The following is an 88,658-nucleotide window of genomic DNA, read 5'->3' as shown; positions in this document are numbered from 1 at the left end:
CTCAAGGAACGGTCGCTTCCTTTGTACTCACCCTCTCGGGCTTTCCTCCGGGCGCTTCCCTTCGGTCTTGCGTTTCCGACTCTATCAGATCTTTTTTCGACCCGATTTCCTCGGTGCTTTCCAGGTTTCCGCTTTCGCGGGTTTCCTTTCCGGCGGTTCCGACTTTATCAGAAGTTCTGAGTCGGATTTCCCGCCCGGCCGGACATGTCCTCGGTGCCTGAGTTGGACCGGGTGCCCCGTCGGGAGGAGTTGTAAACCTACTGGAGCGGGGCGCCCCGATGCAAATCGAGGTGCCCCGCTCCCAGTTGGGACTGGCTCAGACCCGACGGGCCGTCAGACCTCCACCACCACGGGCAGGATCATCGGCCGGCGCCGGTACGTGTCGGAGACCCACTTGCCCAGCGTGCGGCGGATGAGCTGCTGCAGCTGGTGGGGTTCGACCACGCCGTCCTGCGCGGAGCGTTCGAGTACCTCGGTGATCCGGGGGATCACCTCGCCGAAGGCGGAGTCCTCGATGCCCGAGCCGCGCGCCTGGACGTGCGGGCCTCCGGTGATCTTCCCGGTGGACGAGTCGATGACCACGAACACCGAGATGATGCCCTCGTCGCCGAGGATCTTCCGGTCCTTCAGGGCCGGCTCGCCGACGTCACCGACCGAGAGGCCGTCGACGTAGACGTAGCCCGCCTGGACCTTGCCGGAGATCTTGGCCTTGCCCTCGATGAGGTCGACGGCGACGCCGTCCTCGGCGATGACGATGCGGTCGTGCGGAACGCCGGTCAGGGCGCCCAGTTCGGCGTTGGCGCGCAGGTGGCGCCATTCGCCGTGCACCGGCATCAGGTTCCGGGGGCGGCAGATGTTGTAGAAGTACAGCAGCTCGCCCGCGGAGGCGTGGCCGGAGACGTGGACCTTGGCGTTGCCCTTGTGGACCACGTTGGCGCCCCAGCGGGTGAGGCCGTTGATCACGCGGTAGACCGCGTTCTCGTTGCCGGGGATGAGGGACGACGCCAGGATCACCGTGTCGCCCTGGACGATGCGGATCTGGTGGTCGCGGTTGGCCATGCGGGACAGGGCCGCCATCGGTTCGCCCTGGGAGCCCGTGCAGACCAGGACCACCTCGCTGTCCGGGAGGTCGTCGAGCGTCTTGACGTCCACCACCAGGCCGGGCGGGACCTTCAGGTAGCCGAGGTCGCGGGCGATGCCCATGTTGCGGACCATGGAGCGGCCGACGAAGGCGACCCGGCGGCCGTACTCGTGCGCGGCGTCCAGGATCTGCTGGATGCGGTGCACGTGGCTGGCGAAACTCGCGACGATGATGCGCTTGCGGGCGCCGGCGAAGACCTGCCGCAGGACGTTGGAGATCTCCCGCTCGGGCGGGACGAACCCCGGGACCTCGGCGTTCGTCGAGTCCGACAGGAGGAGGTCGATGCCCTCCTCGCTCAGGCGGGCGAAGGCGTGCAGGTCCGTGAGGCGGCTGTCCAGCGGGAGCTGGTCCATCTTGAAGTCGCCGGTGTGGACCACCATGCCCGCGGGGGTGCGGATGGCCACGGCCAGCGCGTCCGGGATGGAGTGGTTGACCGCGACGAACTCGCAGTCGAAGGGGCCGATGCGCTCGCGGTGCCCCTCCACCACCTCCAGGGTGTACGGACGGATGCGGTGCTCCTGGAGCTTGGCCTCGATGAGGGCGAGGGTCAGCTTGGAGCCGATCAGCGGGATGTCCGGCTTCTCGCGCAGGAGGAAGGGGACGCCGCCGATGTGATCCTCGTGGCCGTGCGTGAGGACGATGCCCTCGATGTCGTCGAGGCGGTTCCTGATCGACGAGAAGTCCGGCAGGATCAGGTCGATTCCGGGCTGCTCCTCCTCGGGGAAGAGCACTCCGCAGTCGACGATCAGCAGGCGGCCGCCGTACTCGAAGACCGTCATGTTGCGGCCGATCTCGCCGAGACCGCCGAGGGGGGTGACCCGCAGGCCGCCTTCCGGCAGCGGCGGGGGCGCGCTGAGTTCGGGGTGCGGATGACTCAAAAGACTCTCCTCACCACGCGCGCCACGTACCGGTTGGGCACGTGGCGCGCGTGACGTTCGTGCAACAGCAGTTGTCGTTGTGGCGTGGTGCGGGCACCGGTGGCCCGCCTATTCAGTTGTGAAGCACATACGCGGACATCCGCGCGAAGTCTGATGTCAGAGCTGTACCCCGCCGGCGGCAAGATCGATCTTGAGTTGCTCGATCTCCTCCGGCGCGCACTCGACCATGGGGGCGCGCAGCGGTCCGGCGGGCAGGCCCCTCAGGGCGAGCGCCGCCTTGGTGGTCATCACGCCCTGGGTGCGGAACATGCCCGTGTAGACGGGGAGCAGCTTCTGGTGGATCTCGGTGGCCTTCTGCACGTCGCCGGAGGTGTACGCGTCGACCAGGGCGCGCAGCTCGGGGGTGACCACGTGGCCGACGACGGAGACGAAGCCGACCGCGCCGACGGAGAGCAGGGGGAGGTTCAGCATGTCGTCGCCGGAGTACCAGGCGAGGCCGGAGCGGGCGATGGCCCAGCTGGCGCGGCCGAGGTCGCCCTTGGCGTCCTTGTTGGCGACGATCCGCGGGTGCTCGGCGAGGCGGACGAGCGTCTCGGTGTTGATGGGGACGCCGCTGCGGCCGGGGATGTCGTAGAGCATGACCGGCAGGCCGGTGGCGTCGGCGACGGCCGTGAAGTGCCGGTAGAGGCCCTCCTGCGGGGGCTTGTTGTAGTACGGCGTCACGACGAGCAGGCCGTGCGCGCCGGTGCGCTCCGCCGCGCGGGCCAGTTCGATGCTGTGGTGCGTGTCGTTGGTGCCGACTCCGGCCACGACGTGGGCGCGGTCGCCGACGGCTTCCAGGACGGCCCGTACGAGATCCGCTTTCTCCGCGTCGCTGGTGGTCGGGGACTCGCCGGTGGTGCCGTTGATGATCAGGCCGTCGTTGCCTGCGTCCACCAGGTGGGCGGCGAGCCGCTGCGCGCCGTCGAGGTCGAGTGCGCCGTCCGCCGTGAAGGGCGTGACCATGGCGGTGAGGACCCGCCCGAAGGGGGTCTGCGGAGTCGAGGTCGGAGCCATGGGTTACACGCTACTCGTTGCTCAGGAGCGGGTCTGCCCTAGGGGCAGGCGACAAGTCGTGACAAAGGTGGAGCCCGGCACTGCCTGCTCGGGGGTTCAAGCAGTGCCGGACCCGTTTGATCAGGCTAGATGAACTTCTAGAAATGCCGCAATACGGACACTTCGCACGGCTGAACCGTACATCTGTGCCTGACCGCGGAAAGCGGGCTGCGCTACGGCGCCACGCGTCCGTTGGCGTTGAAGGCGGCGTAGGTGAGCGGCATGAGCCGGGCCCACTCGGCCTCCATCTTCTCGCCGACCATCTCGATCTCGCGCTGCGGGAAGGAGGGCACCTTCGCCAGCTCGTGCTGCGTGCGCAGGCCGAGGAAGTGCATCAGCGAGCGGGCGTTGCAGGTGGCGTACATCGAGGAGTAGAGGCCGACCGGGAGGACCGCGCGGGCGACCTCGCGGGCGACGCCGGCGGCGAGCATCTGCTGGTACTTCTCGTAGGCCTGGCGGTAGGAGGCCTCCATGGCCTCGCCGACCAGCCGGTGCTGCTCGGGGGTGCCCTCGACGAACTCGTACTTGCCCGGACGTCCCTGCTGGATCAGCTTCCGGGAGGTGTCCGGCACGTAGAAGACCGGCTGGAGCTCGCGGTAGCGGCCGCTCTCCTCGTTGTACGACCAGCCGACCCGGTGCCGCATGAACTCACGGAAGACGAAGATCGGGGCGCTGATGAGGAAGGTCATCGAGTTGTGCTCGAAGGGGCTGCCGTGCCGGTCCCGCATCAGGTAGTTGATCAGGCCCTTGGAGCGCTCGGGGTCCTTCTTCAGCTCGTCCAGGGACTGCTCCCCCAGGGTGGAAACCCGGGCGGCGAACAGCACGTCGGAGTCGGCCGCGCTGTGTTTCACCAGCTCAACGGTGACATCGCTGCGCAGATCGATCTTGAAGTCGTCGTCGGGGGTCTCGGTCACGGTTCGCAGGGCCTTCCCATCGCGTCTCTTGGCGACGCCACTCTACGTTCAGTGACGTGCCGCGATGAAGTTGGTGAAACCGGGCACCTGCGAGGGAGTTCGTTCGTCATGACAGATGACAGTGACCCGTTCCACCCTCGAAGGGAGACGCACCCCTGATGTCCGGTCGGCGTGAACCCGTACCGTTCGCCTTCGTCGCAGAGGCCGACAGGTTCCGCAGCAATGTCACTCCCCCACCGCGTGAGCGGCTGTCCGTCGGCCAGATGGCCGGCCGATGGCTCATGGGGCTCACCATCGTGGCGGGACTCGTGGGGTCCCTGGTCATCGGGACGCCCGCGCTGTCGCCCGACCACTCGACCGACCGGCCCCAGCAGTCGCAGGCGTCCGACAGGCGCTGAACCGCCTCCTGGCGGCCGTGACTCCATCCGGCCCCCCGCCGCTGGTGACCGGGGACACAGATCGGTAGCCTCACCGGGCACAGCCCGCGCATGGATCGAGTGAGGACCCGCCGTGCCCCTGCCCTTTCTGACGGCCGACCGCGTTTTCGAGGCGGCGGACGACGTCCCGCTCCCCTACGACGACCGTGACCGGTGGCGGCGGCCGTACCGGCCGGGGCCCTGGCGGGTGGCGGCCGCGGCGCTCGCGCTGCTGCTCGCCTCGTTCGTGCTGTTCGCGGCCGTCGTCATCGCGGCGACGGCCGAACCCGCCTCGGCCGGGCTGGTCTTCGCCCTCGCGCTGCTGGTCATCGCCGGGGCGCTGCGGCTGCTGCGGGTGGGCGTGTGGGTGAGCGCGCGCGGTCTGCGCCAGGTGGCCTTCTTCACGACGCGTACGGCGCCCTGGGAGCAGGTGGTCTCCGTGCGCACGGTGCAGCAGCCGGTGCGCTGGCTGGGGCTGCCCCGGACGGTGCAGGGGCAGGCGCTGCTGCTGGAGCGGCAGGGGCGTGCGGCGGGGGACGTGCCACCGCTGATGTCCACGCACAACCTGGACTTCCTGGGGCGCACGGAGGCCTTCGACCGGGCGGCCGACTCGGTGGAGGCCTGGGCCGAGGAGTACCGCCCGCACTGACCTTCCTCCTGGCGTGCGCAGGGGGCCGGACCGTCCGATGCGGTCCGGCCCCCTGCGCATGCGCGGACCGGTGTTCAGGCCGTCTCGGGCCGTCTGCCGTCGTGCAGGGCGATGGCGCGCTGCATCGCCTTGCGGGCGCGCGGGGTGTCCCGGGCGTCGTGGTAGGCCACGGCGAGGCGGAACCAGGTGCGCCAGTCGTCCGGGGCGGCCTCCGTCTCGGCCTTGCGCCGGGCGAACACCTCGTCGGCCGAGTCCCGGTCGATGCGCCCGCTGGGGGTGCGCTTCAACTCGTCGACGGGCAGGCCGCCCTCGGCGTCGAGCTCGGCGGCGAGGGCGTTGGCCCTGCGGACGAACTGGGTGTTCTTCCACAGGAACCACAGACCGATGGCCGGCAGGATCAGCACCGCCACGCCGAAGGTGACGGTGAGGGGCGTGCCGGTCTCGATGAGCAGGACGCCGCGGCTGCCGACCAGGACGAAGTAGACGACCAGGACGGCGGCCGTGAGGGCGTAGGTGAGCTTCGCGCGCATGACGGTCAGGGGCTCAGTTCAGGTCCAGGAAGTGTTCCAGGCCGAAGGTCAGGCCAGGGGTGCTCACCACACGGCGGGCGCCGAGCAGGATGCCCGGCATGAAGCTGCTGTGGTGGAGCGAGTCGTGCCGGACGGTGAGGGTCTCGCCCTCGCCGCCGAGCAGGACCTCCTGGTGGGCGAGGAGCCCGCGCAGCCGGACCGCGTGGACGGGGACGCCGTCGACGTCGGCGCCGCGGGCACCGTCGAGCGCGGTGGCCGTGGCGTCGGGGGCCGGGGCGGTGCCGGCGGCGCGGCGGGCCTCGGCGATGAGCTGCGCGGTGCGCGTGGCGGTGCCGGAGGGGGCGTCCACCTTGTTCGGGTGGTGCAGTTCGACGACCTCGACGGACTCGAAGTAGGGGGCCGCGAGCTGCGCGAACTTCATGGTGAGGACGGCCCCGATGGAGAAGTTCGGCGCGATGAGCACGCCCGTCTCCGGGGACTTCGCCAGCCAGCCGTTCAGCTGCGCGAGGCGCTCCTCGGTCCAGCCCGTGGTGCCGACGACCGCGTGGATGCCGTGGCCGACGCAGAAGTCGAGGTTGGCCATGACCGAGTCGGGCGTGGTCAGCTCGACCGCGACCTGGGCGCCGGCTTCGGTCAGTGCCTCCAGCTCGTCGCCCCGGCCCAGGGCGGCGACCAGCTCCATGTCCTCGGCGGCCTCGACGGCCCGGACGGCTTCGGAGCCGATCCGGCCCTTGGCGCCGAGGACCGCCACGCGCAGCTTGCTCATCTCTTGTGCTTCCTTCACCAGGGGTTGGTCAGGCGACGGCGTCGTGCAGGCGGGCCGCCTGTTTGTCCTTCAGCGGGCCGATGACCGACAGGGAGGGCTTGCGTCCCAGGATCTCCCCGGCGACCGCCCGGACGTCGTCCGGGGTGACCGACGCTATCCGGGACAGCATGTCGTCGACGGACATCTGCTCGCCCCAGCACAGCTCGCTCTTGCCGATACGGTTCATCAGCGCGCCCGTGTCCTCCAGGCCGAGGACCGTGGAGCCCTGGAGCTGGCCGACGGCCCGGGCGAGTTCCTCGTCGGTGAGGCCGTGCTCGGCGACGTGGTCGAGTTCGTCGCGGCAGATCTTGAGCACGTCGTGCACCTGGGAGGGCCGGCAGCCGGCGTAGACGCCGAAGAGGCCGCAGTCGGCGAAGCCGGAGGTGTACGAGTACACGCTGTAGGCCAGGCCGCGCTTCTCCCGGACCTCCTGGAAGAGGCGGGAGGACATGCCGCCGCCGAGCGCGGTGTTGAGCACGCCCAGCGCCCAGCGGCGTTCGTCGGTGCGGGACAGGCCCGGCATGCCGAGCACGACATGGGCCTGCTCGGTCTTGCGGTCGACCAGCTCGACGCGGCCGGCGGTGCGCAGGGCCCGGGTGCCGCCGCGCGGGGCGACGGGCTCGGCGGTGAGGTCCTTGAAGGCGCCGGCCTTCTCGAAGGCGGCGCGGACCTGCCGGACGACCTTGGCGTGGTCGATGTTGCCGGCGCAGGCGACGACCAGGTGGGTCGGGTCGTAGTGCTTCTTGTAGAAGCGGCGGATGCGGTCGGCGGTGAGGGCGTTGACCGTGTCGACCGTGCCGAGGACCGGGCGGCCGAGGGGGTTGTCGCCGAACATCGTGTGCGCGAACAGGTCGTGCACGCAGTCGCCCGGGTCGTCCTCGGTCATGGCGATCTCTTCGAGGATGGCGCCGCGCTCGACGTCGACGTCCTCCTCGAGGATGAGCGAGCCGGTCAGCATGTCGCAGACCACGTCGATGGCGAGCGGCAGGTCGCTGTCGAGCACGCGTGCGTAGTAGCACGTGTACTCCTTCGCCGTGAACGCGTTCATCTCGCCGCCGACCGCGTCGATGGCGGAGGAGATGTCCAGGGCGGACCTGCGGTTCGTGCCCTTGAAGAGCAGGTGCTCCAGGTAGTGGGTGGCGCCGTTCAGTGCCGGGGTCTCGTCGCGGGAGCCGACGTGGGCCCAGATGCCGAAGGTCGCGGAGCGGACCGAGGGCAGGGTCTCGGTGACGATGCGCAGGCCGCCCGGGAGGGTGGTCTTGCGGACCGTGCCGATGCCGTTCTCGCCCTTGATGAGGGTTTGGGTACGGGCGACGGCCCGCGCCTCCGAGGAGGTGCGGGCCGTCGCCTTCGAGCCACGGGACGTCACTGGTCGGCGTCGTCCTTCTTCTCGTCCGAGCCGTCCTCGCCCTCGATCACGGGGATCAGGGAGAGCTTGCCGCGGGAGTCGATCTCGGCGATCTCGACCTGGACCTTGGCGCCCACGCCGAGGACGTCCTCGACGTTCTCCACGCGCTTGCCGCCGGCCAGCTTGCGGATCTGCGAGATGTGCAGCAGACCGTCCTTGCCGGGGAGCAGGGAGACGAAGGCACCGAAGGTGGTCGTCTTCACGACCGTGCCCAGGTAGCGCTCGCCGACCTCGGGCATCGTCGGGTTGGCGATGCCGTTGATCGTGGCGCGGGCGGCCTCGGCGGCGGGGCCGTCGGCGGCACCGATGTAGATCGTGCCGTCGTCCTCGATCGTGATCTCGGCGCCCGTGTCCTCCTGGATCTGGTTGATCATCTTGCCCTTGGGGCCGATGACCTCGCCGATCTTGTCCACGGGGATCTTGACGGTGATGATCCGCGGGGCGTTCGGGGACATCTCGTCCGGGGTGTCGATCGCTTCCATCATCACGTCGAGGATGTGGAGGCGGGCGTCGCGGGCCTGCTTCAGGGCCGCGCCCAGGACGGAGGCGGGGATGCCGTCCAGCTTGGTGTCGAGCTGGAGGGCGGTGACGAACTCCTTGGTGCCGGCGACCTTGAAGTCCATGTCGCCGAAGGCGTCCTCCGCACCGAGGATGTCGGTGAGGGTCACGTAGTGCGTCTCGCCCTCGATCTCCTGGGAGATCAGGCCCATGGCGATGCCGGCGACCGGGGCCTTGAGGGGCACACCGGCGTTGAGCAGCGACATCGTGGAGGCGCAGACCGAGCCCATGGACGTCGATCCGTTCGAGCTGAGCGCCTCGGAGACCTGGCGGATCGCGTAGGGGAATTCCTCGCGGGTCGGCAGGACCGGGATCAGGGCGCGCTCGGCGAGGGCGCCGTGGCCGATCTCGCGGCGCTTCGGGGAGCCGACGCGGCCGGTCTCGCCGGTGGAGTACGGCGGGAAGTTGTAGTTGTGCATGTAGCGCTTGCGCGTCACCGGCGACAGCGTGTCCAGCTGCTGCTCCATGCGGAGCATGTTCAGCGTGGTGACACCGAGGATCTGGGTCTCGCCACGCTCGAACACGGCGGAGCCGTGGACGCGCGGGATGGCCTCGACCTCGGCGGCCAGGGTGCGGATGTCCGTCAGGCCGCGGCCGTCGATCCGCTTCTTCTCCTTGATCACGCGCTCGCGGACCAGCTGCTTGGTGAGCGCGCGGTACGCGGCGGAGATCTCCTTCTCGCGGCCCTCGAACTCCGGCAGGAGCTTCTCGGCGGCGAGCTGCTTGACGCGGTCCAGCTCGGCCTCGCGCTCCTGCTTGGCGGCGATGGTGAGCGCCTGGGCGAGCTCGGGCTTGACGGCGGCCGTCAGCGCCTCCAGGACGTCGTCCTGGTAGTCGAGGAAGATCGGGAACTCGGCGGTCGGCTTGGCGGCCTTCGACGCGAGGTCGGCCTGGGCCTTGCAGAGCACCTTGATGAAGGGCTTCGCGGCCTCGAGACCGGCGGCGACGACCTCCTCGGTCGGGGCCTCGGCGCCGCCCTTGACCAGCTGGATCGTCTTCTCGGTGGCCTCGGCCTCGACCATCATGATCGCGACGTCGCCGTCCTCCAGGGTGCGGCCCGCGACGACCATGTCGAAGACGGCGTCCTCGAGCTCGGTGTGCGTCGGGAAGGCGACCCACTGGCCGTTGATCAGCGCGACGCGGACGCCGCCGATCGGGCCGGAGAAGGGCAGGCCGGCCAGCTGCGTGGACGCGGAGGCGGCGTTGATCGCCACGACGTCGTACAGGTGGTCGGGGTTGAGCGCCATGATCGTGGCGACGACCTGGATCTCGTTGCGCAGGCCCTTCTTGAAGGACGGGCGCAGCGGGCGGTCGATCAGGCGGCAGGTGAGGATGGCGTCCTCGGAGGGGCGGCCCTCGCGGCGGAAGAAGCTGCCGGGGATCTTGCCGGCGGCGTACATCCGCTCCTCGACGTCCACCGTGAGCGGGAAGAAGTCGAGCTGGTCCTTGGGGTTCTTGGACGCGGTGGTGGCCGACAGCACCATGGTGTCGTCGTCCAGGTACGCCACGGCGGAGCCGGCGGCCTGCTTGGCCAGGCGGCCCGTCTCGAAGCGGATGGTGCGGGTGCCGAAGGCGCCGTTGTCGATGACGGCCTCGGCGTAGTGGGTCTCGTTCTCCACTAGCGATCTCTCCGTTTGCTTGTCGTCTTTCGTCCCTCGTCTGCCCGTGTGGCAGGGGGACATTCCGGAGATGCGCGCCGTGCTGTGCGGGCCGGTCTTCGATCGAAGCACCCGGGGCTTTCTTCCCCGGGGGCCACTACCGAGGACCGGCGGCGGCGTGGTGCGCCTCTCCTCGTCTTGTCGTGCGTCGTGCGTCGTGCTGTGTCGTGCGTCGTGCTCGTCGTGCTGTGTCGCGCACTGTTCGTGCTGTGTCGTGCGCTGTGCTACCACACTACAAAGGGGTGGTGACACTCCGCACGTACAGTTGCGCGCGTACAGCAAAGGGAGCGGCCCCGATTCTGCCGGGAACCGCTCCCTTCACGGCGTCTTACTTGGCGCCCGCCGCACCGCGGCGGATGCCGAGGCGGTCGACCAGCGCACGGAAGCGCTGGATGTCCTTCTTCGCCAGGTACTGGAGAAGGCGGCGGCGCTGACCCACGAGGATCAGCAGGCCACGACGGGAGTGGTGGTCGTGCTTGTGGGTCTTGAGGTGCTCGGTCAGGTCGGAGATCCGACGGGACAGCAGAGCGACCTGGACCTCGGGGGAGCCGGTGTCGCCCTCCTTGGTACCGAACTCGGACATGATCTGCTTCTTCGTAGCGGCGTCGAGCGACACGCGTACTCCTCATTGGTCTGCGATGGCCACCGAGTGCCCCCGGTCTGCTTCTCGGGGGATCTTCCGTGACTCGGAAGGCGGGGATCCGCTGGGCGCGGCCTCCAGAACGGCTGGTTCCGGGGGTGCGTACACAAACGGCCGTCGACCAGAGTACCAGGTGGTCGGGGGCCTTTTTGCCCTGGTCCCGGAAGCGCCCCGGCCGGGGCGGAGGGGGCCACTAGGGTGGGCGGGCTCGGGATCGTTCGTACGTCGGGAAGGGGTCGCTGCGGCATGGCGGAGACGGCTGAGGAGATCAAGGCACGCAAGGAGCGGGAGCGGGACGAGCTCTACGCCCTCGACATCTCCGGTGTGGAGTGGCACTGCGCGCCGGGCACCGAGGAGCACGAGGAGCGGGTCGAGATCGCGTACCTGCCCGAGGGGGCCGTCGCGATGCGGTCCTCGCTCGACCCGGACACGGTGCTGCGGTACACGGAGGCGGAGTGGCGGGCCTTCGTGCTGGGAGCGCGGGACGGGGAGTTCGACCTGGAGCCGCGGCAGCGCGACGCGGGGTCCGCGGCCGGGCAGTAGCGCGGAACCGCACGACGAGGGGCGAGCCGGTGGACGGCCGCCCCTCGTCGCGTTGTGCGCGACGGTGACGGCGTCTTGGGCGAGGACGTTCGGGTTCTTCACGTTTGTCGTCCCTTTTCGTTCCTCAACGTGTGTGCTGTGTACGTCACTTCGGGGCACCTTCCGGGCAGGTTGTGACGCGGCGGACGGATGCTCGGGGGTGGACGGGCCTGCCGGGGCGGGGCTTGTGGTGATTAGGCTGGGACGGGGCGCTGCGCCGGAAACCGTGGAGCGGGCGCCGGTGCCCCAGGGGGAACACGGGGGAGTTTGTGGATCGGACTGCCTCGGACGACCTCGGTACGCCTCATACGACTTCGCACGGCTTCGCACGACGTCGGACGACAAGCAAGGGTCGCCCCAGCACGGCATGAGGGTGCTCGACCACACCAGGAGGAACACTGTGAGCAGCGATCGGGACGGGATCCGCGGGGGCTGGGCGACACCCGGCGATGACCAGCCCGACGCGGAGTCCGCGGCAGAGGTGACGGGCGAGTTCACCATCGACTACGCGCCGCCCGCCTGGTACACGCAGAACGCCTCGGGGAGTTCGGGGACGAACTCCGGGACGCCGTCCGGGGAGTCGAGTGCGTCGGGGGCCGCCGGTGGGGGTGCCGGTGCCGGTGCTGCTTCGGGTGCCGGTGCTGGTGCCGGTGTGCCGAAGGGGCCAGTTCCGCCGCTGCCCGGGCTGACTCCGCCGCCGCATGCGAATCCCTCCGGGGGTTACGCGTATCCGCCTGTTCCCTCTGCCGGGGCGCCGGCCTCCGGGGGGCCGTCGCACTCCCCCGGTCCGGGGCCGGCTCCGGCTCCCGGGGTGCCCTTCACACCGCCTGCGCCTCCGTCCGCCCCCGGCGCCCCGTTCACTCCTCCGGCGCCCGCTCCGGGTGCGCCCTTCACGCCTCCCGCGCCGTCTGCCGGGGGGCCGTCCGGCGTTCCCCGGCTTCCGGTGGGGTTCGAGCCGCAGGGGGCGCGGTCCGACTCGTCCGACGGACGGGCCGAGGAGCCCGCTGCCGATCCCGGCTCTCCTACGGCTGTGCCGCAGATCCCGGTCGGCGGCTATCAGGCGCAGGGGACGCCGCCCGTTCCGCCGCAGACGCCTCCGGCTGCTCCGGTCGCCCCGGTCGCTCCGGCCTCCGATGACGCCGAGTCCGCCGAGTCCACCGGGTCCGCCGAATCGGGCGAGTCCGTCGAGTCGGGCGAGTCCGTCGAGTCGGGCGGCGGTGACCTGGAGAGTGGTGCCACCATGCGCTTCTCGGCCGTCGCGCTGAAGCGGGAGATCGCGGAGCGCGCCGCCGCCGAGTCGTCGTCCGACCCGGCGGACACCGTGGGCGCTTCCGGTGCGGATGACCGCGTGGACAACGCCGACTCCGGTGAAGCCGGCTCGGAGGACGCGGAGCCGTCGGTGACCGCCCCGGTGGACGGCACCGCGGACGAGGACGCCCCGGGGGCGGAGAGCGACGAGTCGGCGTCCGCGGACGCCGAGCCTCAAGACGCCGTTCCGGAGGACGCCGTTCTGGAGGACGCCGTTCCGGAGGAGACGGTGACCGCGGACGCGGTGCCGGTCGACGCCGTTCCGGGAGATGCCGTTCCGGGAGATACCGTTCCCGAAGACGCCGTCCCCGAAGACGCCGTTCCTGCGGATGCCGCACAGGCTGACGCCGCGCCCGAGGAGCCCGTTCCGGCGGACGCCGTTCCCGGAGACGCCGTTCCGGCAGGCGCCGGTGCCACGGAAAGTGGTGCGGATGACGCCGAGCCGGCCGATGCCGTGCCCACGGAGGTGTCTCCGGCCGACGCGCAGGACGCCGAGCCCTCCGGCTCCGGTGACACCGAGCCTTCGGATGCCGTGCCCGCTCCCGACGCCGACGGCGAGGACGGTGACGAGGACAGCGCGCCGCAGGACGCCGCCGGGGCGTGGACTCCCCCGGTCCCGCAGGGCGTGCCGCCGCTGCCGCCGTCGTACCAGCCGGCCGCTCCGGCACCGGCGAGCGAGTGGCCGGCCCAACCTCAGCAGCAGCCGCAACAGCAGCCGCAGGGTCAGCCCTCGGTCTCCCACCCCCAGCCCCAGCCCCGACCTGCCGTGGCCGAGGGGCAGGCGCCGGTGCCGCCCCAGCCGTCGGTGCCGGCCCAGCAGCCGCCGTTCCAGCCGCAGGCGCCGCAGCCCGCGCCCGCCGCCTGGAACCAGCCGGGCACGCCCGCACCGCCGAGCCAGCCGCCCGCGCAGCCCGGCGCGTACGGCTTCCCGCACCCGGGCGCCCCCGCCCCGGCCACCCCGCACGCCCAGGGTGGCTACGGCTTCCCGCACCCCGGCGCTCCGGCCCCGGCCCCGCAGGCCGCCTACGGCTTCCCGCACCCGGGCACCCCCACCAACCCGCAGCCGCAACCACAGGCCCAGGCCCAACAGCCTCACGCCCAACCGCAGCCTCAGGCCCAGCCGCAACCGCAGCCCGGCACGCCCCCGGTCCAGCAGCCGGACACCCCGTCCGGCCCCACCCCCAACGCCGACGGTGGCTACGGCTTCCCCCAGCCCGCCGTGCCCCCGCAGGCCCAGCCCCCGCACCCCGGTGCCCAGCAGCCGCCGGTTCAGCCCGGGCAGGGCGGGCAGCCCGGTCAGCCCCAGCCGCCCGTCGACCCCCGCACCGGTGCCGCCTGGCCGCAGCCGATCCGGCACGATCAGCGGCAGCCCACCAACCCCGGGGCCGCGCCGCTCGGTTACACCGCCGCCGTGGAGCTGTCCTCCGACCGGCTGCTCAACAGCAAGAAGCAGAAGGCGAAGAGCAGCCGTCCGGCCACCGGCGGCGGGCGGTTCAAGATCGGGGGCAAGAAGGAGGAGGCCGAGCGGCAGCGCAAGCTGGAGCTGATCCGTACGCCCGTGCTGTCCTGCTACCGGATCGCGGTGATCAGCCTCAAGGGCGGTGTCGGCAAGACGACGACCACCACCGCGCTCGGCTCCACGCTCGCCACCGAGCGGCAGGACAAGATCCTCGCGATCGACGCCAACCCGGACGCGGGCACCCTCGGACGCCGTGTGCGGCGGGAGACCGGGGCGACCATCCGCGACCTCGTCCAGGCGATCCCGTACCTCAACTCGTACATGGACATCCGGCGGTTCACGTCCCAGGCGCCGTCCGGGCTGGAGATCATCGCCAACGACGTCGACCCGGCCGTGTCCACGACGTTCAACGACGAGGACTACCGGCGGGCGATCGACGTGCTGGGCAAGCAGTACCCGATCATCCTGACCGACTCCGGTACCGGTCTGCTCTACAGCGCCATGCGCGGCGTCCTCGACCTCGCGGACCAGCTCATCATCATCTCGACGCCGTCCGTGGACGGGGCGAGCAGCGCGAGCACCACGCTGGACTGGCTGTCGGCGCACGGGTACGCCGACCTCGTCTCGCGCTCCCTCACCGTCATCTCCGGAGTGCGCGAGACCGGCAAGATGATCAAGGTCGAGGACATCGTGGCGCACTTCGAGACGCGCTGCCGGGGCGTCGTCGTCGTGCCGTTCGACGAGCACCTCGCCGCCGGTGCGGAGGTCGACCTCGACATGATGCGGCCGAAGGTGCGGGAGGCGTACTTCAACCTCGCTGCGCTGGTCGCCGAGGACTTCGTCCGTCACCAGCAGTCGCACGGGCTGTGGACGTCCGACGGCAACCCGCCGCCGGTCGCCGCCCCGCCGCTGCCGGGCCAGCACGTCCCCGGCCAGCCCCCGTACCCCGGCCAGCACGCGCCCGGCCAGCCCCCGTACCGGGGACAGCAGCAGCCGGGCCCGGGCCCTTACCCGCACCAGCCCCAGCCCCAGCCCCAGCCGTACCAGCAGCCCGGGCAGCCCTACCCCCAGCCGGGGCAGCAGCCGTACCCGCAGGCCGCGGGTCAGCCGCCCTACCCGCAGCCGGGGCAGCCCGGTCAGCCCCCGGCCGTCCCGCCGCAGCCCGGCTACGGCTACCCGCAGCCGGGACAGCCCGCTCACCCCGGGGAGCCCGGGCAGCCCGACCCGCAGGGGCAGACCCCGCCGCCCCCGCCCCCGACGCAGTAATCGCCTCACCCGATCGGCCCCTTTCGAGGGGCCGGTCCCGTCTCCGGCCCGCGCCGCTCGCACTCGGCGCGGGCCGTCGCGCGTTTCGGCGCCGGTGCGGGCCAAATCCGTTGTCAGGCCCTGGCCAGCAGCGCGTCAGTGGTCTCTACCAATGGGCGCGAAAAGCTCGCCAATTCGTTATTTCCGCAGGCCACAAGGGGTGAACGCGCCGTTGACGGGTGGAGACGGCCGCTGATACACACTCAGCATCCACTGACCGCTGATCAACCCGTCCTTCCCGTCCGAGCGATGACGCGAGGTCCGACCATGGGCACGATCGATCAGACACACAGCCTCCCGCGCGGCCTCAGGCGCGTCGCCGTGGCCGGGGCGGCCGCGCTCACCCTCACCGCCGGGCTCGCGACCCCGCTCGACCCGGCGCCCCGGCAGGCCCGGGCGGCCGACGACGGCAAGAAGGTGCTGACCGTCGCGGTCGCGCAGAGCGTGGACTCGCTCAGCCCCTTCCTGGCGGTCCGGCTGCTCAGCACGAGCATCCATCGGCTCATGTACGAGTACCTGACGAACTACGACCCCAAGGACAACCACGCCGTGCCGGGCCTGGCCACCAAGTGGGAGGCCTCGCCGGACAAGCTCACCTGGACGTACACGATCCGCTCGGACTCCACGTGGTCGGACGGCGAGCCGGCCACCGCCGAGGACGCGGCCTGGACGTTCAACAAGATGATGACGGACGACGGCGCGGCCACGGCCAACGGCAGCTACGTCGGGAACTTCGAGAAGGTGACCGCGCCGAGCCCCACCAAGCTCGTCATCGAGCTGAAGAAGCCGCAGGCCACGATGACCGCGCTCGACGTGCCGATCGTGCCGAAGCACGTGTGGGAGAAGGTCCCGGACTTCTCCGAGTTCAACAACGACAAGAGCTTCCCGGTGGTGGGCAACGGGCCGTTCGTGCTGACCGGTTACAAGGCCGACAGCTATGTCCGGCTCAAGGCCAACAACAGGTTCTGGCGCGGGGCGCCGAAGTTCGACGAACTGGTCTTCCGCTACTACAAGGACCAGGACGCGGCCGTCTCGGCGCTGCGCAAGGGCGAGGTGTCGTTCGTCGCCGGGTCGCCGTCCCTGACGCCCGCCCAGGCGGAGTCCCTGGAGGGCGCGGAGAACATCCGGGTGAACGACGCGCCCGGCCGCCGCTTCTACGCCCTCGCCACCAACCCGGGCGCGAAGGCCAGGAACGGTGAGAAGTTCGGCGACGGGCACCCGTCCCTGCTGGACCAGCGGGTGCGCAACGCGCTGTTCATGGCCGTCGACCGGGAGGCCATCATCGACAAGGTGTTCCGGGGCCACGCCGTCGAGGGCGAGGGCTACATCCCGCCGCGCTTCCAGGACTACTTCTGGAAGCCGTCCGAGAGCCAGAAGCTGGCGTACGACCCGGCGGAGGCGGCCCGGCTGCTCGACCGGGCCGGGTACCGGAAGAACGGCGACGGCAAGCGCGTCGGCAAGGACGGCAAGCCCCTCACGTACCGGGTGCTGTGCCACGCCACCGACCCGAACGACAAGGCGGTCGGCAAGTACCTCCAGGAGTGGTGGGGCAAGCTCGGCATCGGCGTCCGGCTCAACTGCCTGGACAACGTGACCGACCCCTGGCTCGCCGGCCGGTACGACCTGGCCTTCGACGGCTGGTCGGTCAACCCCGACCCGGACTTCGTGCTCTCCATCCACACCTGCGGCGCGCTCCCGGCGACCCCCGAGGACACCGGCGCGACCGACAACTTCATCTGCGACAAGAAGTACGACGAGCTCTACGCCCGCCAGCTCGCCGAGTACGACCCCGCCAAACGGGCGGACATCGTCAAGCAGATGGAGTCGCGGCTGTACGACCTCGGGTACATGAACGTCATGGCGTACCCGAACGCGGTCGAGGCCTACCGGACGGACCAGATCGAGTCGATCACGACGATGCCGGCGAAGGCGGGGAACATCTACGGTCAGGACGGCTACTGGAGCTGGTGGTCGGCGGTCCCGGCGGACTCCGGAGACTCCTCCGGCGGCTCGTCCACGACCGTCGTCGCCGTCGTCGCCACGAGCCTCGTCCTGCTGATCGGCCTCGGCACGGTCGTGGCGGTGCGCCGCCGGGCCGGTGCCGACGACCGTGAGTGACCGGACGCCGATGACCACCGACACCACGCCCGCGCTGGCCGAGGACCGGCAGCAGGCGCCCGGGCCGCGGGTGCGCGGGCGCTCCGCGTACCCGCGGTACCTGGCCGGCAAGGTGGCCGGTGCGGCCGTCTCGCTGCTGGCCGTCCTCGTCACCAGTTTCTTCCTCTTCCGGCTGATCCCCGGTGACCCGGTGAAGACCATGACCGGCGGCCGCCAGGTCTCGGCCGAGCAGCTGGCCGCCTACCGCGAGGAGTTCGGGCTCGACCTGCCCCTGTGGCGGCAGTTCACCGACTACTGCGGCAAGGCCCTGACGGGTGACTTCGGCACGTCGTACCAGTTCCGCGCGCCGGTGGTCGACAAGATCACCGAGGCGCTGCCCAACACCCTGCTGCTCACCGGCACGGCCTTCGTCCTCTACACCGCGCTCGGCATCTTCCTGGGCACGCGCTCGGCGTGGCGGCGCGGCGGGCTCGGCGACCGGGTCAACACCGGTCTGGCCCTGACCCTGTACTCGATCCCGTCCTTCTGGCTCGGGCTGCTGCTGATCGTCGTGCTGTCGGTGGGCATCGGCCCGGTGCCGGGCCTGTTCCCGACCGGCGGCATGGAGTCCGGCGGCGAGGAGGGCTTCGCCCACGTCCTGGACGTGGCACACCATCTGGTGCTGCCGGTGGTGACGCTGGTGGCGGTGGAGTACGGGCAGACGCTGCTGGTCACCCGGTCGGCGCTGCTGGACGAGATGGGCAGCGACTATCTGACGACCGCCCGCGCCAAGGGCCTGCGCGACGATCTCGTGCGCCGCCGGCACGCCGTGCCGAACGCGCTGCTGCCCACCGTGACGCTGATCTTCATCAACCTCGGACGGACGGTGGCGGGCGTGATCCTGGTGGAGACCGTGTTCTCCTGGCCGGGCCTCGGCGGGCTGTTCTACCAGGCGCTGAGCGTGCCCGACCTGCCGCTGGTGCAGGGCCTGTTCTTCGTGTTCGCCGCCGCGGTGATCCTGATGAACACCCTCGCCGACCTGGTCTATCCGCTGCTCGACCCCCGGGTGGCCCGATGACGACGTCGACCGGCCCGGCCCCGGGTCCGCGCGCCCTGGCCCGGCAGCGCCGCCGGGCCTCCGTCGCCCGCTTCTGGCGGCAGTACCGCGCCGAACGGGCGGGGCTGTACGGCCTGGCCGTGCTCGCCCTGTGCGCGCTGCTGGCGCTGTTCGCACCCCTGTTCGTGGGCTCCGACGTGAGCAGTGTGACGGAGGCTCCGGGGCGTCCGATGCAGAGCCCGAGCCCCGAGTTCCCGCTCGGCACCGACCAGTTCGGGCGGGACCTGCTGGGCCTGGTGATCTGGGGCGCGCGGGTGTCGCTGCTGGTGGGGCTGCTCGCGGCCGTGCTGTCGGTGGCGATCGGCACGCTGATCGGGGTCACGGCCGGGCACTTCAAGGGCTGGTACGCCACGGTGATGATGCGGATCACCGACTGGTTCCTGGTCATGCCGACACTGGTGCTGGCGATCGCCCTGGCCACCGTCATGTCCCGCTCGCTGACCACGATCGTCGTCGCGATCGGCGTCACCACCTGGCCGACCACGGCCCGTCTGGTGCGGGCGCAGACCCTCGCCGTGGAGACGCGGCCGTACATCGAGCGGGCGAAGGCGCTCGGCGGTGGCCACTGGCACATCATGTCCCGGCACGTCCTGCCCAACGTGATGCCGCTGGTGCTGGCCCAGACGACCCTGATCATCTCCTCGGCCATCCTCGCCGAGGCCACGCTGGCCTTCCTCGGTCTCGGCGACCCGACGGTCGTGTCCTGGGGCGGGCTGCTCCAGGACGCCCGGGAGGCGGGCGCGGTCAGTGCCGGGGACTGGTGGTACCTGGTGCCGCCGGGCGTCGCCATCGCCGTGGTGGCGCTGGCGTTCACGCTGTGCGGGCGAGCCGTGGAGTCCGTCCTCAACCCCAGGCTGGGGGTGTCGCGTTGAGTCTGCTCGACGTCAGGAACCTGACCGTGACGTACCCGGGCGGCGCGGCCGCCGTGCGCGGGGTGGACCTGCGCCTGGAGGCGGGGCGCAAGCTCGGCCTGGCCGGGGAGTCCGGCTGCGGCAAGTCGACGCTGGCACTGGCCCTGCTGCGGCTGCTGCCGTCCGGGACGCGTATCACCGGGGAGGTCCTGCTCGACGGCGAGGACGTGCTGGCCATGAAGTGGGGCCGGGTGCGGGCGGTGCGCTGGGCCGGGGCCTCCGTCGTCTTCCAGGGCGCGATGCACTCGCTGAACGCCGTGCACCGCGTCGGCGACCAGATCGCCGAGCCGATCCTGCTGCACCGGAAGGCGACCCCGGCCGGGGCGAAGAAGAGGACCGGCGAGCTGCTGGAGCAGGTCGGCCTGCCCGCGGCCCGCGCCGACGCCTTCCCGCACGAGCTGTCCGGCGGGCAGCGCCAGCGCGTCATGATCGCCATGGCCCTGGCCTGCGACCCGCGCCTGGTCATCGCCGACGAGCCGACCACCGCGCTCGACGTGATGATCCAGGCCCAGATCCTGCGGCTCATCGAGCAGCTGGTCGCGGACCAGGACCTGGGCCTGATCATGATCAGCCACGACCTGGCCGTGCTGGCCGACACCTGCGACCGGCTGGCGGTGATGTACGCGGGCCGGGTGGTCGAGGAGGGCCCTGCGGCCCAGGTGTACGAGGACGCCCGGCATCCGTACGCCAAAGCCCTGTCGGCCGCGTTCCCGCGCATCGGCGACCCGGCCTCCCGGTTCGCGCCGCAGGGACTGGCGGGCGACCCGCCGGACCCGGCCGCGCTGCCGTCCGGGTGCACGTTCCACCCGCGCTGCCCGGTGGCCCTGGAGTCGTGCGCCGAGCACGACCCGGCGCTGCGGGAGGCGGGGCCGGAACGCCGGGCGGCGTGCGTGCTGGTGGGAGCGCCGGGTGGGCAAGGTTCGCCGGGTGCGGCGATGGACGGGACGGCGGACGGAACGGCCGGCATCCGTGACGCGTCGGAGGCCGGCGCGGTGTCGGAGTCTGGTGCGGTGTCGGACTCTGGTGCGGTGTCGGAGGCCCGTGGCACGAGGGCCCCTGACGCATCTGCTGACGCATCGGCGGCCCGTGACGGGCGTGGAGCACCGGAGGGCCCCGAGGCCCTGGAGGAAGCGAGGCCGAGCACGCCATGACCCTCTCCCCCACGGCCCCCGAGGTCGCGACGGCTCCGCTGCTGAGCGCCCGGGGCCTGCACGTCACCTTCCCCGGCCGGCACGGCGGTCCCCGGGCCCGCGCGGTGGACGGCGTCGACCTCGACATCCGGCCCGGCGAGATCGTCGCGCTCGTCGGCGAGTCCGGCTGCGGCAAGACGACCCTGGCCCGCAGCCTGCTGGGGCTGGTGGAACCCACGGCGGGCCGGGTCGCCTTCGACGGCCGCCCCCTGGAGTACTCCAGCCGCTCCCTGAAGGCCTACCGCAAGCGCGTCCAGCTGGTCCTGCAGGACCCGAGCGGCTCCCTCAACCCCCGGCACACGGTGTACGACGCCGTCGCCGAGGGGCTGCGCATCCACAACTTCCCGGGCGACGAGCGCACGGCGGTCGCCGGAGCCCTGTCCCGGGCCGGTCTGCGTCCCCCGGAGCGTTTCTTCCTGCGCTACCCGCACGAGCTGTCCGGCGGGCAGCGCCAGCGGGTCGTCATCGCGGGCGCGCTCGTCCTGGAACCCGAACTCCTCGTCGCCGACGAACCGGTGGCCTCCCTCGACGCCTCGGTGCGCGGCGAGATCCTCGCCCTGCTGCTCCGGCTGCGCACGGAACTGGGGCTGTCCGCGCTGGTCGTCACGCACGATCTGGGCCTGGCCTGGAACATCGCCGACCGGGTGGCCGTGATGTACCTGGGCCGGATCGTGGAGACGGGGGCGGTGGAACAGGTCCTGACAGCCCCCCGGCACCCCTACACCCAGGCCCTGTTGTCGGTCCTCCCGGAGGCTCCGGGCGCCCCGGTGATCCTCACCGGCGAACCGCCGGATCCGTCACGCGTGCCGTCCGGCTGCCGCTTCCACGCCCGGTGTCAGATCCTGGCGGGCGGCGAGGCGGAGCGGGCGGACGTGGCGGACGCGTGCAGACACCAGGACCTCCGGGTGCTGAGCGGAGACGGGACCTCGCAGGTGGCCTGCCACTGGGCAGTCGCGCACGCGTCCTCGAAGGGCCCGGGCAACCGCCCGGCGGGCCCCACCGCACCCGCGAGCGGCCCCGAAGCGTTCTAGGCGGCCTTCTCGGCCGCCACCAGCTCCTTGCACTTCTGCACGTCGCGCCCCATCTGCTCCAGCAGCGCGTCCAGCGTGTCGAACTTCGCCTGCCCGCGCACGAACGCCAGGAAGTCGACCGCGACGTGCAGCCCGTACAGATCCAGCCCGACCCGGTCGATGGCGTACGCCTCCACCGTCCGCTCGGTCCCCTCGAACTGCGGGTTGGTGCCCACGGAGATGGCGGCCGGCATCGCTTCGCCCTGCGCGTGGAGCCAGCCGGCGTACACACCGTCGGCCGGGATGGCCGTGTGGGGCAGCGTCTCCACGTTGGCCGTGGGGAAGCCCAGTTCGCGGCCGCGCTGGGCGCCGCGGACCACGACGCCCTCCACCCGGTGCGGCCGGCCCAGGATCTCCGCCGCGCCCCGGACGTCGCCCTCGGCGACCAGACGCCGCGTCAGCGTGGAGGAGAACGGCTCCCCGCCGCCCGCCTCACCCGTCACGTACAGGTCGACGACCTCGACCTCGAAGTCGTAGGTCTTGCCCTGCGTGGCGAGGAACTCCACGTTGCCCGCGGCCTTGTGGCCGAAGCGGAAGTTCGGTCCCTCGACGACCGCCTTGGCGTGCAGCTTGTCGACGAGGACCTTGACGACGAAGTCGGCCGGGGACAGCTTCGAGAACTCGGTCGTGAAGGGGAGGATGAGCACCGCGTCCACGCCGAGGTCCGCCATGAGTTCGGCGCGGCGGTGGTGCGGGGCGAGCAGGGGCGGGTGGCTGCCGGGGCGGACCACCTCGCTAGGGTGCGGGTCGAAGGTGACGACGACGGCGGGCACGCCCAGCTCCCGGGCGCGGTCCACGGCATGCCGGATGATCAGCTGGTGTCCGCGGTGGACTCCGTCGTAGGAGCCGATGGTGACGACGCTGCGCCCCCAGTCCTGGGGGATGTCCTCCAAGCCACGCCAGCGCTGCACTGTGCCTGCTCCTTGTCGAAAGCCTCGTCGAACCCGTGTCCGGTCGGTTGTCCGTGATGACGCGTACGCAGGTCTAAGAGTGCCATGCCGGGTCGCCGCCGCCCGCATCGGCATGGGGGCTGTGACCGGGCGCACGGCACCCCGCTCCGGTCAGGCCGGGACGCCCACGCCGGCCAGGTTCTCGATCGTCCGGTGGGAGCTCGGCCCGACCAGGGCCGCCCACTCCTCGGGCGCGTCGGCGAGCCAGCCGGCCACGCGGGCGGCGAAGCCGGGCACGTGCCGTCCGAGGTCGACCAGGGCGCGGTCGAAGCGGCCCGCGCCCTCGGGGGTGCGGCCCAGGAGCAGGCCGATGCGGTGGACGAGGTCGCGCAGGTCGTCGCCGCCGTTGCGGGCTGCGGAGTGCAGCAGCGCGTCCAGGACGTCGGTGTCGCGCTCGCGGGCCAGCAGGGCCTCGCGCAGTTCCCGGCGCAGCGGGCGGGAGGCCGGGATGCCGGGCGGGGTGAGGACGCCGGCGAGGGCGCAGCGCAGCCGTACGGAGCCGCCCTCCAGCAGACCGGTGACCAGGGGCAGGAGCACGGCCCGGGCGGCGGGGCCCCGGTCGAGCCGCTGGTCCACGTACGCGGCGACCGGCCCGGCGAGGTCCGGGCGCCGCTCCACCGCGTGCCTCACCAGCGCGGCCACGGGCCGGGCCAGGCCGGGCGGGGTGGCGTCGGCGAGCGCCCGCAGCGCTTCGTCCGCGTCCGGCCGCTCCAGCCGTGCCGCGAAGGCGCCGAGCACCGGTTCGGGGTGGGTGAGCAGGGCCCCGGCGAGCGCGTCGGGCGGGAGGTGCGGGTCGCCCGCCGCGAAGTGCTCCAGCGCCCGGGGCAGATGGCGGATCCGGGCGTGCGGGTCCTGGACGAGGAGGGCGAGGGCACCGCCGTGCAGGGCGCGGTCGGCCGGGCGGGCGAGCAGGGTGAGGGCCGCGTAGCGCAGCAGGGCGCGGTCACCGCCGGTGGTGACGTGGGGGGCGACGCGCAGTCCGTGCGCCATCGCCGCGGCGCGCCGGGCCGGCCGCTCGTCACGGGCCCACCGGTCGGCGGCCCGGCACAGCGCCGACGGTTCCTCCTCGGCCAGTACCGCGAGCAGTTCGTCGGCCCGGTGGTGCGCACGGTCGGCGAGTACGTCCACCAGCTCGTCCAGGGCCCGGTGGCGGTGCGTGTGCAGCAGTGCCTGCGCGGCCAGGGCCACGGTCGCGTGCGGGGTGGCGGGCAGCGGCTGCTCGTCGTCGAACCAGCACACGAGCTGCGGCTGTACGGCGACGGGGTCGGCGGCCAGCAGCCGTGCGACGGCGTCCAGGAAGCGGGGTCCGGCCTCGCAGGGCGGTCCGTCGGCGTGCACCAGCCTCCTGAGCAGCCTGAACCGCGCGCCCTCGGCCAGCCGCAGCCCGGTCCAGAAGTCCGGCCCGAGCACGTCCGGCACGGGCCGCTCCTGCCGCCGCCAGGCCACGACCCGGTCGGCGAGCAGATGCAGCACGTCGGTGTACGGCGTGGCGTCCGGCACGGCCGCCAGTGTCCCGGCCAGCAGCCGCGCGGCCCACCAGGACTCCGGGTCGGCGTCCAGGGCGTGCACCAGGTCGGCCAGGCGGGAGGCCGGCGGGCGGGTGCCGTGCTGCCGTTCCAGGCAGAGCAGGGCCTGGACGACGGGTCCGATGCGGTGGTGCGGGACGGGGTCGGACGGCTCGTCCCGGCCGCGGTGGACCAGGGCGTGCAGGGCCTCGTCGAGGTCGAGGTGCAGTCCGTGAAGCCAGTCGGCGAGCTCCTCGTGGGCGAAGCGGTAGCCCGGCCCGGAGGGTACGAGCAGGCCCTCGGCCAGCACGGCCGAAGCCCAGCCGGTGACGCCGCCGAGACGCTCCGGGGCGGTCCCCCAGGGGAACACGGCCTCGAACGCCTCCCGGTCCAGGTCCCCGAGCCCCGGGCCCAGACTGCGCCGGGCGGCCTCGTGCACCTGCCCGGCGACCTTCGCGGCCAGCCGGCGTACGGCGGTGCCGCGCAGGCCGTTGCCGGTGGCCAGGCGGGTGGCGATCCGCAGGGCCATCAGGTCCACGTAGGCGGCGAAGACGTCGTTCCGGTCGAGCGAGGCGGCGGGCAGCTCCGGGGCGTCGGCGAGCGCGGCCCGGATCTCGGCGAGCAGACGGAGTGTGAGGGGGTGCCGGGCGTCCCCGCCGGCCAGGGCGCTCTCCGGGACGCCGAGGTGCTCGCGTGCCTCGCGGGCCTCGTCCTCGCTGAGGTCGCCGAGCGGCAGGCACGCGGGCCGGTGCAGCGGCTCCGCCACGTCCTCCCAGTACTCCGCCCGGCACGCCACCACCAGCCGCACACCCGTCTCGCGCAGCCACCGCAGCGTCCCGTCCGCCCAGTCGTCGAACCGGCGTGCCAGCCCCGGCGGCATCTGCTCGGGGCCGTCGAGCAGGAGCAGCAGGGGGCGACCGTAAGCGGCGGCCCGGTGGGCGAGACGCTCCGGTGAAAGATCACCGGCCGCGCCCGGCGCAGCGACTCGCGCGCCGGCCGCGGCAGTCGCGGCCGGGACGGCCGGGCCCGAACCTCGTGCGGCGCCCACGGCCGAGCCCGCCGGGAACTCAGCCCGCGCCGCTTCCGCGGTCCCGGCGGCCGAAGACGCGGCCCGCGCGGCCCCCACGGCGACGACGGTTGCGGACGAGCCCCGCGCCACGGCCGGGACGGCCGGAGCCGGGCAGCACGCTCCAGCCGCAATCGAGCCGGCCGTAGATGCGTAATCCTCGACAGCCCCACCCGAGCCGGCCGCAGATGAGTAACCCTCGACAGCCTCACCCCAGCCGGCCGGAGCCGGGCAGCACACCCCAGCCGCACCCGAAGAAGCCGAGGCAGGTGAAGCAGCCGTAGATGAGCAACCCTCGACAGCCACACCCGAGCCGGCCGAAGACGAACCCCGCGCCGCGTCCACGGCCGGGGCGGCCCGGGTCAGGGCCCGGCGGGCCGCGTCCGCCACCGACGTGTCGTCGTCCCGCAGGTCGCAGCCGCGCAGCCACAGCGTGGGATGCCCGTCGCGTGCGCGCCGGGCCGCGAGCGCCGCGAGTTCCGTCGTGCGGCCGCTGCCCGGCGCCCCGACCAGAGCCAGGACGGATTCCGGGCCCGACGCGAAAGCGCTCAACGCGGCTGTCACCGCCGCCCGTTCGACCGGTTCCGGGAGGCCGGGGGATCGGGGCGGGCCGTCCAGGGCCACCGAGACGCCGGTCAGCTCCAGCACTCCGGCCAGGTTGAGGTCGTCCCCGTACGCGGGGACCGTCGCCGCGTTCTCGGCGAGCAGGTCGGCCAGCGGGCCGGCCGCCCCGGGGACACCCGGATGCAGCGGGACGGCGAACCCGACGTCACGGTGGTCGGAGCGGAGCGCCGTGCCGAGGACGGCGACGACGGCTCCGGTCGCCGCGTCCACCACCGGACCGCCGGCCGCTCCCCCGCCCAGCCGCAGCGCGTCCCGCCCCGCCGTGCCGACCGCCAGCTCCAGCGCGCCGTCGATGCGGTGGAAGCGGTCCGTGGCCGCGTACGTCACACCGGTCGTGCCCAGGACCCGCGCCTCGCGCCAGCCGCCGGCGGCGATCCGCACGTAGGTGCCGGTCCCGGTCCCGTGCCGCGCGGTGACCGGCAGCGGCGGCACGCCGAGCCCTTCGGTCCGGACGAGGGCCAGGTCGAGCGCGGGCAGCGGCGTGATCGCGTCGGCGGTCACGACCCGGCGGCGCTCCCCCGCTCCGTACAGCACGAGCCGGGGCAGGCCGTCGACGGCCTCGTGGCTGGTGACGAGCGTGCCGCGGTGGTCGGCGAGGAAGCCGGTGCCGCGCGGGCGGCCCGCCAGGTCGTGGATGCGCACGAGCGCCTCGTCCGGGGGTGCCTGGTCCACGCGCTCCCCCGGTCCGGGGTGGTCCGGGGAGTCCGGTGCGCTGCCGTCCGTCTCCCGGGACCGGTTCCGCGACGTCATCGTCGAGCCTCCCCGCCGTACACCCGTGCCCTCGTGTGCGACGTTAGGGGCGGGATGATCAGCGGGACAGATCGCTTCGCGAAAGCGCCCCCTTCCGCTCCCCCGGTTCACTCCGAGCGCCCGCACGGACGGGTGAACGGACGGGGGCGGCTGGATAACCCTAGGGGTGGGGGAACCGAGGGGGGACCGTGGAGCGGCGGCAGTGGAGGTACCCCGTGACCGCCGCTCCACGGGCGGACCGCCCGGGGCGGGCCGTCAGCCGAAGACGGCCAGGCTCTTGGCCTTGCCCTTCTGCTCCTCGACCAGGGCGAGGAAGCGGCCCTCCGGGTCGAAGACGGCGACGGGGCCGGAGCCCGCGTACTGGTCGGGCATCTCCAGCCGCACGCCGTTGGTCAGCAGCTTGGCGCGGCGCGCGTCGACGTCCCAGCGGGGGAACGCGGCCGCGGCGGCCTCGGCGACCGGCATGACGGTCAGGTCCTGCTGGAGCTGGTCCAGGGTGCGGGCCGCGTCCAGCTTGTAGGGGCCGACACGGGTGCGGCGCAGGGCGGTGAGGTGACCGCCGACGCCGAGGTCGGCGCCCAGGTCGCGGGCGAGGGCCCGGATGTAGGTGCCGGAGGAGCAGACGACCGACACGACCAGGTCGAGCACGGGCGTGCCGTCCTCGGCGACGGCGTCCCGGACGTCGTACACGCCGAAGGAGGACACCGTCACGGGCCGGGCGGGGATCTCGAACTCCTCGCCCTCCCTCGCGCGCTTGTAGGAGCGCACGCCGTTGATCTTGATGGCGCTCACCTTGGACGGCACCTGCATGATGGCGCCGGTCAGCTTGGCGATGCCGGCGTCGACGGCCTCGCGGGTGACCTCGGAGGCGTCGGTGGAGGAGGTGATCTCCCCCTCGGCGTCGTCCGTGAGGGTGTTCTGCCCGAGCCGGATGGTGCCCAGGTACTCCTTCTCGGTCAGCGCGAGGTGGCCGAGGAGCTTGGTGGCCCTCTCGACGCCGAGGACGAGGACGCCCGTCGCCATCGGGTCGAGGGTGCCGGCGTGCCCCACGCGTCGGGTCCGGGCGATGCCGCGCATCTTGGCGACGACGTCGTGCGAAGTGAAGCCCGACGGCTTGTCGACGATGACGAGGCCGTCGGGCGTGCTGTGCTTCTGGGTCATTCGGCGGTGTCGTCCGTCTCGTCGTCCTCGTCCGGCTTGCGGTACGGGTCGGCGTCACCGGCGTACTTCGCCCCGGCGGACGCCTCGCGCACCTTCTCGTCGGACTGGCGCGCCTTGTCGAGGAGGTCCTCGATGTTCCGGGCGGTGTCCGGGAGGGCGTCCATGACGAAGGTCAGGGTCGGCGTGAACTTCACCCCGGCGGCCCGGCCCACCTCGGAGCGCAGGACGCCCTTGGCGCTCTCCAGGCCGGCGGCGGCCGCCGCGCGCTCCTCGTCGTCCCCGTACACGGTGTAGAAGACGGTCGCCTCCCTGAGGTCACCCGTGACCCGGGTGTCCGTGATGGTGACGTGCGAGCCGAGCCGCGGGTCCTTGATCCCGCGCTGCAGCTTCTGGGCCACCACCTCTCGGATGAGGTCCGCCAGCCTCTTAGCCCGCGCGTTGTCGGCCACTGGTCCGTCTCCCGTTCTTTCCTGTCCGGTTCGTTCTCGGTTCGTCAGTCGTCTTCGCCGTGGAAGCGCCGTCCGACGGACAGCAGCTCCACTTCGGGGCGGGCGGCGACCAGCCGTTCGCACCGGTCGAGCACCTCGCTCAGGTGCCCCGCGTCGCCGGACACCAACGCCAGGCCGATGACCGCCCTGCGGTGGAGGTCCATGTGGTCCACCTCGGCCGCGCTCACCGCGTACTTGCGCTGGAGCTCGGCGACGATGGGGCGGACGACGGAGCGCTTCTCCTTCAGCGACCGTACGTCGCCGAGAAGCAGGTCGAAGGACAGAGTCCCCACGTACATGTGTGTCCGGATGACCCGCCGGTACGGGATCGATGGCCCTGCGCTGTCGGAACGGCAGGAACACCAGGAACGTTACCGCGAACGGGCCGGGGGCTCGATCGGGTTTTCCGGTGCGCACCGGCGCACCAACGGCCGGGGGGGGGGGGGGGGGGGGGGGGGGGGGGGGGGGGGGGGGGGGGGGGGGGGGGGGGGGGGGCGGGGGGCGGGGGGGGGGGGGGGGGGGGGGGGGGGGGGGGGGGGGGGGGGGGGGGGGGGGGGGGGGGGGGCGGGGGGGGGGGCGGGGGGGGGGGGGGGGGGGGGGGGGGGGGGGGCCCCGGGGGGGGGGCCGGGCGCCGGGGGGGCGGGGCCGGCCCCCGCCGCGAAACTCCGCCGGGAGAACCCGCCGTCGGGGTGCGCCACCGCGTGATCATCAGTCATGGCGCTCTTTGTAGCGGCGGCCGGGCCGGGGCGCGGCGCTTCGCCCCGGCAATGCCCCCAAGGAGCGAATCCGGGGCAAAACCCGCACGTCACGGCGGTCGTTGCGCTCCCGGCGCGCTCGGTGAACCCGAAGGAATGAATGCCCGGCGAAACCGCGCTCACCGCCCGGCGCGTGCCCTCAGACTGCGACAGGCGTACTCACACCCGCGCCCTCCGTCCGTCCGCGCGCCGCACGCGCGCGGCGGCGCCCACCGGCGCACGGGAGGCCCGGGGCGACGGAAGGGGAAGGGTGGCGCAGCGGCGCACTTCGCTCGGTGACCGGGCCCGTTACTGGTTCGACAGCACGCTGGCCCGCGGTGCCTCCGCCCTCGTGGGGTGGATGGCCCTGCTGTGTCTGGCCGTCGTCGTCCCGGCCAGCGCGGTGGTGGTCTGGACCGACCCGGACGCGCCGCGCTCCCTGCCGGGCCGGCTGGCACAGGTGTGGCACCTGACGGGGGAGACCCTGCGCCTGGGCGGTGCGACCGGCACCCCGCTGCGCGTGACGATGTCGGTGCTGCTCGCCCTGGTCGCGCTGCTGTACGTGTCGACGCTCGTCGGCCTGATCACCACCGCTCTCACCGAACGGCTCACCGCGCTGCGGCGGGGCCGTTCGACCGTGCTGGAGCAGGGGCACGTCGTGGTCCTGGGATGGTCGGAGCAGGTGTTCACGGTGGTCGGCGAACTGGTCGCGGCCAACGCCAACCAGCGGCGCGCGGCGGTGGCGGTGCTGGCCGACCGCGACAAGACGGCGATGGAGGAGGCCCTCGCCACGAAGGTCGGGCCCGTCGGCCGGACCCGGCTGATCTGCCGCAGCGGGCCCACCACCGACCCGGCCGTGCTCACCCTGACCAGCCCGGAGACGGCCGGTGGCGTGCTGGTGCTGCCCCGGGACGAGCCCGACGCCGACGCGGAGGTCGTCAAGACGCTGCTGGCGCTGCGGGCGGCCCTGGCCGGGGCGCAGCAGCGGCCGCCGGTCGTCGCCGCCGTCCGGGACGACCGTTACCGGCTGGCCGCCTGCCTCGCCGCGGGGTCGGGCGGAGTCGTCCTGGAGAGCGACACGGTCACGGCCCGGCTCATCGTCCAGGCCGCCCGCCGCCCCGGCCTGGCCCTGGTCCACCAGGAGCTCCTCGACTTCGCCGGCGACGAGTTCTACCTGGTCCGCGAGGCGTCCCTGACCGGCCGTACCTTCGGCGACGCGCTGCTGTCCTATCCGACGTCCTGTGTGGTGGGGCTGGTGCGCGGCGACACCCCGCTGCTCGCCCCGCCGCCTCGGACGGCCATCGGCGCGGACGATCTGCTCCTCGTCGTCTCCCGGGACGACGACACGGCCTGGCCGGGCGACTGCGGTCAGTGGGTCGACAAGGCGGTGATGGCGTCCGGCCCGCCGACGCCGGCACGGCCCGAGCGGGTGCTGATGCTCGGCTGGAACCGCAGGGCGCCGCTCATGGTCGAGCAGCTGCGCCGCCGCGCCCTGCCCGGGTCGGCCGTCGACGTGGTGGCCGACTGCGCCGAGGAGACGGTCCGGCAGGTGCGTGAGTCGGGCACCCGCGACGGCACCGGCCCGGCCCTGACCCTGCACCAGGGGGACGTCACCCGCCCCGAGACCCTGCAGCGCCTGGACGTGCACTCCTACGACAGCGTCATCGTCCTGGGCCGGGACCCCACTCCCGGCGAGGGCGCGGACCACCCCGACAACCGCACGCTCGTCACGCTCCTGCTGCTGCGCCGGCTGGAGGAGGCCTCCGGACGGGAACTGCCGGTCGTCACCGAGCTGGTCGACGACCGCAACCGGGCCCTGGCTCCCATCAGCCCGGGCGCCGACGTGATCATCAGCGGCAAGCTCATCGGCCTGCTGATGGCGCAGATCTCCGAGAACCGGCACCTGGCGGCGGTCTTCGAGGAACTGTTCTCCGCCGACGGCACCGGCGTCCGGCTGCGGCCCGCGGCCGACTACGTGCTGTCCGGGTGCGAGACGGCGTTCGCCACCGTCGTGGCGGCGGCACGGCAGCGGGGCGAGTGCGCCATCGGCTACCGCAGCCACGCCGAGGCGTCGGCGGGCCCCGGCCACGGCGTGCGCATCAACCCGCCCAAGGCGGAACGGCGCCGGTGGGCGGCGGGGGACGAGGTGGTGGTCGTCGGCCGGGACTGATGTTCCGTCGCCGCCGAATCCGCCCTTCTGCCCGTCATCCGCCTGGAAAAACAAAGAAATCCGGCGGTGTGTTCTGCAATGACCCGGGCATCAGCAGTTCTGGAGGTGGATAGTAATGGTTCCTTTGCTTCTGGTTCTGCTGCTCGCCCTGATTCTTTTCGGTGCCGGTTTCGCTCTGAAGGCGCTGTGGTGGATCGCGGTGATCGTGCTGGTGGTCTGGCTGCTCGGCTTCGTGCTGCGCAGTGCGGACGCAGGTGGCCGGAAGGGCCGCTGGTATCGCTGGTGACCCGTCCGGCCCCGTTCCCCGCGCAGGGGAGCGGGTAATGGGAAAAGGCCTGATTCTCCGCACGAAAGGGGTGCCTGTTCATGGCCGACACTCAGGATGTCGTCGAGCTCATTCTCCATGACCATCGGCGCATGGAAGACCTCTTCCGTCAGATGCGCAGCGTCGAAGCCGACCGTGAGGGCGCGCTGCGCGAATTCTCGGACCTGCTGATCGCGCACGCCCTGGCCGAGGAGTCCAAGGTCTACCCGGCGCTCAAGCGGTACAAGAACATCGACGACGAAGAGGTCGAGCACGGCGAGGACGAACACGACGAGGGCAACAAGGCCCTGCTGGAACTCCTCGAAGTGGAGGAGGTCGGCTCCGACGAGTGGGACGAGAAGCTCGAGGAGCTGGTGGAGGCCGTCACCCACCACGCCGACGAGGAGGAACGCACCATCCTCAACGGCGCCCGCGAGAACGTGGCGATGGAGCGGCGCGAGGAGCTCGGCCGGGCGTTCTGGCAGGAGCGTGAGCGGCAGCTGAAGGCCGGCTGCGGTTCCGTCGACAACGTACGCAAGATCGTCGAGTCCTGAGGGACCCGGCAGCACCTGTGAGGAGCCCGGACCGGTGACGGTCCGGGCTCCTCACGTGCGTCCGCGGCCGGCGGGCGCGGGGCGGCGGAGCGCCGAGGACGGGCCGCGCCCGGGACCCTCCGCCCGGCGGCCGGGCCATGGAGGGGCCACCCCGTCGAGGCGGAGGGAACGCCGCTTGCGTGGCGTGTGCAGCACCCGGAAACTCCGCCCCAAGCTGGGAGAATGCGGCGCCGGCGGGGGCACGGGTCGCCGCAGGGGGGTTGTCCAGACATTCTCCCGCGCCTAGGGTCCCTTCGAGTGCAAGCGCTTTCCAAGCGTGTGTCCGCCGGCCGTCCGAGGAGCGCCGCATGTCCGTGTCCCCAGGGTCCCCGCCCCGCCGTCGCGCGGCCGTCGTCGGCACCGGAGCGATCGCCGGCGGCAGCCATCTGCCCGCGCTGCGGGCCCACGCCGACCGGGTGGAGCTGGTCGCCGCCGTCGACGTGGACCCGCAGCGGCTCGACGCGTTCCGCGCACAGGCCGGGGAGCGGGTCGCCGGGTACACCTCCGTCGAGGCGATGCTGGACGCCGAACGCCCCGACCTCGTCCTGATCGGCACCCCGCCGGCCCTGCACCGGGACCAGACGGTCGCCGCCCTGAAGGCCGGCGCCTGGGTGCTGTGCGAGAAGCCGCTGACCCTGTCGCTCGCGGAGTACGACGACATCGCCGCCGCCGAGGAGGCCTCGGGCGCCTACGCGGCGGTCGTCTTCCAGCACCGCTACGGCTCCGGCGCCCTGCACGCCCGGCAGCTGATCACCAGCGGCGCGCTGGGCGCCCCGCTCGTCGCGCACTGCCAGACGACCTGGCACCGCGACGCCGCCTACTACGCGGCGCCCTGGCGCGGGACGTGGGCCGGTGAGGGCGGCGGCCCGACCATGGGCCACGGCATCCACCAGTACGACCTGCTGCTGCACCTGCTCGGCGAGTGGGAGGAGATCCGGGCCATGGCCGCGCGCCTGGTCCACGACACCGAGAGCGAGGACGTCTCCACCGCCCTGGTGCGCTTCCGCGGCGGCGCCCTCGCCACCGTCGTCAACAGCGTGCTGTCCCCGGACGAGGTCAGCCGCATCCGCGTCGACTGCGCGGACGCCACGGTCGAACTCACCCACCTGTACGGCCACACCAACGACAGCTGGGTCTACACCCCCGCCCCGCACGTCCCCTCCGAACGCGCCACCGCCTGGCGCACCCCCGCGCACGACGTGCCCAGCTCCCACACGGCCCAGCTCGGCGCACTCCTCGACGCCTACGACACCGGCGTCCGGCCCCCGGGCAGCGGCCGGGACGCCCGCGCCACCCTGGAGTTCGCCGCCGCCCTGTACAAGGCGGCGTTCACCGGCCGTTCCGTGCACGCGGGGGAGATCGGCCCCGGCGACCCCTTCTACGCGGCCATGCACGGCGAGCACCCCGACTGGGCCCCCAAGGAGCGCGCATGACCATCCGGGTCACCCACACGCACGGCGAGGACATCACCGTCACGGCGGCGAACGGCACGGAGATCCTCCGCTACGTCTACCGCCCCGACCCCGACCCGTTCGAGGCCCGCAAGCCGTACGCCCACCCCGTGCGCACCCTCTCCGGACGCACGGTGACCGGCTACCGCCCGAGCGACCACCGCTGGCACAAGGGCCTGCAGATGACCGCGAGCCACCTGTCCGGCCAGAACTTCTGGGGCGGCAACTCGTATGTGCACGGCGAGGGTTATCTGCGGCTGCCCGAGCGGGTCGGCTCGATGCGGCACGACGGCTTCGCGCGGTTCACGGCCGAGGAGGACCGGCTCGCCCTCACCGAGCACCTCACCTGGATCGAGAACGGCGGCGAGGAGTGGGCGCGCGAGGTGCGCGGCCTGACCGTCCACGCGGTGGACGAGGAGGCCGGCGCCTGGGCCCTGGACTGGTCGATCCGCCTCACCAACACCCGCTCCACGCCCCTGGCCTTCGGCTCGCCGACCACCGCGGGGCGGGAGATGGCCGGCTACACCGGACTGCAGTGGCGCGGCCCGCGCGACTTCACGGGCGGTACCGTCTTCGCGCCGGACACCGACGCCGGCGAGCTGATGGGCAGTCAGGGTCCGTGGCTGGCCTTCACCACCGAGCACGACGACGTCGACGGCCACTCCACCCTGGTCTTCGCGCACGCGCCCGAGAACCTCGACGACGCGTCCGCCGTCCACCCGTCGCACTGGTTCGTCCGCTCCGAGCCGTTCCCGACGGTCGCCTTCTCCTGGGCGTTCTTCGAGGAGTTCGAGCTCCCGCCGGGCGAGTCATTCGCCTACCGCTACCGGCTGCTGATCGCCGACGGCGCCTGGGACCGCGACCGGGTCGGCGCCCACCTGGAGGGCCTGCCGTGGTGAGCGGGCCGCAGCCGCCGGGCCTGGCCCACCCGCTGCCGGGCGCGGTCGGCCTGTCCCACCTGAGCGCCTACGACTGGGAGGCCGCCGACGGGGTCTGCGGGGGCAGTCCGCACCTGCACCTGGTGTGCACGGAGGCGTACGTCGTCACCGGCGGCCGGGGCGCGGTCCAGACGCTGAGCCCCCACGGCTACCGGGAGATCCCCCTGCGGGCCGGCTCGATCGCCTGGTTCACGCCGGGCACCGTGCACCGCATGGTGCAGGGCGGCGATCTGCGTATCACCGTGCTGATGCAGAACAGCGGCCTGCCCGAGGCGGGGGACGCGGTCCTCACCTTCCCGCCCGAGGTGCTCGCCGACCCCGGCCGCTACGCGGACGCCGCCGCCCTGCCGCCCGGCACGGGCCCGGAGACGGAGGCGGCCGCGCGCCGCCGCCGGGACCTGGCCGTCGAGGGCTACCTCGGCCTGCGCGAGGCCCTGGTCGCCGGGGACGCCGGCCCCTACCGGGAGTTCCAGCGGGCCGCCGCCCGGCTCGTGCGGCACAAGGTGCCCACCTGGCGCGCCCTGTGGCGGGCGGGCGCCCTCGCCACGGCCGAACGCACCGGCGCCCAGCTCGACGCGCTGGCCGACGGCGACCCCGCCTACCTCGACGAGGCCACCGCCCACGAGGCAGCGCCCAGCCGGCTCGGCGGCTTCGGCATGTGCGGCCGCCGTGACGAGTACGACCTTCCCGGGACGACGGCGCCGTACCGGGAGCGGTAGCCGCCCGGCGGGAGAAACCCGGCTGCGCAGCACCGGCGACGCCCGCCGGTTCGCTGCCGTTCTCCTCGAACAACCGAAAATTCAGGGGCTCTTGGGGCGCGACGGGTGTGAACACCCGGGAGAGGTGGTCATTCTCTTGTCATGAACCTGCGGCCCGATGGCCGGGCCGCGGCCTCATGGAGGTGTGGGATGCACCGAAAGATCGCCACGGGTCTTGCCGCCTCGACCCTGGCCCTCGTCACCGTCGCCGCCACCGCCACGACCGCAACTGCCGCTCCCGCCGACAAGCCCCAGGTGCTGGCCAGTTGGACGCAGACCAGCGCGTCCAGCCACAACGCCTGGGCCGCCGCCCGCGCGAACCAGGGCGCCTGGTCCGCGTACGGCTTCGACTGGTCGACCGACTACTGTTCCTCGTCGCCGGACAACCCGTTCGGCTTCCCGTTCTCCCTGTCCTGCGCCCGGCACGACTTCGGCTACCGCAACTACAAGGCCGCGGGCACCTTCGACGCCAACAAGTCCCGTATCGACAGCGCCTTCTACGAGGACCTGAAGCGGGTGTGCAACGCCTACAGCGGAGCCACCAAGACCTCCTGCAACGGCACGGCCTGGACGTACTACCAGGCCGTGCGCGCCTTCGGCTGACCGCCCGCACGAGCGGAGAGGCCGGGCACGCGGCGGTGGCCGCGTGCCCGGCCTCCTGGCGGATCCGGTGCCCGGTGCTCGGCGCCTCAGTCGCGCACCGGGCCGGCGAGGCGGACGCGCGGCCACGAACGGGCCGCCGCGAGCAGTGCCTGGGAGCGGGCCGACGGCGTGGCCGCCGCGGCCGCCAGAGCCGCGGCGGCGCTCGCGATGCCGAGGACCGCGCCCGCCGCCACGTCACCCGGATAGTGCACGCCCGTGTGGATGCGGGAGTAGCCGACGGCGCCCGCCAGCGCCCCGAGCGGAACCGCCGCCGGAGGCAGCACCACGCCGACCGCGGTGGCGAACGCGACCGCCGACGCGGTGTGCCCCGAGGGGAAGGAGGCCGACGTCGGCATCGGCACGTGCCGGTCCACCGTCACCCGGGCCGCCTCCCGGTCCGGGCGGGCCCGGCGCACCAGCCGCTTGCCGAGCAGGTTGGCCGAGGCCGACGCCACGGCGATCGCCCCGACTCCGGCCAGCGCCGCCTTGCGCGGCCGCTTCCCGGCGAGCGCCAGGGCGGCGGCGATGGCGAAGGAGATCTTCGAGTGGTCGGCCGCGTGCGACAGACGGCGCAACGTCCGGTCCAGGGTGGGGGTCGGGGTGGCGGCCACCGCCGCGTACAGGGCGCCGTCCACGGCCCTGAGATCGCCCATGACGGCGCCCAGGAGCCGGCCGGGGCCCGAGGGCGTGGCGTCCGCCGGGAGCGGACGGAGGGCGTTCGCGTCTGACGTCGTCGGATCACTCATGTGTGGTTCTCCCCGCAGTGGCCTTCCCAGCACGGTACCGGCTCACGCGGGGCGCACGCTCGGCACCCCCGTGCGCCGGTACCTGGCCGGGTGCCCGGGGCGCGGCGTGTCATCCGGGGGTCGCGGCCCCGTGCGGCCCGGCGTCCCTCAGATCCGTCCGGCACGTCGCTGACGGCGCAGCAGCAGGCCCAGGTACAGGCCGCCGACGACCGCGGTGACCACGCCGACGGGCAGCTGGGCCGACTCGTGCAGATGCTGCGAGCCGAAGTCCGCGCTGACCACGAGGAGCGCGCCGGTGCAGGTGGCGGCGAGGAGGTTCGGTCCGGGCTGCCGGGTCAGCCGCCGGGCCAGCTGGGGCGCGATGAGGGCGACGAAGGGGATCGGGCCGGCCGCGGCGGTGGCGACCGCGCAGGCGGCCGTGGCGAGGACGAGCATCACCAGCCGGGTGCGCTGCACCGGCACCCCGAGCCCGCCCGCGACGTCGTCGCCCATCTCCAGGATCCGCAGCCGGCCCGCGACGCACGCGATCAGCGGCAGCACCACGAGCAGTCCGAGCGCGGCGGGCCGCACGTCGGCCCAACCCCGGCCGTTGAGGCTGCCGTTGAGCCACACCATCGCCTGGGCGGCCTCGGTGAAGCGGGCCTTGGCCAGCAGGTAGGCGTTCACGCCCTGCAGCAGGGCGCTGACGCCGATGCCGACGAGGACGAGCCGGAAGCCGTGGATGCCCTGCCGCCAGGCCAGGACGTAGACCAGGACGGCGGTCGCGAGGCCGCCGCCCACCGCCCCGAGCGCGACCTGGCCGCCGGTGCCGCCGGCGACCAGCACGACCAGCAGGCCGCCGGTGGCCGAACCGTAGGTGAAGCCGACGATGTCGGGGCTGCCGAGCGGGTTGCGGGACAGGCTCTGGAACAGCGCGCCGCTGACCCCGAGGGCGGCCCCGGCCAGGATGCCCGTCAGCAGGCGCGGCAGCCGCAGTTCGTTGACGACGAAGTCGGTGCGGGGGCTGCCGTTGCCGAGCAGGGTGCGCACCACGTCGGCGGGCGGGATCGGGTACTCCCCGGTGCCCAGGGCGAGGACGCCGGCCCCGGCCGTGGCGGCCAGCACCAGCAGGCAGACCGTCAGGGCACGGACGTCCAGCCGCAGGGAGACGCGGTGGCGGCCGCTGCGGACGACGCGGGTCCGGGCCGGGAGACGGGCGGGGGCGGGAGCGCGGGTGCTCATGACGCCACCGCCCGGCGGTGCCGGACCAGCGCGATGAACACCGGCGCCCCGACGACCGCCGTGACCACGCCCGCGTCCAGCTCGTCCGGGCGTACGGCGACCCGGCCGAGGACGTCCGCGAACAGCAGCAGGGAGGGGGCCAGCAGCAGGGACAGCGGGACGGTCCAGCGCTGGTCGGCGCCGGCGATGATGCGCGCGATGTGCGGGACGGCGAGCCCGACGAACACCAGCGGGCCGACCGCCGAGGTCGCCGCCCCGCACAGCAGGGTCACGGCCAGCAGCCCGAGGAAGCGGGTGCGGTGCAGCTGGGCACCGAGCGAGCGCGCGGCGTCGTCGCCGAGGGCCATCGCGTTGAGCGGCCGGACCAGGCCGAGGGCGAGCACCAGGCCCACCACGACGAACGGAGTGATGGTCGTCAGCGTGTCGCCGCCGGCCCGGGCGAGCGAGCCCACGCTCCAGAACCGCAGCTCGTCCAGGGCCTGGGCGTCGAGCAGCATCAGCGTCTGGCCGACGCCGGTGAAGACCGCGGCGATCACCGCACCGCTCAGCGCGAGCCGTTCCGGCGTGGCTCCGCCGCGGCCGCCCGAGGCCAGCGCGTACACCAGCAGGCCCGCCACCACCGCGCCCGCCATGGCGAACCACACCGAGGCCCACAGGCTGGTCACGCCCAGCACCGTCAGCGACAGCACGACGCCGGTGGCGGCCCCGGCGTTGACACCGAGCAGACCGGGGTCGGCCAGCGGGTTGCGGGTGAGCGCCTGGATGAGGGCGCCCGCGACGCCGAGGGCGGCACCGGCGGTGATCCCGGCGAGCGTGCGCGGCACCCGCACGTCCCAGACGACGGAGGCGGCGGTCGAGCCGTCGTCGTGCCGCAGCGCGTCCACGACCACGGACACCGGCAGCGACCGCGACCCGATGGCGAGGCTGAGCAGGACCGCTGCCAGGAGCAGCAGCAGGGCGCCGAGGACGGCGAGGGCGCGGGTGGAGGTCCGGCGGCGGGCCGGCGGCGCCGGGGCGGGCGGCTCCGGGCGGGCCGGAGCGGTGGTCTCAGCCGGCACCGCTGCCCTCCGCGCGCAGCAGGGCGGCGATCCTGCGGCCCAGTTCCTTCTTGTCGATCTTGCCGACGGAGGTGCGGGGGAAGGCGTCGGCCACCTCCACCCGGTCGGGCAGCTTGTACGCCGCGACGCCCCGCTCGGTGAGGAACGCGGCCAGTTCCCGCTGGGTCGGGGCCGGTTCGCCGCGGAGCACGAGGTAGGCGCAGGTGCGTTCGCCCAGGGTCGCGTCGGGCATGCCGACGACGGCCGCGTCGTGCACCGCGGGGTGGGCGAGCAGGTGGTTCTCCAGCTCCTCGGCGGAGATCTTGTCGCCGCCCCGGTTGATCTGGTCCTTGGCCCGGCCCTCGACCACCAGGTGCCCCGAGGGCAGGACCCGGACCAGGTCGCCGGTGCGGTAGAAGCCGTCCTCGGTGAAGGAGCGGGCGTTGTGCGCGGGGGCCCGGTAGTAGCCGCGCAGGGTGTAGGGGCCGCGGGTGAGCAGCTCGCCGGTCGCGCCGGGCGGCACGTCGTGCCCGTCCTCGTCGACGACCCGGATCTCGTCGGCCGGGGACATCGGGCGGCCCTGGGTCTCGGCGACCAGCTCCGGCGGGTCGTCCAGGCGCGTGTAGTTGAGCAGGCCCTCGGCCATGCCGAAGACCTGCTGGAGGGTGCAGCCGAGGGCGGGCCCGACGCGGGAGGCCGGTTCGGCGCCCAGCTTGGAGCCGCCGACCTGGAGCAGCCGCAGCGACGACAGGTCCGCCTCCTCCCACTCCACGGCGTCCAGCCACAGCAGGGCGATCGGCGGCACGACGGCGGTGACGGTGACCCGCTCGCGCTCGATCAGCGCGAAGGCGTCCTCGGGGCTCGGGGTCGGGCAGAGCACGACGGTGCCGCCCACGAGCAGCGTGCCGAGCAGGCCGGGGCAGGCGAGCGCGAAGTTGTGCGCGGTGGGCAGCACCACGAGGTACACCGTGGAGCTGTCGAAGCCGCAGATCCCGGCGCTGGCGCGGACGTTGTAGGCGTAGTCGTCGTGGGTGCGGGGGATGAGCTTGGGTTTGCCGGTGGTGCCGCCGGACAGCAGCAGCACCGCCACGTCCGAGGGGTCGGGCACCGGCAGCGGGACGGGATCGGCGTCGACTTCGGCCAGGGCGGTGAACTCGGCGGCGTCGCCGGCCACCAGGACGTGCTCCACGGACGGCACGGCCTTGCGGACGGCCCGGGCGAGGGTCCGGTGGTCGAAGTGGTCGTGCGTGTCGGGGATCGCGTAGGCCCGCGCGCCGGCGGTCTCGGCCACGTGGACGATCTCGCTCTCCCGGTGCGCGGGAAGGGTGAGGACCGGCACGGCGCCGGCCCGCAGCAGGGCGAAGAACAGCACCACGAAGGCGTCGGTGTTGGGGAGTTGGACCACCACCCGGTCCCCGGCGGCGAGGCCGAGCCGGCGCAGTCCGGCCGCCTGCCGGTCCGCGCGGGCGTCGAGCTGGGCGTAGGTCCACCGGGCGCCCTCCCCGTCCACCAGCGCGATCCGCTCCGGGTCCCGTTCGGCCCGGTCCCGCAGCAGCCGGTCCAGTGGCCGGCCCTCCCAGAACCCCTCGGCCCGATACCGCTGCGCGACCTCTTCCGGCCAGGGCACCCAACCGTCGAGCATCCTCAACTCCCGCCTGCAGTTTAGGAAAGGCTTGCCTAATGGAAGATCGGGGTCAAGCCTGGACGAGACTTCGCTGCGGAGGCTAGGGTCTTGCCTTAGGTTAGGTTAACCTAAGCTAGCTCGGGAGGTCGTCGTTGCTGCGGTACCGGAGCGCGCGGACGGAACTGCCGTCGGACCCCGTCCTGCTGGCCGCCAGGCTGGCCGAGTCGGGACTGTTCGACCAGTACGTGGTCTATGAGAGGGACGGCGAGTGGTGGTTCGCCGGAGGCGCGCTCGGTGAGGTCGTGGCCGACCGCTCCACGGTCCGCCGCCGCTGGCTCACCGAGGAGCACGCGGACCCCGTCGGGCCGCACCCCCTGCGACAGGTCCAGGACAAGCTCGCGGAGACGGCCGTCGAGGGCTGGCACGCCTACGGCTGGATGGCGTACGAGTTCGCGCATCTGAACACCGGGCGCCCCGACCGCGCCGGAGACGGACGACTGCTCCATCTGGTGATCCCGCACAGTGAGGTGAGGCTCCGTCAGGGCGGCGCCGAGGTGCGCAGCGCCGACCCGGAGACCCTGGAGGCGTTACTCCGGCTGCTCGCCGAGCCCGTCACCCGGGCAGCCCCCGTCGAGGCCCGGCCGGTCGACGTCGCCGACGCCGACGGCACCTACCCAGAACTCGTGGCCCGCGCGATCGAGGAGATCCGCGCCGGCGCCCTGCAGAAGGTCATCCTCTCCCGCACCGTCCCGGTGCCGTTCCCGGTCGACTTCGTCGCCACCTACCTGCACGGCCGGTCCCACAACACCCCGGCCCGTTCCTATCTGATGCACCTCGGCGGACGCCGGGTCGTCGGCTTCAGCCCCGAGACCGTCGCCGAGGTCGGCGCGGACGGACAGGCCCTCACCCAGCCGCTCGCCGGCACCCGCGCCCGGGGCTTGGGCGAGCAGGAGGACGAACGGCTGCGCGCCGAACTCCTCGCCGATCCCAAGGAGATCTCCGAGCACGTGCTCTCCGTGAAGCTGGCGGAGGAGGAGATGGCCACCGTCTGCCGCCCGGGCACGGTGTCGGTGCGCGACCTGCTGAGCGTGCGCCGCCGCGGCTCCGTGCAGCACCTCGGCTCCAGCGTGCACGGACTGCTCGCCGAGAACACCACCGCCTGGGACGTGCTGCGCGCCGTCTTCCCGGCCGTGACCGCCTCCGGCATCCCCAAGGAACCGGCGTACGACTGCATCTCCCGGCTGGAGAAGGAACCGCGCGGCATCTACAGCGGCGCGGCCCTCATGGCGGGCAGCGACGGCTCGCTCGACGCCGCCCTCGTCCTGCGCAGCCTCTTCGAGGAGGACGGCCGCACCTGGCTGCGGGCCGGCGCCGGTATCCTCGCCGGGTCGACTCCCGCCCGGGAACTGGAGGAGACCTGCGAGAAGCTCCGCAGCGTCGCCCCCTACGTCGTCCCCGCGCAACCGGCGCCGCTCGCCGCGCCGTCGCTGAGGGGTTAGGTGCGAGGGTGCGACTGGGAGAAGTCGTCGTCGACGTCACGCCCTTACGGTCCGGCCGGCACTTCCGGCTGCTGTTCGCCACCCAGGCCCTCTCCATGCTGGGCACGCACCTCACCTCGGTCGCGGCCGGCCTCCAGGTCTACGCACTGACCGGATCCTCGGTCCAAGTGGGCCTGATGAGCCTGTCGTTGGGGCTGTCACTGCTGGTCGGCCTGGTCGCGGGCGGGGTGCTCGCCGACCGGGTGGACCGGCGCCGGATCGTACTGGCGACCCGGGCCGCGACCGCCGTGGTGATCGCCGGGCTCGCGGTGAACGCGGCCCTGCCGGACCCGCAGGTGTGGTTCGTGTTCGTGGCCGCCGTCCTGGCGGGCGTCACCGGCGGGCTGGGCGGACCGGCCCTGATGGCCGCCGCACCGGCTCTGGTGGCGCCGGGCCAACTGGCCGCCGCCGGGGCGCTGATGACGCTCACCGCCCAGCTCGGCGCGATGGTCGGCCCCTCCCTCGCGGGGGTGATCGCGGCCGGGCCGGGTGTCGCGCTGTGCTTCGCGGCCGACGCCGTCATCTACGTGGTGGGCCTCGCCCTGCTGGCCCCGCTGCCCCGCCTCGATCCCGAAGGGGCCGGGGAGCCGCAGCACCCGCTGCGGGCCATGGGGGAGGGGCTGCGGTTCCTGCGCGGCAACCAGGTGGTGGCCGGACTGCTGCTGATCGACGTGTGCGCCGTGGTCTTCGCGATGCCGTACGCGCTCTTCCCGGAGCTCGGCACCGAGCACTTCGGCGGTGGCCCGTCCACCGTGGGCCTGCTGTACACCGCCCCCGCCGTCGGCTCCTTCTTCGGGGCGCTCACCAGCGGCTGGACCGGCCGCATCCACCACACCGGCCGGGCCCTGATCGGCGCGGTCGCCCTGTGGGGCGTGGCGATCACCTGCTTCGGCCTCAGCCCCGGCCTGTGGACCGCGCTGGCCTTCCTGGCACTGGCCGGCCTCGGCGACACCGTCTCCGAGATCCTGCGCCGGGCGCTGCTCCAGCATTACACGCCCGACCGCCTCCAGGGCCGCGTCGGCAGCCTGTGGCTGGCCCAGGCCACCGCCGGCCCCTCCGTCGGCAACGTGGAGGCCGGCCTGGTCGCGCGCGGCCTCGGCTCCGCGGCCGGTGCCGCCGCCGTCGGCGGGCTGGTCTGCCTGGCCGGAGTGGCGGCGGTCGCCGTCGCCCTGCCGGGGCTGCGCAAGGCGACCCTGCAGGGGCCGCCCGCCGACGAGGGACGGCCGGCGCCCGCCGCGCCGTCACCGGCCGCCGACTGACCGAGCGCCCTGCGAGGAGAGCCATGCCCAGCGCGATCGTCAACGGAGTGCGCATCCACTACGAGGACACCGGCAGCGGCGAGCCCGTGGTGCTGGTCATGGGCCGCGGCGCCCGCGGCCGCGCCTGGCACCTCCACCAGGTGCCGGCCCTGGTCGACGCCGGGTACCGCGTGGTCACCTTCGACAACCGGGGCGTCCCGCCCAGCGAGGAGTGCCCCGGCGGCTTCACCGTCGACGACCTCGTCGGCGACACCGCCGGCCTCGTCGAGCACCTGGGCCTCGCGCCCTGCCGCCTGGTCGGCGTGTCCCTGGGCGCCTACGTCGTCCAGGAGCTGATGCTGCGCCGGCCCCGGCTGGTACGGCAGGGCGTGCTGATGGCCACCCGGGGCCGGACCGACACGCTGCGTTCCGCCATGGCCGCGGCCGAACGCGCCCTGTACGACGGCGCGGTCACCCTGCCGCCGGCCTACGCGGCGTGGGTGCGGGCGCTGGCGAACCTCTCGCCCGCCACCCTCGGCGACGAACAGCGGGTGCGCGACTGGCTGGACCTCTTCGAGGTGTCGCCCGAGCCCGCCGGTCCGGGCGTGCGCGCCCAGCTCGGCCTGGAGGTCCCCGAGGGGCGGCTGCGGGCCTACCGGCAGATCGAGGTGCCCTGCCTGGTGATCGGCTTCGCGGACGACGTCGTGCTGCCGCCGCACCTGGGGCGCGAGGTCGCCGAGGCCGTTCCGGGCGCCCTCTACCAGGAGATCAAGGGCTGCGGCCACTACGGCTACCTGGAGCGCCCGGACGAAGTGAACCGCGTGCTGCTGGAGTTCTTCCGGAACTCTTCCGTGTAGCCGTTCTTCCGGACACGGCGATGTTGATTTAGGTTAGCCTCACCTAAGTGCTACTCCTCAGGGGGTCATGGTGCAGCGCACCTTGCTCAACGGCAAGATCCACCGAGCCACCGTCACCCAGGCCGATCTGCACTACGTAGGGTCCCTGACGATCGATCAGGACCTCATGGACGCCGCCGACATCACCGAGGGCGAGCAGGTCCACGTGGTCGACATCGACAACGGCGCCCGGCTCACCACCTACGCCATCACCGGCGCGCGCGGCACCGGCGTCATCGGCGTCAACGGGGCCGCAGCCCACCTCGTCCACCCCGGCCACCTCGTGATCATCATGTCGTTCGCCGCGCTCGACGAGGCCGAACGGGCCGCCCACAGCCCCCGCGTCGTCCACGTCGACCGGGCCAACCGGATCCTCGCGCTCGGCGCGGATCCGGCCGAGCCGGTGCCCGGGGCGCCGGAGCAGTACTCGGGAGCCGTCACCCAGCAGAAGGGGAACTGAGCCATGGTCAACCCGTTCGACGACGACAGCGGCGTCTTCCGCGTCCTGGTGAACGACGAGGGCCAGTACTCGCTGTGGCCGGACTTCGCGCCCGTACCGGCCGGCTGGGAGAGCGTGCACGGCCCGGACACCCGGGCCGCCTGCCTGGAGCACATCGAGCGGCACTGGACGGACATGCGCCCGCGCAGCCTGGCCGAGGCCATGCGCGGAGCCGGCGACTGATGGCGCCCCGCCCGGTCGTGGAGGACGTCCTCCCCCTGTCCCCGACCCAGGAGGGCATGGTCTTCCACGCCCTGTACGACGAGCACGCCCCGGACGTCTACACCGGCCGGCTCGTCATCCGGCTCGAAGGGCCCCTGGACGCGGGCCGGTTGCGCACGGCCGCGGACGCCCTGCTGGCCCGGCACGCCAACCTCCGGGCCGCCTTCCGCACCCAGCGGTCGGGCCGGCCCGTGCAGGTGATCGCCGGCGGCGTCCGCACGCCGTGGCGCCACACCGACCTGTCCGGGCTGCCGCCCGCCGAGCGGCAGCAGGCGTTCGAGGAACTGCTCGCCCGGGACCGGGAGACCCGCTTCGACCTGGCACGCCCACCGCTGCTGCGGATCCGGCTGGTGGCCTTCGGCGACCGGGACCACCGGCTGCTGATCTCCTCCCACCACCTGCTCTGGGACGGCTGGTCGGCGCCCGTGCTGGTCCGCGAGCTGTTCCGCCTCTACACCTCGGGCGGCGACCCGGCCGTCCTGCCCCCGGCACGGCCCTACCGCGACTACCTCGCGTGGCTGGCCCGCCAGGACCGCGCGGCCGCCGAACAGGCCTGGCGGGACGCCCTGCAGGACCTCGACGAGCCGTGCCTCCTCGCCCCGGCGGCCCGCGACCTGCCCGCCGGACAGCCCGGGCGGCACGTGGTGGAACTGTCCCGGCGGGAGACCGAGACCCTCAACGCCACCGCCCGCGCGCACGGCGTGACCGTCAGCACGGTGCTGCAGGGCCTGTGGGCGGTGCTGCTCGCCCGGCACACCGGCCGGCTCGACGTGGTCCTCGGCGCGACGGTGTCCGGCCGCGACGCCGACGTGCCCGGCATCGAGGCGATGGTCGGCCTGTTCATCACCACCCTGCCGGTCCGGGTGCGGTTACGCCCCGGCGAGCCGCTGAGCCGCCTGCTCCGGCGGATCCAGGCCGAGCGGTCGGCCCTGCTCGGCCACGAGCACCTCGGCCTGGCCGGCATCCAGCGGGCCGCCGGGCACGACCTGCTCTTCGACACGCTGCTGGTGTTCGAGAGCTACCCCATCGACGACCAGGGCATCGCCGACGCCCTGGGCCCCGACGGCCCCCGCATGACCGAGGTGTCGGCCCGCGACGCCACGCACTATCCCCTGACCCTCACCGCCCTGCCCGGCGACCGGCTCACCCTCACCTTCAGCCACCACCCGACGGCGCTCGACGAGGCGACGGTCACCGGCATCGCGGCCGGACTGCACCGGCTCGTCCGGACGTTCACCGAGGAGCCCGACCGGCCGGTGGGACGGCTGGACACGGGACCGGCCGACCCGAGCCGGGACGCCGCCCCCACCGGGCGGCGGCACACCACCGTCCGCGCACTCCTCGAAGAGCAGGCCGCCCGCACGCCGCACGCCCCGGCCGTCCACCACGGGGACACCACCGTCTCCTTCGCCGAACTCGACGCCGCCGCCGACGGGTTGGCCGCCGCGCTGCTCGGCCGCGGCGCCGGACCCGAGACCATCGTCGCGGTCGCCCTGCCGCGCGGACCCGACCTCGTCACCGCCCTGATCGCCGTCCTCAAGACCGGGGCGGCCTGCATGCCCCTCGACCCCGCCTACCCGCCCGCGCGCATCGCCCTCATGCTCGGGGACGCCCGGCCCCGGCTCGTGGTCAGCGACCGGGAGACGGCCCGGCGGCTCGCCCTCGCCCCGGAGTCCGTGTGCGACCCCGGCGCGACGGGCACCGCCACGGCACGCCCGGCGCTGTCACCCGACCACCCGGCATACGTCGTGTTCACCTCCGGCTCCACCGGCCGCCCCAAGGGCGTGCTCGGCACCCAGCGCGCCCTGGCCAACCGGCTCGCCTGGGGCAGGGAACTGACGGACGGCCCGGGCGGCGCGCGCGTCGCCAAGAGCCCGATCAGCTTCATCGACGGCCTGACCGAACTGCTCGGCGCGCTGGTCGCCGGCGAGGCGGTGGCCCTCGCCGACGACGCGTCGGCCGGCGACCCGGCCGCGCTGGCCGCGCTGGCCGACCGGCACGGGGCCACCGTGCTCACCGCGGTGCCCAGCCTCCACGGCACCCTGGTGGAGTCCGCCCCGCCGGGCGGCTTCGCCTCGGTGCGCACCTGGATCTCCAGCGGCGAGCCCCTGACCACCGACCTGGCCCACCACCTCACCACCCGCTGGCCCAACTCCCGCCTGGTCAACCTCTACGGCTGCTCGGAGGCCGCGGGCGACAGCCTGGCCCACGTGTACACCCCCGAGGACCTCACGGCGCCCCGGCCGGCCGGCACAGCACGGCCGCTGCCGGGCCGGACCCCCGGCACCCCCTCCCCGCCGGACGGGTTCGGCACCCCTGACACCCCTCACACCCCTGACACCCCTGCGTCCCCGCCCGTCGGGCCCGTCGGCCCCGCCGGGTCACCCGGCCGGCCGGTCACCGGGTCCGTTCCGCTCGGGCGGCCCATCGCCGGTACGCGGGTGTACGTACTGGACCCGTTCCTGCGCCCCGCGCCCGTCGGTGCCGCCGGGGAGCTGTATCTCGCCGGGGACGGGCTCGCCCGCGGCTATCTCGGCCGGCCCGGGCGCACCGCCGAGCGGTTCGTCGCCGACCCCTTCGGCCCGCCCGGCAGCCGCCTCTACCGCACCGGCGACCTCGCCCGGCTCCGGCCCGACGGCACGGTCGAGTTCCTGGGCCGGGCCGACCAGCAGGTCAAGATCCGGGGCTTTCGCGTCGAGCCCGGTGAGGTCGAGGCCGCGGCCCGTGCCCTGCCGGGCGTGCGCCGGGCCGCGGTCGTGGCCCGCCAGGACGGCACGGCACCGCGGCGGCTCGTGGCGTACGTCGAACCCGAGCCCGGCGGCGACGGCGTACCGGACCCGGCCGCCCTGCGGCACGCGCTCGCCGAGCGCCTCCCCGCGCCGTGCGTCCCGGCCGCCGTGGTGGTGCTGCCCGCGCTGCCGCTCACCCCCAGCGGCAAGCTCGACCGCCGCGCGCTGCCCGCGCCCGACTTCACCCGGACGAGCACCTTCGAACCGCCGCGCACCGAACCGGAGAAGGCGCTGTGCGGACTGTTCGCCGAGGTCCTCGGAGTCGAACGGATCGGCGTCCACGACGACTTCTTCGCCCTCGGCGGCGACAGCATCGTCTCGGTCCGGCTGGCCGACCGCGCCCGCAGGGCGGGACTCGCCCTGTCCCCCCGGGACGTGTTCACCCACCGCACCCCGGCCGCCCTCGCCCGCGCACGGCCGGACGCCACCGCACCCGGGGAGCCGTTCACCGCGACCGCGGCGCCGCTGGTGTCGCTCAGCCCGTCGCAGCTCGACAACGTCAAGGCGAGGTGGAGGAGCCGATGAGCACAGAGCCCGCCGGGGCGGCGGACGGCACCCTGGTGGAGGACGTGCTGCCGCTGTCCCCGCTGCAGCAGGGCCTGCTGTTCCACGCCCTGTTCGACGAGGCCGCGCAGGACGTCTACACCATGCAGTCCCTCGTGGAGATCGAGGGCCCGCTGCGCCCCGGGCCGCTGCGCGCCGCCGCCGAGGAACTCGTCGCCCGGCACGCCGTGCTGCGCAGCGCCTTCCTGCACGAGGACGACATGGACGAGCCGGTACAGGTCGTCCTCAAGGAGGTCCCCGTCGACTGGCGGGAGGCCACCGCCGCCGGCGAGGCGGACGTGGAGCGCCTCGTCGCCGCCGACGCCGCCACCCGCTTCGACCCGACCGACCCGCCCCTGCTGCGTCTGACCCTGATCGACCGGGGCGAGGACCGCAGCCTGCTCGTCCTCACCAACCACCACCTGCTCCTGGACGGCTGGTCGATCCCGCTGCTCCTGCGCGAACTCCTCCAGCTGTACGCCCACCGGACCGCCCCCGGCCGCTGTGCGCCGCCGCCCGCTCCACGGCCTTACCGGGACTTCCTCGCCTGGCTGGCGAGCCGGGACCGGGAGGCGTCCGGCCGGGCCTGGCGCCGGGCGCTGGCCGGGGCGGCACCGACCCTGCTGGCCCCGGCGGCCGCCGCCCTCGTGCCCGTCCCGCCCGAACTGCACACCCTGCGGCTGTCCGAGGACCTCACCGCCGGCGTGCAGCGGACCGCCCGCGCCCGGGGCGTCACCGTCAACACCGTCGTGCAGGGCCTGTGGGCCCTGCTGCTGGCCCGCCTGACCGGCCGGGACGACGTGGTCTTCGGCGCGACCGTGGCGGGGCGGCCCGCCGAACTCGCCGGCGCCGAGTCGATGATCGGCCTGTTCATCAACACCGTGCCCGTACGGGTGTCCGTGCCGCCGGGGGAGCCGGCCGCCGCCTACCTGCGCCGGCTGCAGGACGAGCAGTCCCGCCTGATGGACCACCAGTACCTCGGGCTCACCGAGATCCAGCGCCTCGCCGGTGCCGGCGACCTCTTCGACACCCTGCTCGTCTTCGAGAACTACCCGGTCGACCGGGCGGCGGTGGCCCGTGCCGAGGCCGAGGCCGGGCTGCGGATCCGCGACGTCCGGGGCTCCGGCGCCACCCATTACCCCCTGACCCTGGCCGTCCTCGCCGAGGAGCGCCTCGGCGTGGTCTTCGAGTTCCGGCCCGACTGCTACGACCGTCCGTCCGTCCAGCGGCTCGCCGGGCGCTTCGAGCAGCTCGTCCGCGCGGTCGTGGCGGCACCCGACACGCCCCTCGCGGCACTCGACGTCCTCGCCCCCGAGGAGCGGGCCGCGCTGCTCGCCCGCGGCAGGACGGAACGGCCGCCCGCCCCGCACGCCACCCTGCCGGAGATCTTCCGGGAACGAGCCGCCCGGACCCCGGACGCGGTGGCCGTCGCCGGCGGCGGGCGGCGGCTCACCTTCGCCGAGGTCGACACCGAGGCCAACCGGCTGGCCCGGCTGCTGGCCGGCTTCGGCGCCGGGCCGGAGCGGATCGTCGCCCTGGCCCTGCCGCCCACGCCCGACACCGTCACCGCGCTGCTCGCCGTGCAGAAGGCGGGCGCCGCCTATCTGCCCCTCGACCCCGCCTGGCCCGAGGAGCGGATCGCCGGCATGCTCGCCGACGCCCGGCCCGTCGCCCTCGTCGCCACCACCGGCACCGCCCCCGGCCCCGCCGCCCTCGGCGACGTGCCCGCGCTCCTCCTCGACGACCCCGGCACCCGGAGGCGTCTCGCGGACGCGGACGGCGGCGACCTCACGGACGCCGACCGCACCGGACCGCTGCTGCCCGAGCACCCCGCGTACGTCATCTACACCTCCGGCTCCACCGGCCGCCCCAAGGCCGTCGTCGTGCCCCAGCGGGCGATCGTCAACCTCTACGCCGCCCACCACGCCGCCCTGCACACACCGGCCTCGGCGGCGGCCGGCGGCCGGCCGCTGCGCATCGGACACGCCTGGCCGACGGCCTTCGACGCCTCCTGGCAGCCCCTGCTGTGGATGTTCGCCGGACACGAACTGCACCTGGTGCCCGAGGACGTCCGCCGCGACCCCGACGCGCTGCGCGCCTTCCTCGCCGGGAACCGCATCGAGTTCATCGAGCTGTCCCCGTCCCTGCTCGCCGAGGTCGTCGCGCACGGCGGCGACTGGCGGGGCGAACTGAAGGTGCTGGGCGTCGGCGGCGAGGCCGTGCCGCCCGACCTGTGGCGCGTCCTGAGGGAGACCCCCGGACTGGCAGCGCACAACCTGTACGGGCCCACCGAGTGCACCGTCGACTCCGCCGACTGCGACCTCGCGCTCAGCGACCGGCCCGCCATCGGCCGGCCCGTGGCCGGCGCCACCCTGTACATCCTCGACGGGCACCTCAACCCCGTACCGGCCGGTGTCGACGGCGAGTTGTACATCGCCGGGGCGGGACTGGCCCGCGGCTACCTCCGCCGCCCCGGGACCACCGCGAGCCGCTTCGTCGCCGATCCGTTCGCCCTGCGCCCCGGCGCCCGCATGTACCGCACCGGGGACATCGCCCGGTGGACCCCGGACGGCCTGGTGGAGTGCCTCGGCCGCGTCGACGACCAGGTCAAGATCAGGGGCTACCGCATCGAACCCGGCGAGATCGAGGCGGTCCTGCTCGACCACCCGCTCGTCGCACGGGCCGCGGTCGTCGTCCGCGAGGACACCCCGGGCGTACGCCGCCTCGTCGCCTACGTCGTCACCGCCCCGGCCGCCCCGCCCGCCGGGGAGACGGCGGAGCTGCTGCGCCGCGCGGCCGCCGCCGTCCTGCCCGACCACATGGTGCCGTCGGCGTTCGTCCCGGTCGACGCGTTCCCCCTCACCCTCAACGGCAAGCTCGACACCACCGCGCTCCCGGCCCCGTCCCGCGCCGCCGGGCCCACCGCGCAACCGCCGCGCACCGCGGCCGAGAAGCGACTCGCCGCACTCTTCGCGCAGGTCCTCGGAGTGGACTCGGTGGGCGTGCACGACAACTTCTTCACACTCGGCGGCGACAGCATCGTCTCCATGCGCCTGGTCGGCCGGGCCCGCGCCGCCGGTCTCGCGCTCTCCCCGCGCGACGTGTTCGAACACCCCACCGTCGCGGAGCTCGCGGCGGCCCTGGGCACCGCCCGGCGCCCGGACGCGGACCCGGACGCCGGCGTCGGCGACATCCCGCTGACCCCGGCGCTCGCCGCGCTCGTCGCGCAGGACGCCCCCGTCGGCTCCCTCGCCCAGGCCCGCTTCCTGCGCACCCCGCCCGGCCTGGACCTCGACGGCCTGCACCGCACGGTCCAGACCGTCCTGGACCGGCACGACCTGCTGCGCGCCACCCTCGCGCCCGACGAGCGAGGCACCTGGCGCCTGCGCACCGCCCCGCCGGGCACCGTCCGCGCCCCGGACCGCGTACGGCGCACCGACGCCGCCCGGCTCGACCACGCCACGATCGGCGCCCGCGTGCCCGGCGCCTTCGAGGAACTCGCCGCCGGACTCGACCCCGCCACCGGGGCGGTGGCGCGGTTCTTGTGGTTCGACACCGGGCCGGACCGCGAAGGACGCCTGCTGGTCGTCCTGCACCACCTGGCGGCCGACGCCGCCTCCTGGGGCATCCTCACCGCCGACCTCGCCGCGGCCTGGCACGGCACCCCCCTGCCGGCGCCCGGCACGTCCTTCCGGGAGTGGGCCCGGGCCCTGCGGGCCGAGGCCGTCTCGCCGCGCCGCACCGCCGAACTCGCCCACTGGACGGCCGTGTCGGGCCGGAGCGAACCGGAACCGGGCGCCGCCGCACCGGACCCCGCCCGGGACACCCTGGCCACCGTGCGCCACCATGAGACGACCCTCGGCCCGGACCTCACCGCACGCCTCCTCGCCCACCCCGTGCGGGACGTGCTGCTGGCGGCGCTCGCCCTGGCCGTCCCGGCCTGGCGGCGCGCACTCGGCCGCCCCGCCCCGGACGACTCCGTCCTCGTCGCCCTGGAAGGGCACGGCCGCGAGGAGCAACTCCTGCCGGACGCCGACCTGTCGGGCACCCTCGGCCGGTTCACCACCGTCTTCCCCGTACGCCTCGACCCCGGCGACGCACCCCCCGCCGAGCAGCTCCGGCGGGTGCGCGAGCAGGTGGCCGCCGCGCCCGACCACGGCATCGGCCACGGCCTGCTGCGCCACCTCAACCCGGACACCGCCCCCCTCCTCGCCGGGCTCCCGGAGCCCCGCATCCAGGTCAACTACCTGGGCCGGATGACCCTCGGCGAGCAGACCGGGGACGCCGCGTTCACCGGCGCCCCCGAGACGGGCGCCGTGGGCGGACGGGCCGACCCCGCGACACCGGTCCGGTACCCGCTGGTCCTCGACGCGCTGATCAGCGACGGCCCGGACGCCGGCGGCCCGGTCCTCACGGCCCGCTGGCACTGGCCACAGCGGCTCTTCACACAGGCGCAGACCGAGCGGCTCGGCGCGCTGTGGACCGCTTCCCTCGAACGGCTGCTGAAAGGCGGAGACCAGTGACCGACACCCAGGCGGCCCCGCCCGGTGATCTCGCGGCCCGCAAGCGAGAACTGCTGCGCCGCAGACTGCGCAACGCGGGCCTGGCCGACACCCCCGTGCCCGCCGAGCGGATCCCGCCCCGGCCCCGGGACGCGGGCCCGCTGCCCCTGTCGTACGCCCAGTCCCGGATGTGGCTGCTCCAGCAGCTCGACCCGGCCAGCCCCGCCTATAACGTCTGCCTGGCCATCCGGCTGCGCGGCCCGCTCGACGTCCACGCGCTGCGCACCGCCCTGGCCGGCCTGCTCGCCCGGCACGAGGTGCTGCGCACCCGGTATCCCGCGGCCGACGACGGAACCCCCCACCAAGTCGTCGACACCACGGCCCAGTTGCGCTTCGAGACGGCCGACCTGCACGCCCTGCCCGCCGGCGAGCGGGACCAGCGGGCCGCCGCCCTGGCCCGCACCGCCTCCGCGACCCCGTTCGACCTCACCGCCGACCACCCCCTGCGGGCCCTGCTGGTCCGGCGCGACGACCACGACCACACCCTCGTGCTGACGGTGCATCACATCGCCTGGGACGGCGGCACCTTCGACGCCCTGTCCCGCGACCTGAGCACCCTCTACCAGGCCGCACTCGCGGGCGAGGACGCGGGACTCGCCGAACTGCCCGCCCAGTACGCCGACTTCGCGCTGTGGCAGCGCACCACCTTCACCGACGAGCGGCTCGCCGGCCACCTCGACCACTGGCGCACCGCCCTGGTCCCGCCGCCCCGCCCTCTGGACCTGCCCACCGACGCACCCCGCGCGCCCCGGCCCGACGCGCACGGCGGCCGCCGCTTCCACACCTTCGCGCCCGAGGTCACCGACCGGCTCACCGCCTTCGCCCGCACGGCCGGCGCCACCCCGTTCATGGTGCTGCTCGCCGGCCTCGCCGCCCTGCTCCACCGCCTCACCGGAGCCACCGACATCCCCGTCGGCTCGGCCGTGATGAACCGCGACCTGCCCGGACTCGACCGGCTGGTCGGCAACTTCGGCAACACCCTGGCCCTGCGCGCCGACCTCGAGGGCGACCCCGGCACCGGCGAACTAGTCGAGCGGGTCCGCGCGTTGTGCACCGAGGCCTACGCCCACCAGGACATGCCGTTCGACCTGCTGGTGGAGCGGCTGCGGCCGGAGCGGCACCCGGGCCGGGCCGTCTGGTTCGACGTCATGCTGCTCTTCCTCACCCAGGGCCTCCAGGGGCCGCGGCTGCCCGGCGTGAGCGCCGAGTGGGAGACCGTCCACAACGACACCACCCAGTTCGACCTGTCGCTGGAGGCCTTCCTCACCGGCGGACAGCTGCGCATCGAAGCCACCTACCGCAGTGCCCTGTTCACCCCGGAGACCGTCGACCGGCTGCTGCACCGGCTGGAGACGCTCCTCGCCGCCGGACTCGCCGACCCCGAACGGCCCGTCTCGCGCCTGCCGTTGATGCCCGCCGGAGAGGAACAGCAGGTGCTGGGGGAGTGGAACGCCACCGCCCGGCCCGTCCCCGGCACCACCCTGTCCGCCCTGCTCACCGAGCAGGCCGCCCGCACCCCCGACGCGCCGGCGCTCATCCACGAGAGCGGCACGCTCGGCCACGCCGCCCTCCACGCCCGCGCCAACCGCCTGGCCCGGCTGCTGATCGCCCACGGCGCCGGCCCGGAGCACCGCGTCGCCGTGGCCCTCGACCGGGGACCCGACCTGGTCGTGGCGCTCCTCGCGATCCTCCAGGCGGGCGCCGCGTACGTCCCCCTGGACACCGGGTACCCGGCCGAACGCCTCGCCGTGATGATCGAGGACGCCACCCCGGCCCTCGTGGTGACGTCGAGCGGCGCCGCCGGCCGTCTCCCAACCCGCACGGCACCCACGCTCCTGCTCGACGACCCGGGCGTGCGCGACCGCCTGGCCGCACACGGCCCCGCGCCCGTCACCGACGCGGAACGGCTCGCGCCGCTGCGGCCGGGCCACCCCGCGTACGTCATCTTCACCTCCGGCTCCACCGGCCGCCCCAAGGGCGTCGTCGTCCCGCACGCCGCGATCGTCAACCGGCTGCTGTGGATGCGGGACACCTACCGCCTCGGCCCCGGGGACCGGGTGCTGCAGAAGACCCCGGCGGGCTTCGACGTCTCCGTCTGGGAGTTCTTCTGGCCGCTGATCACCGGGGCGGCACTGGTCCTGGCCCGGCCCGGCGGGCACGGAGACCCCGCCCACCTCGCCTCCCTGATCCGCGAACAGCGGGTGACCACCGCCCACTTCGTCCCGTCGATGCTGCGGGTCTTCCTCGACGACCCCGCCGCCGCACAGGCCCGCGGCGTGCTGCGCCGCATCGTGTGCAGCGGCGAGGCCCTGCCGGCGGACCTCGCCGAACACTGCGCCCGCCTGCTGCCCGGCACCGACCTGCACAACCTCTACGGCCCGACCGAGGCCGCCGTCGACGTCACCGCCTGGCCCTGCGCCGACGGCACACGCTCCGCCTCCGGCTCCGTGCCCATCGGGCGCCCGGTGTGGAACACCCGCACCCTCGTCCTGGACAGCGCCCTGCGCCCGGTGCCGCCCGGCGTGGCGGGCGAGCTGTACCTCGCCGGGACCCAGCTCGCCCGCGGCTATCTCGGGCGGCCCGCCCTGACCGCGGCCCGCTTCGTCGCCGACCCCTACGGCCCGCCCGGCGGCCGCCTCTACCGCACCGGCGACGTGGTCCGCTGGACCCACCACGGCGCCCTGGAGTTCCTCGGCCGCGCCGACGACCAGGTGAAGATCCGCGGCTTCCGCGTCGAGCCCGGCGAGAGCGAGGCCGCCCTGGCCGCCCTGCCCGGGGTGTCCCAGGCCGCGGTCACCGTACGCCGCGACACCGACGGCGACCCCCGCCTGGTCGCCTACGCCGTCCCCCGGCCCGGCTCCCGCCCGGACCCCCTGGACGTGCGCCGGGACCTCGCCCGCACCCTGCCGGACCACCAGGTGCCCGCCGCGGTCGTCGTGCTGGACGCCCTGCCGCTGACCCCCCACGGCAAACTCGACCGCGCCGCCCTGCCCGGCCCCGACCTGGCGGCGCTCACCACCGCCACCGCCCCCCGCACCGAGGCCGAGGCGACCCTGTGCCGCCTCTTCGCCGAGCTGCTCGGGCTGCCCTCGGTCGGCGTCCACGACGCGTTCTTCGCGCTCGGCGGCCACTCCTTGCTCGCCACCCGCCTCGTCGCCCGCGTCCGCGCCGAGCACGGCGTCGACCTGCCGCTGCGGGCCGTCTTCGACACCCCCACCGCGGCCGCCCTGGCACCCCTGCTGGACACGCCCGCCCGGCGGCGTCCCGCCCTGCGCCCCGCCGCCCGGCGCCCCGATCCGCTGCCGCTGTCCTTCGCCCAGTCCCGGCTGTGGTTCCTGTACCGGCTGGAAGGGCCGACCCCCACCTACAACCTCCCCACCGCCGTCCGGCTGGGCGGCCCCCTCGACCCGGCGGCCCTGCGGGCGGCGCTCCAGGACGTCGTGGACCGCCACGAGGCCCTGCGCACGGTCTACCCCGACGACGACGGCGTGCCCCGGCAGGAGATCCGCACGGACGCGCACGTGCCCTTCGACACGGTCACCGCGTCCGACGCCGATGCCGACGCGCTGCTCGCCCGGGCCGCCGCCCACTGCTTCGCCCTCGACCGCGAGATCCCCGTCCGCGCCACCCTCGTGACCCTCGCCCCCGGCGACCACGTGCTGCTCCTGCTCGTCCACCACATCGCCACCGACGGCTGGTCGGCCGAGCCGCTGCTGCGCGACCTGGAGACCGCCTACGCCGCCCGCCGCGCCGGCACGCCCCCCGCCTGGCCGCCGCTCGCCGTGCAGTACGCCGACCACACCCTGTGGCAGCGCGACCTGTTCGACGAGGAGCACACCGCCCGCGAGGTCCGCTCCTGGGCCCGGCGCCTGGAAGGGCTCCCGGAGGAACTCCAGCTGCCCGTCGACCGGCCGCGCCCGGCCGTACCCGGCCACCGGGCCGGCGCCGTCGACTTCACCCTCGACGCCGCGACCCACCGGGCCCTGCGCGACCTGTCCGCCGAGGCCGGCGGCACCGTCTTCATGGCCCTCCAGGCCACCCTGGCCGTCCTGCTGGCCCGGCTGGGCGCCGGGGACGACATCCCGCTCGGCACCCCGGTCGCCGGCCGTGCCGACCCGGCCCTGGACGACCTGGTGGGCCTGTTCGTCAACACCCTCGTGCTGCGCACCGACGTCTCCGGCGACCCGGCGTTCCGCGCCCTGCTCACCCGGGTGCGCGAGGCCGACCTGGACGCCTACGCCCACCAGGAGCTGCCCTTCGAACGGCTGGTGGACGCGCTCGCGCCCACCCGCTCCATGGGCCGCCACCCGCTGTTCCAGGTCATGCTCGCCCACCAGCAGGCCCCGCCCGCCGCCCGGGACTTCGCCGGACTCACCCTGACCGAGCGGCGGGTCCCCTTCCACACCGCCAAGACCGACCTGGCGTTCCACGTGTTCGAGCGCGCCGACGCCGGGGGCATCGACGGCTCCCTGGTCTACAGCGAGGACCTGTACGACCCGGACACCGCGCGGGAGACGACCGAGCGGTTCGTCCGCCTGGCCGGTGAACTGGCCCGGCACCCGGACCGCCCGGTGGGCGCGGCCGACGTCCTCATCCCGCGCGAACGGCACCTGCTGCTGCACGAGTGGAACGACACCGCCCACTCCATGCCGGCCACCACCCTCACCGCGCTGGTGGAGGAGCAGGTCGCCGAGGTCCCGCACCTCGTGGCCGTCGAGTACGGCGTCCCCGGCGGCCCCGCCCTCACCTACGCCGAACTCGACGCCCTGGCGGGCGGTCTGGCACGGCGGCTCGCCGCCCTGGGCGTGGGCCCCGAGTGCCGCGTCGGCATCCACCTGGAACGCTCCGTGGAGATGGTCGTCGCTCTGCTCGCGGTGCTGAAGGCCGGCGGCGCCTTCGTGCCGCTGGAGCCGTCCTGGCCGGGCCGCCGCATCGCCGAGGTGTGCCGGAGCGCGGCCCTGACCGCCGTCCTCGGCCGACCGGGCGACGCCGACGCCCTCGGGCGGGACATCCTCGGGCCGGACGCGCCGCCCGTCGTCGAGGTCACTCTCGACGGACCCACGGCCCACCACCCCGGCGTCGCCGTCGACCCCGAGGGCCTGGCCTACGTCATCTACACCTCCGGCTCGACCGGTGTGCCCAAGGGCGCCATGATCCGGCACCGGGCCATCGCGCACCGGCTGCTGTGGCAGCGCGGCCTGCTCGGGTTCGGCACCGGCGACGCGGCCCTGTTCAAGGCACCGCTCGGCTTCGACATCTCCATCAACGAGATCTTCCTGCCGCTCGTCAACGGCGGCCGCGTGGTGATCGCCGAACCCGGCGGCGAACGGGACACCGACTACCTCCTCGACACGGTCGAGCGGCACCGGGTGACCTTCACCTACCTGGTCTCCTCGATGCTCGACCTGCTCCTGGAGCTGGACGGCTTCGCCCGCCGCGCCGCCTCGCTGAAACACGTGTGGTGCGGCGGCGAGGTGCTCACCCCCGAGCTGTTCGCCCGCTTCCGCGAGGCCTGCGCGGCGGTGATGTACCACGGCTACGGCCCGGCCGAGGCCACCATCGGCGTCAGCCACGTCGTGTACCGCACCGGCGCCGTCCGCAGCGCCGTCTCCATCGGCCGGCCCAACCGGGACACCCGCCTGTACGTCCTGGACGAACGGCTGCAGCCCGTCCCGGTGGGCGTGCCCGGCGAGTTGTACGCGGGCGGCGTCTACCTCGGCCGGGGCTACGTCAACGACCCGCGCCGCACCGCCGCCCACTTCGTCGCCGACCCGTTCGGCCCACCCGGCGAGCGCCTCTACCGCACCGGCGACATGGTCCGCTGGACCGCCGACGGCACCCTGGAGTTCCTTGGCCGCGCCGACCACCAGGTGAAGATCCGCGGCATGCGCGTGGAACTGGAGGAGATCGAGGCGGTCCTGGAACAGCACCCGGGCGTCCGGCGCGGCGTGGTGGTCCTCCGCGAGGACGCCCCGGGCGTCCGGCAGCTCGCCGGCTACTGCCTGGCCGCACCCGGTGTCCTGCCCGCTCTGCGCGACTGGCTGAGCGAGCGGCTGCCCGCGCACATGGTGCCGCGCACCCTCACCGCGCTGGACGCCTTCCCGCTGCTGCCCTCCGGCAAGGTGAACCGGGCCGGTCTGCCCGCCCCCGAGTCCGCCGCCGGCGGCACCTCCCGGGAACCCGCGAACGACCGCGAACGCCGGCTCTGCGCCCTGTTCGCCTCCGTCCTCGGCCTCGAACGGGTCGGCGTCGACGACGACTTCTTCCGGCTGGGCGGCGACAGCATCGTCTCCATCCGGCTGGTGACCCTCGCCCGCAAGGCCGGCCTGCCCCTCAGCCCCCGGCAGGTGTTCCAGTCGCCCACCCCGGCCGGACTCGCCGCGGCCGCCGGGGACACCGGGCACACCGCCACGGGGGACATCGGGCACACCGCCACGGCCGGGACGCCCGCCGACGACGACCCGCTGGGCGACGTCGGGCTCACCCCGGTCATGCGGTGGGCGGCCGGCCCCGACGGCTCCTGGGACGGCCTCGCCCAGGCCGTCCTCCTCGTCACGCCCGACGGCCTGACCGACGACGACGCCACCACCGTCCTGCAGACCCTCCTGGACCGGCACGACATGCTCCGCGCCCGGCTGGCGGACGACGGCAGCCACCTCACGGTCCCCGCCGAGGGCACCGTGCGCGCGAGCGACCTGCTGACCCGCGCAACGGACACCGGCCTGCACGAGCAGCTGGAGAAGGCGGCGGCCCGCCTGGACCCGCGGACCGGACGGATGCTCCAGGCGGTGCTGCTCGGCACCGACCGCCTGCTCCTGGTCGCCCACCATCTCGTCGTGGACGGCGTGTCCTGGCGGATCATCACCGCCGAACTCGCCGACGCCTGGCAGGCCCTGCGGTCCGGGACGGCCACGCCCGCGCGGCGGGGCACCTCGTTCCGCCGCTGGAGCGGTCTGCTGGCCGAGCAGGCCCGCACACCGCGGCGGACGCGCGAACTGCCCTGGTGGACCGAGACGCTGGCACGCGGACGGCCCCTGCTGGAGCAGGCCCTCGACCCCGCCCGGGACACCGCGGCGACCGTGCGGGAGGAGACGCTCGTGCTCCCCGCGGACCTGACCGCCCCCCTGCTGACGACGGTGCCCGCCGCCTACCGGGCCGCCGTGGTGGACGTGCTGCTGAGCGCCTTCGCGGTGGCGGCGGCCGCCTGGCGCGAGGAGCGCGGCGACCTCGCGGGCCGTTCGCTGCTCGTCGGGCTCGAAGGCCACGGGCGCGAGGAGGAACTCGCCGAGGGCGTCGACCTGTCGTCCACGGTGGGCTGGTTCACCACCCTGTACCCCGTCGCCCTCGACCCGGGCCCCCTCGACCTCGACGAGGCCCTGCGCGGCGGCCCGGCCGCGGGCACGGCCCTGAAGCGGACCAAGGAGCAGCTGCGCGCCGTACCGGACCACGGCATCGGCTACGGCCTGCTGCGCCACCTCAACCCCGCCACCGCTGACCGGCTGGCCGAACACCCGCATCCCCAGGTCGTGTTCAACTACCTCGGCCGGTTCACCGCCGCCGCCTCCGGGGCCCAACCCTGGGAACTCGCCCCGGAGGCCCCGGTCCTCGGCGTGCCGCAAGAGGGCGGCCGGCCCGCCGCGTCCGGGCTCGAGGTCAACGCCGTCGCCGTCGAACGGGCCGGCGGGGTCCGGCTGCACGTCTCGGCCGCCGCCCCGCGGGCCTTCCTCGCCCCCTCCGCGACCCGCGCCCTGCTGACGCTGTGGGAACGGGCGCTGCGCGGTCTGGTGCGGCACGCGGACGCCGCCCCGGCGGGCGGGCTCACCCCGTCGGACCTGCCCTTGGTGGCCCTGACCCAGGAGGACATCGAGGACTTCGAGCACGCCTTCGAGCACGACAGCGACGGCTTCGACGACAACGACGGCTTCGACGACAACGACGGCTTCTGAGGCACAGCGGAGGAACCGGTGACGCAGCACCCCCCGACCGCGGACGAGCTGCTCCGTACGGTCACCGACACATTGGGCCCGGACACCCCGCCGGGCGACGACGACAGCCTCATAGCGTGGGGCCTGGACTCCATCACGCTGATGAGGATCGCCGGCTCCTGGCGCAGACAGGGCGTCAAGGTCGGCTTCGCCGAACTCGCGCGCGAACCCACCCTGCGCGCCTGGCGGTCCCTGCTCGCGTCCCGGGCGCCCGCCCCGGCCGAACCGGCCGCGAAGACCCGGTCCGAAGCGCCGCCCGGGGCCTCGCCAGAAGCTCCGGCCGTCGAACCCGGCGAGCCCTTCCCGCTCGCCGTGATGCAGCACGCCTATTGGATCGGCCGCGGCGACGACACCACCCTCGGCTCCGTCGCGGCCCACCTGTACGTCGAGTTCGACGGCTCCGGTGTCGACCCGCGACGGCTCGACACCGCCGTACGCGCCCTGGTCCGGCGGCACGGCATGCTCCGCGCCCGTTTCACCGACGACGGCCGCCAGCAGATCCTGCCCGCCCTCACCCGCCCGGCCACGTCCGTCAACGACCTGCGGGACCTGGACGAGGAGACGGCGGCGGCCAAGCTGGAGGGCGTCCGGCACTCCTCCTCGCACGCCCGGCTCGACGTCGCCGCCGGCGAGGTGTTCTCCGTGCAGCTCTCCCTGCTGCCCCAGGGCCGCAGCCGGCTCCACGTGGACGTCGACATGCTCGCCGCCGACGCCCTCAGCTACCGCGTCCTGCTCTCCGACCTCGCGCAGCTCTACCGCGACCCCGACGCCGCCCTGCCACCGATCCGCACCAGCTACCCCGCCTATCTGGCGGAGCGGGCCGAGGTGCGGCGGCTGAGCCGGGAGCAGGCGCAGCAGTGGTGGCGCAGGCGCGTGCCCGAGCTGCCCAGCGCGCCGGAGCTGCCGCTGGTGCCCGAGGCGGAGCGGGCCGACCCGACCCGGGTGACGCGCCGGCACCACTGGCTGCCGCCCGAGGAGAAGCGGCGGCTGGCCGCCCGGGCCCACCAGCACGGGCTGACCCCCGCCATGGCCGTCGCGACCGCCTTCTCGGAGGTGCTGGCCGCCCACAGCGGTCAGCCGCGCTTCCTGCTGAACGTCCCCCTGTTCGACCGCCGCGGCTCCCACCCCGACACCGACCTGCTCGTCGGCGACTTCACCAGCTCGGTCCTGCTCGACGTGGACCTGGCCGAGCCGGCCTCGTTCACCGAGCACGCCCGCCGGCTCCAGGACCGGATGCACACCGATGCCGCGCACGCCGACTACTCCGGCGTGGAGGTGCTGCGCGACCTGACCCGCCAGCGCGGTGAACAGGTCCTCGCGCCCGTGGTGTTCACCAGCGCCCTCAACCTGGGAGAGCTGTTCGACGCGGACGTGCGCGACTCCTTCGGCACGCCGGTGTGGATCATCTCCCAGGGCCCGCAGGTGCTGCTCGACGCCCAGGTGACCGAGGTCGACGGCGGACTGCTCGTCAACTGGGACGTACGCGAGGACGCCTTCCCCGCGGGGCTGGTCGACGCGATGTTCGCCGCGTTCCACGGGCTCGTCACCCGGCTCGGCACCGAGGACGACGTCTGGGACCGGCCGGTCCCCGCCCTGCTGCCGGAGGAGCAGTCGGCGGTGCGCAGGGCGGTGAACGCCACCGACGCGCCGCGCAGCCACCGCCTCCTGCACGAGGGCTTCTTCGCCCGCGCGGCCGAACGGCCCGACGCGCCCGCCCTGCTGTGGGGAACGGAGGGCTCCCTGACCTACGGGGAGCTGGCGGACCGCGCCCTGCGCTGCGCCGCCGCCCTCGTGGACCGGGGGGTACGGCCGGGCGACACCGTCGCGGTCGGCCTCCCCAAGGGCCCGGGCCAGATCACGGCCGTCCTCGGCGTGCTGGCCGCCGGGGCCGCGTACGTACCGGTCGGCGCCGACCAGCCGCCCGCCCGCCGCGACCGCATCCGCGCCACCGCCGGCTACCGCCTCACCCTCACCGAGGGCGACACCGACGGACATCCCGGCGGCACCACCGACGGTCACCCCGGCGGCACCACCGACGGTCTCCCCGGCGGCACCACCGACGGTCTCCCCGGCGGCACCCCCAGCGGGCCCGCCGGCGCCTCTCCGGCCGGCCGCGCGGACGCGGACCGGCTGACCGTCACGGACGCGGACCGGCTGACCGTCACGGACGCGGACCGGCTGACCGTCACGGACGCGGACCGGCTGGCCGTCACGGACGCGCTCCGCCACGACCCGCTGCCCGCACCCGTCCCGGTGGACGAGGAGCAGCTCGCCTACGTCCTGTTCACCTCCGGCTCCACGGGCGAGCCCAAGGGCGTCGAGGTGCCGCACCGGGCCGCCATGAACACCCTCGACGACCTCGGCGCGCGCTTCGCCGTGGGTCCTTCCGACCGCTGCCTCGCCCTGTCCGCGCTCGACTTCGACCTCTCCGTCTTCGACGTGTTCGGGCTGCTGAGCGCGGGCGGCGCGGTGGTGCTGATCGACGAGGCCGACCGCCGTGAGGCCCGGCCGTGGGCCGAGCTGATGCGCAGGCACCGGGTGACGCTCCTCAACTGCGTCCCGCCCCTGCTGGACATGCTGCTGCTGGCCACCGGCCCCGGTGAACTGACCGGGCTGCGCGCGGTCCTGCTGGGCGGGGACCGGGTGGGCACGGACCTGCCCGGGCGGCTCGCCGAGCGGGCGCCCGGCTGCCGGTTCGCCGGTCTCGGCGGCACCACCGAGACCGCCATCCACTCCACCGTCTGCGAGGTCGTGGACACCCGGGTGCCCGCGCACTGGCGTGCCGTGCCGTACGGCACCCCGCTGCGCAACGTGCGCTGCCGGGTCGTCGACCCCCGCGGCCGGGACTGCCCCGACTGGGTGCCGGGCGAGCTGTGGATCGGCGGGGACGGCGTGGCGCTCGGCTACCGGGGCGACCCGGAGCGCACGGCCGGGAAGTTCACCGAGGCCGACGGCGTGCGCTGGTACCGCACCGGCGACCTCGCCCGCTACTGGCCCGACGGCACGCTGGAGTTCCTCGGCCGCCGCGACCACCAGGTGAAACTGCGCGGCTTCCGCATCGAACTCGGCGAGGTGGAGGCGGGGCTCGCCGGGCACCCGGCGGTGCGGCGTGCCGTCGCGGGCCTGACGGACGGCCCCGGAGTCCAGCTGGCGGCCGCGGTGTCCGCCGGTCCCGGCACGACGGAGGAGGAACTGCGGGCGTGGGCGCGCGCGGTGCTGCCGCCGCACATGGTGCCGGCCCGGATCGCCGTCGCCGCGGAGCTGCCGCTCACCGCCAACGGCAAACTGGACCGTCGCGCCGTCCGGGCGCTGTGGGAGACACGCGGGCCGGGGGAGGAGGGGCACCGGGCACCCGGCAGCGCCCTGGAGACGGTCGTCGCCCGGGTGTGGGCCGACGTCCTGGGCGCCGCACACGTGGGCCTGGACGACGGGTTCTTCGCCCTGGGCGGGGACTCCGTGCTCGCCACCGTGATCGTGAGCCGGCTGCGGGAGGCCCTGGACACCTCCGAGGTGTCGGTGCGCGCCCTGTTCGCGACGCTCACGCCGGGCGGCATGGCCGCGCGGCTGGCCGCCGAGGAGCACACCCCGGGGCGCCTGGAGCAGGTCGCCGCGCTCCACCTGGAGATCGAGGGCATGTCGGCGCAGGAGGTCGACTCGGCCCTGCGCGACAGCTGAGGGACGCCGAAGCGGCGGGGCGCCCGACACGCGCCCCGCCGCTCCGCTCCCCTCCCGGGAAAGCCCGGACTGCCGGACCGCCGGACTGCCGGACTGCCGGCTTACCCGTCCAGCTTGGCGAAGCCGGGCTCCAGGTTGTCCAGGGCCCACGGGATGCCCAGCACGGACGGGCTGCGCAGCTGGCTGATGGTCGCCACGTCGGTCACGACGTAACGGCCCTTCTCGACCGCGGACATGTTCTTCACCAGTGCGCTGGACTCGAAGGCCTTCCTCAGCTCCGGCGTGGTGAAGGCGATGACGACCAGGTCCGCGTCGAGCTTGTCGAGCTGCTCGAAGGACAGTTCGCCGGTAGGGCTGCCGCTGACGGTCTTGATGTTCTTCACCGACGGGGTGAGGCTCAGGCCGACCTCGCTCATCAGCTTCGCCGCGAAGTCGTCCTCCGAGGCGATGGTGTAGATCTTGGCCGGGGTGTTGCCGATGGACAGGCTGTAGGTCTGGCCGGCCAGCCCGGGGTGCTCCGCCTTCACCTCGGCGATGCTGTCCTCGGTCTTCTCGACGGCCTTGTCCGCCTGCTCCTCCCTGCCGACGGCCTTCGCCACCACCCGGACGTGTTCCTGCCAGGTCTGCTTGCCCCACGCCGTCTCGTAGCCGATGGTCGGGGCCACCGCCGAGAGCTTCTTGTAGTTCTTGTCCAGGGTGAAGTCGGAGGTGGCGAGGATCAGGTCGGGCCGGAGCGCCGCGACCTCCTCGAAGTCCACCCCGTTCATGGTGTTCAGCAGCTTGGTCCTCTTGGTGTCCACCCTGTCCTTGAGCCAGGGGTGGACCCCGTCGGCGGCGAAGGCGTCCTTGGAGACGGCGATCGGCGTGACCCCCAGGGCGTACAGGGCGTCGACGTCGTCGGTGCCGCCGTCGCCGATCACCACGATCCGCTCCGGCTCCTTGGTGATCTTCGTGTTGCCGAACTTGTGCTTGATGGTGACGGGGAAGGCGGACGAGGAGTCCGCCCCGGCGTCGCCGGAGGACGGGGCGGAGTCGTCCTTGACGGAACCGCAGGCTGCCAACCCGGCGGCCAGGGTGGCGGTGAGAAGGGTGGTGAGGAACTTTCTCGGCATGTGCGTCCCTTGTCGCCGGGTACAGGCAGGAGTCGTACGGCCGTCAGTAAAGCAAGGTAAGCCTTACCTCAGCAACGGTTTCCGGACAATCGCCGCCCCACCGCGCCGATGTGAGGGAGCGTCAGTTACGGACGCTCCGTCAGATAGCCGCCCATCGTGCGGAAGTAGTCGTTCGCCGCGTACTCCGTGCCGTCCTCGGTCCGCAGCCGCCGCACGACGAGTCCCGGGCAGCGGCCGGTGTGCGCCTCGGGCCCGGCCACGATGACCACGCCGTCGCCCTCGCGGATGAAGATCCGCCCGGGGGTGCCCCCGTAGCGGCCCTCGGACACGGCGGCCGAGGTGATCCGCAGGCGCTGCCCGCGGTGGAAGGTGTACGCGTTCGGGTAGGGGTCCGACTGGGCGCGCACCAGCCGCTCCAGCCGTTCGGCGGGCCAGGTCCAGTCGATGCGGCTGTCGATGTCGGAGCGCTTGTGGAAGAAGCTCGCCCGGCTGCGGTCCTGTGGCACCCACTGCCCGGCGTCCCGGCCCGTGGCGATCAGGTCGAGCGACTCGCGCACGATCGGGGCGATGAGGTCCACGGTGCGGTGGAACAGGTCGGTGGCGGTGTCGGACGGCCCGACGGGTACCGCGCGCTGCACCAGGATGTCGCCGGCGTCGAGTTCGCCGTTCATGCGGTGCGCGGTCACGCCCACGCGCTCCTCGCCGTTGAGCAGCGCCCAGATGATCGGCGAGAAGCCGGCGTAGGACGGCAGCAGGGAGTCGTGGATGTTCAGCGTGCCGTGCGGCGGGAGGTCGAAGACCTCCGGGGGCAGCCAGGTGCGCCAGTTGTTGGCCACGATGAGGTCCGGGCGGGCGGCGCGCAGGGCGTCGAGGAGTTCGGGGTCGTCGGGCCGGTTGCGCAGGAGGACGGGGACGTCGTGCTTGGCGGCGAGTTCGGCGACGGAGTCGTCCCAGATCTTCTCGTAGGCGTGGTCGCTCTTGGGGTGGGTGACGACGAGGGTGACCTCGTGGTCGGAGTCCAGCAGGGCCTGGAGCGTGCGGTGACCCCAGGTCTGATAGCCGAACATGGCGACGCGCATGCGGTTCTCCCTCTCCGGCGGCTCCATTGCAAGGTAAGGCTAACCTTATCTAACATGTGGCTGCCTGAGGGAGGCGATGCCACGGTGAACTCACCGCTCACGGGATCGGACACCACGGACACCACCTACGACGTCCTCGGAATAGGCTTCGGGCCGTCAAATCTCGCCCTGGCCATAGCGATCGAGGAACACAACGCGGGGGTCCCGCCGGAGCGCCGGCTCACCGCCCTCTTCCTGGAACGCCAGCCGGGATTCGGCTGGCACCGGGGCATGCTCATCGACGACGCCACCATGCAGGTGTCGTTCCTGAAGGACCTCGTCACCCTGCGCGATCCGGCCAGCGACTACAGCTTCCTGTGCTTCCTGCGCGAGCGCGGCCGGCTCATCGACTTCCTGAACCAGAAGACGCTCTTCCCGCTGCGGGTGGAGTTCCACGAGTACTTCGAATGGGCCGCCGCCCGCGTGCGGCATCTGGTGGCCTACGACCGCGAGGTCACCGCCGTCGACCCGGTGCGCGACGCGTCGGGCACCGTCACCGGCTTCGACGTGGTCTGCGGCCACTCCGGCGTGACGTACCGCGCCGGCGACCTCAGCGTCGCCGTCGGTCTGGAACCGCACGTGCCGCCCGGGGTCGAGCTGTCCGAACGGGTCTGGCACAACAGCCAGTTACTGCCCCGGGTCGCCGAACTGCGGGATCGCCGCACGCCGGTGCGCCGGGCCGTCGTCCTGGGCGCGGGCCAGAGCGCCGCCGAGACGGTCGACTACCTGCACCGCTCCTTCCCCGAGGCCGAGGTCTGCTCGGTGTTCGCCAAGTACGGCTACACCCCGGCCGACGACAGCCCGTTCGCCAACCGCATCTTCGACCCGGAGGCGGTGGACGTGTACTTCGGCGCGCCCTTTGAGGTCAAACAGTCCCTCTTCGACTACCACCGCTCCACCAACTACTCCGTCGTCGACATGGACCTCATCGAGGCCCTGTACGCGACCTCCTACCAGGAGAAGGTCGCCGGCCGCGAGCGGCTGCGGTTCCTCAACGTCTCCCGCATCCGGGACGTCCGCACGCGCGGCGACGGCTGTCTGGACGTCGCCGTGGAGTTCCTGCCGACGGGGGAACAGCGGGTGCTGGAGGCCGACGTGCTCGTGCACGCGACCGGTTACCGCCCCCGGGACCTCACCACGCTGCTCGGCGAGGCGGCCAAGGTCTGCCTGCGCGACGACGAGGACGCCATCCGCGTCCGCCGCGACCACCGCGCCGAGACCGCCCCGGACGTGACGGCGGGCATCTATCTCCAGGGCGGCACGGAACACACCCACGGTCTGACCTCCACACTGCTGTCGACCACGGCGATCCGCGCCGGCGAGATCCACCGCTCCCTGCTGGACCGGCACGGCGGGCGCGTGGACGGGCCCGCCGTGCCGCGGGCATGACCTCCCCGTCCCACCGGGTCCTGCGCGCGCTCGGCCGTTTCCACGCGGCGCGTCCGTGGGACCACAACGCCCGCTTCCACCCCTGGCTCCTGCGCAATCTGCCCGCCCGGGTGGGCAGTGCGCTGGACGTGGGGTGCGGCAGCGGCGACCTGGCCCGGTCGCTGGCCGGCCGGGCCGGGCGCGTGCACGCGGTCGACGCCGACCCGGTGATCCTGGCCCGGGCCCGGGAACTGACTCCCGCGTCGGTCCCGGTGACGTACACCGTGGCCGACGCCCCGGCCGGGCTTCCCGACCGGACCTTCGATGTCATCACCTGCGTGGCCGTGCTCCACCACCTGCCGCTCACCGAGGTCCTGGAGGCCTTCCGCGACCGGCTGGCCCCAGACGGCACCCTGCTGGTGGTCGGTCTGCACCGGCCGCGAACGCCCCTCGACCACCTGCTCAGCCTCGTGTCGGTTCCGCTGAACGTCGTCATGGCGCTGGTCGTCAACCGGGGCCGCCGGGTACCGCGCCCCGTCTCGCTGTCCGCCCCCACCCGGCCGGCAGACCTGACCTTCCCCGAGATCGCCCGTACGGCGCGCGCCGTCCTGCCCGGCGCGCGCCTGCGCCGCCGCCTGTTCTGGCGTTACACGCTCGTGTGGCACCGGCATTGACCGGCGCGCGGGTCAGCTCGCGGCGCGGAAGGTGCGCAGCCGCAGGGAATTGCCGACCACGAAGACCGAGGAGAAGGCCATCGCCGCCCCGGCGATCATCGGGGTGAGCAGACCGGCCGCGGCCAGGGGCAGGGCCGCCACGTTGTAGGCGAAGGCCCAGAACAGGTTCGAGCGGATGGTGCCGAGGGTGCGGCGGGCGAGCCGGATGGCGTCCGCGGCGGCCCGCAGGTCACCCCGGACGAGGGTCAGGTCCCCGGCCTCGATCGCGGCGTCCGTGCCGGTGCCCAGCGCGAGCCCGAGGTCGGCCTGGGCCAGGGCCGCCGCGTCGTTGACCCCGTCGCCGACCATGGCGACCGAACGGCCCTCGGCCTGCAGCCGCTTGACGACCTCGACCTTGTCCTGCGGCAGCACCCCGGCGATGACCTCCCCGATGCCCACCTCCCGCGCGACGGACTCGGCGACGGCCCTGTTGTCGCCGGTCAGCAGCAGGGGCGTGAGCCCCAGCGCGCGCAACCGCCGTACGGCCTCGGCGCTCGTCTCCTTCACCGCGTCGGCGACCTCCAGCACCGCCCGCGCCGCACCGTCCCAGGCGACCGCGACGGCGGTGCGCCCGGCGTCCTCCGCCGCCGCCCGGGCCCGCGCCAGCTCCTCAGGCAGCTGCATCGCCCACTCGGCCAGCAGCCGCTCCCGCCCGACCAGCACGGCGTGCCCCTCGACGACGCCCTGGACGCCCAGTCCGGGCACGTTGGCGAAGTCCTCGGGCACCGGCAGGCTGCCCAGCTTCCGCAGCGCCCCGTCGGCGACGGCCCGGGCGACCGGATGCTCGGAGGAGTGCTCCAGCGCCCCGGCCAGCCGCAGCACCTCGGCCTCGTCGGCGCCGCCGGCGGTGTGCACGGCCAGCAGGGTCATCCGGCCGGTGGTGACGGTGCCGGTCTTGTCCAGGACGACGGTGTCGACGCGGCGGGTGGACTCCAGCACCTCCGGCCCTTTGATCAGGATGCCGAGCTGGGCGCCGCGCCCGGTGCCGACCATCAGCGCGGTCGGCGTGGCCAGGCCCAGGGCACAGGGGCAGGCGATGACGAGGACGGCGACCGCGGCGGTGAAGGCGGCCGTGAGCCCGGCGCCGTTGCCGAGCCAGAAGCCCAGCGTGCCCAGCGCCAGGGCGATCACGACCGGCACGAACACGGCCGAGATCCGGTCCGCGAGGCGCTGCGCCGCGGCCTTGCCGTTCTGCGCGTCCTCCACCAGCCGTGCCATCCGGGCCAGTTGGGTGTCGGCCCCGACGCGCGTCGCGCGCACGGCGAGCCGGCCGCCGACGTTGATCGTGGCGCCCGTGACCGTGTCCCCGGTGCCCACCTCCACCGGCACGGACTCGCCGGTGAGCATCGACGCGTCCACGGCCGAGGACCCCTCGACCACCGTCCCGTCGGTGGCGATCTTCTCGCCGGGCCGGACCAGGAACCGGTCGCCGACCCGCAACTCGCTTACCGGCAGGGTCTGTTCGCGGCCGTCGTCGCGCAGGACGGTGACGTCCTTCGCGCCCAGCTCCAGCAGCGCCCGCAGCGCCGCGCCCGCCTTGCGCTTGGCCCGGGCCTCGAAGTACCGCCCGGCCAGGAGGAACGCGGTGACACCCGCCGCGGCCTCCAGGTAGATGTTCCCGGCCCCGTCCGTGCGCCCGATGGTCAGCTCGAAGGGGTGCGTCATGCCCGGCGTGCCCGCGGTGCCGAAGAACAGGGCCCACAGCGACCACAGGAACGCGGCCGACGTGCCGACCGAGATCAGCGTGTCCATGGTGGCCGCGCCGTGCCGGGCGTTGACGAAGGCCGCCTTGTGGAACGGCCACGCCGCGTACGTCACGACGGGCGCGGCCAGCGTGAGCGACAGCCACTGCCAGTACTCGAACTGCAGGGCCGGCATCATCGCCATGGCCACGACGGGCACCGCCAGGACCACGGCCGTGACCAACCGCTCGCGCAGCGGCCGGAGTTCGTCGGATGCGGCGGCCGGTTCGCCGGGCTCCTCCTCGGCCGCGGGCTCGTGTGCCGTGTAGCCGGTCGCCTCGACCGTGGCGATCAGGTCGCCGACGGACACGTCACCGCAGTAGCTGACCTTCGCCTTCTCGGTGGCGTAGTTGACGGTCGCGGTGACCCCCTCCATGCGGTTGAGCTTCTTCTCGATGCGCGCCGCGCAGGAGGCGCAGGTCATGCCGCCGATGGCGAGTTCCACCTCGGCGACGGCGCCGGTCGTGCCGGTGATCATGGCTCAGGCCCTCCCCGTGAGCTCGTAGCCGGCCTCGTCGACGGCCTCGGCGATCGCGGCGTCGTCGGGCTCGGCGGCGGTGGTGACGGTGAGGTGTCCGCTGCCGAGGTCGACCTCGACGCCGCTGACGCCGTCCAGCTCACCGATGACCTTGGTGAGCGTGGCCTTGCAGTGACCGCAGGACATGCCGGAGACGGCGTAGGTGGTGGCGGGCATCGGTGCCTCCTTCGACGAGCCCCGTGGATACGGGGCAGGGGTATGTTCGGCGAGCTTCCTGTATACCCCCGAGGGGTATACGATGCAAGCCTCGAAACATCTTGACTCGGTACCCCCTAGGGGTATTGTGAAGTGCAAGAAGGCCCCGCATTCACGCGGAAGGCCCGGTACCCGGAGGAGCCGAAGGCCATGAACACCGCACTGAAGATCACCACCTTCGCCGCCGCCCTCGCCGCCACGTTCGGCACCGCCTACGGAGTCGGCCAGGGCATCGGCCCCGTCGTCGCCGACGCCCCGCCGGAACACGGCCGGGACCACACCCCGCCCGCCCCACGGCCGGCGCGGGACGACGGGCACGCGGGCCACGACACACCCCCGGCGGGCGGGCTGCAGATCTCCGAGGGCGGCTACACGCTCGACCTCGCCACACCGCGTGTCCCCGCCGGCCGGCGCACCGAACTGCGCTTCACGGTCCGGGACACCGAGGGCCGGGCCGTCACCGCCTACCAGCGCGAACACGACAAGGAACTCCACCTCGTCGTGGCCTCACGCGACCTGCTCACCTACCGCCACCTGCACCCCACCCGTGCCGCCGACGGCACCTGGAGCATCCCTGTCGACCTGCCCCGCGCCGGCGGCTACCGCGTCTTCGCCGACTTCACCCCGGCGGAACGGGGCGCGCGGAACCTCACCCTCGGCGCCGACCTCGCCGCCTCCGGCCCCTTCCGCCCCGAGGAACTGCCCGCCCCGGGCACCAGGGCCGAGACCAACGGCTACGAGGTCGAACTGGCCGGCGCCCTGCACCCCGGCAAGCCGAGCGAGCTGAAGCTGAAGGTCTCCCGCGACGGCAGGCCCGTGACCGACCTCCAGCCCTACCTCGGCGCCTACGGCCACCTGGTCGCCCTGCGCTCCGGCGACCTCGCCTACCTGCACGTCCACCCGAACGGCGCACCCGGCGACGGCACCACCCGGCCCGGCCCCGGCATCTCCTTCACCGCCACGGCACCGAGCGCGGGCTCCTACCGCCTGTTCCTCGACTTCCGGCACGACGGAAAGGTCCACACGGCCGCGTTCACCGTCAGGGCCGGGGCGGCGGCCGGATCCAGCACCCCCGAGGGGCACACGGACGCCGGCCACGGCCACTGAGCCTCAGCCGAGGGCCCGGTCCAGGTGGAAGGCCGCGCTGATGAGCGCGAGATGGGTGAACGCCTGCGGGAAGTTGCCCTGCTGCTCCCCGGTGTTGCTGATCTCCTCGGCGTACAGGCCGAGATGGTTGGCGTACGTCAGCATCTTCTCGAAGGCCAGGCGCGCCTCGTCGACGCGGCCGGCGTGCACCATCGCCTCGACGTACCAGAAGGAGCAGATGGAGAACGTGCCCTCGTCGCCGCGCAGCCCGTCGGGGCTGGAGCGCGGGTCGTAGCGGTAGACCAGCGAGTCGGACACCAGCTCCTCGGTCAGCGCGTCCAGCGTCGACAGCCACTTCGGGTCGGTCGGGGCGATGAACTTCGTCAGCGGCATCATCAGCACGGCCGCGTCCAGCACGTCGCCGTCCTCGTGCTGCACGAAGGCCCGGCGCCGCTCCGACCAGCCCCGGCTCATGATCCGCCGGTAGATCGTGTCGCGGCACTCCCGCCAGCGGGGCAGATCGGCGGGCAGCCCGCGCCGGTTGGCCATCCGGACGGCCCGTTCGATCGCCACCCAGCACATCAGCCGCGAGTACAGGAAGTTCCGGCGCCCGCCCCGGGTCTCCCAGATGCCCTCGTCGGGCTGGTCCCAGTGGGTGCACACCCAGTCCACCAGGGCGCACACGTCGTCCCACTGGGCGCTGGATACGGGCTGGGCCCACTTGTCGTAGAGGTAGATGGAGTCGATCAGCGCGCCGTAGATGTCGAGCTGGAGCTGGTCGGCCGCCGCGTTGCCGACCCGGACCGGCGCCGAGCCCTGGTGGCCCTCCAGGTGGTCCAGCTCCCGCTCGGGCAGCTCGGTGCGCCCGTCGATGCCGTACATGATCTGCAGCGGGCCGGAGCGCGTGCCGTCCCCGGGGCTGATGTGCCGGGACACGAACCGCATGAACGCCTCGGCCTCCCCGGTGAAGCCCAGCCTCAGCAGGGCGTAGACGCAGAAGGCCGCGTCGCGCACCCACACGTACCGGTAGTCCCAGTTGCGTTCGCCGCCGAGCTGCTCCGGCAGGCTCGTCGTGGGCGCGGCGACGATCGCCCCGGTCGGCGCGTAGGTGAGCAGCTTCAGGGTCAGGGCCGAGCGGTGCACCATCTCCCGCCAGCGGCCCTTGTACCGGGACGCGGACAGCCAGCGCCGCCAGTAGGCCACCGTCGCCGCGAACTGCTCCTCCGCCTCCGCGTGCGCGCACCGGCGGGGCAGCACGTCGCCGCCGACCTTGTCCAGCGCGAACACCGCCGACTCGCCCTCGGCGAGCTTGAAGTCCCCCCGCACGTCGGGCCCGTCGGCCTCCAGCGGCACGGTCGCGGTCAGCGCGAGCGACAGCGCCCCCGCCTCGAAGACCGCCAGGCCGCCGGTCAGCCGGACGGTGTGCGGCCGGGTGCCGTAGTCGAAGCGAGGCGCCACCCGCGTACGGAACGGGACCGAGCCGCGCACGCACACCACGCGCCGGATCAGCCGGTGCCGCTCGGCCTCGGCCGACTCGCCGTCGACCGGCATGAAGTCCTGCACCTCGCCGACGCCGTCCTCGGTGTAGAACCGGGTGATCAGCACGTTCGTGTCGGGGAAGTAGAACTGCTTGGTCCGGGCCGGCACGGCCGCCGCCAGCTCGAAGCAGCCCCCGCGCTCGGCGTCCAGGATCGCGGCGAAGACGCTGGGCGCGTCGAACGCCGGGCAGCAGTACCAGTCGATCGTGCCGTCGGTCCCCACGAGGGCCACGCTGCGCAGGTCGCCGATCAGGCCGTGCTCCGCGATCGGCACGTACCGCCGCCCGCCCGGCTCGCCCCGGTCCTGTGCCGTTCCGCCCATGACAGCCTCCCTGCCGCGGTACGCGCCTCAGCCCCAGCGTAGGACGGCCGGCCCCGCGCCGCCGTCACACCGTGAGGACCCGCAGCCCGGCCTCCTCGAAGGCCCGTACCGTCTCCGGGGCGGCCGCCGCGTCCGTGACCAGCGTGTCCACCGTCTCCGCCGCGCAGATCCGGGCGAACGCCCGCCGCCCCAGCTTGCTGGAGTCGGCCGCCACGACCACGCGCTCGGCCCGCTCGCACAGCAGCCGGTTGACCGCCGCCTCCGCCTCGTCGTGCGCCGCGGCACCGTGCGTGACGTCGAAGGCGACGACCCCGAGCACCGCCACGTCGACGGTGATCTGCCCGAGCACCCCGTCCGCGAGCGGCCCGACCAGCTCGTACGACTGCGCCCGCGCGACCCCGCCGGTCAGCACGATCTTGAACTGCGGGCGCACGGCCAGCTCGGCGGCGATGTTCAGCGCGTTCGTCACCACGGTCAGCGCGGGCGGGCCCGACGCCAGGTCCCCGCGCACGGCCAGGGCCCGCGCCACCTCCGTGGTGGTCGTGCCCCCGGTCAGCCCGACCGCCTCCCCGGGCGCGACCAGGTCCGCGACGGCCTTGGCGATGCGCTGCTTCTCGGAGGCGCGCCGGGCCGTCTTGTAGCGCAGCGGCAGCTCGTAGGACACGCCGTGCACGACCGCGCCGCCCCGGGTGCGCACCAGCATCTGCTGCTCGGCCAGCTGGTCGAAGTCACGGCGGATCGTCGCCGCGGACACCCCCAGCTCCCCGGCCGCGTCCTCGACGTCCAGCCGGCCGCGCTCCACGAGCAGTTCCAGCAGCGCCTTCCAGCGGGCGTCGCGCGCCATCCGCACCTCCACGTCTCGATCTCCGGGCGACCTTAACGCAGCCGATCCCCCCGCATGCTTGATGATGCTCGAAAGGTGGCTATATCTTGCAACAACGATCAGCGCCGGGTGGGGATCACCGAGAGGGGTGCGGCATGACGCATGTCGAGGACGAGCTGACCAGTCAGCCCGAGTGCTGGGCCCGGGCCGCCTCCGAGGCGGCGGACCACGCGGGGGTGCTGCCCGCCCCGGGCGAGCGGGTGGCGCTCGTCGGCTGCGGCACCTCGTACTTCATGGCGCAGGCGGCCGCCGCCCTGCGCGAGGGCGCGGGCCAGGGCGAGACCGACGCCTTCGCCGCCTCGGAGTTCCCGCACGGCCGCCCCTACGACCGGGTCGTCGCCCTCACCCGCTCGGGCACCACGACCGAGGTCGTCGACCTGCTCGGCCGGCTGAAGGGCCGCACCCGCACGACCGCGATCACCGCCGACCCGGACACCCCCGTCCGGGCGGCCGCCGACGACCTGGCCGTCCTCGCCTACGCGGACGAACGGTCCGTCGTCCAGACCCGGTTCGCTACCACCGCCCTCACCCTCCTGCGCGCCCATCTCGGTCTCCACCCCGACGCCGCCGTCACCGACGCGCGGACCGCCCTGGCCCGCCCCCTGCCCGAAGGACTGGCGGATCGCGGGCAGTTCACCTTCCTCGGCTGCGGCTGGACCGTCGGCCTGGCGAACGAGGCCGCGCTGAAGATGCGCGAGGCCGCCCTGGCCTGGGCGGAGTCGTACCCGGCGATGGAGTACCGGCACGGCCCGATCAGCGTGAGCACCACCGGCACGGCCACCTGGATGCTCGGCGACGCGCCGGACGGGCTCGCCGCACAGGTCCGCGCCACCGGGGCGTCGTGGATCGCCGGCGACCTGGACCCGCTGGCCGAACTGGTCCGCGCCCAGCGCCTCGCGGTCGCCGTCGCCGCGTCGCGCGGACTGGACCCCGACAGCCCGCGCCACCTCACGCGCTCGGTGATCCTCGCGCCCTGACCCTGGAGACCCCGTGCCCCTCACCACCACCGGCGAACTCGTCGGCCGCGCCGCCGCCGCCCGCTCCGCCGTCGCCTCCTTCAACATCATCACCCTGGAGCACGTCGAGGCCGTCGTCGCGGGCGCCGAGGCCGCGCAGGCCCCCGTCGTCCTGCAGGTCAGCGAGAACGCCGTCCGGTTCCGCGGCGGACGGCTGCTGCCGCTCGCCCGCGCCGCCACCGCGGCCGCCGAACAGGCCGCCGTGCCCGTCGCCCTCCACCTCGACCACGTGCAGAGCGACGCCCTGCTGTACCAGGCCGTCGACGCCGGCTTCAGCTCCGTCATGTACGACGCGGCCCGGCTGCCCTACCCGGAGAACCTCGCCGCGACCCGGGCGGCGGTCGACTGGGCCCACGCCCACGGCCTGTGGATCGAGGCCGAGTTGGGCCAGATCGGCGGCAAGAACGGCCGCCCCCCGCTGGACGCCCACGCCCCGGGCGCCCGCACCGACCCCGAGGAGGCCCGCGCCTTCGTCGCCGACTCGGGCGTGGACGCCCTGGCCGTCGCCGTCGGCAGCGCCCACGCCATGACCACCCGCACGGCGGCCCTGGACCACGCGCTCCTCAAGCGCCTGTCGGCCGCCCTGGACGTCCCGCTGGTGCTGCACGGCTCCTCCGGCGTCCCGGACGGCGAACTCACCGCCGCGGTCGCCGGCGGCATCACCAAGGTCAACATCGGCACGGCCCTCAACATCGCGCTGACCGGCGCGATCCGCGACTTCCTCGCCGACCGCCCGGAAGCGGTCGACCCGCGCGGCTACCTCACGGTCGCCCGCGAGGCGATGACCCGGGAGGTGGCCCGGACCCTCACAACGCTCGGCGCGCCTGGCGCTTGACGGCCTTCAGCACCACGAACTTCGGGTCGCTCGCGACGACCCGGCTGTTGCCGAACAGCTTGCGCAGCTTGACGTGGTAGCCCAGATGCCGGTTGCCGATCACCCACAGCTCCCCGCCGGGCCGCAGCGCGCGCCGCGCCCCGCTGAACATCCGCCAGGCCGTGGCGTCCGTCGTCGCCTGGTGGGAGTGGAACGGCGGGTTGTTGAGGACCAGGTCGACACTGCCCGACGGCACCCCCTCCAGCCCGTCGCCCACCCGGAACTCGGCCCGCCCGGACAGGCCGTTCGCCCGGCAGGTGGCCTCCGCCGACGCCACGGCCTGGAACGACTCGTCCACGAACAGCACGTCGGCGTCCGGATCGGCCAGCGCCACCGCCGTCCCCACGACCCCGTTGCCGCACCCGAGGTCCACCACCCGGCCGCCCCGCCCCTGCGGCAGGTGCCCCAGGAAGAACCGGGTGCCGATGTCGAGCCGGTCCGCGCAGAAGACGCCCGCGTGATTGACCACCGTGCGCCCGGAGACGGCACCGATCCCGTCCGGCAGCGTGTACACGTACGGCCACGGACGGGCGGGCCGCTCCCGCGCCGGATCCGGCGTGCAGAGGATCAGCCGGGCCTTCTTCTCCGCCAGGGAGGTGCGGGTCGGGCCGAGGATCCGCTCGAACAGCCGCAGCGTCGAGGTGTGGATCTCCTTGACCATCCCCGTGCCCACGACCACCGTTCCCGCGTGCACCGCGGGTGCCAGCCGCAGCAGCTGGTCCTCCAGCAGCGCCAGGCTCTTGGGCACCCGCACCAGCAGCACGTCGATCCGCTCCGGCGGCGGGTCCTGGGTGGTGAGCAGCCGTACCGCGCCCGGCTCCACGCCGGCCCGCGCCAGGTTCGCACGCGTCGCCTGCTGCGTCAGGTACGAGTCGGTGATCTGCACCGGCCGGTGCTCCGCGAGCGCCGTGACCAGCGCGCCCCAGCGGTCCCCGACCACCACGACCGTGCCCGACAGCGGGACGTCCTCCCCGGCCAGATGCCGCAGCAGGTACACGTCGGAGGCGTCCCACGCGCGCAGCGTCTCGCGCGGGTCCTCGGGAAAACGGGTCAGCGCGAGCGCGCCCCACGGCGTCGTCATACGGTCGTTCATCGTGCGTCCAGGCTAGCCGAGCCGCAGCTCAGCCCCGGTCGGGCAGGATGGAGGGCATGGACGGCGAGCTGTTCCCCAGGTCCCGCGCCGAGGTCGCACCCGGCGCGGTCCACGTGCCGGACTGGCTGGACGCCGCCGGGCAGCGCTCCCTGCTCGACGCCTGCCGCGCCTGGGCCAGGCCGCCCGCCGGACTGCGCACGGTCCGCACCCCCGGCGGCGGCACCATGACCGCCCGCCAGGTGTGCCTCGGCTGGCACTGGTATCCCTACGGCTACGCCCGCACGGTCACCGACGGCGACGGCGCCCCGGTCAAGCCCTTCCCCGACTGGCTCGGCGACCTGGGCCGCCGGGCCGTGCGCGACACCCTCGGCGGCCCGGCGCCCGCCTACGACATCGCACTGATCAACTTCTACGGCGACGACGCCCGCATGGGCATGCACCGCGACAGCGACGAGCGGTCGGACGCGCCCGTGGTGTCCCTGAGCCTCGGCGACACCTGCGTCTTCCGCTTCGGCAACACCGAGACGCGCACCCGGCCCTGGACCGACGTCGAGCTGCGCAGCGGCGACCTGTTCGTCTTCGGCGGCCCCTCCCGGCTCGCCCACCACGGCGTGCCCCGGGTGCACCCCGGCACGGCACCACCGGAGCTGGGCCTGTCCGGACGGCTCAACATCACGCTCCGGGTCAGCGGCCTGTAGGCCGCCGCTGCGGCGGATCATGACAGACTCGCCCTCATGAGCGGGAAGGCGGACCCCCGGCCGGGGGACGGGAGCACGGCGAGGACACGACTGGACCGGGGGCGCACGGCCCTCGGACCCGCGCTGGAGCTCGTGCACACCGGACGCGCCCCGACCCGGGCCGTGCTCACCGCCGAGCTGGGCGTGACCCGCGCGACGGCCGGCGCGGTCGCCGCCGAGCTGGAGGCGCTGGGGCTGATCCGGGTCGACGCCCGGCCCGGCGCGGCCGCCGGCTCCCAGGGCAGGCCCTCGCACCGGCTGGCCGTCGCCGAGGACGGGCCCGTCGCCCTCGCCGCCCAGGTCCACGCCGACGGGTACCGGGCGGCCCTGGTCGGCCTCGGCGGCCGGATCGTCGCCACCACGCCCGGCTGCGAGATCATCGACCCCGACCCGGCGAAGGTCCTCGCCTCCGTCGTCACGGCCGGTGCCGAACTGCTGCGCGCGACCGGGCGCCGCTGCGTCGGCGCGGGCCTGGCCGTGCCGTCCGCCGTCGCCGAGCCCGAGGGGCTGGCCCTCAACCCCCTGCACCTGGCCTGGCCCGCGGGCGCGCCCGTGCGGGACATCTTCGCCGAGCAGGTGCGTGCGGCCGGCATCGAGGGACCCGCCTTCGCCGCCAACGACGTCAACCTCGCCGCGCTCGCCGAGCACCGGCACGGCGCCGGACGCGGCTCCCGCGACCTGCTGTGCGTGGCCACCGGCCACCGGGGCGTCGGCGGCGCACTCGTCCTCGACGGCCGTCTGCACCGGGGCAGTTCGGGCCTCGCGCTGGAGGTCGGCCACCTGACCGTGCACCCCGAGGGCCGCCCCTGTCACTGCGGCAGCCGCGGCTGCCTCGACGTGGAGACCGACCCGCTGGCCTTCCTCACGGAGGCGGGCCGCGAACCCGGCCCCGAGGTGTCGCTGCTCCAGCAGTCCATCGACCTGGTCCGCCACCGCTACGACGATCCGGGCGTGCGCACCGCCACCGAGGCCCTCATCGACCGGCTGGGCCTCGGGCTCGCCGGCCTGGTCAACATCCTCAACCCGGACCGGATCATCCTCGGCGGACTGCACCGCACGCTCCTGGAGGCGGACCCGGGCCGCCTGCGCGCCGTGGTCGCCGACCGCAGCCTGTGGGGCCAGAGCGGCGGTGTCCCCATCCTGGCCTGCACCCTCGACCACAACAGCCTGGTCGGCGCGGCCGAACTGGCCTGGCAGCCGGTCCTCGACGATCCCCTGGGGGCACTGACGGACCGCCACTGACCCGGTGTCATGCGTCCGCCGGACACGCACGGCCGAACCGGACCCGACCCCACCGGTATCGGGCTCGGCCCCGTCGCTTCCGGGCAGGCGAGCCGCCGAGCGGGCAGGCTGGTGGGCAGACAGCAGGCCCGTACCGCACCACCGAGGAAGTTGACGCAATGACCGACCAGCTCACCGTGAGCGTCCTGGGCACCGGCATCATGGGCGCCGCGATGGCCCGCAACCTCGCCCGCGCCGGGCACACCGTCCGCGCCTGGAACCGCACCCGCGCCAAGGCCGAACCCCTGGCCGCCGAGGGCGTCCACATCGCCGGCACGCCCGCGGAGGCGGTCCGCGGCGCCGACGTCGTCCTGACCATGCTCCACGACGGCCCCGTCGCCCTGGACACCCTGCGCGAGGCCGCCTCCGCCCTGGACCCCGGCACCACATGGGTGCAGTCGGGCACCGCCGGCCTCGACGACGTCGCCGCGCTGGCCGCCTTCGCCCGCGAGCACGACCTGGTCTTCTACGACGCCCCCGTCCTGGGCACCCGGCAGCCCGCCGAGGCCGGGAAGCTGACCGTGCTCGCCGCCGGGCCGGCCGAGGGAAGGGACCGGGTGACGCCGGTCTTCGACGCCGTCGGCGTGCGCACCGTGTGGACCGGCGAGGACGGGGCCACGGCCGCCGCCACGCGGCTGAAGCTGGTCGCCAACAGCTGGGTGCTCGCCGTCACGGCCGCCGCGGGGGAGGCCCTCGCCCTCGCCGGGGCCCTCGACGTGGATCCGCGCGACTTCTTCGACGTCGTCTCGGGTGGCCCGCTCGACATGGGCTATCTGCGCGCCAAGTCCGACCTGGTCCTCGACGGCCGGCTCACCCCGCCCCAGTTCGCGGTGAGCACCGCCGCCAAGGACGCCCGGCTGATCGTCCGGGCCGGCGCGGAGCACGGCGTCCGCCTGGACGTGGCCGAGGCCGCGGCCGCCCGCATGGAGCGCGCCGCGGCCCGGGGCCACGGCGACGAGGACATGGCCGCCGCCTACTTCGCCAGCTTCGACGACAACCCGTCCGCCTGAACACCCCCCACCCACGCAGGAGGTTCCACCATGTCCAAGCCGCCGCTGCCGCCCGAGGCCGAGGCCCTGCTGAGCCGGCCCAACCCGTGCGTCATGGCCACGCTGCGCTCCGACGGCGCCCCGGTCTCCACCGCCACCTGGTACGTGTGGAAGGACGGCCGGGTGCTGATCAACCTCGACGCGGGCCGCGTCCGCCTGAAGCACCTGCGCCGCGACCCGCGCGTGACCCTCACCGTCCTCGCCGGCGACGACTGGTACACCCACGTCACCCTCATCGGCCGCGTCACCGAGATGTACGACGACGAGGGCCTGACCGACATCGACCTGCTCTCCCGGCACTACACGGGCGAGCCCTACCCGGAGCGGGCCCGGCCCCGGGTCAGCGCCTGGGTGGAGATCGACCGCTGGCACGGCTGGGGCGCGATGAAGGACAACGACCAGGCCTCCGGCTGAGGCCGGTCAGCCCCGCCACTCGGTCCCGAACGCCCGCCCCGGGTTCTCCGTGAGGATCCGCCGCACCAGCTCCTCGCCCACCCCCTTCACGAGGCGGGGCCGCACCCGGCGCAGCAGGTACGGCATCCCCGGGCCGCCGTTCACCGAGCGGGCGGCGGCCGTGGTGGTGTCCGCGCCCAGCAGCAGCCGGTCGCCGAACCCGGCGTCGGCCAGGGCCCGTACGGCGTCCGGCATCCGCCAGTCTGTGGCGTGGTGCGCGAGGGACGGGCCGTCGAAGGCGAGGTAGCAGCCGGACTCCGCCGCCTGCCGGTGCGTCACGAGGTCGGGGGAGCGGTTCAGGTGCCCGAGCACCACCCGGTGCGGCGGCACCCCCGCCTCCCCGCACAGCACGTCCAGGACGTCGAGGGCGCCGGTGCCCAGCTCCAGGTGCACGGCGACCGGCGCCCCCGTGGCGTGATGCGCCTCGGCGGCCGCGGCCAGCGTCCACCGGGCGTGCGCGTCCAGGGCGTGGAAGCCGCCGGCCACCTTCACGAGCCCGGCCCGCACCCCCGACGTGCCGATGCCCTCGGTGAGTTCGGAGACGAACAGGCCGGCGAGCCGGCCGCGCAGCCGGGCGAGGACGTCCTCGCCGTAGTGCGCGGCCTGGTGCAGCCCGGTGGCCGCCACCACGTGCACACCGGTCTCCCGGGACAGCGGCGGCAGGTCGGCGGCCCGCCGCCCGAGCCCGTACGGCGTCCACTGCACCACGGCCCCGCCGCCCTGGTCCCGGAACGCCGTCAGCTCCGCCCGCGCCGCCGACCGGCTGTTCAGCTCCTGCCCGGGCAGCCGGGGACTGCCGAAGAACAGGTGGTCGTGGGCGTCGCACACACCGAGGTCAGCGGGGTGGACGTCCCCCAGTACCGTACGGACCGCGCTCACCACCGGCGTCCCCGGCCCATCCGGTCCCGGCCCGGCGCCGACAGGTGCAGCACCTCGAAGAGGTCGCCCTCGGGGCCGGCCGTGCCGTCCTCCCAGAGGGAGAAGGTCACCAGTTCCCAGCGACTCGTGTCGACGGCGACCGCGGCCAGCAGCGCACCGCCCTCCGCCGTCAACTGATGCGCCTCGCCCACCGCATCGCCCACGCGGTCGGCCAACGGCCCGTCCTGCGCCAGCTGTTGTCTCCTGCGCACCGCGAACCGCGGCTGCCCGAGCGCCCCTTCCTCGTATGCCAGACCCGTCCACTGCCGTGCGGACGGGCGCCCGAAGTCGTCGACGACGCCCTGGAAGCCGCCGCCCCAGAGGAAGGCGTTCATGCCCTCGACGGTGTTCCACAGGTAGAAGGGCGCGTAGGCGTTGACCGGCGAGCCGCGCAGGCCCCGCTCGCGAACGAGGTAGGCCTTGAGGCCGAGCCCGTCCCAGTCGTCGAGCAGATGCCCCCGGCGGGCCACCCGGTCGCGGATGACGCCCATGTCGTAGTCGGCGGGCAGGGTGATCTCGTACTGCAGGGCGTGCATCGCGGGTCTCCTCAGGGGGTGCGGGGTGCCAGCAGGGAGAGCAGCCCCCGCACGCCCGCGTCGAACGCGGCGGGGGAGCCGGAGGCGCGGGCGAGCACATAGCCGCCCTGGACGGTCGCGACGACGGCGGCGGCGATCTCGGCGCCGTCCAGGGCGGGGTCGAACTGCCCCTGCTCCCGGCCCTCGTCGACGAGTGCGGCGATCCGCCCGCGGAGCCAGTGGAGCGTCTCCTCGACCGGGGCGCGCAGCTCCGCGCTCGCGATCACGTCCGGGTCCATGGTCAGCCGGCCGACCGGGCAGCCCCGCAGCACGTCCCGCTCGCGCCGCAGATACGCCTCGATGCGCTCGTACGGCGTCCCGGGCCCGTCGAGCACGCTCGCGGCGGTGGCGCGCATCTCCTCGGCGGTCCGCCGGATCGCGGCCAGCGCGAGGTCGGGCTTGCCCTTGAAGTGGTGGTACATGCTGCCCTGCCCGGCGCCCGACCGCTCCAGGATGGCCTTGGGGCTCGTGCCCACGTAGCCGCGGTCCCACAGCAGTGCGCGGGTCGACTCGATCAGCCGTTCCGAAGTGCTCATGCCCGCAGTGTACATACCAGTAGGTACAGAAGGGGGGACGGACCGTACTCCGGCAGAGGTATGCGCGGTGCCGCTGCCCGTACGACGACCGCGGCCCCCTTCCGGGGCGACGCTCGGGACGACACGGATTGCGGCACGCGAACGAGGAGATGGACGACATGCAGACCCTGGCGCACTTCGGCGACGGCGGGCCCGGCCCGTGGATCCTGTTCTTCCCGGTGATCTGGGCGCTGGTGATCGGCGGCGGCATCGCGCTGCTGCGCCGCACGGTGGGCCGCGGCCGCCGGTCGGCGGTGGCCGAGCACTCGCCCGTCGCGGTACTGGGCCACCGCTTCGCCTCCGGCGAGATCGACGAGGAGGAGTACTGGCGCCGCCTGTCGGTCCTGAACGAGGAGTTCGGCCGCACGAAGGGCAAGCCCTGACCGCGACGGTCACCCCCGGCGTCACGGCCGGCGCGCGAACCGCCGGCCGCCGGTGGCGCCGCTCACGGATGAGAGCGACGCCTCGGCCGGCCGTCACGGGCCGTACGTGGGTGGGCGCGTGCGTCCGCACCACGCCCGCCCCGCTGGGGCGGTGGTCACCGCCCGGTCAACCGGCAACGGCGGACCGGGCGGGAGCATGTTCGGGCCGCAGCGCCTCGGCCGGGAGCCCGACCTCGGCGAACCGGCGCGCGGGTTTCTCCTGGACCGCGCGCCGCCGGCGCGTCGGCGCGGCCGCCACCGCAGGAGCGGACGTCGGCAGGGTGAACCACACGACCTTGCCCGACTCACCGTCCGGCCGGACGCCCCAGCTCTCGCTCATGGCGGCCACCATCGCCAGCCCGCGACCACAGGTCGCCAGCGGCTCGGCGTCGTCGACCACGGGCATTCGTGGATCGCCGTCGCGCACGGAGACCGTGAGCCGGTCGAGCAGCAGCTCTATCTCCACGGTGCATGTCTTGTCGGGCTGGGCGTGCCGGTGGACGTTGGACAACAGCTCCGTCACGCCGAGCGAGGCCCGGTCGATCAGAGCGTCCAGATGCCAGTAGCGCAATTGCGCAGATACGATTCTGCGGACCTGGCCGATCCGCGACGGCAGGGCTTGGAGCTCCACCGTGCAGTGCCTGCTTGGGTAGCTGATCACGGCTGCGACTCCCCGACGTGAGGTCCGGAAGAACACGGAGTTCGGATCCAGCAGGGCGCCTTCGTGACACTGCCGCCCGCTGTCGTGGCCGGCGGGCTGGTTCGCAGCGTTATCGCCGGTAAACCCAGAGTGACGTGAGACCAGAGTGACGCAGGGGGTGGGGGAGCGCAACTCGCGGACATCTCAGTCGTCACGCCCCGCCGCCCGGCGCACGGCCTCGATGAAGCGCCGCGCGGCCGGCGGCCCCGGCTCGCCCGGGGCGGGATCGCGCTCGCCCAAGGTGAGCAGGTACCGCTGGCCGTTGAGGTCGGCCGTCGCCCGGTCCTCGGGACCGAACCAGGGCCTGGACGCCCGCACCGCCTGCACCGGAGCGCTGTCGATCTCACTGCCGTAGCTGGTCAGCAACTCGAGTCGGCCGCCGCTGATCCGGACCTGGCCGGCCCGGGTGAGCGAACGCAGCCGCTTCCCGATCCGCACGCCCGTGGCCCTGAACTCCGGCTCCGCCATGTCACCCGCCCCCTTGTGCGTGTCGGTGTACCGGCCCGCTCCCCGCGGCGCGCGGTACGGGCTCGTGTCCCGATCCAGGGTGCCCCGCCCGGCGAACTGCTCCTGTGCTGCCCGGCGATGGCACCGGCTGCGTCGTGCCCTGCCGGGGACCTCGGTCCGAAACCGTCCCGAACCTCGGCCCCGCGGTGCAGTCTGCCCCCACCCGGCGCCGAGCACCAGTACGTGCGGACCGCTCGGCCGGGGGCGCCCGCAGCACGCTCGCGGATGCGCCCCCGGGAGTGCGCGCCCCCTTGCACCGGCTCTGCCCCAGGGGGCGCTTTGGGGGGCTCAAAGGTGCGTTTATGCAGGTGAGAAGCGTGCGCCGGATGCTTATGATCGGGGTGTCGGCCGCGCGATCCGTCGTCGGCGCGCAGCGTTAGGAGCCCCCTCGTGAGCACTCCCCAGCAGACCCGGACCGGCGTGACCCTCGACGTCGACCGCAGCGACTCCGGCTATCGCGCGTGGCTGAAAGAGGCCGTCCGCAGGGTGCAGGCCGACCACAACCGCTCGGCCGACACGCATCTGCTCCGGTTCCCGCTGCCGGAGCGCTGGGGCATCGACCTGTACCTGAAGGACGAGTCGACCCATCCCACCGGCAGCCTCAAGCACCGGCTCGCCCGTTCCCTGTTCCTGTACGGCCTGTGCAATGGCTGGATCCGGCCGGGCAGACCGGTGATCGAGGCCTCCAGCGGCTCGACGGCCGTCTCCGAGGCGTACTTCGCGAAGCTGATCGGCGTCCCCTTCATCGCCGTCATGCCGCGCACGACGAGCGCGGAGAAGATCCGCCTCATCGAATTCCACTCCGGCCGCTGCCACTTCGTGGACGACCCCCGCACCATGTACGAGGAGTCCGCCCGCCTCGCGGCCGAGACCGGCGGCCACTACATGGACCAGTTCACCTACGCCGAACGCGCCACGGACTGGCGCGGGAACAACAACATCGCCGAATCCATCTTCCGCCAGCTGCGGATGGAGCGGTTCCCCGAGCCGGCGTGGATCGTCGCCACGGCGGGCACCGGCGGCACCTCCGCGACCCTCGCGCGCTACGTGCACTACATGCAGTACGACACCCGTGTCTGCGTGGCCGACCCCGAGAACTCCTGCTTCTTCGACGGCTGGACCACCGGCGATCCGGACGTCACGTGCGACTGCGGCTCCCGCATCGAGGGCATCGGGCGGCCCCGGATGGAACCGAGTTTCGTGCCGGGCGCGATCGACCGCATGATGAAGGTGCCCGACGCGGCCAGCATCGCCGCCGTCCGGGCCCTGGAGCGCGCCATCGGCCGCAAGGCGGGCGGCTCGACGGGCACGGGTCTGTGGAGCGCGCTGAAGATCGTCGCGGAGATGGTGTCCGAGGGACGGCAGGGCAGTGTCGTGACACTGCTGTGCGACCCGGGGGACCGGTACCTCGACAAGTACTACTCGGACGACTGGCTGGCCGGGCAGGGCCTGGACATCGCGCCCTGCACCGCCGCGATCGACACGTTCCTGCAGACCGGCACCTGGCCCTGCTGAGCCCTCACCGACCGCCCTTCGGCCGTCGCGTGTCCCGGGACGCCGCGGCGGCGCCGGAGCGCAGCCCTCCCCGCGCAGCCGGACGGGGAGTGGCCGAGGGCGTCACCTCAGCCGGCGCCCCGCCGAATGTCCGCGTCCTCGTCGGGCTCCGGCTCCCCGGCCACCACCAGCCGCCGCAGATGCTCCGCGACCACCCCGCGCGCCTCGTCCGGCAGGCCGGCGTCGGTCACGAGCGTGTCGATCCGCTCCAGCGTGGCGAACGAACTCAGGCCCACCTTGCCCCACTTGGTGTGGTCGGCGACGACCACGACCCGGCGCGCCGACTGCACCAGGCGCCGGTTGGTCTCGGCCTCGGCGAGGTTCGGCGTCGACAGCCCGGCCTCCACCGATATGCCGTGCACCCCGAGGAACAGCAGGTCGAAGTGGAGCGCCGCGATCGCCTGGTCGGCCACCGGCCCCACCAGTGAGTCGGACGGGGTGCGCACACCCCCGGTCAGCACCACCGTGGCCGCGCCCTGCCGGGGGCCCGAGGTGCGCTGGGCGGCGTGGAAGACGTCGGCGACCCGCACCGAGTTGGTGACCACCGTGAGGTCGGGCACGTCCAGCAGGTGGTGCGCCAGCGCGTAGGTCGTCGTGCCGCCGGACAGGGCGATCGCCGCGCCCGGTGCGACCAGCTTGGCCGCGGCCCGGGCGATGTCCTCCTTGGCGGTCAGCTCCAGTCCCGACTTGGCCTCGAAGCCGGGCTCGTGCGTGCTCGCCTCGACCACCGGGACCGCGCCGCCGTGCACCTTCTCCAGAACGCCCTGGCGGGCGAGCGCGTCGAGGTCGCGGCGGACGGTCATGTCGGACACGCCGAGCTTGCGCGTCAACTCGTTGACCCGGACCCCGCCCCGGCGGCGGACCTCGTCGAGGATCAGGGATCGCCGCTGCTCCGCGAGGAGGTTCTGATTCTCGCTCACGTACGCTCCGGTCCTTTCGCCTCAATGCCGTCCGACACGCCCGGCGCACCCTTCCCGACCGGGACCTTCTCCCCGGGCACCGGTGCGCGGACGTCCCATCCTCGCACGGCGGGCAACGGACGGCGCCATCGCCCGCTCGTCGCGCACATGTCACCGATGCCCCGTGCGCGACGCGGCTTCGTCACGGATCGGGGAGATTCCGTGACATCAGGTGTGGGGCGCCCCCGAAGTGGAGATCCTTGTGCCCGCACAGGCGGAGCCGACGGCGTGTCACGGGGGAAGTGCGAATCAGTGGAACGTGCGCAGGAACAAGCGTCGACCGGCGGGCCCCACTCGCCCGCCGCACGGGCGGCCGGGACCGGGACCGCCCTGGAACTCCTCGTCCACGGCGTGGGCGGCACCACGCCCCAGGACATGCTGGGCGATCCGCGGACCGTACGGATCACCGGCGACGGCATCGCGGCCGTCTTCCGGCGCGCCGACGACGTCGACGCGGAACACACCCCCGGCGCCGCGCGCCGCGACGAGCCGGTGCCCGAGGCCTACGTCTGGTGCAACCTCACCTCCGGCAACGGCACCCGCGCCCTGTGGCTGTTGCTGCTGCCCTTCATGGTCGTCAACCTCGCCCACTGGATGCGCCCCAGCGCCCACGGCCGCCGCCGCACGGCGCGCCTGTACGGCCTGCTGGTGCGGCTCACCGGACTCACCCTGACCGTGCTGCTGGTCGCCGCCGCCTGCGAGGTCGCCCTCGACCTGACCGCCTGGCAGTGCGCCGGCACGCCCGCGTGCGCCGACCGCCACTCCTGGCTCGGCTTCCTCTCACCCACCGTCTCGGACGGCGGCTGGTGGAGCGCCCCGGGCCGCAGGCTCGCCCTGGCCGCCCTCGTCCCCACCGCCCTGACCGCACTGCTGTGGTACCTCTCCCGGCG

67 protein-coding genes (1 of these 67 only partly in view) are annotated in these 88,658 nt (G+C 73.9%); 37 read left to right on the top strand and 30 right to left on the bottom strand.

From position 1 onward, the window contains the following. Window positions 1-333 precede the first annotated feature (333 nt). The 3 genes from ACIGAN_RS29660 to thyX form a co-directional block, all read right to left on the bottom strand. Window positions 334-2,019: a ribonuclease J gene (locus ACIGAN_RS29660; RefSeq protein WP_365099410.1), complete on the bottom strand. Its 1,686-nt coding sequence runs from the start codon at window positions 2,017-2,019 to the stop codon at window positions 334-336. Window positions 2,020-2,175: 156 nt separating this feature from the next. Further along, the gene (gene dapA, locus ACIGAN_RS29655) at window positions 2,176-3,075 is read right to left on the bottom strand and encodes a 4-hydroxy-tetrahydrodipicolinate synthase (protein ID WP_399862172.1); all 900 of its coding nucleotides are present in this window, start codon (window positions 3,073-3,075) and stop codon (window positions 2,176-2,178) included. Between the two features lie 212 nt (window positions 3,076-3,287). Next, window positions 3,288-4,028, bottom strand: coding sequence for an FAD-dependent thymidylate synthase (thyX, locus tag ACIGAN_RS29650; RefSeq protein WP_365099412.1), 741 nt, complete (start codon window positions 4,026-4,028; stop codon window positions 3,288-3,290). Window positions 4,029-4,186: 158 nt separating this feature from the next. Between thyX and ACIGAN_RS29645 the strand changes: the two genes are divergently transcribed. Both ACIGAN_RS29645 and ACIGAN_RS29640 read left to right on the top strand, forming a co-directional pair. Continuing rightward, complete coding sequence (locus ACIGAN_RS29645) at window positions 4,187-4,426, top strand: hypothetical protein (protein ID WP_365099413.1); 240 nt, start codon at window positions 4,187-4,189, stop codon at window positions 4,424-4,426. A gap of 112 nt (window positions 4,427-4,538) precedes the next feature. After that, the gene (locus tag ACIGAN_RS29640; RefSeq protein ID WP_399862169.1) at window positions 4,539-5,093 is read left to right on the top strand and encodes a hypothetical protein; all 555 of its coding nucleotides are present in this window, start codon (window positions 4,539-4,541) and stop codon (window positions 5,091-5,093) included. A 74-nt stretch (window positions 5,094-5,167) separates the two neighbouring features. Here the strand turns inward: ACIGAN_RS29640 and ACIGAN_RS29635 are convergent, their stop codons facing one another. The 5 genes from ACIGAN_RS29635 to rpsO all read right to left on the bottom strand — a co-directional run bounded on the left by ACIGAN_RS29635 (window position 5,168) and on the right by rpsO (window position 10,668). Then, a complete protein-coding gene (locus tag ACIGAN_RS29635; protein ID WP_365739173.1) occupies window positions 5,168-5,623 on the bottom strand; it encodes a hypothetical protein in 456 nt (151 codons plus the stop codon). Window positions 5,624-5,636: 13 nt separating this feature from the next. After that, window positions 5,637-6,389 (bottom strand): 4-hydroxy-tetrahydrodipicolinate reductase, encoded by a 753-nt coding sequence (dapB, locus tag ACIGAN_RS29630; RefSeq protein WP_365739175.1) that lies wholly within the window; start codon window positions 6,387-6,389, stop codon window positions 5,637-5,639. A gap of 28 nt (window positions 6,390-6,417) precedes the next feature. After that, a complete protein-coding gene (locus ACIGAN_RS29625; protein ID WP_399862167.1) occupies window positions 6,418-7,797 on the bottom strand; it encodes a M16 family metallopeptidase in 1,380 nt (459 codons plus the stop codon). Then, window positions 7,794-10,013, bottom strand: coding sequence for a polyribonucleotide nucleotidyltransferase (locus ACIGAN_RS29620; RefSeq protein WP_365739178.1), 2,220 nt, complete (start codon window positions 10,011-10,013; stop codon window positions 7,794-7,796). The genes ACIGAN_RS29625 and ACIGAN_RS29620 overlap by 4 nt, the downstream gene beginning before the upstream one ends. A 367-nt stretch (window positions 10,014-10,380) precedes the next feature. Continuing rightward, window positions 10,381-10,668 (bottom strand): 30S ribosomal protein S15, encoded by a 288-nt coding sequence (gene rpsO, locus ACIGAN_RS29615; protein ID WP_010042739.1) that lies wholly within the window; start codon window positions 10,666-10,668, stop codon window positions 10,381-10,383. 270 nt (window positions 10,669-10,938) lie between these two features. Between rpsO and ACIGAN_RS29610 the strand changes: the two genes are divergently transcribed. The 7 genes from ACIGAN_RS29610 to ACIGAN_RS29580 all read left to right on the top strand — a co-directional run bounded on the left by ACIGAN_RS29610 (window position 10,939) and on the right by ACIGAN_RS29580 (window position 21,692). Continuing rightward, a complete protein-coding gene (locus tag ACIGAN_RS29610; protein WP_365099418.1) occupies window positions 10,939-11,235 on the top strand; it encodes a DUF397 domain-containing protein in 297 nt (98 codons plus the stop codon). A gap of 439 nt (window positions 11,236-11,674) precedes the next feature. Continuing rightward, window positions 11,675-15,307, top strand: coding sequence for an SCO5717 family growth-regulating ATPase (locus ACIGAN_RS29605; RefSeq protein ID WP_399862165.1), 3,633 nt, complete (start codon window positions 11,675-11,677; stop codon window positions 15,305-15,307). Between the two features lie 306 nt (window positions 15,308-15,613). Further along, window positions 15,614-17,464, top strand: a complete 1,851-nt coding sequence (locus ACIGAN_RS29600; protein WP_399862163.1) for an ABC transporter substrate-binding protein — start codon at window positions 15,614-15,616, stop codon at window positions 17,462-17,464. A gap of 10 nt (window positions 17,465-17,474) precedes the next feature. Further along, window positions 17,475-18,521, top strand: a complete 1,047-nt coding sequence (locus tag ACIGAN_RS29595) for an ABC transporter permease (protein ID WP_399862161.1) — start codon at window positions 17,475-17,477, stop codon at window positions 18,519-18,521. Beyond that, window positions 18,518-19,432 (top strand): ABC transporter permease, encoded by a 915-nt coding sequence (locus tag ACIGAN_RS29590; protein ID WP_365739186.1) that lies wholly within the window; start codon window positions 18,518-18,520, stop codon window positions 19,430-19,432. The genes ACIGAN_RS29595 and ACIGAN_RS29590 overlap by 4 nt, the downstream gene beginning before the upstream one ends. Beyond that, complete coding sequence (locus ACIGAN_RS29585; RefSeq protein ID WP_399862158.1) at window positions 19,429-20,622, top strand: ABC transporter ATP-binding protein; 1,194 nt, start codon at window positions 19,429-19,431, stop codon at window positions 20,620-20,622. The genes ACIGAN_RS29590 and ACIGAN_RS29585 overlap by 4 nt, the downstream gene beginning before the upstream one ends. After that, window positions 20,619-21,692 (top strand): ABC transporter ATP-binding protein, encoded by a 1,074-nt coding sequence (locus ACIGAN_RS29580; protein WP_399862156.1) that lies wholly within the window; start codon window positions 20,619-20,621, stop codon window positions 21,690-21,692. Before ACIGAN_RS29585 ends, ACIGAN_RS29580 begins: the two co-directional genes overlap by 4 nt. Here the strand turns inward: ACIGAN_RS29580 and ACIGAN_RS29575 are convergent. The 5 genes from ACIGAN_RS29575 to ACIGAN_RS29555 all read right to left on the bottom strand — a co-directional run bounded on the left by ACIGAN_RS29575 (window position 21,689) and on the right by ACIGAN_RS29555 (window position 28,574). Next, window positions 21,689-22,642: a bifunctional riboflavin kinase/FAD synthetase gene (locus tag ACIGAN_RS29575; RefSeq protein ID WP_365739191.1), complete on the bottom strand. Its 954-nt coding sequence runs from the start codon at window positions 22,640-22,642 to the stop codon at window positions 21,689-21,691. The two genes, ACIGAN_RS29580 and ACIGAN_RS29575, sit on opposite strands and share 4 nt — an antisense overlap. A gap of 150 nt (window positions 22,643-22,792) precedes the next feature. Next, window positions 22,793-26,626 carry a trypsin-like peptidase domain-containing protein gene (locus tag ACIGAN_RS29570; RefSeq protein WP_399862154.1) on the bottom strand — a complete coding sequence of 1,278 codons (3,834 nt, stop codon included), beginning with the start codon at window positions 26,624-26,626 and terminating at the stop codon, window positions 22,793-22,795. A gap of 255 nt (window positions 26,627-26,881) precedes the next feature. Further along, on the bottom strand, window positions 26,882-27,787 hold the full coding sequence (gene truB, locus ACIGAN_RS29565; RefSeq protein WP_399862152.1) for a tRNA pseudouridine(55) synthase TruB: 906 nt from the start codon (window positions 27,785-27,787) through the stop codon (window positions 26,882-26,884). After that, window positions 27,784-28,236 (bottom strand): 30S ribosome-binding factor RbfA, encoded by a 453-nt coding sequence (gene rbfA, locus ACIGAN_RS29560; RefSeq protein ID WP_333936704.1) that lies wholly within the window; start codon window positions 28,234-28,236, stop codon window positions 27,784-27,786. Before rbfA ends, truB begins: the two co-directional genes overlap by 4 nt. A 44-nt stretch (window positions 28,237-28,280) precedes the next feature. Continuing rightward, window positions 28,281-28,574, bottom strand: coding sequence for a DUF503 domain-containing protein (locus tag ACIGAN_RS29555; RefSeq protein WP_399862150.1), 294 nt, complete (start codon window positions 28,572-28,574; stop codon window positions 28,281-28,283). A 706-nt stretch (window positions 28,575-29,280) separates the two neighbouring features. On the opposite strand from ACIGAN_RS29555, the gene ACIGAN_RS29550 reads away from it, so the two are divergent. From ACIGAN_RS29550 to ACIGAN_RS29520, 7 genes are all read left to right on the top strand, one after another. Beyond that, window positions 29,281-31,179 carry a CASTOR/POLLUX-related putative ion channel gene (locus ACIGAN_RS29550; RefSeq protein ID WP_399862148.1) on the top strand — a complete coding sequence of 633 codons (1,899 nt, stop codon included), beginning with the start codon at window positions 29,281-29,283 and terminating at the stop codon, window positions 31,177-31,179. Between the two features lie 115 nt (window positions 31,180-31,294). Continuing rightward, on the top strand, window positions 31,295-31,465 hold the full coding sequence (locus ACIGAN_RS29545; RefSeq protein ID WP_365094741.1) for a hydrophobic protein: 171 nt from the start codon (window positions 31,295-31,297) through the stop codon (window positions 31,463-31,465). Between the two features lie 80 nt (window positions 31,466-31,545). After that, entirely contained in the window at window positions 31,546-32,037 is a 492-nt protein-coding gene (locus tag ACIGAN_RS29540; RefSeq protein ID WP_399862146.1) for a hemerythrin domain-containing protein, read from the top strand. 347 nt (window positions 32,038-32,384) lie between these two features. After that, window positions 32,385-33,509, top strand: a complete 1,125-nt coding sequence (locus ACIGAN_RS29535; protein ID WP_399862144.1) for a Gfo/Idh/MocA family protein — start codon at window positions 32,385-32,387, stop codon at window positions 33,507-33,509. Then, window positions 33,506-34,426 carry a DUF6807 domain-containing protein gene (locus tag ACIGAN_RS29530; RefSeq protein ID WP_365740248.1) on the top strand — a complete coding sequence of 307 codons (921 nt, stop codon included), beginning with the start codon at window positions 33,506-33,508 and terminating at the stop codon, window positions 34,424-34,426. Before ACIGAN_RS29535 ends, ACIGAN_RS29530 begins: the two co-directional genes overlap by 4 nt. Then, window positions 34,420-35,184 (top strand): cupin, encoded by a 765-nt coding sequence (locus ACIGAN_RS29525; RefSeq protein WP_399862142.1) that lies wholly within the window; start codon window positions 34,420-34,422, stop codon window positions 35,182-35,184. The genes ACIGAN_RS29530 and ACIGAN_RS29525 overlap by 7 nt, the downstream gene beginning before the upstream one ends. Window positions 35,185-35,373: 189 nt before the next feature. After that, on the top strand, window positions 35,374-35,826 hold the full coding sequence (locus ACIGAN_RS29520) for a phospholipase (protein WP_365740250.1): 453 nt from the start codon (window positions 35,374-35,376) through the stop codon (window positions 35,824-35,826). 86 nt (window positions 35,827-35,912) lie between these two features. Here the strand turns inward: ACIGAN_RS29520 and ACIGAN_RS29515 are convergent, their stop codons facing one another. The 4 genes from ACIGAN_RS29515 to ACIGAN_RS29500 form a co-directional block, all read right to left on the bottom strand. Beyond that, complete coding sequence (locus ACIGAN_RS29515; RefSeq protein ID WP_365740251.1) at window positions 35,913-36,611, bottom strand: phosphatase PAP2 family protein; 699 nt, start codon at window positions 36,609-36,611, stop codon at window positions 35,913-35,915. Window positions 36,612-36,758: 147 nt separating this feature from the next. After that, window positions 36,759-37,832, bottom strand: coding sequence for a FecCD family ABC transporter permease (locus ACIGAN_RS29510; protein WP_365740252.1), 1,074 nt, complete (start codon window positions 37,830-37,832; stop codon window positions 36,759-36,761). After that, entirely contained in the window at window positions 37,829-38,890 is a 1,062-nt protein-coding gene (locus ACIGAN_RS29505; protein WP_399862139.1) for a FecCD family ABC transporter permease, read from the bottom strand. Before ACIGAN_RS29505 ends, ACIGAN_RS29510 begins: the two co-directional genes overlap by 4 nt. Continuing rightward, window positions 38,880-40,511, bottom strand: coding sequence for a (2,3-dihydroxybenzoyl)adenylate synthase (locus tag ACIGAN_RS29500; RefSeq protein ID WP_399862137.1), 1,632 nt, complete (start codon window positions 40,509-40,511; stop codon window positions 38,880-38,882). The genes ACIGAN_RS29505 and ACIGAN_RS29500 overlap by 11 nt, the downstream gene beginning before the upstream one ends. A 134-nt stretch (window positions 40,512-40,645) precedes the next feature. Here ACIGAN_RS29500 and ACIGAN_RS29495 point away from each other — a divergent pair, with 134 nt between their 5' ends. The 9 genes from ACIGAN_RS29495 to ACIGAN_RS29455 all read left to right on the top strand — a co-directional run bounded on the left by ACIGAN_RS29495 (window position 40,646) and on the right by ACIGAN_RS29455 (window position 64,440). Continuing rightward, entirely contained in the window at window positions 40,646-41,992 is a 1,347-nt protein-coding gene (locus ACIGAN_RS29495; protein ID WP_399862135.1) for a salicylate synthase, read from the top strand. Between the two features lie 8 nt (window positions 41,993-42,000). Then, window positions 42,001-43,290: an enterobactin transporter EntS gene (entS, locus tag ACIGAN_RS29490; RefSeq protein ID WP_399862133.1), complete on the top strand. Its 1,290-nt coding sequence runs from the start codon at window positions 42,001-42,003 to the stop codon at window positions 43,288-43,290. A 23-nt stretch (window positions 43,291-43,313) separates the two neighbouring features. After that, a complete protein-coding gene (locus tag ACIGAN_RS29485) occupies window positions 43,314-44,126 on the top strand; it encodes an alpha/beta fold hydrolase (protein WP_399862132.1) in 813 nt (270 codons plus the stop codon). 70 nt (window positions 44,127-44,196) lie between these two features. Then, window positions 44,197-44,625 carry an aspartate 1-decarboxylase gene (gene panD, locus ACIGAN_RS29480; protein WP_365094924.1) on the top strand — a complete coding sequence of 143 codons (429 nt, stop codon included), beginning with the start codon at window positions 44,197-44,199 and terminating at the stop codon, window positions 44,623-44,625. A gap of 3 nt (window positions 44,626-44,628) precedes the next feature. Beyond that, entirely contained in the window at window positions 44,629-44,847 is a 219-nt protein-coding gene (locus ACIGAN_RS29475; protein WP_399862130.1) for an MbtH family protein, read from the top strand. Next, the gene (locus ACIGAN_RS29470) at window positions 44,847-48,200 is read left to right on the top strand and encodes a condensation domain-containing protein (protein WP_399862128.1); all 3,354 of its coding nucleotides are present in this window, start codon (window positions 44,847-44,849) and stop codon (window positions 48,198-48,200) included. The genes ACIGAN_RS29475 and ACIGAN_RS29470 overlap by 1 nt, the downstream gene beginning before the upstream one ends. Next, window positions 48,197-52,741 carry an amino acid adenylation domain-containing protein gene (locus tag ACIGAN_RS29465; RefSeq protein ID WP_399862126.1) on the top strand — a complete coding sequence of 1,515 codons (4,545 nt, stop codon included), beginning with the start codon at window positions 48,197-48,199 and terminating at the stop codon, window positions 52,739-52,741. Before ACIGAN_RS29470 ends, ACIGAN_RS29465 begins: the two co-directional genes overlap by 4 nt. Continuing rightward, entirely contained in the window at window positions 52,738-60,726 is a 7,989-nt protein-coding gene (locus ACIGAN_RS29460; RefSeq protein WP_399862124.1) for an amino acid adenylation domain-containing protein, read from the top strand. Before ACIGAN_RS29465 ends, ACIGAN_RS29460 begins: the two co-directional genes overlap by 4 nt. 18 nt (window positions 60,727-60,744) lie before the next feature. Continuing rightward, window positions 60,745-64,440: an amino acid adenylation domain-containing protein gene (locus ACIGAN_RS29455; protein WP_399862122.1), complete on the top strand. Its 3,696-nt coding sequence runs from the start codon at window positions 60,745-60,747 to the stop codon at window positions 64,438-64,440. Between the two features lie 101 nt (window positions 64,441-64,541). On the opposite strand, the gene ACIGAN_RS29450 is transcribed toward ACIGAN_RS29455, so the two are convergent. After that, window positions 64,542-65,552, bottom strand: a complete 1,011-nt coding sequence (locus tag ACIGAN_RS29450) for an iron-siderophore ABC transporter substrate-binding protein (RefSeq protein ID WP_399862120.1) — start codon at window positions 65,550-65,552, stop codon at window positions 64,542-64,544. Between the two features lie 125 nt (window positions 65,553-65,677). Then, window positions 65,678-66,631, bottom strand: coding sequence for a methionyl-tRNA formyltransferase (locus ACIGAN_RS29445; RefSeq protein ID WP_365740263.1), 954 nt, complete (start codon window positions 66,629-66,631; stop codon window positions 65,678-65,680). Window positions 66,632-66,715: 84 nt separating this feature from the next. On the opposite strand from ACIGAN_RS29445, the gene ACIGAN_RS29440 reads away from it, so the two are divergent. Then, window positions 66,716-68,059, top strand: a complete 1,344-nt coding sequence (locus ACIGAN_RS29440; RefSeq protein ID WP_399862118.1) for a lysine N(6)-hydroxylase/L-ornithine N(5)-oxygenase family protein — start codon at window positions 66,716-66,718, stop codon at window positions 68,057-68,059. Further along, window positions 68,056-68,712 carry a class I SAM-dependent methyltransferase gene (locus tag ACIGAN_RS29435; RefSeq protein WP_399862116.1) on the top strand — a complete coding sequence of 219 codons (657 nt, stop codon included), beginning with the start codon at window positions 68,056-68,058 and terminating at the stop codon, window positions 68,710-68,712. The genes ACIGAN_RS29440 and ACIGAN_RS29435 overlap by 4 nt, the downstream gene beginning before the upstream one ends. Window positions 68,713-68,724: 12 nt before the next feature. On the opposite strand, the gene ACIGAN_RS29430 is transcribed toward ACIGAN_RS29435, so the two are convergent. Further along, the gene (locus ACIGAN_RS29430; protein WP_399862114.1) at window positions 68,725-70,971 is read right to left on the bottom strand and encodes a heavy metal translocating P-type ATPase; all 2,247 of its coding nucleotides are present in this window, start codon (window positions 70,969-70,971) and stop codon (window positions 68,725-68,727) included. 3 nt (window positions 70,972-70,974) lie between these two features. Then, window positions 70,975-71,187, bottom strand: coding sequence for a heavy-metal-associated domain-containing protein (locus tag ACIGAN_RS29425; protein WP_399862112.1), 213 nt, complete (start codon window positions 71,185-71,187; stop codon window positions 70,975-70,977). Between the two features lie 189 nt (window positions 71,188-71,376). Here ACIGAN_RS29425 and ACIGAN_RS29420 point away from each other — a divergent pair, with 189 nt between their 5' ends. Further along, window positions 71,377-72,333, top strand: a complete 957-nt coding sequence (locus tag ACIGAN_RS29420; RefSeq protein WP_365094803.1) for a hypothetical protein — start codon at window positions 71,377-71,379, stop codon at window positions 72,331-72,333. A gap of 3 nt (window positions 72,334-72,336) precedes the next feature. Here ACIGAN_RS29420 and ACIGAN_RS29415 read toward each other — a convergent pair whose 3' ends face one another. Then, complete coding sequence (locus ACIGAN_RS29415) at window positions 72,337-74,172, bottom strand: glycoside hydrolase family 15 protein (RefSeq protein ID WP_399862110.1); 1,836 nt, start codon at window positions 74,170-74,172, stop codon at window positions 72,337-72,339. Between the two features lie 64 nt (window positions 74,173-74,236). Then, a complete protein-coding gene (locus ACIGAN_RS29410) occupies window positions 74,237-75,016 on the bottom strand; it encodes a DeoR/GlpR family DNA-binding transcription regulator (RefSeq protein ID WP_399862108.1) in 780 nt (259 codons plus the stop codon). Between the two features lie 134 nt (window positions 75,017-75,150). On the opposite strand from ACIGAN_RS29410, the gene ACIGAN_RS29405 reads away from it, so the two are divergent. Together ACIGAN_RS29405 and ACIGAN_RS29400 are read left to right on the top strand one after the other, a co-directional pair. Next, window positions 75,151-76,032 (top strand): SIS domain-containing protein, encoded by an 882-nt coding sequence (locus ACIGAN_RS29405; RefSeq protein WP_399862106.1) that lies wholly within the window; start codon window positions 75,151-75,153, stop codon window positions 76,030-76,032. Window positions 76,033-76,045: 13 nt separating this feature from the next. Beyond that, window positions 76,046-76,906: a ketose-bisphosphate aldolase gene (locus tag ACIGAN_RS29400; RefSeq protein ID WP_399862104.1), complete on the top strand. Its 861-nt coding sequence runs from the start codon at window positions 76,046-76,048 to the stop codon at window positions 76,904-76,906. Here ACIGAN_RS29400 and ACIGAN_RS29395 read toward each other — a convergent pair. Further along, window positions 76,878-78,026, bottom strand: coding sequence for a methyltransferase (locus ACIGAN_RS29395; RefSeq protein ID WP_399862185.1), 1,149 nt, complete (start codon window positions 78,024-78,026; stop codon window positions 76,878-76,880). The genes ACIGAN_RS29400 and ACIGAN_RS29395 overlap by 29 nt on opposite strands. Before the next feature lie 68 nt (window positions 78,027-78,094). Between ACIGAN_RS29395 and ACIGAN_RS29390 the strand changes: the two genes are divergently transcribed. From ACIGAN_RS29390 to ACIGAN_RS29375, 4 genes are all read left to right on the top strand, one after another. Further along, window positions 78,095-78,736 (top strand): alpha-ketoglutarate-dependent dioxygenase AlkB family protein, encoded by a 642-nt coding sequence (locus tag ACIGAN_RS29390; protein ID WP_365740270.1) that lies wholly within the window; start codon window positions 78,095-78,097, stop codon window positions 78,734-78,736. A gap of 36 nt (window positions 78,737-78,772) precedes the next feature. After that, the gene (locus tag ACIGAN_RS29385) at window positions 78,773-80,017 is read left to right on the top strand and encodes an ROK family protein (protein ID WP_399862102.1); all 1,245 of its coding nucleotides are present in this window, start codon (window positions 78,773-78,775) and stop codon (window positions 80,015-80,017) included. A 158-nt stretch (window positions 80,018-80,175) separates the two neighbouring features. Beyond that, on the top strand, window positions 80,176-81,066 hold the full coding sequence (locus ACIGAN_RS29380) for an NAD(P)-dependent oxidoreductase (protein WP_399862100.1): 891 nt from the start codon (window positions 80,176-80,178) through the stop codon (window positions 81,064-81,066). Window positions 81,067-81,096: 30 nt separating this feature from the next. Further along, on the top strand, window positions 81,097-81,519 hold the full coding sequence (locus tag ACIGAN_RS29375) for a PPOX class F420-dependent oxidoreductase (RefSeq protein WP_365740273.1): 423 nt from the start codon (window positions 81,097-81,099) through the stop codon (window positions 81,517-81,519). A 6-nt stretch (window positions 81,520-81,525) separates the two neighbouring features. On the opposite strand, the gene ACIGAN_RS29370 is transcribed toward ACIGAN_RS29375, so the two are convergent. The 3 genes from ACIGAN_RS29370 to ACIGAN_RS29360 are packed head-to-tail and all read right to left on the bottom strand — an operon-like array spanning window position 81,526 to window position 83,587. Continuing rightward, a complete protein-coding gene (locus tag ACIGAN_RS29370; RefSeq protein WP_399862098.1) occupies window positions 81,526-82,437 on the bottom strand; it encodes a phosphotriesterase in 912 nt (303 codons plus the stop codon). After that, complete coding sequence (locus ACIGAN_RS29365; protein ID WP_365740275.1) at window positions 82,434-83,012, bottom strand: DUF4865 family protein; 579 nt, start codon at window positions 83,010-83,012, stop codon at window positions 82,434-82,436. The genes ACIGAN_RS29370 and ACIGAN_RS29365 overlap by 4 nt, the downstream gene beginning before the upstream one ends. Window positions 83,013-83,023: 11 nt before the next feature. Continuing rightward, window positions 83,024-83,587 (bottom strand): TetR/AcrR family transcriptional regulator, encoded by a 564-nt coding sequence (locus tag ACIGAN_RS29360; protein ID WP_399862096.1) that lies wholly within the window; start codon window positions 83,585-83,587, stop codon window positions 83,024-83,026. A gap of 158 nt (window positions 83,588-83,745) precedes the next feature. Here ACIGAN_RS29360 and ACIGAN_RS29355 point away from each other — a divergent pair, with 158 nt between their 5' ends. Next, window positions 83,746-84,009, top strand: a complete 264-nt coding sequence (locus ACIGAN_RS29355; RefSeq protein ID WP_365094928.1) for an SHOCT domain-containing protein — start codon at window positions 83,746-83,748, stop codon at window positions 84,007-84,009. A gap of 166 nt (window positions 84,010-84,175) precedes the next feature. Here ACIGAN_RS29355 and ACIGAN_RS29350 read toward each other — a convergent pair whose 3' ends face one another. Beyond that, entirely contained in the window at window positions 84,176-84,709 is a 534-nt protein-coding gene (locus ACIGAN_RS29350) for an ATP-binding protein (protein ID WP_365094832.1), read from the bottom strand. 183 nt (window positions 84,710-84,892) lie between these two features. After that, the gene (locus ACIGAN_RS29345; RefSeq protein WP_365094835.1) at window positions 84,893-85,216 is read right to left on the bottom strand and encodes a hypothetical protein; all 324 of its coding nucleotides are present in this window, start codon (window positions 85,214-85,216) and stop codon (window positions 84,893-84,895) included. A 429-nt stretch (window positions 85,217-85,645) separates the two neighbouring features. Here ACIGAN_RS29345 and ACIGAN_RS29340 point away from each other — a divergent pair, with 429 nt between their 5' ends. Next, window positions 85,646-86,770 (top strand): PLP-dependent cysteine synthase family protein, encoded by a 1,125-nt coding sequence (locus ACIGAN_RS29340; RefSeq protein ID WP_365740278.1) that lies wholly within the window; start codon window positions 85,646-85,648, stop codon window positions 86,768-86,770. A 107-nt stretch (window positions 86,771-86,877) separates the two neighbouring features. On the opposite strand, the gene ACIGAN_RS29335 is transcribed toward ACIGAN_RS29340, so the two are convergent. Further along, window positions 86,878-87,729, bottom strand: coding sequence for a DeoR/GlpR family DNA-binding transcription regulator (locus tag ACIGAN_RS29335; RefSeq protein ID WP_365094840.1), 852 nt, complete (start codon window positions 87,727-87,729; stop codon window positions 86,878-86,880). Between the two features lie 291 nt (window positions 87,730-88,020). On the opposite strand from ACIGAN_RS29335, the gene ACIGAN_RS29330 reads away from it, so the two are divergent. Then, window positions 88,021-88,658, top strand: the 5' portion of a protein-coding gene (locus tag ACIGAN_RS29330) for a hypothetical protein (RefSeq protein ID WP_399862093.1). Its footprint extends 1,708 nt past the window's final position; 638 of the gene's 2,346 nt are visible here — the first part of the coding sequence; its start codon is at window positions 88,021-88,023; the stop codon falls past the right edge of the window.

Origin of the sequence: Streptomyces sp. NPDC085931 (assembly GCF_044540565.1) — a bacterium.
Classification (GTDB): Bacteria; Actinomycetota; Actinomycetes; order Streptomycetales; family Streptomycetaceae; genus Streptomyces.
Note: the sequence above shows the minus strand (reverse complement) of the source record. Positions and strands in the feature narration are given on the sequence as shown.

Bases quoted from the DNA above. Each gene is read 5' to 3' on its own strand.
- ACIGAN_RS29380 (WP_399862100.1), top strand. From the start codon at position 80,176: ATGACCGACCAGCTCACCGTGAGCGTCCTGGGCACCGGCATCATGGGC.
- ACIGAN_RS29540 (WP_399862146.1), top strand. From the start codon at position 31,546: ATGGCCGACACTCAGGATGTCGTCGAGCTCATTCTCCATGACCATCGG.
- ACIGAN_RS29595 (WP_399862161.1), top strand. From the start codon at position 17,475: ATGACCACCGACACCACGCCCGCGCTGGCCGAGGACCGGCAGCAGGCG.
- dapB (WP_365739175.1), bottom strand. From the start codon at position 6,389: ATGAGCAAGCTGCGCGTGGCGGTCCTCGGCGCCAAGGGCCGGATCGGC.
- ACIGAN_RS29420 (WP_365094803.1), top strand. From the start codon at position 71,377: ATGAACACCGCACTGAAGATCACCACCTTCGCCGCCGCCCTCGCCGCC.
- ACIGAN_RS29570 (WP_399862154.1), bottom strand. From the start codon at position 26,626: ATGACGTCGCGGAACCGGTCCCGGGAGACGGACGGCAGCGCACCGGAC.
- ACIGAN_RS29470 (WP_399862128.1), top strand. From the start codon at position 44,847: ATGGCGCCCCGCCCGGTCGTGGAGGACGTCCTCCCCCTGTCCCCGACC.
- ACIGAN_RS29410 (WP_399862108.1), bottom strand. From the start codon at position 75,016: ATGGCGCGCGACGCCCGCTGGAAGGCGCTGCTGGAACTGCTCGTGGAG.
- ACIGAN_RS29635 (WP_365739173.1), bottom strand. From the start codon at position 5,623: ATGCGCGCGAAGCTCACCTACGCCCTCACGGCCGCCGTCCTGGTCGTC.
- ACIGAN_RS29425 (WP_399862112.1), bottom strand. From the start codon at position 71,187: ATGCCCGCCACCACCTACGCCGTCTCCGGCATGTCCTGCGGTCACTGC.
- ACIGAN_RS29360 (WP_399862096.1), bottom strand. From the start codon at position 83,587: ATGAGCACTTCGGAACGGCTGATCGAGTCGACCCGCGCACTGCTGTGG.
- ACIGAN_RS29555 (WP_399862150.1), bottom strand. From the start codon at position 28,574: ATGTACGTGGGGACTCTGTCCTTCGACCTGCTTCTCGGCGACGTACGG.
- ACIGAN_RS29395 (WP_399862185.1), bottom strand. From the start codon at position 78,026: ATGACGACGCCGTGGGGCGCGCTCGCGCTGACCCGTTTTCCCGAGGAC.
- dapA (WP_399862172.1), bottom strand. From the start codon at position 3,075: ATGGCTCCGACCTCGACTCCGCAGACCCCCTTCGGGCGGGTCCTCACC.
- ACIGAN_RS29430 (WP_399862114.1), bottom strand. From the start codon at position 70,971: ATGATCACCGGCACGACCGGCGCCGTCGCCGAGGTGGAACTCGCCATC.
- ACIGAN_RS29510 (WP_365740252.1), bottom strand. From the start codon at position 37,832: ATGAGCACCCGCGCTCCCGCCCCCGCCCGTCTCCCGGCCCGGACCCGC.
- ACIGAN_RS29385 (WP_399862102.1), top strand. From the start codon at position 78,773: ATGAGCGGGAAGGCGGACCCCCGGCCGGGGGACGGGAGCACGGCGAGG.
- ACIGAN_RS29600 (WP_399862163.1), top strand. From the start codon at position 15,614: ATGGGCACGATCGATCAGACACACAGCCTCCCGCGCGGCCTCAGGCGC.
- ACIGAN_RS29580 (WP_399862156.1), top strand. From the start codon at position 20,619: ATGACCCTCTCCCCCACGGCCCCCGAGGTCGCGACGGCTCCGCTGCTG.
- ACIGAN_RS29515 (WP_365740251.1), bottom strand. From the start codon at position 36,611: ATGAGTGATCCGACGACGTCAGACGCGAACGCCCTCCGTCCGCTCCCG.
- ACIGAN_RS29520 (WP_365740250.1), top strand. From the start codon at position 35,374: ATGCACCGAAAGATCGCCACGGGTCTTGCCGCCTCGACCCTGGCCCTC.
- ACIGAN_RS29530 (WP_365740248.1), top strand. From the start codon at position 33,506: ATGACCATCCGGGTCACCCACACGCACGGCGAGGACATCACCGTCACG.
- ACIGAN_RS29500 (WP_399862137.1), bottom strand. From the start codon at position 40,511: ATGCTCGACGGTTGGGTGCCCTGGCCGGAAGAGGTCGCGCAGCGGTAT.
- ACIGAN_RS29415 (WP_399862110.1), bottom strand. From the start codon at position 74,172: ATGGGCGGAACGGCACAGGACCGGGGCGAGCCGGGCGGGCGGCGGTAC.
- ACIGAN_RS29475 (WP_399862130.1), top strand. From the start codon at position 44,629: ATGGTCAACCCGTTCGACGACGACAGCGGCGTCTTCCGCGTCCTGGTG.
- ACIGAN_RS29450 (WP_399862120.1), bottom strand. From the start codon at position 65,552: ATGCCGAGAAAGTTCCTCACCACCCTTCTCACCGCCACCCTGGCCGCC.
- ACIGAN_RS29355 (WP_365094928.1), top strand. From the start codon at position 83,746: ATGCAGACCCTGGCGCACTTCGGCGACGGCGGGCCCGGCCCGTGGATC.
- ACIGAN_RS29590 (WP_365739186.1), top strand. From the start codon at position 18,518: ATGACGACGTCGACCGGCCCGGCCCCGGGTCCGCGCGCCCTGGCCCGG.
- ACIGAN_RS29375 (WP_365740273.1), top strand. From the start codon at position 81,097: ATGTCCAAGCCGCCGCTGCCGCCCGAGGCCGAGGCCCTGCTGAGCCGG.
- ACIGAN_RS29545 (WP_365094741.1), top strand. From the start codon at position 31,295: ATGGTTCCTTTGCTTCTGGTTCTGCTGCTCGCCCTGATTCTTTTCGGT.
- ACIGAN_RS29610 (WP_365099418.1), top strand. From the start codon at position 10,939: ATGGCGGAGACGGCTGAGGAGATCAAGGCACGCAAGGAGCGGGAGCGG.
- ACIGAN_RS29390 (WP_365740270.1), top strand. From the start codon at position 78,095: ATGGACGGCGAGCTGTTCCCCAGGTCCCGCGCCGAGGTCGCACCCGGC.
- ACIGAN_RS29405 (WP_399862106.1), top strand. From the start codon at position 75,151: ATGACGCATGTCGAGGACGAGCTGACCAGTCAGCCCGAGTGCTGGGCC.
- ACIGAN_RS29435 (WP_399862116.1), top strand. From the start codon at position 68,056: ATGACCTCCCCGTCCCACCGGGTCCTGCGCGCGCTCGGCCGTTTCCAC.
- ACIGAN_RS29345 (WP_365094835.1), bottom strand. From the start codon at position 85,216: ATGGCGGAGCCGGAGTTCAGGGCCACGGGCGTGCGGATCGGGAAGCGG.
- truB (WP_399862152.1), bottom strand. From the start codon at position 27,787: ATGACCCAGAAGCACAGCACGCCCGACGGCCTCGTCATCGTCGACAAG.
- ACIGAN_RS29485 (WP_399862132.1), top strand. From the start codon at position 43,314: ATGCCCAGCGCGATCGTCAACGGAGTGCGCATCCACTACGAGGACACC.
- ACIGAN_RS29465 (WP_399862126.1), top strand. From the start codon at position 48,197: ATGAGCACAGAGCCCGCCGGGGCGGCGGACGGCACCCTGGTGGAGGAC.
- ACIGAN_RS29645 (WP_365099413.1), top strand. From the start codon at position 4,187: ATGTCCGGTCGGCGTGAACCCGTACCGTTCGCCTTCGTCGCAGAGGCC.
- ACIGAN_RS29535 (WP_399862144.1), top strand. From the start codon at position 32,385: ATGTCCGTGTCCCCAGGGTCCCCGCCCCGCCGTCGCGCGGCCGTCGTC.
- ACIGAN_RS29445 (WP_365740263.1), bottom strand. From the start codon at position 66,631: ATGCGCGTCGCCATGTTCGGCTATCAGACCTGGGGTCACCGCACGCTC.
- ACIGAN_RS29365 (WP_365740275.1), bottom strand. From the start codon at position 83,012: ATGCACGCCCTGCAGTACGAGATCACCCTGCCCGCCGACTACGACATG.